General features: G+C 33.1%; 77 protein-coding genes, 1 tRNA gene and 1 pseudogene (1 of these 79 only partly in view). 51 read left to right on the forward strand and 28 right to left on the reverse strand.

From position 1 onward, the window contains the following. The 4 genes from IQ05_RS03280 to IQ05_RS03295 all read right to left on the reverse strand — a co-directional run. On the reverse strand, positions 1 to 1,886 hold a 1,886-nt coding region (locus IQ05_RS03280; protein WP_144890510.1), incomplete at its 3' end, for a PorP/SprF family type IX secretion system membrane protein. A gap of 1 nt (position 1,887) precedes the next feature. Then, on the reverse strand, positions 1,888 to 3,345 hold the full coding sequence (locus tag IQ05_RS03285) for a T9SS type B sorting domain-containing protein (protein ID WP_144889806.1): 1,458 nt from the start codon (positions 3,343 to 3,345) through the stop codon (positions 1,888 to 1,890). Positions 3,346 to 3,389: 44 nt separating this feature from the next. Then, positions 3,390 to 4,691: a hypothetical protein gene (locus tag IQ05_RS03290; protein ID WP_144889808.1), complete on the reverse strand. Its 1,302-nt coding sequence runs from the start codon at positions 4,689 to 4,691 to the stop codon at positions 3,390 to 3,392. A gap of 54 nt (positions 4,692 to 4,745) precedes the next feature. Next, the gene (locus IQ05_RS03295) at positions 4,746 to 5,186 is read right to left on the reverse strand and encodes a hypothetical protein (RefSeq protein WP_144889809.1); all 441 of its coding nucleotides are present in this window, start codon (positions 5,184 to 5,186) and stop codon (positions 4,746 to 4,748) included. 796 nt (positions 5,187 to 5,982) lie between these two features. Between IQ05_RS03295 and IQ05_RS03300 the strand changes: the two genes are divergently transcribed. The 7 genes from IQ05_RS03300 to IQ05_RS03330 all read left to right on the forward strand — a co-directional run bounded on the left by IQ05_RS03300 (position 5,983) and on the right by IQ05_RS03330 (position 11,773). Next, entirely contained in the window at positions 5,983 to 7,131 is a 1,149-nt protein-coding gene (locus IQ05_RS03300) for a DNA polymerase III subunit (protein WP_144889811.1), read from the forward strand. Positions 7,132 to 7,136: 5 nt separating this feature from the next. Then, positions 7,137 to 7,520 (forward strand): DoxX family protein, encoded by a 384-nt coding sequence (locus IQ05_RS03305; RefSeq protein WP_144889813.1) that lies wholly within the window; start codon positions 7,137 to 7,139, stop codon positions 7,518 to 7,520. Between the two features lie 35 nt (positions 7,521 to 7,555). Beyond that, positions 7,556 to 8,065: an acyl-CoA thioesterase gene (locus IQ05_RS03310; protein WP_086454887.1), complete on the forward strand. Its 510-nt coding sequence runs from the start codon at positions 7,556 to 7,558 to the stop codon at positions 8,063 to 8,065. A 182-nt stretch (positions 8,066 to 8,247) separates the two neighbouring features. Beyond that, positions 8,248 to 9,255 carry a recombinase RecA gene (gene recA / locus IQ05_RS03315; protein WP_144890513.1) on the forward strand — a complete coding sequence of 336 codons (1,008 nt, stop codon included), beginning with the start codon at positions 8,248 to 8,250 and terminating at the stop codon, positions 9,253 to 9,255. A gap of 153 nt (positions 9,256 to 9,408) precedes the next feature. Beyond that, positions 9,409 to 9,819 carry a hypothetical protein gene (locus IQ05_RS03320; protein ID WP_144889815.1) on the forward strand — a complete coding sequence of 137 codons (411 nt, stop codon included), beginning with the start codon at positions 9,409 to 9,411 and terminating at the stop codon, positions 9,817 to 9,819. A gap of 15 nt (positions 9,820 to 9,834) precedes the next feature. After that, on the forward strand, positions 9,835 to 10,383 hold the full coding sequence (locus tag IQ05_RS03325) for an RNA polymerase sigma factor (protein ID WP_144889817.1): 549 nt from the start codon (positions 9,835 to 9,837) through the stop codon (positions 10,381 to 10,383). Further along, positions 10,373 to 11,773, forward strand: coding sequence for an autotransporter outer membrane beta-barrel domain-containing protein (locus IQ05_RS03330; RefSeq protein ID WP_144889819.1), 1,401 nt, complete (start codon positions 10,373 to 10,375; stop codon positions 11,771 to 11,773). The genes IQ05_RS03325 and IQ05_RS03330 overlap by 11 nt, the downstream gene beginning before the upstream one ends. Here the strand turns inward: IQ05_RS03330 and IQ05_RS03335 are convergent. After that, the gene (locus IQ05_RS03335) at positions 11,757 to 12,518 is read right to left on the reverse strand and encodes a lysophospholipid acyltransferase family protein (protein ID WP_144889821.1); all 762 of its coding nucleotides are present in this window, start codon (positions 12,516 to 12,518) and stop codon (positions 11,757 to 11,759) included. The two genes, IQ05_RS03330 and IQ05_RS03335, sit on opposite strands and share 17 nt — an antisense overlap. Before the next feature lie 245 nt (positions 12,519 to 12,763). On the opposite strand from IQ05_RS03335, the gene trpS reads away from it, so the two are divergent. The 4 genes from trpS to IQ05_RS03355 all read left to right on the forward strand — a co-directional run bounded on the left by trpS (position 12,764) and on the right by IQ05_RS03355 (position 19,923). Beyond that, positions 12,764 to 13,738 (forward strand): tryptophan--tRNA ligase, encoded by a 975-nt coding sequence (gene trpS / locus IQ05_RS03340; RefSeq protein ID WP_144889823.1) that lies wholly within the window; start codon positions 12,764 to 12,766, stop codon positions 13,736 to 13,738. Positions 13,739 to 14,000: 262 nt separating this feature from the next. Continuing rightward, positions 14,001 to 14,453: a hypothetical protein gene (locus IQ05_RS03345; protein ID WP_144889825.1), complete on the forward strand. Its 453-nt coding sequence runs from the start codon at positions 14,001 to 14,003 to the stop codon at positions 14,451 to 14,453. 700 nt (positions 14,454 to 15,153) lie between these two features. Next, on the forward strand, positions 15,154 to 18,159 hold the full coding sequence (locus tag IQ05_RS03350; RefSeq protein WP_144889827.1) for a choice-of-anchor J domain-containing protein: 3,006 nt from the start codon (positions 15,154 to 15,156) through the stop codon (positions 18,157 to 18,159). A gap of 54 nt (positions 18,160 to 18,213) precedes the next feature. Continuing rightward, on the forward strand, positions 18,214 to 19,923 hold the full coding sequence (locus IQ05_RS03355) for a T9SS type A sorting domain-containing protein (RefSeq protein ID WP_144889829.1): 1,710 nt from the start codon (positions 18,214 to 18,216) through the stop codon (positions 19,921 to 19,923). 298 nt (positions 19,924 to 20,221) lie between these two features. Here the strand turns inward: IQ05_RS03355 and IQ05_RS03360 are convergent, their stop codons facing one another. Next, the gene (locus IQ05_RS03360; RefSeq protein WP_144889831.1) at positions 20,222 to 20,605 is read right to left on the reverse strand and encodes an HU family DNA-binding protein; all 384 of its coding nucleotides are present in this window, start codon (positions 20,603 to 20,605) and stop codon (positions 20,222 to 20,224) included. Positions 20,606 to 21,310: 705 nt separating this feature from the next. Here IQ05_RS03360 and IQ05_RS03365 point away from each other — a divergent pair. From IQ05_RS03365 to IQ05_RS03415, 11 genes are all read left to right on the forward strand, one after another. After that, a complete protein-coding gene (locus tag IQ05_RS03365; RefSeq protein ID WP_144889833.1) occupies positions 21,311 to 25,999 on the forward strand; it encodes a hypothetical protein in 4,689 nt (1,562 codons plus the stop codon). Between the two features lies 1 nt (position 26,000). Next, a complete protein-coding gene (locus IQ05_RS03370; RefSeq protein WP_144889835.1) occupies positions 26,001 to 28,079 on the forward strand; it encodes a fibronectin type III domain-containing protein in 2,079 nt (692 codons plus the stop codon). A 5-nt stretch (positions 28,080 to 28,084) separates the two neighbouring features. Continuing rightward, positions 28,085 to 28,462, forward strand: coding sequence for a hypothetical protein (locus IQ05_RS03375; protein WP_144889837.1), 378 nt, complete (start codon positions 28,085 to 28,087; stop codon positions 28,460 to 28,462). 112 nt (positions 28,463 to 28,574) lie between these two features. After that, entirely contained in the window at positions 28,575 to 29,342 is a 768-nt protein-coding gene (locus tag IQ05_RS03380) for a hypothetical protein (protein WP_144889839.1), read from the forward strand. A 4-nt stretch (positions 29,343 to 29,346) separates the two neighbouring features. After that, a complete protein-coding gene (locus IQ05_RS03385; RefSeq protein ID WP_144889841.1) occupies positions 29,347 to 30,546 on the forward strand; it encodes a hypothetical protein in 1,200 nt (399 codons plus the stop codon). Between the two features lie 4 nt (positions 30,547 to 30,550). Further along, entirely contained in the window at positions 30,551 to 31,897 is a 1,347-nt protein-coding gene (locus tag IQ05_RS03390) for a hypothetical protein (protein ID WP_144889843.1), read from the forward strand. Positions 31,898 to 31,917: 20 nt separating this feature from the next. Then, the gene (locus tag IQ05_RS03395) at positions 31,918 to 39,993 is read left to right on the forward strand and encodes a T9SS type A sorting domain-containing protein (protein ID WP_144889845.1); all 8,076 of its coding nucleotides are present in this window, start codon (positions 31,918 to 31,920) and stop codon (positions 39,991 to 39,993) included. 59 nt (positions 39,994 to 40,052) lie between these two features. Then, positions 40,053 to 42,509, forward strand: coding sequence for a hypothetical protein (locus IQ05_RS03400; RefSeq protein ID WP_144889847.1), 2,457 nt, complete (start codon positions 40,053 to 40,055; stop codon positions 42,507 to 42,509). Next, positions 42,478 to 47,730, forward strand: coding sequence for a fibronectin type III domain-containing protein (locus IQ05_RS03405; protein WP_144889849.1), 5,253 nt, complete (start codon positions 42,478 to 42,480; stop codon positions 47,728 to 47,730). The genes IQ05_RS03400 and IQ05_RS03405 overlap by 32 nt, the downstream gene beginning before the upstream one ends. 11 nt (positions 47,731 to 47,741) lie before the next feature. Then, positions 47,742 to 48,701 (forward strand): hypothetical protein, encoded by a 960-nt coding sequence (locus IQ05_RS15440; RefSeq protein WP_208653343.1) that lies wholly within the window; start codon positions 47,742 to 47,744, stop codon positions 48,699 to 48,701. 3 nt (positions 48,702 to 48,704) lie between these two features. Beyond that, a complete protein-coding gene (locus IQ05_RS03415) occupies positions 48,705 to 49,397 on the forward strand; it encodes a hypothetical protein (RefSeq protein WP_144889851.1) in 693 nt (230 codons plus the stop codon). A 631-nt stretch (positions 49,398 to 50,028) separates the two neighbouring features. Here the strand turns inward: IQ05_RS03415 and IQ05_RS03425 are convergent. Continuing rightward, positions 50,029 to 50,614: pseudogene (locus IQ05_RS03425) on the reverse strand (REP-associated tyrosine transposase). A gap of 244 nt (positions 50,615 to 50,858) precedes the next feature. Between IQ05_RS03425 and IQ05_RS03430 the strand changes: the two are divergent. The 4 genes from IQ05_RS03430 to IQ05_RS03445 all read left to right on the forward strand — a co-directional run bounded on the left by IQ05_RS03430 (position 50,859) and on the right by IQ05_RS03445 (position 57,642). Continuing rightward, positions 50,859 to 51,122 (forward strand): hypothetical protein, encoded by a 264-nt coding sequence (locus IQ05_RS03430; RefSeq protein WP_208653344.1) that lies wholly within the window; start codon positions 50,859 to 50,861, stop codon positions 51,120 to 51,122. Further along, positions 51,119 to 51,781, forward strand: coding sequence for an imm11 family protein (locus IQ05_RS03435; RefSeq protein WP_144889856.1), 663 nt, complete (start codon positions 51,119 to 51,121; stop codon positions 51,779 to 51,781). Before IQ05_RS03430 ends, IQ05_RS03435 begins: the two co-directional genes overlap by 4 nt. A gap of 646 nt (positions 51,782 to 52,427) precedes the next feature. Further along, a complete protein-coding gene (locus IQ05_RS03440; RefSeq protein ID WP_144889858.1) occupies positions 52,428 to 56,951 on the forward strand; it encodes a T9SS type A sorting domain-containing protein in 4,524 nt (1,507 codons plus the stop codon). Positions 56,952 to 56,955: 4 nt separating this feature from the next. Next, the gene (locus tag IQ05_RS03445; protein ID WP_144889860.1) at positions 56,956 to 57,642 is read left to right on the forward strand and encodes a SusE domain-containing protein; all 687 of its coding nucleotides are present in this window, start codon (positions 56,956 to 56,958) and stop codon (positions 57,640 to 57,642) included. 719 nt (positions 57,643 to 58,361) lie between these two features. Here the strand turns inward: IQ05_RS03445 and dprA are convergent. Then, the gene (gene dprA / locus IQ05_RS03450) at positions 58,362 to 59,462 is read right to left on the reverse strand and encodes a DNA-processing protein DprA (protein ID WP_144889862.1); all 1,101 of its coding nucleotides are present in this window, start codon (positions 59,460 to 59,462) and stop codon (positions 58,362 to 58,364) included. Positions 59,463 to 59,564: 102 nt separating this feature from the next. Here dprA and IQ05_RS03455 point away from each other — a divergent pair, with 102 nt between their 5' ends. Beyond that, the gene (locus tag IQ05_RS03455; protein ID WP_144889865.1) at positions 59,565 to 60,512 is read left to right on the forward strand and encodes an HU domain-containing protein; all 948 of its coding nucleotides are present in this window, start codon (positions 59,565 to 59,567) and stop codon (positions 60,510 to 60,512) included. A 119-nt stretch (positions 60,513 to 60,631) separates the two neighbouring features. Here IQ05_RS03455 and IQ05_RS03460 read toward each other — a convergent pair whose 3' ends face one another. The 8 genes from IQ05_RS03460 to IQ05_RS03495 all read right to left on the reverse strand — a co-directional run bounded on the left by IQ05_RS03460 (position 60,632) and on the right by IQ05_RS03495 (position 74,349). Continuing rightward, positions 60,632 to 61,396, reverse strand: coding sequence for a DUF2182 domain-containing protein (locus IQ05_RS03460; protein ID WP_208653345.1), 765 nt, complete (start codon positions 61,394 to 61,396; stop codon positions 60,632 to 60,634). Between the two features lie 16 nt (positions 61,397 to 61,412). Then, positions 61,413 to 63,485: a DUF7868 domain-containing protein gene (locus tag IQ05_RS03465; RefSeq protein ID WP_144889867.1), complete on the reverse strand. Its 2,073-nt coding sequence runs from the start codon at positions 63,483 to 63,485 to the stop codon at positions 61,413 to 61,415. A 554-nt stretch (positions 63,486 to 64,039) separates the two neighbouring features. Continuing rightward, complete coding sequence (locus tag IQ05_RS03470) at positions 64,040 to 66,307, reverse strand: helix-turn-helix domain-containing protein (RefSeq protein WP_144889869.1); 2,268 nt, start codon at positions 66,305 to 66,307, stop codon at positions 64,040 to 64,042. A 361-nt stretch (positions 66,308 to 66,668) separates the two neighbouring features. After that, positions 66,669 to 67,238 carry an OmpH family outer membrane protein gene (locus tag IQ05_RS03475; RefSeq protein WP_144889871.1) on the reverse strand — a complete coding sequence of 190 codons (570 nt, stop codon included), beginning with the start codon at positions 67,236 to 67,238 and terminating at the stop codon, positions 66,669 to 66,671. Between the two features lie 276 nt (positions 67,239 to 67,514). Beyond that, entirely contained in the window at positions 67,515 to 68,375 is an 861-nt protein-coding gene (locus IQ05_RS03480) for a class I SAM-dependent methyltransferase (RefSeq protein WP_144889872.1), read from the reverse strand. 210 nt (positions 68,376 to 68,585) lie between these two features. Then, positions 68,586 to 70,457, reverse strand: a complete 1,872-nt coding sequence (mnmG, locus tag IQ05_RS03485) for a tRNA uridine-5-carboxymethylaminomethyl(34) synthesis enzyme MnmG (RefSeq protein WP_144889874.1) — start codon at positions 70,455 to 70,457, stop codon at positions 68,586 to 68,588. Positions 70,458 to 70,648: 191 nt separating this feature from the next. Further along, on the reverse strand, positions 70,649 to 71,068 hold the full coding sequence (ybeY, locus tag IQ05_RS03490; protein ID WP_144889876.1) for an rRNA maturation RNase YbeY: 420 nt from the start codon (positions 71,066 to 71,068) through the stop codon (positions 70,649 to 70,651). Next, on the reverse strand, positions 71,065 to 74,349 hold the full coding sequence (locus IQ05_RS03495) for a DUF4175 family protein (RefSeq protein ID WP_144889878.1): 3,285 nt from the start codon (positions 74,347 to 74,349) through the stop codon (positions 71,065 to 71,067). The genes ybeY and IQ05_RS03495 overlap by 4 nt, the downstream gene beginning before the upstream one ends. Positions 74,350 to 74,485: 136 nt before the next feature. Between IQ05_RS03495 and gltX the strand changes: the two genes are divergently transcribed. Both gltX and IQ05_RS03505 read left to right on the forward strand, forming a co-directional pair. Next, positions 74,486 to 75,991: a glutamate--tRNA ligase gene (gene gltX / locus IQ05_RS03500; RefSeq protein ID WP_144889880.1), complete on the forward strand. Its 1,506-nt coding sequence runs from the start codon at positions 74,486 to 74,488 to the stop codon at positions 75,989 to 75,991. A 116-nt stretch (positions 75,992 to 76,107) separates the two neighbouring features. Further along, entirely contained in the window at positions 76,108 to 77,097 is a 990-nt protein-coding gene (locus IQ05_RS03505; protein ID WP_144889882.1) for an SPFH domain-containing protein, read from the forward strand. Positions 77,098 to 77,543: 446 nt separating this feature from the next. Here the strand turns inward: IQ05_RS03505 and IQ05_RS03510 are convergent, their stop codons facing one another. Further along, positions 77,544 to 79,634 carry a glutamine--tRNA ligase/YqeY domain fusion protein gene (locus tag IQ05_RS03510; RefSeq protein WP_144889884.1) on the reverse strand — a complete coding sequence of 697 codons (2,091 nt, stop codon included), beginning with the start codon at positions 79,632 to 79,634 and terminating at the stop codon, positions 77,544 to 77,546. A 122-nt stretch (positions 79,635 to 79,756) separates the two neighbouring features. Here IQ05_RS03510 and folB point away from each other — a divergent pair, with 122 nt between their 5' ends. Together folB and IQ05_RS15345 are read left to right on the forward strand one after the other, a co-directional pair. Next, complete coding sequence (folB, locus tag IQ05_RS03515; RefSeq protein ID WP_086455422.1) at positions 79,757 to 80,116, forward strand: dihydroneopterin aldolase; 360 nt, start codon at positions 79,757 to 79,759, stop codon at positions 80,114 to 80,116. Between the two features lie 115 nt (positions 80,117 to 80,231). Beyond that, positions 80,232 to 80,302 (forward strand) — tRNA-Cys (locus tag IQ05_RS15345). A 289-nt stretch (positions 80,303 to 80,591) separates the two neighbouring features. On the opposite strand, the gene IQ05_RS03520 is transcribed toward IQ05_RS15345, so the two are convergent. From IQ05_RS03520 to rnr, 3 genes are read right to left on the reverse strand one after another with little or no spacing between them, the layout of a single operon-like run. After that, positions 80,592 to 81,275 (reverse strand): LysE family translocator, encoded by a 684-nt coding sequence (locus IQ05_RS03520; protein ID WP_144889886.1) that lies wholly within the window; start codon positions 81,273 to 81,275, stop codon positions 80,592 to 80,594. 42 nt (positions 81,276 to 81,317) lie between these two features. Beyond that, a complete protein-coding gene (locus IQ05_RS03525; RefSeq protein ID WP_144889888.1) occupies positions 81,318 to 82,031 on the reverse strand; it encodes a head GIN domain-containing protein in 714 nt (237 codons plus the stop codon). 5 nt (positions 82,032 to 82,036) lie between these two features. Then, on the reverse strand, positions 82,037 to 84,229 hold the full coding sequence (gene rnr / locus IQ05_RS03530) for a ribonuclease R (RefSeq protein WP_144889890.1): 2,193 nt from the start codon (positions 84,227 to 84,229) through the stop codon (positions 82,037 to 82,039). 119 nt (positions 84,230 to 84,348) lie between these two features. On the opposite strand from rnr, the gene IQ05_RS03535 reads away from it, so the two are divergent. From IQ05_RS03535 to IQ05_RS03545, 3 genes are all read left to right on the forward strand, one after another. Then, positions 84,349 to 84,582: a DUF2007 domain-containing protein gene (locus tag IQ05_RS03535; RefSeq protein WP_144889892.1), complete on the forward strand. Its 234-nt coding sequence runs from the start codon at positions 84,349 to 84,351 to the stop codon at positions 84,580 to 84,582. Positions 84,583 to 85,314: 732 nt separating this feature from the next. Then, on the forward strand, positions 85,315 to 85,746 hold the full coding sequence (gene rpiB / locus IQ05_RS03540; RefSeq protein ID WP_144889894.1) for a ribose 5-phosphate isomerase B: 432 nt from the start codon (positions 85,315 to 85,317) through the stop codon (positions 85,744 to 85,746). Between the two features lie 193 nt (positions 85,747 to 85,939). Continuing rightward, positions 85,940 to 87,121 carry an ATP-binding protein gene (locus IQ05_RS03545; RefSeq protein ID WP_144889896.1) on the forward strand — a complete coding sequence of 394 codons (1,182 nt, stop codon included), beginning with the start codon at positions 85,940 to 85,942 and terminating at the stop codon, positions 87,119 to 87,121. On the opposite strand, the gene IQ05_RS03550 is transcribed toward IQ05_RS03545, so the two are convergent. Next, on the reverse strand, positions 87,062 to 87,346 hold the full coding sequence (locus IQ05_RS03550) for a DUF1294 domain-containing protein (protein ID WP_144889898.1): 285 nt from the start codon (positions 87,344 to 87,346) through the stop codon (positions 87,062 to 87,064). The two genes, IQ05_RS03545 and IQ05_RS03550, sit on opposite strands and share 60 nt — an antisense overlap. Before the next feature lie 53 nt (positions 87,347 to 87,399). Here IQ05_RS03550 and IQ05_RS03555 point away from each other — a divergent pair, with 53 nt between their 5' ends. Continuing rightward, entirely contained in the window at positions 87,400 to 89,523 is a 2,124-nt protein-coding gene (locus IQ05_RS03555; RefSeq protein ID WP_144889900.1) for a Tex family protein, read from the forward strand. A 72-nt stretch (positions 89,524 to 89,595) separates the two neighbouring features. Here IQ05_RS03555 and IQ05_RS03560 read toward each other — a convergent pair whose 3' ends face one another. Continuing rightward, positions 89,596 to 89,796, reverse strand: a complete 201-nt coding sequence (locus IQ05_RS03560) for a Sec-independent protein translocase subunit TatA/TatB (protein ID WP_144889902.1) — start codon at positions 89,794 to 89,796, stop codon at positions 89,596 to 89,598. Between the two features lie 308 nt (positions 89,797 to 90,104). Here IQ05_RS03560 and IQ05_RS03565 point away from each other — a divergent pair, with 308 nt between their 5' ends. From IQ05_RS03565 to IQ05_RS03595, 7 genes are all read left to right on the forward strand, one after another. Continuing rightward, positions 90,105 to 90,494, forward strand: coding sequence for a peptidase (locus IQ05_RS03565; protein ID WP_317133633.1), 390 nt, complete (start codon positions 90,105 to 90,107; stop codon positions 90,492 to 90,494). Between the two features lie 27 nt (positions 90,495 to 90,521). Next, a complete protein-coding gene (locus IQ05_RS03570; protein WP_144889916.1) occupies positions 90,522 to 92,033 on the forward strand; it encodes a GH3 family domain-containing protein in 1,512 nt (503 codons plus the stop codon). 36 nt (positions 92,034 to 92,069) lie between these two features. Beyond that, entirely contained in the window at positions 92,070 to 93,749 is a 1,680-nt protein-coding gene (locus IQ05_RS03575) for a DUF6909 family protein (RefSeq protein WP_144889918.1), read from the forward strand. A gap of 9 nt (positions 93,750 to 93,758) precedes the next feature. Further along, complete coding sequence (locus tag IQ05_RS03580; protein WP_144889921.1) at positions 93,759 to 94,742, forward strand: hypothetical protein; 984 nt, start codon at positions 93,759 to 93,761, stop codon at positions 94,740 to 94,742. Between the two features lie 33 nt (positions 94,743 to 94,775). Beyond that, complete coding sequence (locus IQ05_RS03585) at positions 94,776 to 96,086, forward strand: MATE family efflux transporter (RefSeq protein ID WP_144889923.1); 1,311 nt, start codon at positions 94,776 to 94,778, stop codon at positions 96,084 to 96,086. Positions 96,087 to 96,117: 31 nt separating this feature from the next. After that, positions 96,118 to 97,182, forward strand: a complete 1,065-nt coding sequence (locus tag IQ05_RS03590; RefSeq protein WP_144889925.1) for a hypothetical protein — start codon at positions 96,118 to 96,120, stop codon at positions 97,180 to 97,182. 91 nt (positions 97,183 to 97,273) lie between these two features. Then, a complete protein-coding gene (locus tag IQ05_RS03595) occupies positions 97,274 to 98,458 on the forward strand; it encodes an O-antigen ligase family protein (protein ID WP_244289519.1) in 1,185 nt (394 codons plus the stop codon). Here the strand turns inward: IQ05_RS03595 and IQ05_RS03600 are convergent. Further along, positions 98,376 to 99,500 (reverse strand): glycosyltransferase, encoded by a 1,125-nt coding sequence (locus IQ05_RS03600; RefSeq protein ID WP_144889929.1) that lies wholly within the window; start codon positions 99,498 to 99,500, stop codon positions 98,376 to 98,378. The genes IQ05_RS03595 and IQ05_RS03600 overlap by 83 nt on opposite strands. A gap of 290 nt (positions 99,501 to 99,790) precedes the next feature. Between IQ05_RS03600 and IQ05_RS03605 the strand changes: the two genes are divergently transcribed. The 3 genes from IQ05_RS03605 to IQ05_RS03615 all read left to right on the forward strand — a co-directional run bounded on the left by IQ05_RS03605 (position 99,791) and on the right by IQ05_RS03615 (position 103,012). Next, positions 99,791 to 100,774 (forward strand): UDP-glucuronic acid decarboxylase family protein, encoded by a 984-nt coding sequence (locus IQ05_RS03605; RefSeq protein WP_144889931.1) that lies wholly within the window; start codon positions 99,791 to 99,793, stop codon positions 100,772 to 100,774. Between the two features lie 113 nt (positions 100,775 to 100,887). Continuing rightward, a complete protein-coding gene (locus IQ05_RS03610) occupies positions 100,888 to 102,240 on the forward strand; it encodes an exopolysaccharide biosynthesis polyprenyl glycosylphosphotransferase (protein WP_144889933.1) in 1,353 nt (450 codons plus the stop codon). Position 102,241: 1 nt separating this feature from the next. Further along, a complete protein-coding gene (locus tag IQ05_RS03615; protein ID WP_144889935.1) occupies positions 102,242 to 103,012 on the forward strand; it encodes a glycosyltransferase family 2 protein in 771 nt (256 codons plus the stop codon). Here IQ05_RS03615 and IQ05_RS03620 read toward each other — a convergent pair. Then, positions 103,007 to 104,317 carry a phenylacetate--CoA ligase family protein gene (locus IQ05_RS03620; RefSeq protein ID WP_144889937.1) on the reverse strand — a complete coding sequence of 437 codons (1,311 nt, stop codon included), beginning with the start codon at positions 104,315 to 104,317 and terminating at the stop codon, positions 103,007 to 103,009. The two genes, IQ05_RS03615 and IQ05_RS03620, sit on opposite strands and share 6 nt — an antisense overlap. A gap of 134 nt (positions 104,318 to 104,451) precedes the next feature. Here IQ05_RS03620 and purD point away from each other — a divergent pair, with 134 nt between their 5' ends. Continuing rightward, positions 104,452 to 105,726: a phosphoribosylamine--glycine ligase gene (purD, locus tag IQ05_RS03625; RefSeq protein WP_144889939.1), complete on the forward strand. Its 1,275-nt coding sequence runs from the start codon at positions 104,452 to 104,454 to the stop codon at positions 105,724 to 105,726. A gap of 38 nt (positions 105,727 to 105,764) precedes the next feature. On the opposite strand, the gene IQ05_RS03630 is transcribed toward purD, so the two are convergent. Next, complete coding sequence (locus IQ05_RS03630) at positions 105,765 to 105,995, reverse strand: DUF6341 family protein (RefSeq protein WP_144889941.1); 231 nt, start codon at positions 105,993 to 105,995, stop codon at positions 105,765 to 105,767. Between the two features lie 143 nt (positions 105,996 to 106,138). Between IQ05_RS03630 and IQ05_RS03635 the strand changes: the two genes are divergently transcribed. Continuing rightward, the gene (locus IQ05_RS03635) at positions 106,139 to 107,068 is read left to right on the forward strand and encodes a DUF6427 family protein (protein WP_144889943.1); all 930 of its coding nucleotides are present in this window, start codon (positions 106,139 to 106,141) and stop codon (positions 107,066 to 107,068) included. On the opposite strand, the gene upp is transcribed toward IQ05_RS03635, so the two are convergent. Then, complete coding sequence (gene upp / locus IQ05_RS03640) at positions 107,063 to 107,716, reverse strand: uracil phosphoribosyltransferase (protein ID WP_144889945.1); 654 nt, start codon at positions 107,714 to 107,716, stop codon at positions 107,063 to 107,065. The two genes, IQ05_RS03635 and upp, sit on opposite strands and share 6 nt — an antisense overlap. 86 nt (positions 107,717 to 107,802) lie before the next feature. On the opposite strand from upp, the gene IQ05_RS03645 reads away from it, so the two are divergent. From IQ05_RS03645 to IQ05_RS03660, 4 genes are all read left to right on the forward strand, one after another. After that, positions 107,803 to 108,408: a DUF4254 domain-containing protein gene (locus IQ05_RS03645; protein ID WP_144889947.1), complete on the forward strand. Its 606-nt coding sequence runs from the start codon at positions 107,803 to 107,805 to the stop codon at positions 108,406 to 108,408. Between the two features lie 53 nt (positions 108,409 to 108,461). Beyond that, complete coding sequence (locus IQ05_RS03650; RefSeq protein WP_144889949.1) at positions 108,462 to 109,487, forward strand: glycosyltransferase family 9 protein; 1,026 nt, start codon at positions 108,462 to 108,464, stop codon at positions 109,485 to 109,487. Positions 109,488 to 109,808: 321 nt separating this feature from the next. After that, positions 109,809 to 112,592, forward strand: coding sequence for an outer membrane beta-barrel protein (locus IQ05_RS03655; RefSeq protein WP_144889951.1), 2,784 nt, complete (start codon positions 109,809 to 109,811; stop codon positions 112,590 to 112,592). A gap of 94 nt (positions 112,593 to 112,686) precedes the next feature. After that, on the forward strand, positions 112,687 to 113,448 hold the full coding sequence (locus IQ05_RS03660; protein WP_158634573.1) for a GLPGLI family protein: 762 nt from the start codon (positions 112,687 to 112,689) through the stop codon (positions 113,446 to 113,448). 405 nt (positions 113,449 to 113,853) lie between these two features. Here IQ05_RS03660 and IQ05_RS03665 read toward each other — a convergent pair whose 3' ends face one another. Both IQ05_RS03665 and IQ05_RS03670 read right to left on the reverse strand, forming a co-directional pair. Continuing rightward, positions 113,854 to 114,399 (reverse strand): GNAT family N-acetyltransferase, encoded by a 546-nt coding sequence (locus IQ05_RS03665; RefSeq protein ID WP_144889954.1) that lies wholly within the window; start codon positions 114,397 to 114,399, stop codon positions 113,854 to 113,856. A gap of 171 nt (positions 114,400 to 114,570) precedes the next feature. Further along, positions 114,571 to 115,343 carry the 3' portion of a ferredoxin--NADP reductase gene (locus IQ05_RS03670; protein ID WP_144889956.1) on the reverse strand. It continues 280 nt past the right edge of the window, so the window shows 773 of its 1,053 coding nt (coding positions 281-1,053); the start codon falls outside the window, past its right edge; it ends in the stop codon at positions 114,571 to 114,573.

Raw genomic sequence — 115,343 nt, forward strand, 5'->3', positions numbered from 1 at the left:
TTAGCATCTGCAGCTAATTTGGCTTTGGTTTCTGCTTCTGATTTTGCTTTGGCGTCTTCAGCTTGTTTCGCAGCTTCGGCATCTGCTTTCGCTTTGGTATCAGCAGCTTTTTTCGCCGCTTCTGCATCTGCTTTTGCTTTAGCTTCTGCAGCTAATTTCAGTTTTGAAGCTTCAGCATCCGCTTTCGCTTTGGCATCTGCTGCTAATTTGGCTTTCGTTTCTGCATCCGCTTTCGCTTTGACATCAGCAGTTTGTTTGGCCGCTTCTGCATCTGCTTTTGCTTTAGCGTCAGCAGCTAATTTCAGTTTTGCAGCTTCTGCATCCGCTTTCGCTTTGGCATAAGCAGCTTGTTTGGCCGCTTCGGCATCTGCTTTTGCTTTAGCATCTGCTGCTAATTTGGCTTTGGCAACCTCTTCAGGTTTAGGTTTGTTTGCAGCTTGTTTAGCAGCTTCGGCATCTGCTTTCGCTTTAGCATCGGCGGCTAGTTTGGCTTTAGCAACTGCTGCTTGTTTCACAGCCTCAGCATCAGCTTTGGCTTTGGCATCGGCAGCTAGTTTCGCTTTGGTTTCTGCTTCTGATTTTGCCTTAGCTTGCGCAGCTTGTTTGGCTGCCTCGGCATCCGCTTTCGCTTTTGCATCTGCCGCTAGTTTTGTTTTCGCATCTGCTGCAGCAACAGGAACAACTACTTTAGCCTTAGCATCAGCCAATTGTTTGGCTCTTGCATCAGCAGCATCAGCAATTGCTTTCTCACGGTTCAATCTGTTCTCTTCTGCTTTTGCTTTTGCTTGTGCTTCTTTATCTTGTCTTGCTTTTTGAGCAGCATCTGCTACGGCTTTAGCCTTAGCAGCTTTTAAATCATTTTCTTTTTGTATATCTGAAGCTGATTTTTGTGTCACTTTAGGTGTTGACGGTGGTCTTGGAACCGATTTAGGTTCTAATTTTGGGAGTATCGAACCTTCTTCCTCATCCTCATTACTATACTTGCCACTGAACTTGTAGGCTAAAACAATTTCATGCGAAGGTCCAAATTGAGTAAAATTACCCAATGCTTTTTCATAGTTATATTCCAAAGCAATTCTGGATGTAAGATTAAGTCCTATCCCCGCTGAAACACCGTGAAATGAATTGTAACCTGCTTGTGCCCAAACTCCGTTAGGAATACTGAACATCATTAAACCAGAAAGTATAGTTTGTTCTTTTTTAATCTCAGTACGAACAAGACCCGAAAATTTACTTCGGTCAAAGAAACCATTACTGTCAATAAAACCCGTATACATTATATGTGCTTGTAGTGCTCGTTGTGGGTCATCTTGCACCATTTGTGATGTTTCTAAATTATACAGAACCGCATTGTTTAGAGCAAGTCCAAAATCAAAAAAAGCTGTTCCGTAGTTGATCCCTGGACTTACAACTAGTAAGGAATTTGAAGGAACTAATCCTAATGCAGGGTCGGTATAATTACTAACTACTTTACCTGTATTAATTCCACTTTTATAAAAACCTAGATTTAAACCAAAAGTAAGATTATTGTCTTCACTGAGATATACATTTTGTGCAAAGTTGGCCACTCCACCAAATGTTGTAAGTACGCCATAATTTTGTTGAAACAATCCTATACCAATTCCTTGATTTTCACCAAAACGTCCAGAATAACTCGCCAAATACGTTTGCGGCGCATTTTCAAATTGCACCCATTCCCGCTTATTAAAAATGGTCGCGTATGAGTTTTGCTCTCTAGCAAAACTAAAAGCAGGATTGATTAAAAATTTATGGAACTTAAGTGAATTTCTAACTGGTATATTGAAAGAGACCACACCATTATCTTGTGAATGGATAGTCTGAAGTAAACAGAAAAAAAAACAAAAACTAAAAAAAATATTTTTCATGTTACCTAATTACTGTGATGGAACCCTTTTTAATCGTATTATCTTGAGTTGTTATGATATAGTAATAAATGGGATTCACAGATTTAAAATCCAGTTGCTCTTCTGGCCAATTATTTTGATAATTTGTAGTATTCAAAACCATTTCACCCCTTGCATTTAAGACCACCACCGATGTGTTTGTACCACTTATATATTGTTGTGGAATGATCCAAGTATCATTGATACCATCATTATTAGGACTTATTATATTTGGAATTAAAACCACATTAGGATCTACGAAAGGAAAACGGATTTCAAATGGAAATTCTTTTTTTGAAATGCAACCGGTAGTTTGTGTTATGGTTAAAGAATAATTTCCTTCTTGAGTTGCATTAAATGTATTTGTAGTGGCTGATGGTATCAAAGTACCATTCAAGAACCATTCAAAAGTAGGATTATTTGCTGATGTAGTTGCTACTATTTGCTTAGTTTCTCCTTCCTTGATAATTGTTGTTCCTGTGACATTTAAGGAACTTGTAAAAGGTACATTTACTAGATTGATGGCTCCTGTAAAGGTACAGCCTCCAAAATCAACTCTAACCGTATAATTCCCAGCTGTAGTGGTATTATAATTTTGGCTAGTGGCGCCCACAATGGCGACATCGTTTAAAAACCACTGGTAGGTATTTCCAGCTTGTGTACTTAATGTTGTTGGCCCTTCTGACGGACAAAATGGATTTCCTTTGCTTGACGTAACAATTGCAGCTGTATTAGAAGCTTCACTCACAATAACTCTATTGGAATATGAATCGGAAGTACACGTACCGTAATTGGTTTCTACATAATACCTTCCTGGTGCAGTAACAGTAAGACTAGGAGTTGTGGCTATAGGTACTAAACTAGGTTCTTTAAACCATTTAAAAGTCAGTGATGGATATTTTAAAGGAGAATCATTAGTTCCTGTTCCCGGATTGTCAATGGTCAATACATACGAACCACCTCTACAATACGTGGCGTTTTGATTGAAATTATTGATAGAAAATTGTGTGTCTTGTAACTTGTAATAAGCCGCAAATGCGTTAGAACTAGGACTAGTTGCTACAGGAGCAGTACTGCGTACTCTGATTCTGAAGTTTTCACCTCCCGTTGTGATAGGAACTGCAAAAACAAAAGTTCTTGAGGAAAGTGTGGCAGAATTTGGTTTCTCTGTGAAACTAAGAGCTATTGGAGTGGAAAAATTTCCCACTCCATCGGACAGCTCTAGTATAAATTGATTTGAGGCGCTTAATGATCCCGCAGGATTGAATGAAAAACTAACCTCAAAACTATTAAAAGTACTATTTGCACAAATTTTAGTAAAACCAAGTGAAGGCTTGTTTATTGTAAATTGTGCGTGTAAGGAATTAACTGCTAATAAAAACAGCAATAAAAATAAAAATTGATAAGCTTTAAAAATAGTAGGGGGGCGTCTACATTTCATAATTAGTTTTGCATCAACTTGTCAGCTACTTTAATACAGCATCCTTAATTAGACGCTGTAATTTTTGATAATTGTAAACGGAAATCCGGTCTTTTTTCATTGGCAAAGTCAATAAAAGTCTCTGCATTATTACTGTTTGGCGAAAAGTAATTAAACAGGTTGGTTTGACCGTAATAAGACTCTAAATCTTCATTATTAGAGTTATCAACAATAAAGATGTTTCCTTTACAGTTATTAAAGTACATAGATTCAAACTTAATTTTAGCTAAGTTCTCTTCATTCATTTGAATTTTGTTATCCAATAAAACTGCCGGTTTGAAACCAGAGATTACAGTACGCTTGCAATTGAGTGAAGCATTTTCAGCAATATAAATGGCCTCTTTAACTAAACCTGATTCAATATCAGCATTAATATTAGCACTATTGTTAACAAGTGTTAAATTAGTGGCTACCACCAATGTCTGTTTTTTAGAAAAATCCACTTCTTCTTTCTTATTGTAAGAAGCAATGTCTAAACATCTGGAACCATTTTTACTTGATAAAAAGGAAGAACGAATGGCAAGAGAGTTTGTCAAGCTACTTTGAGCACCATAATTAAAACGGTAATCATCATTACTAGATTTGTATGAAACAACTTGAGATAAATTGGTATCACCACCAAAAATTTCAAATGAATTCCCACCAGAGAAACTAATCATTATATTTTGTAAAATGGTTTTGTTTCCAACACCTGCCAAAAAAAGAGAATTTAAATTTCCTCCACCTGTTGAAAGCTTTGATCCAGCAAATTCAATGCGAACGTATCTCATAATACCAGAATTCCCAGCAGGATTATTACCACCGTAAGATGTTAAAGTCGGAATAAAATCCGTACTACTTCCTGTATTTACTGATGCAACACCTCCAAATTTATTTAAAGGAGCATCACCTAATATTACAATACCACCCCAATCTCCAGCTTTTCTCAAACTGCGATTCGAAGTAAAGACAATAGGATCTGTTTCTAGACCATCTGCAATGATACTAGCACCTTTAGTAATTATTAAAGTTCCTTTGGTATCAAAGTCTCCAATAATTTTAGTTCCAGGTTCAATAGTAAGCACGGCGTTGTTAGTCACATAAACATTACCTTGTAGCAAGTAAATATTTTTCTTGTACAATTTAGTATTTGCAGTTATGTTAACTGCCAATATTTGATTGGCTTCTCCGTAATCTACTTTGTTAGACTTAAACTCGGTCCAGTTATTCAACCAATTATTAAGTCCAATAATTCCTTTTTCTTGCTGTGCCTGAGCAGTTGAAATTACCAATAGAAAAATTGTTAAAATTCGGGGGAAATTTTTCATGGGATTAAAATTTAATTATTTATTATATATTAAGAATAGGAAAGAAAGTATCCATTACAATCCTTCAAATTCATGCAATGATTTCATTGTGGTTTCAAAAAATAATATTGCTGCAACCAATGTGTTTTTATCAGCATAAGGCAACATTTTCTTTTGGAAATCTGTAGATACAACTAGAAAATCTTGTGTTCCTTGAGCCACATCTTCTAATGCTTTTTTATTTACTGCATCATTAGGAATGCCTAAATCAGATATGGTTACTCCTGGCAATTTTGCTAGGGCAATGTTTGGCAAGATCTTAACAAGCACTCTTACACGTTCTGTGTATAGCTCAATTAGCTCTCCTTTTTGCATCGATTTCAATTGATCTAAATCATGAAATGTTCTTATGGAAGCATCTTTACTAATTATGCTTCTTTCTACAACTTTCGCTTGTGAAAAGGCAGCACCCGTCGACATTAAAAAAAAACTTAAAACAATAACTTTCGCTTTCATAATATTATATTAAAAAAATTTATTTAAGGTAACAAATCTAAACATTTAAACTTAAAACAACATACGTTTTTATTTTTATTTTGGTTTTGGTGTTGAATTGTTAACAATTTTTGGTTAATAAGTTCCCAATGCCTTTGTTTTATTGGTTTTTTTTAATTAGAAACATTACAAATAATGTGGAGTTTACTAATTTTCGTTCAAAACTCAAGTGCATTTAGGGTAAATTTACATTTTTTAACAATCCATACCGTATTAAAAACAAATCAAAACGCCTATAACCACGTATTTATACCTATATGATTCTTAAAAGTAATAAAAGTTGCTTAATTATTACGTTTTTTTAAAAAAAATCTTTAGTTGCTTCTTAGCTTATCAACTTGTGCTTCCCTTTTAAAATAAAATATGAAAGTACAAATACATGTTATAAAGCATATTACAAAAGGAATGCCAAAAAATACAAAACCTTAAAAATAAATTAAAAAAAAGTTAAAAACACGTGTCAGCTCCCATAAATGTTAAATAAAAAAAAATTTATAAAATTTTAAAAAACATTAACATCCCTTTTAAACAATTCATTTGAAGGAGTTCTTATTTAAAAAAATAAAAAATGTTTAACGACTTAATAAAAAGTAATTTCAATACTATGAAACTTATTAAGAAATTCAGGATTTGGTTAACCAAAAAAAAACATATCGTAATCTAGGTTTTCTAATATGTGAATGGAGAAAGACCACTCTTTTTTAAAATTAAAAATTGAAAAATTTATGTCTCAATCATTTTCTATTATCTTTGCTTCATGCAATTTTCAGATATATTAGGGCAAGAGCACATTAAGAGTCACTTGACAAAAAATGCTAGTTTGGGAAGGATTCCACACGCGCAACTGTTTGTTGGGCCTGAGGGTTCTGGGACATTGCCCATGGCTATAGCCTATGCACAATACATTATTTGCAATAACTCAAACGGAGAAAACAGTGATGTTAATGCCGCTTGCAACATCAAATTTGAGAAATTTGCACACCCTGATTTGCATTTTATTTACCCTACAGTTAGCACTGATGCTATAAAAGGAAAACCCAAAAGCTTAGATTTTATTACGGAATGGAGGGGATTCATAGAAAAAAAACCGTTCGGTAGCTTGTTTGACTGGTACCAAGTATTAGACGTAAAAAACAAACAAGGGGAAATAAGAGTTGAAGATGCACAAGAGATTTTGAAATCACTAGCTCTTAAATCATTTGAAGGAGGTTACAAAATCATGATTGTATGGATGGCTGATAAGCTGAACATACCCGCCTCTAATAAATTATTGAAATTATTAGAAGAACCAAGTGATAAGACTGTGTTTATTTTAATTTCTGAAAACGAAGAAGACATTATACAAACCATTCGCTCTCGCTGTCAAGTATTGCATTTTAATGGTTTAAGTGAATCAACAATAGCCCAAGCTTTAGAAAAAGAATGGGAAGTTGATGCCGCAACAGCGCAAAAAATAGCACACCAAGCACAAGGAAATTATAATAAAGCCCAGCAATTGTTGCAACCCAATAGAGATACCGATTTTTTTGAAAAATGGTTTGTTGACTGGGTACGTGCCGCATTTAGGGCAAAAGGAAATGCTGCAGCCATTCAGGATTTGATACAATGGAGTGAACAAATAGCGGTCTTAGGTAGAGAAACCCAAAAGGAATTTTTACAGTTTTGCATCGAAATGTTCCGACAAGCCTTGTTACTTAACTATCAAACACCATCTCTTGTTTACATAGAACCTAAAGTAGAGAAGTTCAAACTAGAGAATTTTGCTCCTTTTGTAAACGGAAATAACATTTTTGACATCTATAAAGAACTATCGGATGCCATGTATCACATTGAAAGAAATGGAAATGCCAAAATTATCCTAACCGACTTGTCTATAAAACTAACACGATTAATCCATAAAAAATAAAACCTATGAACAACACTACTTCAATTTTAATTTTAATTTTTTTGGCTATTACCTTTTTACAATCCAGTTATGACAAACTGTTTTATTGGAAAGATAATGTGGAATGGCTAAAAGGACATTTTGCCAATACACCGCTTAAAAATCAAGTGCCACTGGCTTTGCTCAACATTCTCGTTCTAGAACTAATTACGGGAATATTAAGTGTTGTAGGTTGCATTGAATTGTTCATCAATAACGGAAGAGTGTTTGGGTATTACGGAGCTGTATTTGCATGTATTACCTTATTGATGCTGCTTTTTGGTCAGCGTTTGGCCAAGGATTATGATGGAGCAAGAACCATTGTAATTTACTTTATACCCGCTATTTTAGCCGTATATTTGTTGAACTAAATTATTATTTTTAGAAAAAAGAACTTTTTATATTTATGACACCAAAAAATCCATCTGAGTCTTTAACAACACTCACCGATCTTGTTTTACCGAGTGAAACAAATCCTTTGAACAACCTTTTTGGAGGAGAATTGCTGGCAAGAATGGATCGTGCTGCAAGTATAGCTGCAAGAAGACATTCCCGCCGAATTGTAGTTACCGCATCTGTAAATCATGTTGCGTTCAATAGAGCCATTCCGCTAGGGAGCGTAGTTACTGTTGAAGCTAAAGTTTCGAGAGCTTTTAAAAGTTCAATGGAAATATATATTGATATTTGGGTAGAGGATAGAGAATCTGGAAATAAAACCAAAGCAAACGAAGCCATCTATACCTTTGTAGCTGTAGATGACACTGGTAGACCTGTAGAAGTACCCCAAATTGTTCCCGAAACAGAACTGGAAAAACAACGTTTTGAAGCAGCACTTAGACGTAAACAATTGAGCTTAGTTTTGGCTGGAAAAATGAACCCGCACGACGCCACAGAATTGAAGGCTTTGTTTACCTAATAACGATAAACTAGAAAATAGATTTCAAATTTTTATCGAAAGGAAAAATTGTAATTGAAAAAGAAGTATTTTTACAAGAACAATATATTAATTGCAATAATCAAATTGTGGCTACCAAGGTACACCACTTAAATTCATAGCGTTACAAACAAAAATAGATGAAAGAAAAGGTAAAAGAGAAGATGAGTACAGAAAAAGAATCTAAATTAAAAGCGTTACAACTTACGCTTGACAAACTAGACAAGACCTACGGAAAAGGTACTGTGATGAAAATGGGAGATAAAGCCATCGAAGAAGTAGAAACAATTTCTTCGGGATCTTTAGGAATAGATTTGGCTCTTGGCGTAAATGGATATCCAAAAGGAAGAATTATTGAAATCTACGGACCAGAATCATCAGGTAAAACAACTTTAACGTTGCATGCTATTGCCGAAGCTCAAAAAGCAGGTGGAATTGCAGCTTTTATAGATGCAGAACACGCATTTGATAGAAATTATGCAGAAAAATTAGGGGTAGATATTGAAAACCTAATTATATCTCAACCTGATAACGGAGAACAAGCCTTAGAAATTGCTGAAAACTTAATTCGCTCAGGCGCTATTGATATTGTAGTAATTGACTCCGTTGCTGCCTTGACTCCAAAAAGTGAAATTGAAGGAGAAATGGGTGATTCTAAAATGGGATTGCACGCTAGATTGATGTCACAAGCTTTAAGAAAATTAACTGGAACCATAAGCAAAACAAATTGTACGGTATTTTTCATCAACCAGTTGAGAGAGAAAATCGGGGTTATGTTTGGTAATCCAGAAACTACAACGGGTGGTAATGCCTTGAAATTTTATGCATCTGTACGATTAGACATTCGTCGTTCTACACAAATAAAAGATGGTGATAATGTTTTAGGAAACAGAACCAAAGTAAAAGTGGTTAAGAACAAAGTTGCTCCACCATTTAAAGTAGCCGAATTTGATATCATGTATGGCGAAGGAATTTCAAAAACAGGTGAGATATTAGACTTAGCCGTTGAATTTGAAATTATTAAGAAAGCTGGTTCTTGGTTTAGTTATGGCGAAACCAAATTAGGACAAGGTCGTGATGCTGTTAAAACCTTAATTAAAGACAATCCAGAATTAGCCGATGAGCTAGAGCTAAAAATTAAAGCTAGAATTAAAGAATTAGCTGGAGAATAATTTTTTAAAAACCCGATTTTATCGGGTTTTTTTTGGTTTAAACGCAACCTTTTTATCAAAGATACCTCTATTTAAAAAAACAAATGTTTGGGCCGAAAATACAATTCAACCCAACCCTTTGAAATAAGTGTCGAATTCTAAAAATGTAAAAAGATGAAAAAAATTATTGCTTTAGCACTATTATGGGCCTCTTTCCTGTCTTGTAGCCCAGAAAATGATTACCCTAATTACAATTATGAAGTATTGCCAGTGGCTAGTTATGAAGTTCCTGCCTCTTTTAAGCTAGGGGAAACCTACACCATTACACTCAAATACCAAAAACCAACTAGTTGCTATGGATATCAAGGGATTTACTACGATAAGAACCTCAACATAAGAACCATTGGTATACAAGCTGTAGTAGATAAAGATCAAATTTGTAACCAAGCGTTGCCTCCTTTATCTGAAGTTTCTTTTCAGTTTTATGTAACCAATACGGGATCGTATATTTTTAAATTTTACAAAGGCAAAGACGCTAATGGGGTGTCGCAATTTGAAGAAAAAGAAATTAAAGTGGAAAACTAAATAGAACATCCAAACGTGGGGTTAGATCAAATCATTGCAAACTGTAAAAAAAACTGTCCAAAAGCACAAGAGGAGCTGTATGTACTGTTTGCAAAAAAACTTTTTGGAGTCTGCCTCAAATATTCTAAGAGTTATTCAGATGCACAAGACAATTTGCATGATGGTTTTATACTCATCTTGGATAAAATCAATCAATTTAGCAACAAGGGTTCATTTGAAGGTTGGGCTAAAAGAGTTATGATTAACAATGCCTTACAAAAATTTAAAGACGTACGGTTTTTAAATATTGTGGATACCGACCTAGCTGAAGAAGAAATTACAATTGATGATGAACCCATAGCACTGGAAACGCTACTCAAAATGGTACAAGAATTACCTGATCAATACCGTTTAGTATTTAGTCTATATGTACTAGACGGCTATTCACACAAGGAAATTGCCGAAATACTAAAAATCACTACGGGTACAACCAAATCAAATTTGGCTCGAGCCCGAATGATTTTGAGAGAAAAAATAAATTCTTATACCGGTAACACTACTAGAACAAAATACAATGCACGATAAAAAAAATATAGACCGGTATTTTCAAGAGCAATTTAAGGATTTTGAAGCCCAACCTGAGCCACAGGTGTGGGAGGCTATTGAACTGAGTTTACGCAAAAGAAAGAAAAGACGAAAGGTTTTACCGTTCTGGCTTAAAATAAGTGGAATTGCAGCCTCATTATTGGTAGGGTTATTGCTAGTTCAAAAAACACAATATGCGAGCTCAAAACCTGTAATAAAGATCGTAAACCAATCAAAAGCTAGTGAAAAAGAAACGCTCCTCAAAAAAAGGTTCACAACCAAACCTGAACTCATTGATAAGGAGCTTCAACAAGTAGTGACTAACCAACAACCAACTCAAACGAATTATGAAAAAACTATACGAGTTACTGGACCTAAAATCAATTCGAACCAAAAGAAGAATAAAAAGGATTATCTCGTTCATATCCAAAAAAATAATCCATCGGTAAGTACAAACGCTGCGATAGCTTCGGAAGGATTAGCATTAGCACAACAACAAGATAACAGTGTCGTTGCAAAAGAAATCACAGCTGTACAAAATGCACAATCAAAGAAGCCAATTGCTAACAGTGAAATGTCTAACAAATCACAAGCCCTATCAAATGAAGAGGTGAGCGCTACAAAAAACTCTTTAGAAGAAATTTTAAGAGATAAAAATACAACTCCAGAATCTAACCTAACAAAGGGTAACAAATGGAAAATAACACCTACTGTTGCCGCCTTATATCTGAACACAAACAGCAGCGGATCCGCACTGGATCCTCAACTGACTCAAAACAAAAAAACGAATGACAACTCAGCGAGTTATGGGATTGGTATACACTATGCTTTGACCCAAAAGATGAGCCTGCGCAGTGGAATAAACAGGTTGGCGTTAGGGTACAATACAAACAATGTATCTTATACTGTTGGATTACGAAGTAATAGCGTATCAAACATTAATTTCACGAATTCCTCATCTATTGAAATCACTAACAACGAAAGCCGTTCTACTTTATCTGGTTTTGAGAAAAACTTACAAAAAAACAACGTAGGAGCACTAAACCAACAGATGAATTATTTTGAAATCCCTTTTGAAATGTCCTATGCGTTAATCGATAAAAAAATAGGAATACATCTCATTGCAGGGGTCAGCACATTACTTTTAAATGATAATGAAGTCCGATTAGAATCTAATTCATTCAATGAAAGACTTGGCAGTGCAACCAACTTAAATTCGCTACACTTTAGTACTAATTTTGGCTTTGGAGTACGCTACAAACTCATAAAATCATTTCAACTCAGTTTAGAGCCCATGCTCAAGTACCAAATCAATACTTTTACAAACAACAGCAGTAACTTTAAGCCGATGGTAATGGGAGTATATACCGGAATTAGTTATGAATTTTAGAAGATCCTGCTGCAAATAACAACAACTGATGGTAAATGGTGGAACGCACTTGATCCCGAATATCTTTTCGATCTACGCCATCAACAGCTGTAGTGGAAACGTGATGATGAAATTTAACACGCATTAGACCTGGACTACCACTCAAAAAAGTAAATGAAAATCGTTTTTTATTATCCGGGAACGTAATGGGCACAATAGGAAGTCCGTGATCTACTGCCAATCTAAAAGCACCATCTTTAAAAGCATCCAATATAATAGATTCATCATCAGGAACACCACCTTCAGGAAAAATACAAATGCTTAAACCTTGTTGAATCCTTTTTTGGGCTCTATCAAAAACTTCTAACCTACTTTTTGATGAATTTCTATCTACAAGAATACACGTTCTTTTGTAGAAAAAACCAAATAAAGGAATCTTAGAGAGTTCTTTTTTACCAACAAAAACAAACGGGTTCTTGGTGATAGCCAGCATCAGCATAATATCAGTCATAGAGGTATGATTGGCCACTAGCATATAACTCTTGTGTGAAATTAAAGCCTCGTCTTCATCAATTTTATAATAAAAACCCATACCAAATAGGATACACTTGGCCCAAATACGAGCCATCTTAAAAAAGTAAGGATACCCACGCTCTGAAACGATAGACAGCACTAAAAAGGGAAACATGACCAGAATGGGTAGTGCCATGAGAACATAAAACCAAACACGCCACAATACCCAAAAAATAATTTTAATTGCATTCATAACTCCAAAAGTAAGAAATCAGAAGGTAAAATACTTCAAAAAAGTCTGGTGTTTTTTTTATGAAAATTAAAACCAAGACTAGCTACAAAATCTTTTGGAAACAAAATACTGATTTATGAAACGCATGACGATGATACTTTACATAAAAACGCTAAGTCCATAAGGCTAGATTGTTTTTAAAAATTACAATTTTGCAGTAATAAATAAAAAACTTTGCGAACTTTGCGGGAAAAGTTAAAATCATAATGGCAAAAATACTTACCGGCGTTCAAAGTACAGGGACACCACATTTAGGAAATCTTCTTGGCGCAATTATACCCGCAATAGCACTCTCAAACAAACCCGAAAATGAATCGTTTTTGTTCATTGCTGATTTGCATTCGGTTACCCAAATAAAAGACGGAGCAACACTAAGAACCAATACCTATAGCACAGCAGCAGCATGGCTGGCTTGCGGATTGAATGTAGAAAAAGTTGTTTTTTACAGACAATCAGATGTGCCACAAACAGCAGAATTGTCTTGGTACTTGAGCTGCTTTTTTCCGTTCCAGCGTTTGACATTAGCACATTCTTTCAAAGACAAATCAGACAGGCTAGATGATGTCAATGCAGGACTGTTCTCCTACCCTATGCTTATGGCTGCTGATATTTTATTGTACGATGCCGAGTTTGTACCAGTAGGAAAAGACCAATTGCAACATTTAGAGATCACCCGTGATGTAGCCTCAAGATTCAATCACCAAATGGGCGAAACCTTTGTGCTTCCTGAAGCCAAAATTCAAGAAGACAGCATGTTGATTCCAGGTACTAATGGTGGAAAAATGAGTAAATCAGCTAATAATATCATCAATATATTTCTGGATGACAAAGCCTTACGCAAACAAGTCATGAGTATTGAAACCGATAGTACACCACTTGAAGATCCTAAAAATCCAGATACGTGTAATGCTTTTGCTATTTATGCTTTATTGGCAACTGAAGAACAATTAGCAGCAATGCGTGCCAATTATTTAGGCGGCAATTACGGTTACGGTCACGCCAAGCAAGCTTTGTTTGAATTGATTTGCGAAACCTTTAAAACCGAAAGAGAAAAATACAACTACTACATGAGCAATCTTAACGAAGTAGATGCGCTTTTAAAAATAGGTGCTCAAAAAGCTTCGGCTGTGGCCAATGGTGTACTAGCAAAAGTGCGCGAAAAACTAGGATTCGAAATATAATTACCTTTGTAAAATAACCGCAGATTCGCAGATTATAGTAATTTTTAATCTGCGAATCTGCGGTACAATACAATTTAAAATGGCGCAAAGTCAGCGAGATTCGCGCGGCACTCCGCAGTTTTTAAGAACGTTTTTTGTGAATACTTCGAGCAGCTGGGTACGAATTATGTTTGTGGCTCATCGTTCTGGGCACGAATTGCAAATCCGCGCTATCGGGTATTTTTAGAACTGCTGCATTTGAAATCAATTTAAAAAAATAATTATGGATACTAATAGAATTAAATTTAATTTTTTTTTATTGAAAAACTTATTTTTATTATACCTCTTTTCAGTGATCATTATTAGTATGATTGATTCATCTCCATTTGTGTTGATAGTTTGCTGGTTATATCTTCTTCTTAGTTTGCCTGTCTTTTTGTTCAATATGTATGAAATAAGACACAATAGAATAATTTCATATATTGTGTTTAGCGGCTTGAATCTTGTGCATTTGATTTCTTACTTGAAAGAAATTTTTACAAAAAAAACAGTAACTGGGTGGCAAAATATAAACGGAATTTTAGTTAAACACACAAAGACATATTATTATTATGAAACGGATAGTGGAACTGTTTATTTTAATTTAATTTCTGCTGGAATTTTTTTGGTTTTGCAGTTTTTTGTTTGGATGATTATAATTAAAAAAATGAGTCAATTTGAAATTGATTTAGAATAAACCCCAATGGCTCGGATATGACTAGTATTCTAGATGGTGCTAGCGCGGAATTGCATTCCGTGCCCACAAAGTTCCCACTGGTGCTAGTTTGCAACGAGTGCCTACTTACCTTCTAAAAAGATTCTTAGCGTTTGCAACGCGGCAACCCGCAATCATAGTCAAATAATACAAGTAAAAACAAAAAAAGCAACACCTAAAATTGTTGCAACGATTGCCCGATCGCGCGGATATATCTCCCAGCTGCTAGAAGTATTCTAAAAAAACGTTATTAAAAATTGCAGGCTGATGTACGAATGACATTACTCTACTAATAGTGAATAAGTTATCGTTCAGGTTATGCAAAGAATCATGACTTTGAGTTTTTTTTAAAAGTTCTTAAAAAAGATAAACGCGATAAAATTCTCACGACCTTTTCTTGTAAATACTTTTAAAATGATTGGCTTATCAAAATGTATAAAAACTACATAATAACAGTTTGGCTATTCTCTAATTTATTTGTTTTCTTCAAGTAGAACTTATAAATTGATAAGCAGATCTGTAGATTTTATATTACGCTTTTCCAAAAAGTCGGGAGACTTTTAGTATGCTTACGTAATGAATATCAATTCATGATACTTCAAAGAGCTGGTATTTAATACATAATGATAGAATGTAAGATACTAAAATATTTTTATACATTTACCGAAAATAACCCAATTTCATGAAAACAGCACATCTATTTAAGAATAGAATTGTAATAATTGTATTCTTAAATTTTTTTATATTTAGTGCAAAGTCACAAGTTGTAAAATTAGATATTAATGGTAATTTCACTATCCAGGGAAATAACTCCACTTATTGGAAATACAGATATAAAGCAACTGGAAGCAATGACGAAACTTATTCAGCATTAATTTATTCAGCTAATATTTCAACGATTAAACTCAATCCGTTTATTTCGTGGGATTTTAGCAGAAATTTTCATAGTATTTTTGCGCAAGCTGGTGCGTGGGAAGACTATTTTACGATAAATTCAGATTATGCTGCTATTTCAAAATCTGTAGGATATAGTTTTAATTTTAATACTTCTGCTATAACTGAAGGCTGGCGTGGGTATAGACTACAAAACACAACGGAAAACTCAAATAGTAATATTTTAGAAACCAACGTTTTGGCTAATGGTTCTACAGGTAAATCTGTGTATATGGGATGGTACTATAACTATGGATTAATATTAGTATCGCCAAAATTAAATGATCTTGCAGCAGATAAAAAATTTTCAATATATGCTAATGGTTTTCAAGGAAATTATCCCCTTGTTTTGGGTACAATTACTGATCCTTATGATCCTACTACTTTCCATCCATTAAAAACAGTGATGATTACTGGTGGTACATTTAATAAAATAGAAGTTTTCTTAAATAATTATAACGGTCAAGATAAATACATCGCAATAAAAAATATGGGTGCTACTGGTGATATTTACCTAGATGATTTTAGTTATGATCAATCTGTAAATTGTTATGACAATACTAATTTAAGTGTGAGCAATGTCAGCGAAGATAAGGCAATAGTGAATTTTAATGCTGATACTGCTCAAACTAGCTGGGAATTACATTTGAAAGACATCACACGTGATATTACACAAACAATTAATATTAGTACAAATAAGAACTATATACTTGAAAACTTAGTAGGCAATACAAACTATGAAGTAAAAGTTAGGGCAAATTGCGCCCCTGGTTTATACTCAAACTGGACACCTGTCCAAACTTTTAGAACTTCATGCTCCACAATATCTAGTGGATATAAAACCTCTTTTTTGGAAACCCCTTTTTTTAATCCTTGTTGGACTAAATTAGAAAGTGGAGCTTCTATTGATCAAGCGCCATTAATAGGTCATACCCTGAAGCCAAGAACTGGAAGTAGATACATTAGCATGGTGAATAAAGTTACTTCTAACACACAAAAATCTTTCATTGTAACACCGTATATTACTGATTTAGATAATACAAAAAGAATTAAGTTTTTCTTAATTAGTGATGTTAATGGATCCGCTTATAACAAAAACTCCTTGACTATTGGTACTATGTCAAATCCAGAAGATGCAAGTACATTTATAGCGCTCAAAACTATTCTACCTTCTGAAATGAATGAAATCAATGGCTTCAAAACTAATGACTATTGGAAAGAACATATTGTTTATTTAGATAATTACAATGTCACTAATAATCATCATTATATTGCAATCAAACAAAATAATTTAGACTCCAATAGCTCTAGATTTAATATAGATGATTTTACATACGAGTCAACACCCGCGTGTAAAGAACCTGTAAATCTTAAACTAATAAAATCTGATTTTGAATCTGCAAAAATAAGTTGGGAAAACATCAATACTCCAAACAATGGAGAATGGGAAATTCAATACGGAGTTTCTGGTTTTGCAATTGGAAACGGAATAACAATCTCTAGTACATCAACAGTATCCACAATAAGCAATTTATCTAGTTTTACAAATTATGACTTTTATGTAAGAAGCAAATGTGGAACTAATTATAGTAATTGGTCTGACAGAGGAGTTTTTAAAACAAAATGCACTGGAGTTACAACTGGATATGCCTACGATTTTGAAAATGATAGTTTTAATTTGAACACTTGTTGGTCAAGAACAACGCCAGATATACGAGATAGATTTTATAGTCCAGATGCGTTTATTAATTATACTACACCACCATATGGAGGTTCATCTACTGCGCATTCTGGAACAAAATTAATAATGATTAATGGTTTTAAAAATAGTCCAGATGTACTAGTAAATGAAAAATCTATTTTAGTAACTCCGAGACTTCTTGATTTAAATAATGAACGAAAAATTTCTTTTTGGGCTTATGTTCCATCAGACAGTTATTCTACATTAACATCAATTCAAATTGGAACCTTGTCAGATCCTGAAGATTATAGCACTTTTGTTCCTTATGAAAGCATTACGACTGGATTTGCAATAAATCAATGGAAAAATTACTCTGTAGATTTTTCAAATTATTATGGTACTAATAAATTTATTGGCATAAGAATGTTTAATAGTAATAAAAGTAATTATTTACTATTCATAGACGATTTTGTTTATACCGATAATCAATGTTCGCGTCCAAGTTCCTTGACAGCTACTCAAAATGGTGTTAGTAGTGCTACGTTAACTTGGAAAACAAACAATAATAATCCCATTAACTGTGAAATTGAATATGGACCAATAGGGTTTACGCCCGGAGCCGGTACACTTTTAACAACTACAAGCTTACCATTAGAAATACCTAATTTAAATTTAAACACTAAATACCAATATAGAGTTAGAAACATCTGTACTACTAATATTGTAAATTGGAGTAATTTATATGAGTTTAAAATATCGTGTACAGTAAATGCTCCTTTTACAGAAAATTTTGATCAATATCCCGCTTCAAATGGATATCTTATTCCTAACTTTTGCTGGAGTACAAACGAAAATTCTAATGAGAATATTTATGCTGGAGTAGGAAGATATCATTTTACAAATTTTAATAGCGCACCAAATTCAGGTTATTTTTACAATTCTAATGATACAAATAAACCTACTTATTTTATATCTCCCTATTTAGGTGATTTTACTAATACGAAGCGAGTTAAATTTTGGATAAATAAAAATAATAGTAGCTCACCACAGGTTGTTACCATTGGAACTTTGTAAAACCCCTTAGACTTAACAACATTTTCGCCATATCAAATTTTAGATACTGCTAATATGCCTGCTTATGGAAAAGAAATAAATGTAGATTTTACTAATTATGTGGGTACAAATAAGCATGTAGCCTTTAAATTAGCCGGTAGTGACTTTTCAAACACTTATAATATTGATGATTTTAGATATTTAGATCAAAACAACTGCATAGAACCAATTAATATCCAGTTTTTAAACATCTCGAGTAATTCTGCATTAGTTAAATGGGACAATACTAATGGCGAGAATGTTGCTATAGAATATGGTATTACTGGGTTTACCCAAGGAACAGGCATCACTGTTAATAGTAATTTAAATGAAGTTTTAATTACAAATTTACAATCATCAACAAAATATGATTTTTATTTTAAAACTACTTGTGCGTCTGGCGAATCTATAATAGTAGGTCCTAAAAATTTTACGACAACATGTGATATAAAACAATTACCATGGATTGAAAATTTTAATAGTTTATCACAATATGGAAATAATTTACTCCCTACTTGTTTTAGTAGACTAGAGGGTGGAACTATTACTTCATACAATAGTCCACTTCTTTTGAAAACTGATTTTTATAATGGGGATCACACCTTAAATGGCAATGGAGATAACACTTATCTATGGATTAATAGTTTTACTGGCCCAAGTGGTTACACAGGAATTATATCTCCAACCTTCAATTTAAAAGCGGGAACTACTTATAAATTTAGTTTAGATGCTAGAAAATCTTACGAATATGATGCACAGAATCTTCGCATGTATGTCGGAAGAGGAAATATGATGCACTATATGGAAACGGAACTTAGCAGAATAGGCCTATTGAGTGAATATAGATACCATTCTAATAGTTTTGTTTTTACACCTATCATCTCGGGTGATTATAGTTTTATTCTTCAAGCACAAGCTTCTGGATCTACAAATATGATATTAGATAATTTTGAATTGAAAGAAGCTTATACAAACATTATTACAAATAACAGTGAAATATTTGATTTTCAAAATAGTGCAAACAATAAATTAATTGTAGAAAACACTAAAAATAGTTTAGCCACAATTCAATCAGAAGTAAATAGTAGTACAAATAAATTACTGAAAATGGCTGGTTCTAATTCTTCGTCAGTTCCATGGATGTCGAATCAAACCAACACTTGGCTAAGTAATCAAAATAATATTACTAAAGTTAATATGAAAATAAACGCCTCAGGAATGACGAGTTTATTTATGTCGTTCGATTTAAAACAAACATTTAATGAAAGCAGTGATGAATCTATGTTTAGAGTAGTTGTAAACGGTAACGTTATTGGAGATGTACTAAAACCAAATTCAATGAATTTAGATCCAATGCGTACTCTACAATATGATTTAACACCTTATGTAGGTGGATTTATTTCTATTTCTATTCAGCATATTGGGAAATCAGCAGTAAATATTGGTGATCACGCCTATTTAGATAATTTAAAATTTAACCAAACATCACTGTTATCAATTGATGAAAATAATTTTATTGGACTCAAATATTATCCAAACCCCGTATCTAATATTTTAAATATTGAAAATAATTATATCATTAATGATATAGAAATCATATCAGTAACGGGTCAGTCAATTTTTAAACAAAGCTATAACGCTAACAAAGTAAGTATTGACACAAAAAAATTATCTAATGGGATATATTTTGTAAAAATTACTTCAGAAAATAAAATCAAGATTATTAAGATAATTGTCTCATCATAAAAATTAATTAAAAAACGTTTTCTTCAGAAGGCGAATGTTATATTAAGTTTGATTAGTTGATTAGTTAATTTGATAAATAAAAACTATTCTTAAAAACGAGCTCTTGGATATGCAAAATTTTCTTTCTTAAAACTTCGCGAGCTTTTGTACACGACCGCTTATATGAAAAATTTTAAAAATACGAGAGAGCGGGAATTACAAAAAAATGTAACAGAATATTAAAGCACGTTAAACATAAATAGCTCGTATCATTTTATCCTTTTGGGAATTAAAAAATTAGAACTCCATAGATTAAACACTATTTCTTACGAGTAAAAGTCAACTGCTTTAACATTTTTTTAAATCGAACGCCAGGTCTAAAAACAATAGAGGCAGCAGTAACGTTTTTCGCAGAAACCCCTTCGGCTGATGAGCTTGCTGTACCTTTTACACTTACTTGAAACGTACCTAATTGACCAAGTCTTACAATTTTTCCATCGTCTAAAGCTTTGGAAACGGTATTGACTAAACTGATAATTACGGCATGGCAGTCCGTTTCTGTTAAGGTTGTGCTCATTGAAATTTGCTCTGCTAAATCGTCTAAATCTACCTCACCAGTTTGAATGGCTCTAGGATAATACAACATAGATTGTGAAGGTTGTCTGGGATTTGTTTTACCAGCTGCAGTGATATGTATTGCCATAATGAAATGTTTTTGTAGTTTTTTTAAAGCGCTCTTTACAAAACTACTAATTTGTTTTGATAGGTTCTACAAACAACCATGGTCATTTTAATAAACTGCGACGGTCACATTATTAATTGACCACGGTCAAGTTAATAGACAACCACGGTCATTTTGAAAAATCAACAATAAAAATTCACAAAACGGTCTATAAAAAAAACAGCTGTTGAGATTAAAGTCTACAAACGGTATTTGTTTGTTTAGCGAGTCTAATTTTTTATAATATTGAATTAATTAGATCAAAATTAACTCACAAAATAGTACAACATTGAATGGTAGTACTTATTATATACTGTCAATACCAAATAATTTTAAACTACTGTGATTGAATAAAAGGAGAAAACGGATCAGATTAAAAAGAAACATTCTATTAAATAAAGTAGTAATTATGAAAATATTATTCTTTTTTGAATTAAAGAACTTACATTTGCAACCGTTAAAGATTTATGAAATAGTAGTCAAATCTCTTAAGGGAAAGGTTTTTTCATAAAAATATATAATTTATTTTATATAATTATAAAATTCCAGAAATGATATTTGTCTATAATTAACAAAAATTGTTTTCAAAACGAATAGCTAAATACTTACTATAATTAAAATTAAAGCATAAAAACTTTGACCACATAATTTTAAAAAAGGCTTCAAAACCATTAAAATATAGCAAACTTGAAAAAAATTACTCAACAAAAAAACATTTTTATAATTTGTATTTCCATTCTTTTTGTTACCTTAAATTCTTACGCAAAAGTACATAACGATACAATATTAAAAAGTCAAAATAAAAATTCTTTATCTTCTAAATTTAATTTGACTAAAAAACATACTCCTGAAGTAGCTTCTAATTTTCATTACAATCAACAAACCAGTGAATTTACAAAAGACTATTTAGATCATAATTTTCCTCTTTCACAAGAGACTCAAAAAGATTTAGAACTTGCAAAAGCTACTATAGAAAAAATAGAAAAAAATAGCAGTTTAACGGATTTTTTAGAGCCTAAAAAACTTTCGATGTTACCAATAGGCATAAAAAAAACCATTGGAGGCATTCAATACATGTTAGGGATTAGCAAGGCCACATTTAAAGCTGAATATACTGAGTTAACAGCTTTTGTACGAATTATAATTCCTCAAAAAGATGCTAACGGGCAGTCAAAACAATTGTTTTTTGGTGCAAACAACATAAAATTATCACATAAGGGTGGATTAGTTGGCGATACGAATCTAGCCTTACTTGGTGACGTTCCTATCAAAATTAATGGTGAAAACCTTTTATTGATTTTAAAGGGAGGTATGAATATGGCAACTGGAGAAGTTGATAAAAAGACATATGTCACAATTGACTGCAATGGTTTTAAAGAACTAGGAATTACTGCCGATTTAAAATTTTCTAGAAATCTAATTGTCCCAGTTAATGACAAATTTATTGCTGAAGATAAGACAGCACATGTTACTACTAATTTCAAAACTGTTGTGTCAAATTGGAATGATATTTTGGTAGAAATATCTATGCCAAAATTTGAGTTGGCTTCAAAAAAAGGTTTTTGTTTCGAACTCAATAATGCAGTACTGGATTTTAGCGATTTAAGAAATTCTAAAAATGTTAACTGGCCTGTTAATTATGAAGCCAAATATTTAATACCAGGAAATGAAAATTTATGGCGGGGAATATATGTAGAAACGCTTAATGTTGTGTTACCTGAGGAATTCAAGAAAAAGAATAGTAAGGCTAGGATACATTTTAACGCAAAAGATCTACTAATTGACCGTATGGGGGTTTCAGGACATTTTTTAGGAACTAATTTAATTAGCCTAGATGAAAGTGATGCTTCTGGGTGGGAAATGTCTTTAGACTCACTCGATGTTAAAATTGCTGCAAATTCATTAGTTTCAGCTGATTTTAATGGTGAAATTCTTTTACCTGTATCTGATAAAACATCTACTTGTAGCCAAGAACAAAGATCTGAGTTAAAATACAAGGGTAGCATAGATCCAATAAAAGATGAATATATTCTTAATGCACAAGTTACTAATGATATATGCTTTCAGGCCTTCAAAGCAACTGCTACCATTAAGGAAAACTCATATGTTGAACTAAAAGTAAAAGACGGTAAATTTTTTCCAAAAGCTGTTTTATTCGGGACTTTGTCATTGAAAGCGAGTAATAAATCGGCTAGTACTGCACAATCAGAAGTAAATACACAAAGTAAGGAAACTGTTGATTTTAAAGGAATTATTTTCGAAAATCTAACATTACAAACAGTAACTCCTTACTTAACTGCTGATTATTTTGGTTATAAAAATCTCCAAAGTAAAGATGCTAGCCTTAGTAATTTTCCAGTAACTGTCAATGAAATTTCTTTAATTACTGCGCCTGAAAGTGCTAGTTTAAAAGTTGATTTGGCAATAAATATAATGGAAAATCAATTTACAGGTCAAACTAAATTTTATGTCATTGGAAAATTTGGTAAAGAGGAAGGCATTCAAAAATGGAAATACGATAGTCTTAAATTTGAACAAATAAATATTGGTGCAGATATTGGCGGGATGAAGTTAAATGGTAGTATTACTATCATGGATAATGATCCTGTATACGGCAAAGGTTTTAAAGGAATGCTGAGTTGTGATTTTACAGGAGGAATCAAGGTTGAAGCAAACGCTATTTTTGGAGCAACAACTTTTAGGTATTGGTATGTTGATGCTATGGCAGATAATTTAAATATTCCATCAGGAGCAATAACTTTTAAAGGTTTTGGAGGTGGTGCTTCCTACCGAATGAAAAAGGAAGGGTTCAGTAATAATTTTACGGCATCAGGGTCTAATTATGTTCCAGATATTGAATCTGGTTTAGGCGTAAAAGCTATGATTAAATTTTCGGGAACAGCTTCGGCAGATGCATTTTGGGGAGGTGCAGGTTTTGAAATTGCTTTCAATAATAAGTTCGGCATCAACAGAATCAGTATTTATGGTGAGGGCCATGTGATGCAACCTTTTGAAATTCCTGTGCCAGATAAACTCAAAAAGGCATTGAAGGAAGTAAGTGAAAAAGAAGCTAAATTTTCAAAAGAAATCCTAGAAAAACTAAAAATAAGCAATTTATCAAAAGCAGCCGAAGATTTATATCCAAATGAGATCAAAGGTTCTATGGGTATCAATGCTTTTGCTGCGATACAATATGATTTTACATCAAAAATATTACATGGTACGTTTGATATGTATGTCAATACACCAGGAGGCCTAATTAAAGGCCGTGGAAGTAATAATAGAGCTGGCTGGGCTGTGTTGCACTTTGGTCCAGATAAATGGTATATCCACATGGGTACTCCAAAAGATCGTTTAGGATTGAAAATGGCTATAGGACCTGTAGAGGTTGAATCTGGCGGATATTTCATGATGGGAGACGATCTACCAGGTAGTCCGCCTCCGCCAGCTATTGTTGCAGATCTTTTAGGATTAAAACTCGAGCAATTAGATTATATGCGAGATGAAAACAGTCTTAGCGGAGGAAAAGGTTTTGCTTTTGGATCAGATTTTAGTATTAAAACTGGGGATATAACCTTTTTATTGTTTTACGCTAATTTTCAAGCTGGTTTTGGTTTTGATATTATGGTGAAAGATTATGGTGATGCTGCTTGTCAGGGTTCTGGACCTATCGGTATTAACGGTTGGTACGCAAATGGCCAAGCTTATGCCTATTTAAAAGGGGAATTAGGTATCAAAGTAAAACTCTTTATGGTAAAAAAGAAAATAAAAATTATTGAAGGAGGAGGGGCCGTTTTAGTACAAGCAAAAATGCCTAATCCAGTATGGATTAGAGGATATTTAGGAGGTCACTTCAATTTGCTCGGAGGATTGGTGAAAGGACGTTTCCGATTTAAGGTCGAATTTGGAAAAGAATGTGAATTTATAAACAATACCCCTTTAAATGGTTTAAAAGCCATAGCAGATATTACACCTGCAAAAGATACAAAAGATGTAAATGTATTTGCAGTACCACAAGTAGGATTTAACATGCCTATTAATAAGAACTTTACAATAGAAGAGGATAGCGGCCTAAAAACATACCGTTTAAAACTTGAAGAATTTTTGGTAAAGAAAAACGGTAATCCAATACTTGGTTCTACGAGCTGGAATACAACCAATGATTTAGTTAGCTTCAATGCAACGGAAGTATTACCACAAAATTCCGACTTAACACTAAGCGTAAAAGTAAGTTTCCAGGAGTATACTAATGGTAACTGGAAAACTATTTATGAAAACGGCCAAATAGCTACTGAAAATGAAACTGTTAATTTTACAACAGGGACAGCACCAAACAACATACCAGTAAACAATATTGCGTATTGTTACCCTGTCTTTGATCAAAAATATGTTTATCAAAATGAGAGTAAACAAGCTTATGTAGTCCTTAAACAAGGTCAATCTTATTTATTTGAATTAAAACCAGGTCAGACTCAGAAAGCATTTTACAAAACTGGAACTAAAACTGTAAATAGTACATTATCCTATTCGCCTAGTTTGAAAAAAGTAAGTATAGATATACCCGTTTTAGAGAAAACGAAGTCCTATAATATCACTTTAATGACCTTAGAAACGCAATCAGAAGCGAATAACAATCTAAAGGAAAGTTATGAAACTCAAAATTTGGACGCACAAAGTAGCGTTGAGACTAAAAAGAATGAGCTAAAAGAAACCATAACTGGAGGGCAAGGTATTGAACTATTGCAATACAATTTTAATACCAGTCAATACAATACTTTTGAGGAAAAAATGAATGCAAAAAGACCAAGACAAACCTTGGTAGAAATCATCTACTCGGATGTACATGCTTTACATTCTATCAATAATTCTTCAGAACCATTTGATGAAATTGAACTTATTGGTAATGCCAAGACTTTAAATATTCCTTTAGTGACTACTGAGGCTATACTTGACGATAATTATTATATTAATGAGATTTTTCCATTAATATATAAAGGATATCCCCTAGAAAGTGATTTAACATTAAATAGAAATACAAATACCCTAGGAATACCGCCTACAAAAGGTGTTGAAACACTGGCTTGGTATCAGGATGATCTTATGAATAATGCAACTAGTTACATGCTGAAAGAGTACCTACCATACCGATATAATTTACCTTTCTATTTTAAAACAGACTTTGTGGATTTAAGATATAAAGTAGTAAACAAATATCTGAATACTGCCAATCAAGTCATGAAAACAAAGTATGATTATATTATCAATGGTACATTCCCGTACATCAAAAAAGGGAACTATAACATAAAATTGAATTATACTTTACCAGGTGGTCAACTAGGAACAAGTTCTATTTTTACATTTAATAAAACCAATTAAAATGAAGCCCAAATTTTTAATGTTCCTTATTTTAACTGCTATAAATCTAGGGTTTGCTCAAAACCCATTAACTAAAGAACCTAAAATAGCTGAAAATAAACTAGAAATAAAAGTACTTACAAGAGTTCAAAAAGATAAGATACTTTTACGCTGGGCCGTGACCGATGCTATGGCTTGGAAAAAATTAAACAAATACGGCTACTTAGTAGAGCGGTTTACTATTGCAAGAAACAATAAAACGCTATCAAGTCCAGAAAAAGTTGTTTTAGCCAAACAAATTAAACCAGAGCCTTTAGCATCTTGGGAAACCATAATAGATACCAATGAAAATGCTGCTATCATTGCTCAAGCACTTTATGGTGAGGAATTTTCAGTTAATGGAACTGATAATTTACAATCGATCATTAACCTTTCTGAAGAAACAGAGCAGCGGTTCACATTTGCTTTATACACTGCCGATAAAGACTTTGAAATTGCTAAAAAGGCAGGTTTAGGATTTGAAGATACTACTATTAAAGAAAACGAAAAGTACTTATATCGTATTTCTTCTAATGTTCCTAAGGAAGAATTAGATATTGATTATGGAGGTGTCTTTATTGATACTAAAGAAGTGGAGACATTACCAAAACCAATGGATTTTTCAGGAAATTTTACAGATAACAGCACCATGTTAAGCTGGAACTTCAATATACTAGCGCACGCCTATGGTAGTTATTATATAGAACGTTCAGAGGATAAAAAAATATTTAAACGTATTACCAATAAACCCTACACAAGTTTAAATCAAGAAAATACAAATAATAATAGGATATTTTATGTAGACACTATCGCCAACAATAAAGAGTATAGTTATCGCATTCAAGGAATTTCTGTATTTGGAGAGTTAGGACCTTATTCTGAAATTGTTAGTGGAAAAGGAAAATCATTATTAAAATATGTTCCTCACCTTACAGTACAGGAATTTAAGGACGATACAACTGTTAACTTAATTTGGGAATTTCCAGAAGAAGGAGATGAAGAAATAACTGGTTTTGAGCTTAATCGTTCTGATAAAGAAGATAATAATTATGTTACGGTAGTCAAAAACATTTCGCCAAAGGCTCGCAACATAATTTACAATAAATTAAATCCATCAAACTATTTTACAATAACCGCAGTGAGCAAACAAGGAAATAGTAGAACCTCATTCCCAATGCTTGTTCAGCCTGTTGATTCTATTCCGCCAAGTAAACCAGTTGGATTAAAAGGAACTATTGACAGTCTGGGTGTGGTAAAAATTTTATGGGAAACTAATAATGAAAAAGACCTGTTAGGTTATCGAATTTATAAAGCATACAATGCATCTGAGGAATACAGTCAGCTGACAGTGAGCCCAAATGAAAAGAATACTTTTGAAGATAAAGTAATACTCAAAACCTTAAATAGTAAAGTCTATTACAAGGTAATTGCTGTAGATTACAGATACAATATGTCTGAATTTTCAGAGCCACTTGTTCTAAAAAAGCCAGATATTATTCCTCCCGCATCGCCCGTTTTTTCAAAGTATGAAATTAAAGAAGGAGGGGTTTTCTTAGAATGGTTTAACAGCCAAAGTGAAGATGTGGCAGTACACCAATTGTATCGACAACAAAAAGATCAAAAGGAATGGAAACTTGTTTATGAAACTAAAAACAAAGAAGAACAATTTCAAGACAAGTCTGTTGAAGAAGGGAATATTTATACCTATGCCATTTTTGCAAAAGATGATTCAAATCTACAATCGCTACCTTCACCTAACCTATCCACTTTTGTTCCTTTAAATGGCGTCATGGAAGCAATAAAAGGCTTTTTTGCTCAAGCTAATAAAACTACAAACACTATTGATTTATCTTGGAGTTACAGCAATCCCCAAGTTGATAGTTTTGAAATTTACAAAGCATCCGAGAAAGATGCTTTGCAATTGATTCAAATTGTAGATGGAAAAAAAAGACAACTATCTGACCCCACCATTACCATAAACACCAATTACAAATACGGTATTAGGGCTATTTTTAAAGATGGAAGAATGTCTAAAATGGATTTTTATACGGTTAAATTTTAAGAAGAATGAGGGACTTTTACTTATTTCTATTAATAACTTTTTGTACACATACTTTTGGACAAGAGTTAAGTTATAGCGGCCTTGTAACAGTGGGAACTTCATCTGAGTCAGTCAACATTTCTTATGTACTTGGTGAGGGGGATAACGCTTATCCCATAAACGGAAATTTCTCTTATTTAAATACAAACATACCTATTTTAGAAAATTATTATGTGGGTATTATCAGCTATGATCGTTTTGGAGCGGGTTGCATCGGTGTAAATACGTATACAGCTACTCAACTATTGGAGCAAAGTGTAGTAACAGTTGGCGGGTGTGGACCATATATGACACTTTCTAATTTCAAACCAAATAATCTTCAAAATTTTAACAACAAACGGTGAAGTATGTGCTGGAGATCAACTTAATTTAATTGCGTCACCTGCAGGTTACCCAGATGCGGCATATCACTGGCAGTATAGTGTAGATAATCAAGAGACTTGGTTTAATGTCCCTTTGACCATAAATGATAGAAAAATAAATAAAACAGCGACTAGTAACTTTTCTATTCAAGAAATTCTTGGTGACAATCATCTTACTTACATAAACAAAACAATATATTTTCGCCTTGGATATATCGATTCCTTTATTTCTGCTGAGCCTTTAGCCATTAAATACGCTCCATGTGCTCCAATACTTGTGGATAGAACATATATTGCTCCAGATTGCAAAGGAGGTCCTATAAAAGAAATAACAGCTTACTTTGAAAGACCATTAGAGCTAAACGAAACACTAAGCCCTATGCAAATAATTCCATTTCCGAAAGTAAATGGTGATCCAATATTTTTCTCTCAACAAGAGGAAATAACAAACCTCGTTTTTGATGCAACAAAAAATCTATGGGCTTATAAATTTAAAAACTTAGATAGTGGTAGGTTGATCAATAACAGAAGATACATCATAGAATACCAAGCAAAGAAGTATGGAGTACCAAGAGGAACACTTCAATCATTTGAACCATTTATATATAATGATCCAACAGCTGTACAATTCGAGATTGTTTCTGCTGAAAACCCCTTATGCCACGATGGTACTGTTGAAATTGTCATTAGGGTAAAAGGCGGTACAGGTGCTTATAAGTTTTATGATGACACCATAGAAATAATTCCAACACCAATAAATGGAACTGACGGTATTTATCATCTAAAAAACTTAGCACCCAAAGATTACAAAATAAAAGTTACGGATTCAAATGACTGTATTGATACAGATAAAAATGAATAAGCATATGAAGAAAAATATAATATTTTTTTTACTAGTTTTTTTAATTGGTCACGTTGCATTTTCACAATATAAATTGACTTATTCTCAAAGTGGATTTCTTAACGATAATTGTTCAAAATATGAGGATTTAGTTTTAGAAATAGGAATTGAAGAAGCGGGTAATTTCACGACACTTGAATCCGCCAATTGTGGGAGAGCAATCCAATCTAGTGGTATCGTTTATTTGAATAGTAAACCAAATTCTATTCGATTTAGAGAATGGAATTATATCTCAGAAACACATAATATTAGCTATAGAAATAATTCTAATTGTAAATTAGAAACAATTATTTTAGCTACAACAAGTGGAGAGGAAGTTACTATATCATTTAATTTAACGCCTAACTTTATTATATCAGCAATCACCCCTACAAGCCAGCTTGTAAGCGCATGCAATAAAATAATAATAAGTAGTCCTGATACTTACAATTTAGAATTCTATAATTGGCAATATAACTTTAATTCAAGTGGATGGATAAACTTATCAAATTTTTATGGCAAAAATAAGCTAGAAATAGGATTAAGTGAAATTCCAAATCTTGCAATTGGTCAAACTGTTCATTTTAGAATTAGTAACTGTACAAACTCAAACATACTTTCGTATTCATTTACTAATTGCTCTCCAAAAATACAAGAATTAAGAAAATCAGATATAACATGTAGTTATCTCAATGATGGTAGCATGTCAATTTTATTTGAAAGAAAATTAGAAAGCTATGAAAAATTAAACATTAATTTATTGAAACTATTTACTAGTGGATATTCAATAATTAAAGATAAAAATGATCAAACCTATGATAGCACTACTTTACTCTACAATTGGCCTGAAAATTTAGATGCCGGTACTTATAAAATAAAATATCAAATAACACCAATTGGAGATCCTGTTGAATCCGCTCCATTCACCATTAATCCCGCTACTCCACTAACTTTTGAGCTTCAAAACCCAAAAAATCCAAGTTGTTTTGGAGCAGAAGATGGTAGTGTTGATATCTTAATAACAAGGGGTGTCCCAAAGTTTTTTGAAGTAGATGGCGATAGTGTTATTCCTAATGAATTAGGTCCAAATCTTTATAGAATAAACAATCTCAAAGCAAAGCCAGATGGACATAAAATTAAAGTTACTGATGCCAATAACTGTATCGATAATGGTAAATATGACTAAGCGTATGAAAAAAATTATTACTTTCTTTTTACTTTGTATTTCTGTGAATAGCTATTCTCAAAAACCTAAAAACATCATAGTTGAATACAATCCGCAATCTGCGTTTCTACAATTTGTCTCTGTAGTTAGGGTACATAATAAAAATAATGTACTAGTATATGAGGACAATTATACTGACGTAAATGCATTTTCTTACAATAGTCTTATTGGAAAAAAAACAGCAACACTGATCAATTTAACAGAAGCTGACTATCCATTAAAATTTAGTTTACGAGGTGAAACATTGTATACTACCAATTGCAATGAAAATAAAGATATTGTATTTACTTTAGAAAAATATAATTCCCTTGGGACTGAATCCTTGTTTGCATGTACAGCAAGTGCAGAAATAAGAGCTTTTTATTTAGATAATCCTGAAACAAATGATAATGTTAGCAGTTGTGATGTCATTAGCATTAAAAATAAACCAATTACTAACTACTATTACAAGCATCCTGTTTCTGGGGAATGGATTGATATTTATACAGTAGCTCCAAATGCTATCCTTTACAATAGCATAAATACAAATGATTTAAATCTAAAAATCAATGAGGTCCCTGATCTAAATAATTATTATGGACCTCTATTTCTAAAAGGTTCCTATACTGTTGATGGTCTTTATGATTCATTTGTTACTACACAAGAGGGCGATGCAGCCCCAATAAATGTTTATTCTAAAACATTTGAAACAAATATTATTATTTACAATATTACTCCATGTACACCTGTAATTACAACGACATCATCCCAAAATTTTACTAGCTGCTCCTATTCACAAGACGGTGCAGTTACCTTCACATTTGAGAGAGAATTGCAAGATGGTGAACAATACGAAATGGCTCTTTTTTATCAAAATGGTGCAGCAGTCCTAGATGGAAATAAAACTATTACTAAAAATTCGATGACTACTCCAACAACGTACACTTGGACAAATTTACCATCTGAAAACTATAAACTTACCTATTACACAAAAAAAACAGTAGGTAGCAAAGAGTATCTAAGTAATCCTCCTTTACAAAAAAGATTTACAATATCATCTCCAACTAATTTAGAATTCACAGTATCAGCCAATAATCCTTTATGTAATAATGGAGCGACTAACTTAATTATAGAGGCTATTGGCGGCAGCCCACCCTATTTTTATGATGACTTAGAAGGCACTACAGAAATTATTAATGGAGAAACAAAAATTAAAAGAATACAATTCAACCCATCAGATGAGCAATCAAATCAAGTTTCAATACCACTACTAAATCCAAAAAGTGTATATACCATAAAAGTCACTGATTCAAAATTCTGTATTGAAAGATAATCCGCTATTAAACACCTATTATGAAAAAATATTTACTCCTACTACTATTGTTTTTGATTAACTTTTGGGGATATTCACAAACACAAGCAACTGTAACAGAAATAGCTGTAGATGGTGCAAGAACAGTGACTTTTACAAATCCAGCTCCTATTGAGCTCAATGAGGCATTTATAACAACTGCAACTACAGGTTTTGATAAAAGTGATGGAAAATTATATATCGTTTTTAAAGGTAGAACAGAACCCTATACGTATTCTTGGAAAAAAAATCTTGATAATTATACCCCTGCAAAAGATCCAGATAATCCAAATACTTGGATTAATTTTTCAGCTGGCGAATACACCGTTATAGCTTCTAAAGATGGCTGTAGCAGTTTATCAATTGATTTCACAATTGAACGACCAGCCGAATTATTAATCAGTCTTATTCAACCTAATAAAATTGGTTGTTTTGGTGGCACAACAACGCTAGCTATAAATAACAACACTGCTACAGGAGGTTATCCCTATGTAGGCACTAAAAATTATACCTATTCTTGGTACAAATGTGATGATAGTAATGGTTCAAATCCTGCATTAATTTCGGATGCAAGAACAAATCCTGTAACACTAGGATTCTATTATGTTGAAGTTAATGATGGAAAGAATATAAAAAAATCGAATATAGTTCAAGTAACTCAAAATGAACAAATAACTGTTTCAGAAAATAAAATAGAGCCTCCATGTAATGGAAATAACGGTAGCGTTGCATTAGCTATTTCAGGAGGTAAAGGTAATTATAATGTAACTTGGACTGGAGATGACATTAACACTGCCATAATTACCAATAATGGTAAAAATTTATCTGGTAAAGCTGGTACTTATAATTACATTATAACAGACGCAGATGTTCCAGGATGCTCTATCCCTGGATCAGTTACTTTTACAGACCCTACACCTGTATTAATAACCTCTATAAATCAAACACAACCCTCATCATCTACCGCCAATGACGGTACAATCACTATAAACGCATCGGGTGGTACCGGAACTTATAAATATTTTGTTATCAAAGATGGAGGTAGCGAAGTTCAATATGGTACAAATGTAATTGCAAATTTAGGTAACGGTGATTATATAGTTCGGGTCGTAGATGTAAATGGATGTGCTTCTGACTCTAGATTGGTAAGTCTAAGGGGACTCAATGTTGCTGTTCTCTCAACATCTTTAGTGCTTAAATGTTTCGGAGATACTACAGGTAGTATAAGTATTCAAGCCAGTGGAGGAACTTTGATTGTTAATCAAAATTATACTTATAAATGGTATAGAAATGGTGTCGAGTTTGGTGGTAATAGCCCTTCCATAATTGGGTTAAGTTATGGTACCTATTATGTTATAGTACGTGATAATTTAAATCCTATTCAATCGCAAAACTTTATCATATCGCCACCACCAACACAACTACAAGTTTCTATTGCTAATACATCAGACATAAGTTGCCCTGGAGCTAACGATGGAGCGATAACCCTCAACGTATCTGGAGGAACTGGGTCTTACGCCTATCAATGGCATGATAATGTAACTACTAAAGATAGAACAAATCTGAAAGAAGGCACATATAAAGTAACAGTTAAGGATGAAAATGGTTGCCCGGCCACATTAGAAGATATTAAAATTGTATCTCCATCTGCCATTACAATTCCTCAACCAACCATAAGTAATGTCTCGATTTATGGACAAAAGACGGGGGCAATTACTTTTATTAATAGTCCTACCGGCGGAGAAGGTAATTTTATTTATTCTTGGACTTCAGATAAATTTACAGGTACAAAAAACTCATTGAATTTATCAAACCTAGAAGCGGGTGTATATACACTTGTAGTAACAGATGGCAATGGATGTACAAATTCTAAACCTTTTACAGTAACTCAAAATCTTGAATTAAAAGTAGATATCAAAGAAACTGCTTTTATAAAATGTTTTGGTGGTACTAACGGACAACTTACTGCCGAAGTAAATGGTGGTGTTGCACCCTATTCCTATGTATGGAAAAAGTGGAATGATGTTCTTCTAGGAGAAAATCAAAGTACTATCACTAACCTAAGCAAAGGAATGTACAGCGTTTATGTTACAGATAGTGCCAATCCAGGTGGTCCTTACGCTCTAGCTAATCAATTAAATTATGATTTAAAAGAACCTAATGAGCTTAGAGTAGCTGTAATAAACTCAACCAATGTGTTGTGCCATAATGAGACTACAGGAGCGATTTCTATTGATGTTAATGGCGGTAATGCACCTTATACGTATCAATGGACAAAAAACGGTGCCGATTATCCTATTACGACTAAAGATTTAATTAATCTTGGTGCTGGCACGTATCAAGTTATTGTTACTGATGCAGTTGGACATAATTGTACTGCAACATTGCAAGATGCGGTATTTATCTCACAACCTGAAGAACCACTAAAAATAGACAATGTATCCAAAACAAACTTAACAGGATATGAAACCAACAATGGAAGCATAGTTGTAAAAGTAATGGGAGGTTCCAAAGATTATAGTTATGAATGGACAAAAGATGCAGATACAACAATAATTGGTACAACAGCTTCTATAGCTAATCTTAGCAAAGGAATGTATTATTTACTTGTTAAAGACACGAACGGTTGCACTTTGCCTAAAGTACAATATGAAATTACACAGCCCGATAAACTGGAAATAGTTCTGACGCCTACTCCAAATACCGAATTAAAATGTTTTGGTGCAACAACAGCTGAATATAGAGCACTAATAACAGGTGGAGTTAAAGAATACGCACTTGAATGGTTAAATACTACCACTGGACAAAAATATTCTTCTATTGAAACTATTACCACTTTAAATACTATTTCAGTAGCTTCAAATTTAGCTTATGGGAATTATGTTGTTACAGTAAAAGATGCAAAAAATAATATTTTATTTGGCACCAACACCTTTACCATCAATCAACCTGATCTATTAGCTTTTACATACAACACAACCCCCGTTTCTTGCTTTGGTGGTTCAAATGGAAGCATTCAACTTATAATAACAGGAGGGACAAAAAGTAGCAATCCTAATAGTCCTTACTCAATTTCCAGCGATGGTGGTACAATAGATGCTAAAAACGGAATCATTTCTGGATTATCAGCAGGCAAATATAAGGTAAGTGTAACCGATGCAAATAATTGCCAAACTGCCCAACAAGAAATTGTAATTACTGCACCAGAGAAAGCACTTTATATTGCAAGCCAAGTAAGTACTCCAACCACAGGTTTTGGTCTCGCTACAGGAAAAATAGAAATTAGCGTAGACGGCGGTACACCTATAGACCCAGGAAATGGAGGCACACCAACTTACATCTATACATGGAAAAATAGTGCTGGTAGTACAATTGGCACTAATAGTCCAACCCTAAGTAACATTGCTGCGGGTGAGTATTCTGTAGTGATTACTGATACTAAGGGTTGCGAATTGCCTAAAACATTTACTGTCTTACAACCAACAAAACCCCTTGTAAGTGAAACGCATCTACAAGCAAAATGCAATGGATTAACGGGATCTCTAGATGCAACTGCCACAGTTGGAGCAACATTTGAGCAAAACCAATCTGAAAAAACATACACTTATAGATTAAAAAATAAAACAACAGGAATTACCGCATCTATTGTTGGAACTATAGCTAAGTTTGAGAATATTGCAGACGGTGAGTATGAGTTAACCGCTACAGATGTGGCTGGAATAATTTCAAATACTATACCTGTTACTTTTAAGCAACCTGCTCCCACAGTAGTAAACTTAATTCAAAAAAATGTTTCTTGTTATAATGGAAATGATGGATCACTAGAAGCAGTAGTAATTGGCGGCAAAGGTCCTTATACTTATATTTGGAAAAAAGAAACTACAAGTATAGGAAGTAATACATCAAAAATTGAAAGCCTTTCTAAAGGTAATTACACACTTGAGATAAGAGATAGCAACTATAATTCTAATTTAACGGCTTATTGCGTTAATGTTGCAACTACATCAATCTCTGAACCTACAGATGAATTAGCAATTGGGTCATTTACTTCTACAGATGCTACAGGTTATCAAACTAATAACGGAAAAATTGAAGTAATTCCTAGCGGAGGAACACCAACTTATCAATACCAATGGTTTTTTAATGGTACCGTTATAAATAATCAGAGCAATAACAGTGTCAGTAATTTAGCTCCGGGTGAGTATAAAGTAATCGTAACAGATACAAATCTTATTTGTTCTATTGAAAAAACTTTCACCATTAATGAACCAAAACTTTTAGAATTTAAAGTTCTAACAACTAACGTTTTATGTTTTGGTGAACAAAACGGTAGTATTAATGCCATAGCCACAGGTGGTGTAAAAGACAACAATGGTTTTTATACCTATACCCTTTTTGATAGGAATAAAAATGTATTAGAAAGCCAAAAAGCTTTAGAAGCAAAATTTGACACAAAATTTGCTGACACCTATTACATTCAAGTAACTGATTTTAATTTAAATACTACTCCTTCAAATTTAAATGATTTAATACCTGTAGTTATTGAACAACCTAACAAGGCACTAACGTTAGTTGAAATCAAAAAGAATAATGCCACCTGTCCTAACGAAGCCGACGGTAGTATTATTTTTGAAACAAGTGGAGGTACACCAAATTACAAATACACTTTATTAAACGTAAATAAAAACACCTCATCTCAAGTTAATGATTCAGCTATTGAAAACTTATCTGCAGGAACCTACACCTTAACTGTAACAGATAGTAATGATTGTGTTCAAAGTAAAACATTTACAATTACAGAACCTGAAGATTTTGGTTTTGATAAAGAAAAATTCACACTAACTAAACCTATTTTACCAGAAACAAACTGGTCTATAAATGTGGTGATGAAAGGTGGACAAAATGATTACAAATACAGTATTAAAAATAGTAGTGGAAATATACTTCTAGAAAAAGTAGTGTCGGACAAATTTCTATTGATCAATCAATTACCAACAGATATTTATACTGTAAGTGTAACCGATAATACAGGATGTACCAAAACAGAAATTATTGATTTAACTAATAATGTATTAGCAGCTTCAATTCAGCAAACCAAGCAAATAGTATGTAATGGTGAGGGAGCAAATATCGAAGCACTCGTAACAGGCGGTCTAGGGATTAAAACCTATACATGGTATAAAAACAATGAAATTATACCATTAGAAAACGGAACAACTTTAACTAATTATGGCTCGGGTGAGTATAAATTTAGCTGTATAGATACGGCTAAATTAGAAGTGATAAGTAATACGATCACTATTACTCAACCTGATGTAGTAGAAATTAAAAGTATTTTGAAGACTAATTCAACTTGTAACGGAGCTAATGATGGTACTATTTCTATAGACGTTATGGGTGGTAGCGGCTCCTATTTGTATAGTTTAAATGCTACTAATTGGACTGCTTTCTCTGCAAGTTCTACCGCAATTATTAATAATCTTCCAACGGGAGATTATACAGTATATGTTAAAGACTCTAAGGGATGTAATGCAATAGCAACAGCTCTAGCCAAGATAGAACAACCCTCTATCTTAACCATTTCTAAAATAAATACAAGTAGTACCTCTGGTTTTGGACTAAGCAACGGAAGTATTGCTGTGGTTATAGATGGTGGTAACGGAAACTATGTGTATAAATGGTTTAATGAAAATAAAATTGACATCAACCAATCAACTAGTACAGCAATAAATCTAGTAGCTGGTAAATATTATGTTGAAATCACCGATTCAAAAAATTGTAGTATCACGTCAGAATTAATAACGATTTCACAACCAGAAAAACTTACTACGCTTATTAACCCAATAAACCAAGTAATTTACTGCTATGGCGATAAAAGTATCCAATTAACAGCAACTGTTGCTGGAGGTGTGCCAAATTATAACTTTGAATGGTATGATAGTTCCAATTTTATGATAGGGACTAATCCTACGTCACCTTTTGTAGGTGCTGGAAATTATTATTTAAAAGTGATAGACAAAAACGGAAATACAGCTACCAGTACATCAGTAACAATCACAGAACCAGAATTGATTCTTACAAGTAATACAGTTGTTGATGTGAACTGTATTGGTGAAGAAAATGGAAGTGTAACATTAAAAGCGTCAGGAGGAAGCAATACTTTTGAATATCGTTTTAAACCAGAAAACGATAGTTATGGGAATTGGATCTCTTTTACTTCTAAAAACAGTACAATTCATGAAGGGCTTAAAGCTGGAAAGTACACTTTTCAAATAAAAGACAAAAATGGAATTTTATGCAGCAATGTACCAAATTTAGAGGTTAGCATAGCGCAGCCTTTAGCTCCAATAAGTTTAATCAATTCAAAAACAATAGTTACAGCTGCTTCTGGATTTGGTTTAGCTAATGGTTCTATTACTGTTGAAGCTACTGGTGGAAACGGCAACTATGCCTACCAATGGTTCAAAAACGGTTCAACAACAACTATTGCCAATACTAATACGGCCAACAATCTTGCAGCAGGAAAGTATTTTGTAAATGTGACAGACGCAAAAGGATGTAAGCTTACTTCCCTACTAATCGAAGTAACAGAACCTGCGCTTTTAATTACCTCAGCGGCGGTTCAAAATATCATTTTGTGTAATGGTGATTCAAACGGAAGTCTAAGACCTATCACTTTAGGAGGGTTCTTGAAACCAGGTGAAAACTATACCTACCAATGGTTTGCAGACGGAAATGCAACAGCATTAGCCACAACTACTATTCTCAATAACATCGGGAAAGGGTCGTATTATGTGATTGTAACGGATTCTAACGGCAATAAAGCGACCAGTAAAAGTATAACCATCACGGAACCAGATATTTTAAAAAACACATTATCTGCTGATTATACGTTGTGCGGGGATGCAAACGACTGGACGATTACAACGGCTCCAACAGGCGGGACAACTGCATACAATTACAGCTGGAATACTGGAGATAAAACCCCGAGCATACAAAATGTACCGCCAGGAAAGTATAGTGTTGTTATTACTGATAAAAATGGCTGTCGTGTAACCAATGAGATTACGATTACCGCTACACAGCCTCTTAGCACAGCAGCTCAAATAAAAAAGCCAACCTGCTTTGATGGTGATGATGCAACCATTGTATTGACAACGACAGGAGGAAAAGGCCCTTACACCTATTTATGGAGTACAGGAGCACAAACCAGCCAATTGAGCAATGCTAAGGCGGGTACTTATTCTGTAACAATTACGGATGTAAAAGGATGTATCATAAAAGAAGAATATAAAATTGAAAACCCTCCAAAGGACTTGTTAAATCTTGGGGAAGATGTGACCTTGTGTCTCGATCAAACCTTGACGATTAATGCTACTATTAATGATGATAAAGCCATCTATTTTTGGCAATCAGATAAAGGATTTACTAGTAATAAACCTATTGTAACCTTAAAAGAACCTGCAAATTATATCCTAACAATAACCAATAAATTAGGATGTAAAGCTGTAGATACCATTACAATTAGTAGCCAAAACACTCCTATTAACGCTGAATTTGCTATGTCGTCACAAGTGTTTACAAATGAGGTTTTTACTGTTATTAACATTAGTGATCCTAAACCTGATAGTATCGAGTGGATTTTACCTGCAGAGGCTATAGTTAAAACAAAGAGTAAAGACTACGCCGAGATGAGTTTTTCAAAACCAGGTGAGTATGATATCAGCATAACAAGCAAAAAAGGAAATTGTACTGCTTTTCAAACAAAAACAGTATTAGTGTTAGAGGGAGAATATAAAGATCCTGACACCACTGATGCAATGAAAAATTTTGATTTAAAAATCTTTCCAAACCCATCTGATGGTATATTTTCAATTGATATCACTTTAGATAAAGTAATGCCAGCTACCGTTAAAATATTCAGTTTAATCAATAATAGCATCATTGCTTCAAAATCAGAAAACGGCAAACAAACATATACTTTTGATTTTAATTTAAGTGGTATGATACCTGGAGTCTATTTTATTCTATTTGAATCTCAACAAGGAAGCAAGTTGAGAAAAATAATAATCAAATAGTACTCAGTATTTATAAATAATAATAAAGACTTTACTTTCTAAAGTCTCACCATAAAATAATGAACTTTAATCGAATTATAATAGTATTACTTTTCCTGAAATGTGTCATAAGTTTTGGACAAAACTTTAATATTGAGCAAGTAGGTAAAAGCAAATTAATAAACGTAAGCGGAGGAGCATCAGCTAGTAGTATTTTTTACTCTGGCAGTGCTACCCGTGATCCCTTTAATTATTTCCTAAATGGTAATATCAATCTAAATATTGCGGGCTTATATAATTTACCATTTTCTTTCTCGTATACCAATCAAAAATTAGGTTATGGGAAACCTGTTTTAATGAATCGATTAAGCATTCATCCGTCATATAAATGGATTACGGCACATATAGGAGATGCCAGTATGAGTTTTTCTCCGTATACTTTAAGTGGACATCAGTTTACAGGGTTTGGTGTTGATTTGACCCCACAAGGAAAGTTTAAAATCAGTGCCATGTACGGCCGATTATTACGAAGCAATGAGTACAACAGCAACCTCCCGGATCTACTTCCTACCTACAAAAGATTTGGATATGGATTTAAAACGCAATATGCTTTAGAAAAAGTAAACATTGGAGTTACATTTTTTAAAGCAAAAGACCAAGTTAATTCCATTAATCCATTATTTCCATTTGAATTAGGAGTTACTCCAAAAGAGAACACAGCCATAAGTTTAGAAACAGCATTTAAACTCTTTCAAAAAGTACAAATTACTACTGAAGTCGCCACCAGCAGTGTCACCGAAGACATTAGAGAAAAAACAGGAGCTACAAGAAAAATTAATGCCTCTTTATTTTTAAACCCTAATTCAACAACCGCACATTATAATGCTTTTAGAGGACAACTAGCCTACCCAGCTGGTAACGGAACTTTAGGACTAGGATATGAGCGTATTGATCCTAATTACAGAACCCTAGGAGGCTATTTTTTTAACAATGATTTAGAAAACATAACTGTAAATGCTACACAAACCGTATTAAAAAACAAAGTAAACCTTGCCATGAATTTTGGGTTACAAAAAGACAATTTAGACAAACAAAAACAAAGTCAGATGAAACGTTTGGTATCGTCTGTAACTGCAGATGTTAAGGTAAATCAGAAATTAAACTTAAACGCTAATTACTCTAATTTTCAGTCTTTTACTAATAGTCGCAATCAATTTGACTTTATCAATCAAACTTCCAACTTTGAGAACCTCGATACCCTTAATTTTAGACAAGTCAATAAAAGTGCCTCATTGTCTGTAAATTATTTATTAAAAAACACAAAGAAAATTAAACACACCTTTAATGCTAATTTTAGCATGCAAGACGCCATAAATCAACAACAAGGAAAAACCATTGCTGGTGGCGCAACAACGTATTACAATAACGCTATTTCCTATTTAGTGGGACTTCCTCAAAAGGCTTTAAATCTTACTGCATCTGTAAATAATACACTAGGAATAACAGATACTGGTAGAAGCTTGATACTAGGACCAACACTTGCAGCAAACAAACTTTTTTTTGATAAAAAATTAAATACATCGGCCGCTATAAGCTACAATACAAGTAGTAATAATGGCATGAAACAAAATGACGTCTTTAATTTTAGACTCAATGGATCTTATATTTATAAAGAAAAACACAATTTTAGTTTCAATGCTATTTCCCTGTTTAACAATACTAAAACAGCTCAAAACAAAGATATTACAGCCACATTATCTTATTCCTATTCTTTTGATAAAATTAAACTGAGACCTACTAAAACAGCCGAAACTAAAGAGCAAAAAGACAGTATTTCTGCTAAGCCAGCTATAAGGATTCTTTATAAAGGCCAAACGTATCAAGGCAATAGAGCCGAAATTTTAAACCAGCTGGATGCTAATCAGTTCAATACTGCTCTTTTATCTCAACCAGATCAATCTAATTTAAAGCAACTATTTTCAGCTATAAATCAAGCAACTGATGATAAAGAGTTTAAAAACAAAGTCTTAGATTATTTAATAGCGCAAGATAGCAGTACTAAAAACATTGTTAAGTATGAGGAGTATTTAGTGCAAGCGTATACAAAGCTAGAAAAGGATATGAAAAACAAAGACGAGAGCCTTGAAAATGAATACCTATCTCTAGTAGGGCGAATAAACATGCACCCATTTCACGACAAAAAAGAGGAAGAAATAAGCAATAAAAACGGGTATAAATCGTATGTAAGTTTGGTTAAAAAAAGTGAACAAAATAAGAACAAATTAGTAAGACACCGCTGGATGTACAATGAAATTTCATTGGCCGCAAAAATGCAAGCTAATGCTATTCAAGAAAACAAGTACGTATCTGCTTTTAGTGCTCAAATTATTGATAACACACTTGAACTATTAAAAAATAAAAAAACATCCGAAGAAATCATAAGTGCTATTGAAATGAAATTGATTCCTTTTTACCATGATTTAGCTTCAAAAAATACAAGCAGTGATGATGTTAATATTAAATACCTTCAGAAATAAAATGGGCAAAAAAAACGACATCGCTGGTACTGATAACAAACTCTGGATAGAAAACAAATACACCACTAAAATGCTAAAAAAACAAACCTACTTTTTTATCTTTTTACTTTTACTTGCAGGAATTACGGGCTTTGCCCAAACATTGCCAGTTACTATAAGCACGCAAATGAATCAGCCTTCGCCAATTTACTGGCGCCATTATGCAGATGCTGCTACAAGCAATAGCCCCATAAAGATACAAATCGTGCTGAACGATTTAACCATTGCACGAAGACAAGTACGCTTAAAATGCTATTGGCAAGGCAACGGAATTTCGTTTATGAACAATGATTTTGTAGTAGGTGCACAACCGCTTTTTCTAGAGGGTGGTGTGCCTGAGCTATTGAATAATACGCAACTAGCGCCTTATTTTGAGTTTAGAAACTTGATAGGGTTAACCCCCAATCAATACGCCCAACCTATTCCAGAGGGAATATATACCTTTTCAGTTGAGGTATATGATGTAGCTACCGGACAAAAACTGTCACGCAAAAGCAATGTCATCACTACTATTTTTCAGAATGATCCACCTTTACTCAACTTACCATTGAATAAGGCTAGCATCATACAGCAAAACATTCAAAACATTATTTTTAGTTGGATACCAAGAACTAAAAATGTAAGTAATGTGGAATACCAATTTGATCTAATTGAAATCTTTGATAAAAATACTCCTATACAAAACGCTTTTGCGTACTCTAAGCCCATTTACACTACTACCACACGTGCCACTACGCTGCTATATGGTCTTGATGCACCTCAATTAATACCAACAAAAACCTATGCATGGCGCATTAAGGCCAAAGCAATTGTGGGTGCCGAGGAGATTGGGGTTTTTAAAAACAATGGCTATAGCGAAATTTTTTCCTTTAGTTATGATGTCTATTGTACAGCACCCTTACAAGTAACTACAGATGGTGTAAGCCAAAACCAAGCCAAAATAACCTGGAGCGGCGCCCTTGATAATTTTGATTACCAAGTAAACTACCGCGAAAAAAATGCCGACTCACAATGGTATCCTCTTGAAACTCCACGTGAGAATGCCACTTTGGCCAACTTAAAACCCAACACCACCTACGAGTACTCCGTAGGAGCCTCTTGCGAAAAAGGAAAATATATACACAGCAGCATACAAGAATTTACCACCTTGGCTCAAGACGAAATTGCCCTTGTAACTTGTGGAATAGTACCTGATCCTACTGATTTAAGTAACCTAAGTCCATTAGACAATTTGGTCGCAAATGATGTGATCAAAGCGGGTGATTTCCCTATTGTTGTGATTGAGGCCACGGGTGGTAACGGCAGATTTAGCGGTGAGGGTTATGTAACAATACCACTATTAGAAAGATACAAAAAACTAATTGATGCTGCAGATAACCTAGCAGAAATTCCAAAAAAAGCCGCAGGTATCGTAACAGATGCTGCTACAGTTGCTACTGCACTTGCAAACCACGGTGCAACCCAAATTAATAATGCAGCAACTAAAGTAGAAGACATCACGGGTCAAACAATAAATAATCCTACGCAAGGGGTTACAGATCAAATTAAAAACACTGCAGCATTAGTAAGTGATAAGGCAAATGCGCTAGCGGGAATGGTACCGGATTATTCCACAAATATCGGACAGTACACTCGCGTAGCCGTTAGCTTTAGTGACATTGGTGTAAACACTGATTTTAAACTCATATCGGGTTCCATTATAGCAAGCTATGACCCCGAGTGGAAAAGCATGATTGATCTTGACCCTGCATTTAACGAAGTTTTTGGAGATGCGGGCAATGTGGTCAATTATGAAATTGATTTTGATATTAAAACCGTTATAAAAAATCAAGACGGCAGCATAACAATTACTAGTAAGACAGATGTGGTTACTGTAATAGATAAAACAGTTAATGATATTGTCATTACTGATAAAGATGGTACACAATATACAATTCCTGCCAATGCTCAAGCTGGACCTATAAAACCATCAGGACAATTGGCACCAGGCGGAGTCCCAACGGCTGCAAACACAAATGGTATGGGTGCAGGCGGTGTTGTAAAACAAATTTCTTCGGCAGATGTGAGCGTTATATTTACTAAAGGTGACGGAAAATATGCTTTTGATACAGCACCTACCACACAAAATAGTAAACTAAGCAAAAGCTACAAATCAATTCCTCAAAAGAGCGGTGGCACGTATAGCATCCCTTTTAAAGCCATTTCAAACAGGCCAGACTCCACAGATGTTATTGTAGCCACGGTAGATTTTAAAAACGGAAAAACAAAAGATGATATCGTATTCAAAACCCAAAATGGTACTTTAATAAAAAGTACTTGGAACGAAAATACAGCAAGATTACAACTAAAACGTACTTTAGATTACGCCAAAGAAACAGTTATTGCGGCAGTAAGACCTACACCTGCTGTACAGCAAAATGCTACAGGTAGTGCACAACCAGGAGCTACTAACCCAATCAAACCCACGGATAGCAAAAACAGTGCTAAATACGACATAGCAGGTACATTTAATTTATGGCATCTAACTCATAAAAAAGTTAATGTGACTTTGGTAAGTGTGAATGGAGCTGCAATACCAGAAGATGCAGCCGGTACGCTAAATCAAATTTATGAACCTACAGGGATAACGTTTAATGTTAATACTAAACCCATTATCTTAGACCACTTTTGGGAAGATACAATTGAAACAGGCAATAGTGACTTACTCAACACCTACACCGCTGAACAACAAGCCATAACGGTAGCTTTAAAAACAAAGCTCGGCGCAGAGTACGCCACTGATACCTACTACATGCTCTACACTAAGGAAGGAACAGTAAAGAAGGATGCAGGGTTTATGCCCTTAAAACGACAATTTGGTTTTGTATTTGATGGTAGAAATAAAACACTCGCGCATGAGTTAGGTCATGGTGTATTTGGGCTACAACATCCTTTTAAGCAATATGGAACTTCTAAGGGGAGCACAGATCTACTTATGGATTATGGTGATGGTACTACAGTCAATCATAATGATTGGGAAATCATGCACGCACCAGGATTGCAGTTGTATCAGTTTACGCAAGGAAGTAGTGCAGGGGCAAGTTACTGGACAGTTATTGATGATAAGTTTTTGAATTTGGATAAAGATCCTAAAGATAAAACTAAAGGAAGTTTTTCTTTTCTTTCCTATCATGGAGAAATAGTTACTTTGACAAAAACTAATTTAGAACAGATCCTTTTTAATTACGGTACAACAGATTATCAATCAAGCGGAAATCAAGCTCCAGGTGTACTTCATGGTTTTGTAATTAATCTTAATGGAACCAGAACTTCTTATAAAATTAATTTTAATGATGGCAAATATAAAAATGAAAAAGGTATAGCATACGAATTTCAAGATATAAAGCCTGAAATTATTGATGGAGTTGTTGTCTTTATTCCTTGTGGTAATGAAGGTAAAATTTATAAGTTTAAAAAATCCGATTTAGCAATGTTTTCAAATGCAAATTCAAAAGCAAGCTTAACAGCAATTGATGAATTTCCTTTTGTTCCTTTCTCTGCAAATAATCCAGCTTTAGAAACAGCAGGAGTAAAAATATCTCAGTCTTTTAAATTATCCGATGAAGGATTACGTTGGAGTTATGATCAAAATACTGTAAATATGACCAAAAACTACTGTGAAAAACCAGAGTTGTTTTATATTCTTAAAATAGCGCAAATAAGAAAGAACTATCCAGAAGCCTTTGATAAATTTACTGACATTAATAATTGGGAAAATCCTAAAATCATTACCGATAATGCCGGACCTAGTCAAGGTGGAACTACTATAAAAAAGACCTTTGAATGGACATACTTTTTAAATAGATCTGAAAATGCAAAATTAAAATCTGATTACTCCAGCAATATCAATCTTGAAAATTATTTCAAAAAAATGTATCAAGAATTTAGTGCATTGATAAAAGCAGAAAATATAGATAGTGAACTTTTTTGGAATGAAATAAATAAAAAAACAGAATTACAAATTTTAAATCAAATACAAAAAGAAAGTATTGTTGAATTAGAAAAAAGAACTTCAGAACAAAAGTCCACAGCAATAAAAGTTCTTATAAATGGAATTGTTAAAGAAAATAAAGAAGATGCAATAATTAAGCTGATTGCATCATTCAAACAAGATGAAATTTCTAAACTTGAAAACTTATTAATAAACAATATTGGATTAAAAACTTTAGACAGTAAATTTGATAATTTCCTTGGAAAAGAAAATTTTACAAAAATCATGACAACTGTTGCCGGAATTTCATCTCCCGTAGACCCTTCGGTTGTAGATTCTAAAACAGCTATTATTGAAGGGAAAATCATTAAGGTAGACAATAGTATTTTCTTCAACAAATCCTCAGATGCTGTTATAGATTCTAAGAATATAAAGTTTAGTAAGGATACATATACTTATTATCCGAGTAGTAGTATCTATAGCGGGATGAACTATTCTGTTTCAAAAGAAAATTTCTTAAACATACCATATAATCAATTAGTTTTTGTTGAATTTGCCAGTGAAATGAAATTTAATGGTGTTAACCATCCCAAAGGTGATATTATATTAGTACCAGCAATTGTTGCCTACGCATTAATAAACAATGCAAATACAGAGCAATTACAAAAAACTACCTGGTTAGTAGTTGATGGTGTATTATTTGCTACTGGTGTAGGTGAAGTAAAAGTGTTTTTTACTGCTGGTAATTGGACAAGAAAAATAATTGTAGGTGCAGATATAGCAGGGTCAGGTGTAAATTTATTGTTAGATGCCGGACTTGAAAAATATTTACCGCCAGATATTGCCCGAAAATGTCGAGTTGCAGGATTATTGTTATCTATTCCAAACGGTTTATTAGCTTTGAAAGATATTGGAGGTCCTCTTATTAAAGAGTTTAGAGCTGCAAAATCAGAATTAAAAAGTGTAGAACAGGCACAAGAGTTTGAAAAACAAATTGCCGCTTTTGAGAAACAAATTGATGCCGTTGGCTCATTAGCTCAAATTGAAAAAATAGCAGAAAAGGTTCCTGAAAATTTACGTAAACAATTTATATCAGATTTTGGTAATTCTAGTGACGAAATAATAAAAGTATTATCCAAAGAAAATTCAGAATTAATAAATGGATGGAAAAAATTCAGAAAAAATAATCCAACATCAATACTATGCAATTAAACAGATCATCAATGAAAAAAATATTTATTTTTATAATAATAAATTTAATGAGCATTTGTACTATAAATGCTCAATGTTGGTTTACTCAATTCAAAAAAGATTTTGAAACAAGTAGTGCCGATTTTAAAAAATTTATAGATGAGAGCGAAGATGGTATGAGCGTTTATCAGCGCTTATATGATGGAGGAAGTACCTACGTTCTTAAAAATGCTATCTATCTTAAAAAGTTTGAAAAACTAAGTCCCGATGTTCAAAAGTTTATTTCTCAACTTACTGATGATAAAGCAGGAGCAACACTTAGCAAATTTCTAGATGATTGTGATAGTGACTTTGTAGCATTACTAAATGCAGATAGTCGATATGCTGAAGCAATTGTCGGTCATAAAAATAAATTTACAAGAGCAGATTATGAAAATTTTCCTGATGAAATTGCAGAATTAACAACCTCATCTGCCTCTAAAGAAAAATTAGAAAATTGGATAAACAGAAGCTCTAAACTCTCTAATTTTGGGGAAGTTGTTGCAACAGGTAATCGTTTAAGTAAAAACATAACAGATGCAATAAAACTTAAATCTGGTAAATTATTTGAAGATTTAGCTGAAAATTTAGGTTTAACAACAAAAGAACTTGAGCTTTACGATGTATTAACAGAAGTTCCTCTTGTAACTACTGGCGGATTTATGAAAGCAGATATCATGTTGATTAGAAAAAATGCCGATGAAGTAATTACCGATGTAATAATTATTGAAAATAAACTGTCTGCAACTACTGCTTTTACTAAACGTCAAAAAGAAGGGTTTGGTGCAATAATAAATGGACAAACTAATATGACGATTAAATATAAAGTCGACTGGCTAATACCTAGTCAAGGTCCATTGACTGTTTCGAAAAATAAGATATTTAAAATTGCAGATGCTGGCACAGATAATATTGCAAATGTTACTATTGAAAAAATAATAAAAGTAAACTAGACTATGAAAAAATCAGATAAAAAAGAATTTGTATTTGAAAAATTATTACAATTACTAAAACCAAAAGGCTATTATTTAGTAAAAACAGGTTTAGATCCTACTTTTGTTTTAAAAAAAGAGAATCAAATAATATCGTTTTTTTTCAACTTTAAAGATGGAGGACAAATTTCGTTTTCAAAGATTCTCATTTCCCTGCCAATTGTAGAAGATATAATGTTTGAAATAAAAAAGCCAAATCAAGATTATTCTTTTATAGATGAAAAAAAGAATTTTCTAATTACTATTCAAGATAAGTATACACTAATGCCAGAGGGATATTTTAGTGGGGTAGGTTATGACGTAAATAATGAGGTTGAGTTATCTTTTTTTACAAATTGGATTACAAATTATCTTAAAATCGAGGGCGCAAAATTTATAGAAAGATATAGTTATTTACCCAATGTGTTATCGGAAATGGATATCTTAGAAGCTAATGGTTTAAATTGGAATAATAAAGAAAAAGGTATTTTATCAGGTTCTTTGGATGCTTATTTTAGAGGACTAATAATTTCAAAATTGTGTAATGATGCTTATTTTTATAAGAAAATAGAAAAAATGAATGAAAAATTTAATGAAGTTGGATACGAGGAATGGCTTCCATATTATGAAAAATTGAAAGAAAGATTAAAAAGTGTTGAGCCTATTTATAATATTTAGAAGAAAAAACCCGATGGCTCGGATATGACGAGCATTCTCGATATTGATAGCGCGGAATTGCATTCCGTGCCCACAATCAAAGTCAAATAATCCCGATAGCTCGGATATGACGAGCATTCTCGATATTGACTCCCGATGGCTCGGATATGAGGAGTATTCTCGATATTGATAGCGCGGAATTGCATTCCGTGCCCACAATCAAAGTCAAATAATACAATTAAAAACAAAAAAGCAACAAGTAAAATTGTTGCTTTTTTGTTTTGAAATTTCCAGCTGGCAATCGTTTGCAACTATTGCCAACAGCCTACTATGCCAATGTCTCTGACTTCGCGCCTACTCCAATACCCTAATGCAAAGACAGTAACGCAAAAAATAATTTTCTATAATTATATAAAGACTTAGACCTAACAGGTTTTAAAAACCCCGATGGCTCGGATATGACGAGCATTCTCGATATTGATAGCGCGGAATTGCATTCCGTGCCCACAATCAAAGTCAAATAATACAAGTAAAAACAAAAAAGCAACAAGTAAAATTGTTGCTTTTTTATTTTGAAATTTCCAGCTGGCGATATGTCTCTGCATACGATAGCGCGGATTTGCAATCCGTGCCCACACAGTGCATCAACAATCTAAAATAAATCCAACATTACGACATCTAATTCATTTTCTAAGCCCGCATAATTTCTAGCAGAACTAAAATAATAATCCTCTGGTGAGCTAACTACTTTCTCTTTTACAGGATTGTTGTGGATATAATTCACTTTTTGTTTTATGAACCAATTGGTTTCTATTATTTCAGCATGATAGCCGTCTTGCCACCCGAGCCTGAAAGTGCGAATTGGCGAAGCATACTTTATAGCTTTGATCTCTCTTTAGATGCGCACAGGCTTGTTCAAAATAAGCCAAAAGCCACTCCCTGCGACTCTCTGGTTCCTCTTTAATCGTTTGAATAATTTTCTTGGAAGTGAATTTTTTAAAATCACGCATGACATCAGATAAAATAAAACCATTCGTGGCTTTACACATTAAATGGATATGACTGTGCATAATGCAATACGCATAAATCTCAAGTCCTTTTTTCTCCTGACAATATTGCAAAGCATTAACAATATTGTACTTTTGGTTGAGTCGCGTAAATATATCAACCCAACCTACTGTTGTAATAGTTATAAAATATGCCTGATCTGTTGTTGTTGCTTTATATTTTGTTGACATTTTTTTTATTTAAAAATACAATAAAAGCTATAAAAAAACATAGCTTGTATTTCTTTGTTCTCGTGTAGGTATGAATGAGGTTAGGGATTATGTTTGTGGCTCATCGTTGTGGGCACGGATTGCAAATCCGCGCTATCAGTTCGCGATAAAGTTTAGTGTGGTTTTAAAAACCGTCTTTCTTTAATAACATGTTTTTGTATACCACAGCGATTGGGGTTTATTTCGTTTCATGTAGATTTGCTTTGTGGGCACGGATTGCAAATCCGCGCTATCGGGGATACCATTACAAAAGAAAAAAGCTGCTATTGATTTGAATGGTCATACTAATCATCCAGCTTATGACACTGCAATTGAACAAGAAATAAATAAAATTTTAAATCAGTATACTCCAGCACAGTATAAAGATGCTTTTGAAGAAATTCAAGATTTAATAAATAGTACTAAAAGCAAATTAGAAAATGAAGTTTTATTAGGAAATAAAGATGTTAATCAAATTATTGATTTATGAAATACTACAAAGTAGCACCCGCTTTTAATAATGCTAATAAAAGAGTAGCAAGTAGCGCTAGTGGGGATAAAGTTTTAAAAGGAGAAGAGTATTATAATATTTTAAAAGATGGAGAGTTTCATAAAGAAATTCCCTTATTAAAGCATTTTTTCTTAGAAAGTTATGATGAGAAAAAATACTGGGATTTTCAATTAAATGATATTCATAATCTAATTGGTAAAGCAAACACTATTATAGGTTATTATTTATCAAATGATTTTAAAAATATATTAGAAGATTTTAATATCGCTCCCGTTTTTAATTTTTATGAAACGTTATTATTATATAAGGAAAAAGAATTGAAATATTGGCTTTTCCAATACGGAGTTAACTCTTTTGATAATTTTAATCTACCACAAAGCATTTTTAAAATAGAGGATGAAGAATTTATAATTAAAACTCAAGATGAGTATTGGATTAAAAAGAGAGAAGCAAGAAAAGTATACACATCTAAGTTATTATTGAAAAAATTATCAATAAATGGTAATTATGATTTCTTTTTTAACCAAATAAATTCTGACACAGTTGTTTCCGGTAATTTAAAGAAAATAATTGAAGATGCAAATTTAAAAGGTTTTGAATTTGTACAATTGGATTATGAGGTTGTAGTTTCATACTGATAAAGAAGGTAAAAAATGGGCGGAATTTTTAAATAATGAAATACGAGCCACTGCTGGTGACGCAGGACAAGGATGGAATAAATTTCTGAATGTTAAGCCAACCCGATCGCGCGGATATGTCTCTACGTACGATAGCGCGGAATTGCATTCCGTGCCCACAATCAAAGTCAAATAATACAAGTAAAAACAGAAAAGCAACAAGTAAAATTGTTGCTTTTTTATTTTGAAATTTCCAGCTGGCGATATGTCTCCCCCAGCTGCTCGAAGTATTTACAAAAAACGTACTTAAAGACGGCGGGTTGCTGCGCGAATGTCTGTGACTTCGCGCCTACTCCAATACCATAATGCAAAGACAGTAACACAAAAAATAATTTCCTATAATTATATAAAGACTTAGACCTAACAGGTTTTAAAAACCTGTTAGGTCTAAAATAAATATATGGTTATTCCCAACTGAGTATAAACGCAGAAAAACAAAGCAGAATGTATTTACATAGCACATTTATAAAGCTAAAAATATAACTGCTCTTGAAAATTAAAAAGAGAATCGCTTATAAATCCACCATAACTTAGTATTTAATAAAAAGTTCAAAAAGTTTTAAAAAAATATCATACTATTGTAGTAAAAATCAACAGTATATATTTTATGAAAACAAAATTACTTTTGATGTTTCTGTTTTTGACAATTACCTTACAAGCCCAAACTAATTTGGTGCCCAATGGAAACTTCGAAAACTGGACATCCTCCTCACAACCAAATAATTGGTTTAGATTCTTTAACGGATTAGTATTCCAAAGTACTTCGGCTCAAAATGGAAGTTCGAGTACCAAAATGCAAATTACAAGTGGTACTTTTAATTACATCAACAGCGAGTTTTTTCCGGTTGTAGCTGGCAAAACGTATCGCATTACGATGTATCACAAACTCGTTACGGGAACTTTCTCGGCCATTGACCTAAGTTTGTATCACCAACCAGGTACTTTTAAAACAGAAATTACCAAAAAAACCGATGCCATAACGTCCAGCACCGAATGGCGAAAAATAGAATTTGACTACACCCCAACCATAAGCGAATCTATTGAAGTAGATATCTGGACAACTGGTACCTTGAACTCTGAAATTTTAGTAGACAATGTTTCTGTGGTTGATGTGGCTACAATTGGTGCTGCCTATACCTTTATCCCTGACCTTAATTTCGAGAAAAAATTAATTGAATTAGGACATGACTCAGGTACTCCTGATGGTAAGGTGTTGACTTCAAGTATAGCAGCAGTCACTTCATTAAATGTGGATACTCAATTAATTGCTGATTTAACAGGAATCCAAGATTTTACTTCCCTTAAAGCATTAATATGCGTTCCTACTAACGGTAATTTTTCAATTAATGGTGGAGGTGGATTATTAACAAAACTAGATGTCACCAAAAACAAAGCATTAACTAGTTTATCCTGTTATGCAAATAAAATAAAAGATTTAGATATCTCCCAAAACGTTGTCCTGACCTCTTTAGAAGTATATGGAAATGGAATGATTGCATTGAATGTTTCTAGTAATGTGGCTTTAACTTCTTTAGATTGCAGCTTCAACAAAATAAGCTCAATAGATGTCTCTAAAAATGTGGCTTTAATAAATCTTAATTTTTTTTATAATGCGTTAACTACGATAGATCTTTCTAAAAATCTGGCTTTACAATATCTGTCTTGTTCTAATAACCAATTAACCACAGTAGACGTTTCTAAAAATGTGGCTTTACAATATCTATCTTGTTTTAGTAACCAATTAACCACAATAGACGTATCTAAAAATGTGGCTTTAACTACCCTGATTTGTTATAGTAACAAGCTTACTACACTAGATCTTTCTAAAAATGTGGCTTTAAAATTTCTTGATTGTAGCAGCAACCAACTAACTAATTTTAATCTTAAAAACGGAAAAAATACTTTAATAACTACCACTAATTTAAACCTTACCAAAAATCCAAATTTAAACTGTATTATGGTAGACGATGTTGCCTACGCCAACACCAATTGGGCAGGTAGAAAAGATATTTATGCTTTTTTCTCACCTTACGATTGTAGCTTAACAACACAAATACCGGATGCTAAATTTGAAGACAAACTCATTGCTTTAAGCATTGACACTGATGGTAAAAATGGTGTAGTCTTAAGTTCAAGTATTGCAACTATAACTACATTAGACGTTGCTAATAGTAGTATTTTAGATTTAAAAGGCATCGAAGGGTTTAAAGCTTTGACTACTTTAAATTGTTCTGGAAATCAATTGAAAAAATTAGATTTATCTAAAAACACTGCAATAGCAACACTAAATTGCTCAAATAATCCAAGTTTAACCTGTATACAGGTAGCTGATATTGCTGTTGCTGAAAAATGGAACACTACCAAAGATGTTGCAGCAAGTTTTAGTTTAGATTGTACAATTTATACGTTAATTCCAGATGCTAAATTTGAAGATAAACTGATCGCATTAGGGATTGATAAAGACGGTAAAAATGGCAAAGTGGCTACTCAAAGCATAACTTCTTTAACCTCATTAAATATTGCGAATAGCAACATAACAGATTTAACAGGAATTCAAGATTTTGCTGAATTACAGTTTTTGTATTGTGAGAGAAACCAAATTGCAAATATAAATGTCTCGAATAATTTGAAATTAATTTACTTACATTGCTTTAGTAACAAGTTAACAAGTTTGGATGTTACAAGAAATATTTTACTAGAAAACTTGGACTGTAGCGCTAACCTAATGTCAAGTTTAGATGTAACCAAAAATACAGCTTTACGCTTTTTAGCCATATCTAAATTTTCAATAAATTCAAGGGAAACAGGAGAAGGAAATTTTGAATCTATAGACGTTTCTAAAAATTTATTGTTACAAAAACTGTATTGTCAACAGAACAAAATACAAACGTTAGATCTTTCAAAAAACACAAAATTAGAGTACCTAGAATGTTCTGAAAATTCTTTAAAAGAATTAAATCTATCAAACAATACTCTATTAAACTTTTTACAGGTTAACAACAATCAATTAACAACTATTGATGTTTCGAAAAATATTTTGTTGAATTATCTTATTTGTAGGCAAAACAAATTAACACGATTAGATGTCTCTAAAAATCTATTATTGACAAGTATAAGCTGTAGCGCAAATCAAATAAAGAATTTAGATGTTTCAAAAAACACCAAATTAGAACAATTATATAGCGAACGAAACCAACTTAAAAGTTTAAATTTAAAAAACGGAAATAATGCTTTATTAAGGTATTCAGATTTACGAAATAATCCTGAATTGAGCTGTATTGAGGTAGATAATGTTGATTTTTCAAATACAAATTGGATAACTTTCAAAGATTCAAATACTAGTTTCAGCACTAACTGCACTTCATATACCATCATTCCTGATCCTAAGTTTGAAGACGAGTTAATAGCATTAGGTTTTGATACTGATGGAAAAAACGGAAAAGTACTTACAGCTAACATTGCCACTGTAACCTCCTTGGATGTATCCAATGCAGGAATAACAGATTTAACAGGAATTGAAGACTTTACTTCTTTACAAAGTTTAAGCTGTAACAACAATCAATTAACTAAGATAGATCTAAAATACAATCACGATCTAGAAAGTTTAAATATTGCAAATAACAAAATATCAGTATTGAAATTAGTTTATAATACGAAACTTGGAGATATTCAGTGCAACGACAATTTGATAAGAACATTGGACTTCTCTCTGCTTAAAAACTTGAGTCAAATTATGTGTCAAAACAACAAACTAGTTTCCTTAAATTTAAAAAACGGCACCAATAAACTTACTAATGGACCAAGTATTAAAAATTTTACCAGTAATCCAGAATTAACTTGTATACAAGTAGATGACGCTACCTATTCAAACACGAACTGGACTTTCTACAAAGATACTACAGCAAATTATAGTTCAGATTGTGCCTACTCCACTTTGATTCCAGATTCAAAATTTGAGGATAAATTAATTGCATTAGGCATTGATACTGATGGAAAAAACGGAAAAGTGTTAACTGCAAGTATAGAGAATGTAACAGCACTTAACGTTTCTACAAGCTCGATTACTGATTTGACAGGAATACAAGATTTTGTTTCGTTAGTTTTTTTAAATTGCAGCATCAATCAAATAACTGCTTTAGATACTTCTAAAAATTTAGCTTTGACAACATTAGATTGCAGTAATAATAAGATAACCTCTCTGGACGTTTCTAAAAATATAGCTTTAACAAAATTTAATTGTTTTAACAATAATCTTCAATCTTTAAACCTAAAAAACGGTAAAAATAGTTTACTAATTAAGGATAATATTGCTTTAAGTAATAATAGAAACTTATACTGTATACTGGTTGATGACGTTGCCTATGCTAATACTAATTGGTCAACAAGGAAAGATGCAACCACTGCATTTAATAGCGTAGAATGTATTGCATTATCATTACCTTCAAACAATTTTGCTATTGAATCTAAAGGTGAAACTTGCCTTAATACAAACAATGGCGAAATAAACATTACTGCAACAGCAGCTTATGGCTATAAAGCAACAATAAATGCAACTCCATATACATTTACCAATAACAGTTTAAAAGTAACCAATCTAGCTCCAGGATCGTACACGGTTACAATCACTATTCCTGGTGAAAACTTTGAGCAAATCTTTACTATCAATATTCCTAAAGGGGCAACTATAACAGGAAGATTAAGTAAGGTAACAGAAAAAATTGCGGTTGAAATTGCTACAGGAACGGCTCCTTATACAGTTTTCTTGAACGGAGTGGAACAATTTGAAACCAATGATACATCATTTACTGTGGATGCAAAAACAAGTGGTTTACTGGAAGTAAAATCAGCTAAAGCTTGTGAAGGAATTTTTGCGAAAGAAATTGCAACACTAGAGGGAACATTCTCTGCATTCCCAAATCCGACTTCAGGAGCTTTTGAAATAGAAATACCAACCACAAACAAGGAAGTTAGTATTAGTATTTTTAATTTAGAAGGTAAATTGATCTCCAACAAAAAATACAGTGTTGGAAATGGAAAAGTACAACTCTCATTAGACGATCAACCAGCTGGGATCTATATGACTAAAGTGGAGCTAGACCGTCCAGAATTTATAAAAATTATTAAAAAATAAAAAAATGAAACGTTTTCTATATCTATCCATAGCAGGACTTATGATTACTGCTTGTAGTAGCGGTGGTGACGAACCAGAAGTTAAAAATTCGGCTCCAACTACTCCTGGTTTAACTGCACCAGACGATAATAAACTTTGCTTAAACACCTCGGTTGTGTTTGAATGGAAACCAGCAACCGATGTTAATAACGATGCTATTACCTATCAATTGCAAGTAGCCAAAGACAATCAGTTCACTCAAATAATAAAAACTGAAGATATTCAAGGCTTATCTAAGAGCATCGATCTAGAAAAAAATACGGCGTATTACTGGAGAGTTAAATCTACAGACAGTAAAGGTCTTTTTAGTGCGTATTCCTCAACCTTTAAGTTTTACACCTCAGGAGATGCAGTAATTAACCATCTTCCGTTTGTGCCTGAATTAGTTGCACCTACTCAAAATGTGGTATTGAATACTTCAACCACTACATTAAAATGGAACGCTACTGATGTTGATGCTACTGATGTTTTAACGTATGACATCTATTTTGGAACGAGTGCAAATCCTACTACAAAAATCAAGGAAAATAGTACTTCAAAATCATTTGATGTGACCTTAGAATCTAGCAAAGAATATCATTGGAAAATAGTAGTCAAAGACAACAAAGGTGGAGAAACTACTGGACAAATTTGGAAATTTAAAACCAATTAATACTTTCCACTTTTAGTAAAAAAGCCCCGTTTTCTGTAAAAAGAAAATGGGGCTTTTATTTTACAGAAATAAAACATACAATTAATCCTCACTTTTAAGATTGCCATTTCCACACTGTCGCTCGTTTGCAACGAGTGCCTACTTAATTAGCTTTTAAAAAGATCATAGTGCTTACAAAGTGGATAATTCACTCTATCAATCCATTATGCACTAAAATACTAGGTTAGATAGCGGATGTATCTCCTTTCACTATAGTTCCAAAATTTAAAGGGCATTATTGTAATTGATACGATTAAACTTTTCACTGAAATAGGCACTCTTTGAAACAAGCGCAAAGGTGAAAAACGTCTTTGATTTTTAAAATTCCATATTATATGAGGACTCAGACCTAACAGGTTTTAACAAACCGTAAAGTTTGCAAAACGGCTGATTTAAACAGAAGTATTGCAATACGATGGTACTATTTTTTTGTACTGAAAACAAAACGTTCTCTCCTAGCCCCGATGGAAGTGGAAATCCTTTATTTAGAGCCGGTTTTTTAACCGGTTTTTAACAAAGATTGCACCGAACAGCGGGACAACTCGTGTGCTGGGCAAAAAATATGCTGCTCCTAGAAAAACACACAAATATTTCCGATGGACAGGCTTTTGAAATGAACTTTAAAGCACCTGACACCGTTTTAAGGCGCTGTTTGAATAAAAAACACTCGACTAACAAATTTATATTGCTTCGAATAATTTGCCAGGTAATGGCCTTATAACGCCTTTTAATTCCATATTTAAGAGCATTCCTGATATTTTGTAAATAGGGAAATCACAGCGTAGGGCAATAATGTCCATCAATTCTTTTCCTGTTTTTAGGAGGTAATCGTATACTTTTTGTTCGTCATCATCAAGGGTCACAAACAATTGCTTTTGTACGGGTTTAGAATCCTGCTGAATGTCCCAATTTAAGATATACACCAAATCAGCAGCGCTAGTGAGCACATTTGCTTTTTGGGTTTTAATGAGGTTGTTGCAGCCTTGGCTGTATTTATCGGTAACGCGACCAGGAACTGCAAATACGTCACGGTTGTAGTCATTGGCCATATTGGCCGTAATCAAGGAGCCGCCTCTATCTGCTGATTCAACAACGATGGTTGCCTCAGACATGCCTGCAACGATGCGGTTTCTGCGCACAAAGTTTTCTTTGTCTGGATTTGTAGTACTCCAAAATTCGGTCATAAAACCTCCGTTTTGTTCAACTGCAGCTACGTATTTTTTATGAGTTTTGGGATAAATTTGGTTCAATCCATGAGCTACAACGCCTATGGTTTGCAACTGAAATTCTATGGCAAGTTGATGGGCCACGATATCAACTCCATAGGCAAAACCACTCACGATTATTGGATTAAGAGGAGCCAAATCTGAGATAAATTTTCTGCAAAATTCAATACCGTATGCAGTAATTTGGCGAGTACCTACTATGCTAATTATTTTTTTATTTTTTAAGTCTATATTTCCAGATTGAAACAATAATAAGGGTCCGTCAAAGCAATGTTTGAGTCTTTCTGGATAATCTTGATCTAAAAAACTGGTTGTTTTAATGGCATTGGCTTTTAGGAATGCTAATTCTTGATTTGCCTTTTCAAATACTGATTTGTCTTTAAGGTTTTTTAATAGCGTAGCTCCAACACCATCAATGGCAGCGAGTTGGGTAGTTTTTGTTTTAAATACTTCTTCGGCAGAACCACAATGTGATAGTAATTTCTTGGCCATAATGTCCCCTACTCCCTCTACACGTTGCAAAGCTAAAATATAAAATAAATCCTGTTCGTTCATGCTAAATATTTGAAAGTGAAAAGTATAAATTTTTGGGGGAATTGTTAATAAAAATTGTGAATAAAATTTTGATAACTATTTTCATTGTATAACTTTGCTACTATGAAAATCGAAATTTATATCGCTCAGCTTTTATACCGTTATCAATGTGTAACTGTTCCTGGTTTAGGGGCATTTTTGACTGAAATCCAATCTGCGAAACTTGAGCAAGGTTCTCATTCTTTTTCTCCGCCTACCAAAAAAATAGCATTTAATGCAAATTTAAAAAATAATGATGGCTTACTAGCGAATCATATTGCGCTAGCTGAGAAAAAATCTTATGATTATGCCGTGGGAGCTATACAATATGAAGTATTCAAATGGAAAAAATCATTAGAAGAAAATAAATATTTGACTCTTAATAACATAGGTGACTTACGTTTGAATGCAGAAAACAATATAGTGTTTACCCCATTTGACCAAACCAATTATTTAACCAGTTCATTTGGTTTAGCTCCATTTATTTCACCACAAGTAAAAAGACTAGTCGAGGAAGAAGTGTTCAGTTTTGAAGATAATACACAAACGGTTACCTTTATACCAACAGAACCTAGAACTATTTCTCCATACTTAAAATATGCAGCTGTGTTTGTATTAGGTTTAGGACTTGTAGGTAGCGTGGGTTACCCTATGTATGAAAATCAAGTTGCATCTCAAACTTTACTGGTAAAAACTGCAGTACAAAAGCAAGTTCAAAACAAGATTCAAGAGGCAACTTTTATTATTGAAAATCCTATACCAGCGGTTACTTTAACTGTAAAATCTTCAGAAAAAGCTACCCTACCTTATCACATTATGGCTGGAGTGTATAGAGATCAACATAATGCTAATGCGAGTTTAAAAAATCTTAAAAAATTAGGGTTTCCTGCCAGACGTATTGCTCCCAATAAAAATGGGTATTACCCAGTTTTATACGGAAGTTATGCCACATTTGCAGAAGCAGAAAAAGCAAAAAAAGAAATCAACAATACGCACAATCCTGATGCCTGGATTTTGATAGAATCGCTTTAAAGTACACTTTATCACTGATATAAAATCCCCTAAATAGTAAAATTTATTTAGGGGATTTTTTTTAAAACTTGAATTAACTCTTTGTCCTAATACATCTCAAGTCAAGATTATATTGTTTGTTATACCGTTACTAGCTGCTGTAGTCTAATTCTACTTTGAGCAATAATAATTTTTATCAATTTCAAACGCAAACTAAAGTTCCAGCGGGGCAATTGCGGGTGTTCCATGTGTTCACTAATCATTATAATTGTAACCACAATCATGGCTAAATTATGACCAGTAGGCAAAAGCATAGGAAACAACATTAAGGCCCATCCTGCTCCTACGCACCATAAACCATGGTAGATTCCGTAAACAAATGCATCTCGTTTTGCCGACCATCCAAAGGCTGAAAGTGTCCAATGTTCGTGACCTCGGTTCAAACATTGCTGTTTTATAGGTGAAAATTGCCAAATTATAGCTACAATCATAAAGCCCAATGCCGGTAAATAAGACATAGGAAGTAACAAATTTAACATCATGATAATTGCAATCATGAATACACCGGTTACCATCCAAATTAGAACATAACCTAAAACAAATAACAAAGCATTTAAAAAACGATTCCGCTTCAAGCTTTGCATGTGAATTAGTTGAATGGGTACGATTAATTTAGGTAACATCATAGCCACAACCATTAACCCCCAGCCTAATAGCTGGGAAGAAAATGGATTCATTTCTAATAACATTTTTAAGGATCCAGCGGAAGGACCAGACGCAGAAACATGGCAGTGTTCCATAGTCATAATATTCCCAGGATTTACTAATAGCAGTACCCAAACAAGCAAACTGATGCTTATGATTATAAAGTTGATGCTTAATTTACTGTATTTTGATAGTTTCATACTTTCTTTTTTTGGTTTATTTGCCAGATCGGTAAATTCCTATCCTGCCTACAGTAATTTCACTATTATTAGGCAAAGGATTTGATGTTTTTATCTCGACATGGAGCGCTTCCAAAGTGAGATTGTTAGCAAGATGCAAATCATCAACAATACTCGTAATATTAAATTTAAAAGTAAGACCAGAACCTCCGTGAGCAGTATTTTTCATGGATGCCATTCGAATACCAAAAAGTGAAACTGTTTTTACTAAGGTCCCGTTTACAAATACGGATAAAAAATTAGCATTATTAGTCCCTGTTACATTCTCTAATAAAAGATAAACTTCATCAGGCATTGCGCTTAAAGACGCTTTAAGTAAGCTCTTAGAGACCGATTTCCATGCACTGGTATCAAGTGCTACACTTGCTTGGGTTGTACCACTATTCAATTTAATAGAATTGCTACTTGCGCCAACTAGCTCAGCATTACTTTTTGAAGGCATAGGATGATCATTAGAATTTACAGTAACTCCAAGTTTAGATAAACGCAAAACGGATTTTTCAACTGCGGTAGCTGGAGGTACTTTACTGTATGAAGTTAAGGAAAGATCATCATAAGTATAGGAGTAAAGGGCTTTATTGTAATATTTTAAATCAGTAGTGCTATTAACATCATCAGGTGTGTAGTACCATGGTTTTCCACTCGAGTCCAGTGGCATTGCAAATCTTGAATTTCCTTGCGCTGAAGGACCTGCTAACCAATTTGGATTTGTTGGATTACTATTAGTACCTGTTACATTCCAAGCAGCCCACATTCGATCAATATTGGCATGATGTAAAAAGAAAATAGGGTCTAAACCTGCTAATCCTGGGTCAGCCATTAAGCCTTCATATTCCTCACTTGGAGTGCTAGTAAGACTAATTGTAACAGCACCGGTATTATCTGTTAAACCTGCACCGTATGCACCCGTTAAATCGTCATTTATGCAGACTTCTAATAAACCACTACTTCCATTTGGTACAATAGCCCCATCTCCTATAAAAAAAGGAGTTCCGCCATTTACTCTCCCAACTAGAGCTCCCATAGCTACATCAACCATTGGATAAAGCGGTTGATTAACTGGAACAACAATGTGTGGAGAACCTTTAGCATCATATTGTTTACCGCCATTATCATGTGGATCAGCGGTCCAAGTCCCTTTTAAATAGGATACTGCAACTGTGGAACTTCCTTCAATAATATTTATTCCTGTACATTGCCAAGGTTTGTTGGCATGTACCGTAAACTTAGTACCAGAAAAAGACCAAAATTCTGAATTTAATCCTCCTACCATACCGTGCGTAAAATTATGAGGATTCATTTCTAAATCTCCAAAACCACCATTGCTGTGACTAAAACCTGTTTGTGCACCACCATAATGATCACCAAAAATAGTTATACCTTTTTCGTCAGGATGTCTTTTCGGATCATTCTGTGGATCAGCACCGCTACTGTATAAAGTATCCCATTGACATTCATCATTAATTGAACTAGTCAAACCCTTTCCCACTATTAAAAATATACCATTAGTAGGGTTACCCGTAACTCCATATCGTTCTGGAACATACAAAGGATTTGCAGTACCATCTGGCAACTCAGCCTCAGTAAATGCTGGAGGAATATAGTTTTCTTCAAAGGTTGGGGATTGATTCAAATAATTCCAATACGGCAAGGCCCAGTCGCTTGGTCCTCCTAACTGAACAATTGTATCTCTAAGAATATTTTCAAGAGCTACTAAATACCCTCTATGCCAAGGAGGAAAAAACCAAGTACCGTGCTGACATTGATTCCAAAACAAACTAATAAAATTTTGATCTGGCAATGTACCAAGTTTTGCTGATTCTGGTATTGAATTGATTTTAGTCCAATTAGGATAACCAGATGGTGCTGTATCTGTACCAAAATCACTCGTTAGATATTCTCCATGAATAGCGGCGTAGAACCACCAACTTGTGGGATTACTAATTGGTTTCAATTTCATTGCCCATACTGCTTTTGCATACCACAAAAGATCTAAATTCTCAAAGGTACCTCCGTTGTTCCATGCATTCGCTCTTGTAAATGTTGTCATAGTTATTTTTAGTTTGATTGATAGTTTTTATTAAGGTTTTTAACCCAAACTGGCGAATGGGTTAGCAAATCATAATGCCTTCTGTTGACTGCTAGATGGCCACTATTTACTTAATCGTTCCTAATTTCAGTGTAATGTAGGAACCTCTTTCGCCTAATTTAAGAACACACCCAAAATTTAATTTGGTTTATGAGCACTCAAAACTAAAACAATTATCACAACGGTAACCGCGTATTTTTACGTGTTTTATGATACTAAATAATGATTAGGTGTTTTATAAAAAAGATTTATCTTGTTAAATACACCCTCTTGCAAAAGTCAATTCAGAGCGTTCAAAATTATATTTTTGGGGATTTTTTTGGGAAGCAATTCCAGCTATACGTTACAATCTTATACGCCGAAACCCGGCGCATAAGGATATTCACTACTATCTGGGCTATGTTTTTGTTAACAAAAAGCGCATTACTTGCTTTAGGCTCCTTATAAACGTACTTTGTAAAGATATTAATTCAGAATCAAAGGGGCTTAAAACTATTCCTTTACATCAAAAAACCTTAATTCAAACTCGCTTTAAACATGCGCGCTTCATCCCAGGAAAATTTGGTGCCGTGTTGCTCCATCAATGCATTAAGTGATTCTTCTTTATACCCTGCAAAAGCAATAGCTAATTCCTGAAGTTTATCTTCGGGTAGTACCTCATTTATAGCAACAGCTTTGGTTTGTATCAGTTTTACAAAATGTCCGTAAATGGTTTGCTTGGTCAAAACACGAATAGCAGCAATATCTTCAATCGACTTTTTCTCTACCCACAACTCGTAGGTTTCTTGTACGGTTGTTTTCTTAGGAACATTCGTTTTACCCTTTTTGGATGTGTAACGTTCCAAATCTTTTTCGTCTTCTATGAGCGTAACATTCAATTCTTTAAACTGCTTTTGGATTGCTTCGGTTTTTCGAATGATATATGTTTTGATTTCCGAAGAAGTTAGTTTTTCTTTCGAGATGGTTTCACCAGAAACCACGGTTTCAATCAACAGTTTGGCTTTCATCAAACGCAATACCGTTTTGGTTTGCATTTCCTCCAATATGCTTAATTCATCAAAAAAAGTTTTGGCTTTCTTACTGCGCTTTACTTCTTCAATTTTCCATAAAATCTCAAAAACAAGATCATCCAAAGATTTGAAAAAATAAGCATATGCAGCTTGAACGCGACCCGCAATGTGATTTAAATCAGCAGTTTCTTGACTAAAAAGCAGGTGTAATTGTTTAATAAATTTTTGCGAAGGCTCTAGCAATTCATCCATGGCATTAGCTTGGTTTTTCGCCCAAACCGCATGTTTTGATTTCTCAGAATTTTGAGCATCCTCGTTGTAGCTAAAACGGTGATTGCGCCATTCTTGAGCCACATCATTCCAATCAAAAGATTGAACCAAATATTGATGAATAAAATTTTTAGTTTCAAAATGCAGTGCATTAGCCAAAAAATCCTCGCTTGCCTTGTTGTTGGCATAATCCATCACGTCTTGATCATTCGAAATGCCATTCATTCGCAACGCAGAAAGCAAAACAAGGCCATTTAACGAACGTAAACGCGATAATGCTACGTATGCTTGTCCAGGCAGAAAAACTTGCGATACATCAAGCGCTGCTTTGTCAAAAGTTAAACCTTGACTTTTATGCACCGTAATAGCCCACGCTAATTTGATAGGATAATGTACAAAAGTCCCTAAAACTTCCTCTTCAATCTCTTTAGTAGCGGGATCTACTCTATACCTGATGTTTTGCCATTCGTATTTTTCCACTTCAATCGTTTTATTTTCTTCAGGAAAGTGAACCAAAATTTCTTGACTTGCTAGTGATTTTATCACACCCATCTTCCCGTTGAAATAATGTTTATCAAACGACAAATCATTTTTAACAAACATAATCTGGGCACCCGCTTTTAATTTTAAATCATGTTCCACGGGGAAAATTTTATCCGGAAAGTCACCAGTAATCTCGGGCTTATAGGTTATCAACTCTCCTTTCAAATCAGTAAGCGCTTGCGCATTCATAGCGTCTGCTTTATGATTGTGAGTGGTCAAGGTAATGTAGCCTTTATTGGCTTTTAAATCAAAATCAGGTTTTACGTATTGATTTAATGTTTGTAAATCCTGTTGCGTAATTTGATTGTTACGCAAATTATTAAGTACTGAAATAAAGGCATCATCCGTTTGACGGAAAATTTTGGATAGTTCAATGTACAAAGGCGGATGTTGCTGAATGACATGCGAATGAAAGAAAAACTTACCGCGGTAATAATTTTTTAAAGTACTCCACTCCTCATCTCGAATCACCGGTGGCAATTGCAGTAAATCACCAATATACAATACTTGTACTCCACCAAAAGGAAGATTTTTCTTTCTAACGGTTTGCATCATAAAATCCATGGCGTCCAGTAAATCAGCACGTAACATACTTACTTCATCAATAATCAAAAGCTCCATGTTTCGAATCACAGATTTTTTTAATCCGCTCATTTTAAAATGCCTACGCAAAGTCGCTTTGGTTTCAAACTTGGTACTAGCAGAAAATTGTGGCGCCGAATTATCTGGAATAAAACCTCCAAAAGGCAATTGAAACATGGAATGAATGGTAACCCCTCCAGCATTTAAGGCCGCAATCCCTGTAGGGGCAACCACTACTGTATTTTTATGCGTGGTAGCAATGATTTCTTTAAGTAAAGTGGTTTTTCCCGTGCCCGCTTTTCCTGTTAGAAAAATAGAACGGTGCGTTTGATTGATAAAACGAAGGGTGTAAGCTGCTGCTTCAGAGATGGTTTGCATTAGGCGTGTAAATAAAAAGCAAATATAGTAAACGAAAATTCAATTAAAAATAGGCCGAGAATTCTAAATGCGTATTTGAAGCAAATTATTGAGTTTAATAAATGTACTATTAGGCCGATAAATAGCATTCATAAATAAACTAATAGAATTATGTGGAATGAATGATTTCTTTAGATAATTAAGTCCACAAAATTTATTAGGTTGCATGTTAAAACTAAAGAACTACAAGGCTTAGGGTTTAGATTACAAAAAATACATTTTTTTCCGAAATAAAAAAACGATGAATACCTAAAAAAAATAAGCAAAAAAAAGCCTTCAATCTAATAATAGATGAAGGCAGTATTTTGAATTTAGATACTAATTATTTTTTAGGATCTACTTTTTCTTCCGTTTTGGCAGAAGCTTTGTATTTGTCGTTCAATGCTTTAATGATATCTTTTGTAATATCAAATTTATCTTCGGCATATAAGATAGAGGCAGCATCACCTGTTCCATATATGTAAGCGTAGCCTTTTTCTTTACCGTAAGCTTTTATATATTTCTTTACACCGCTTATCAGAGAATCCATTTCTTTACCACTTTCTGCTTGTAATTCTTGTGCTAAAGCTTGTTGCGCATAACCTAATTGCTGTTCTCTTTTTTGCAATTCAGCACCTTTTTTCTGAGCCCATTCTTGTCCGTTGGCTTGAGCTTGTGACTGAAAACCTGCTGCTTCTTGTTTAAATCTATTGATTTCGGCTTCTAATTGTCTTCCCTTTTCCTCTGCTTTAGATTTGTATTTGGCTTCAAGATCTTTAGCTTCGGTATATTGTTTCATTAATTCAGACGTATCTACATAAGCAGTTTTTACTTCCTTAGTCGCTTCTGCTGGTTTGTTACAGGATACAAGTGCAATTGTTAAAGCAACAAGTATTAATGCTTTTTTATTCATAGTAAATTTATTTATTATTTGAAATTGGTAATTATTAATTTTCGTTGTTATTAATTTAGGTTTTTAGTATCTGTGACAAAAATATAAAAAAATAGATAGGATTGACAAAAACTTAAAAATTTAGTGGTTTTAATACCTATAGTATTTACTTATCATTCTTATTGAAAAAATAATTTTGAGCTATTAAAAACGACGTTCTCAGTTGATTTTAAAATAAAGATCTTAAAAATGCTATATGCTGAGGTATTTATACTCAAAATAACGCCTTAAAAGCGCTTAAATTGATTTTTGATCGTTTTTAAGCACATAAATGTGCGATGAGTACTCTAAATTTTTCTTTCCGTACCAATTTGATTTGAGTCCAACATAAATTGCCGAAAAATAATTCATTTTTCCTGTTTTGTATTTTTCTGAAAGCAAGCTAACATAAAAGGCATCGAATTTCATTGGAAGTACTTTTACTAATTTCATGCTTTCCTTTTCGAAAAGCATTTTTATAGCTGTTTTCGAAAAATGCCAAAAATGAATAGGCACATCATAAGCTGCCCAAAAAGTTCCGTACTGTTTTGCATCGAAAGATTTAAAATTAGGAACGGCTACAATTAAAGTTCCATTTGGCTTAAGCAATCGTTTCAGTTCTAAAATTTGCTCCTCTAAATTAGGAACATGTTCTAGCACATGCCACATGGTAATTACATCAAAAGAATGATTTTCTAATACTGCTGTTTTTTCAACAAAAGAAACACCTTTATTTTTTGCAATGGTTTTAGCTTTTTCACTTGGCTCTACTCCTATGGTTTGCCAACCGTTTTGTTTTGCCACAGATAAAAAATCTCCTGTTCCTGCTCCAATATCCAAAATACTTCCTTTATTTGGTTGAAAGGAATTAATCAAATCTAACTTATTTTTTAATGCAATGTTTTTTACAAAGTGATATGCTTTTTCAAACAATGAACGCTTACTATCAGTATGTGAAATATAATCTACGCTTTCGTAATACTTTCCTAAATTTTCTAAACTTGGTTGTGGAGACGTAATCAACATATCCAAATCTTCGTCATGATACAACTCAAAAGTTTCTTTTGAAACGGAATAATCTTTAACGGTTAAAAAATGCTTTTTGTTTGAAATGTCCATTAATTAAATCTTCTTTATGTTTTGTTTTTATACTAAACCCTGAAAGCGTTTATGAAAGCTTTCAGGGTTAAAATTATATATTATTCTAAATTTTCAATTACAGCACGACTTCAAGCCGTGGTTTCACGTGGAACAATTTTGTACTCAGTATTCAATAACAGTATAATTGATAATCGAAGATCAACCAAATACTTTATACTGAAGACTTACTTAACGACCCATGTAAATCAACAATACAGAAATATCACTTGGAGAAACACCACTTATTCTAGACGCTTGTGAAATAGTAACCGGTCTGATTTTGGATAATTTCTGTTTAGCTTCAATAGACATAGACTTGATTTTTTCATAATCAAAATTCTCTGGAATCTTAACATCTTCGAGTCTCAACAACTTATCAGCATTATTTCGTTCCTTTTCAATATAACCAGAATACTTTACTTGAATTTCTGCTTGTTCCAAAATTTCTTGATCTAAATCGTGCTCATCAATATAAGCAGTAACTTTTTCGAATTTTAAGATATCTTCTAAATCAATTTGTGGTCTAGAGAAAATTTTGAACATTTTATCTCCTTGCGTAATTAATGCAGTATTTTTAGCTTCCAAAATAGGATTGGCTTCAGCAACAGAAATACTAGTCTCTTTAAAAAAGGCAACCATCTTTTCAGACTCTTTTAATTTATGTTCCATTCTGCGCAAACGAGCTTCAGAAGCAAGACCAATTTCAAATGACATTGGAGTTAATCTAAAATCTGCATTATCCTGACGCAATAAAGTTCTGTACTCTGCACGAGAGGTAAACATTCTGTATGGTTCCTCAGTTCCTTTAGTAATTAAGTCATCTATTAAAACCCCAATATAAGCTTCATCTCTTTTTAAAATCAAAGGCGCTTTTTCGTTGATCTTTAAATGCGCATTTATTCCAGCCATCAATCCTTGAGCAGCTGCTTCTTCATATCCAGTAGTTCCGTTTATTTGACCAGCAAAAAACAAACCTGATACCAATTTCGTTTCAAGAGTATGCTTTAATTGTGTTGGCGGAAAATAATCATACTCTATAGCATAACCCGGTCTAAAAAACTTTACGTTTTCAAAACCTACAACAGAACGCAAAGCTTTAAATTGAATATCCTCGGGTAAAGAAGTAGAAAAACCATTCACATACACCTCACAGGTATTCCAACCTTCAGGCTCCACAAAAAGCTGGTGTCTTTCTTTATCAGCAAAACGATTAATTTTATCTTCAATAGACGGACAATACCTCGGACCTAAACTTTTAATACGACCGTTGAACATTGGAGAACGATCAAATCCTTCTCTAAGAATGTCATGAACATCCAGAGAAGTATACGTCATGTGACATGATTTTTGGAAAGCCAAAGGTTTTGTGAAATCAGAATAAGAAAACTTATCCGGCTTTGCATCACCTTTCTCTTCATTCATTTTTGAATAATCAAGCGAGCGACCATCTACACGAGGAGGCGTACCTGTTTTCATTCGGCCAGATTCAAAACCAACAGAAACGAGATCTTCAGTAATTCCATAAGAAGCACTCTCCCCTGCACGACCTCCACCAAATTGCTTATCACCAATATGAATCAATCCATTCAAAAAAGTACCATTTGTAAGCACCACAGATTTTGAACGAATCTCCAAGCCTAATGAAGTTTTGATCCCTTTTACAACTCCGTTCTCGATAATCAACCCACTAACCATTTCTTGGTAAAAATCAAGATTAGGTGTTCCTTCAAGCATCAATCTCCATTCCTCAGCAAAACGCATACGGTCACTTTGAACTCTTGGAGACCACATAGCAGGTCCTTTTGATTTATTGAGCATCTTGAACTGAATTGCAGTCTTGTCTGAAACAATTCCCGAATACCCACCTAGCGCATCAATCTCTCGAACAATTTGTCCTTTAGCTATACCCCCCATTGCAGGATTGCACGACATTTGCGCAATGTTTTGCAAGCTCATGGTAACCAAAAGCGTCTTCGATCCCAAATTAGCAGCGGCAGCGGCAGCCTCAGAACCAGCATGACCAGCCCCAACTACAATAACATCATATTCTTGATAAAACATTTTTATAAAAGTTTAATCCTTACGGATTGAATTTAAAAATTCAGTGTGTGTTCCACGTGGAACTAAATGAGCCCTTCTTTAAATTTGTGTTCCACGTGGAACTAATTTAAAACTTCAATTTTTTCGGTTCAACAAAGAACCGAAAAAGAAGAGTTGTGTTCCACGTGGAAAGATATGGTATTAATAAAAGATTAGTGTTCCACGTGAAACATAAGTATCTTTTCGTCTTCTTTCTTTCTCATTAATAAAGATTCAGAATCGCTCTTGTCTTTATAACCACAATAATGAAGTATACCATGAGCTAAGACTCTTTTTAATTCTTGCTCAAAAGTTACCTCAAAATCGTTAGCGTTATCTTGAACGCGTTCAATGGAAATAAAAATATCTCCATTCAATTCGTTGCCTACAGAATAATCAAAACTGATGATATCTGTAAGTGTATCGTGATTAAGGTACTCAAGATTAATTTTGTGAAGGTATTCATCATCACAAAAAATATAATTTATCTCTCCTTCTTTTTTATTTTCAGAAACTATCACAGCGGAAAGCCAAGTAGCGTAACTATCTTCGTTGTCTAATGTGAACGTGGATTCGTAATTAAAATTGATCATTTGTTGTTAAAATAAACTTGAACTTTAGTGTTGAAATTTGAGCGCAAAGGTAAGGATTGTCTATTTAAAATCTCTTTACTATTTAAATAATCTAGTAACGCAGCTGGAATCCTATTTGAACTACCGTTAAAATCTTTTTGATTGGTCTCTGATTGTCTTTTAGTATCTTCTCCTTGTTCTTGAATAGCTGAATTTAGTTTAAGTAATTCTTGTTTAATATTCAGAATACGTTGCATATTTTCATTATTAAAACCCTTATTAAGCAACTGCTTTTCTAAAGCTTTCATTTGCTCTAAGACATTCTGACCTATAGCTCCAATGCCTTTATTGTTAAGTTCATTTTGAAGAGACTCTCTCAACTGGCGTTGTTCTTTATAAATATCCATTATGTCTTGAGCTTCTCCCTCACCCGATTCACCTTTTGACCCCGATTGAGATGGCTTTCCACTACTACCTGGTTTAGGGGTATTGCCACTCTTTTGGCCTTCTTTCATTTTATCGGCTAAGCCATCCATCTTTTTAATAATATCTGGAAGTTGCATTCCATCATTACTTCCGGGTTTAGGCTTACCTTGACCCATACCCGACATCTGTGATTGCATACTGCTTAAAATAGAACTTAAAAAATCAGCTAGTTTATTAGCACTCGATACCGTGTATTGCTGATGAGAGAGTCCTTTTGCAATTTGAGCATCGGTAAAAGTGCTAAGTGACTTATCTAAATTATAAGAAACATTTCCAATTTCCTTAGTAATGTCATCAGTGAATTTTGGGTTTCTAAGTGACATAGAAAACAAACTATCATCGGCATGTTTAAACTGTTGTCTTAAATCTTGTTGGATTTTAATATTTTTATTAAACGCAGGGGAACCCGGTTTGAACTTTTTAAACTGATACATCAAGTCTTCTTGAGTCAATGAAAAAGCTAACAGATTATCTAAAATTTGTCTCAACATGGCAACATCCTCCTCCATTTGTTCTTGTTCAGCAGACTCCATTTCTTGAGCCATTTCTTGAGCCATTTGCTTCATCTTTTTGGATGCGTTCTTTTGATTGGATTTAGCTTTTTCTTTGTTATTTTTTGATAATTCAGAAATAGCTTTATTCAATTCCTCATCAACATCTTTCTTTTTAGAATCAGAATTTGGTAAAGATAAAGGTGCTTTTAATTCTTTATTCTCTTTAGACAATGCATCCAGTTCTTTCTTTAAAGAATTAAATTCTTCATTAATCTCCTTTTGATTATCCGTTTTATTGAGTTTATCATCATTAGATAAATTCTCTTGCTTGTTAGCTAATTTTGAAAGTTGTTCTTGTAATTGTTCCGCTTTCTTTTCTACGTAATATTTTTTAGTAAGCTCAACTAATTGTTCCAAACTCTTAACTTGATTCTTACTGTTTTGTTTGAATTTTTCCAATTTAGAAAACAATTGATCGTTCTGAATTTTTTCAGTTAAGGATTTTAATTCGTCTAATAACTTATCATTTTTATCTAAATCTTTCTCCGCTTTCTCTAAACGTTTTTGAAGTTCTTCTTTAAAAGCATCTTTCTTTTCCGTTTTAAATTGAGAAAGGTTTTCACTCATTTTTCTTGTGAAATCTTTCATGACAGCATCTTGCTTCATTTGACGTTGCATAAAATCATCCAATTTTTGTTGGTCTTTAAAATCAAGAATATCCTTTTCTTTGCCTAGTTGTTGCAATTTATCTAAAGACGAAAATTGCTTATCTTGTTGCTTTAAAGATTTAGAAAGTCCAGAAACATTACGGGACTGCGACTCTAAAACTTCAGCTACTTTTTCCTCTTCGCTTACTACCCTATTTGAGAAAATAGAAGACTTTGAACTTTTGAAATTATGCAAAGCATCGGTATCAAATACTTCAAAATAATACTCATAATCTACGCCTTCACGAACAGGTAGATTGCTTGGAAAAGAAAAAACAAACTGATCAAAAGAGGCTTTCTTGACAGCAATAGTTCCACGTTTAACCTGAGAAGGATTCTTACGATCATAATAAACAATTTGTAGTTTCGAAAGTCCATAATCATCAGATACCTGACCAATAACAAAATTCTTACTTACATTGAGACTATCTGGAGCTTTAGATACCATGATAGAAGGAAACTGATCTACTATTGTATTAATCTCATAATTCAGTTTCTCAAAATTAGCAACAGCATTATTGGAAGAAGTAATTTGATAATCCAGATTTCTAGAAATTCGCTTAGACAATTGGAAAGTATTATTCGATTTAACGAAAAAAGTTTTTTGAGTATCTTCAATAAACGAAACAGATTGTGTTTTAGACGTGTTCAACTTCCATGTAACAACTGTGCCTTCAGGAACCATAGCATTACCTGTTCCTTTAATAATTTCAGACTTTTTATTTAGGTAACCCGGAAATTGTAAATACATTTCAAAGTCGGCAATAGAAGGAACTTCAATTACATTCAATTCATAATCTGGGGATAAAACTCCGTTGGCCTCCACGTGAAACAATAAGGACTGAATAGGTTTAGTAATTTTAAATGAAAACTCTCCTTGGGCATCCTGTTCCATAAAATAAGTTTCATCATTTAAGAAAACGACTATGTTTTCGGGCATTATTTTACCTACTGTTTTCATGCGTAAAGTAAAATCAGAACCTTGCTCTACTTGTAAATTTTTGTTGAGAATAATAAATTTAAATGGCGCTGGTGGCTGAAAAGGCGAACTAAAGTTAACAACACGATTTAAACTTTGAGAAATTACAGCACTGTTTCCCGTGAAATAAATAAGAAAGACCAAAATTATGGGTGCTAAAGCTAAAGGATAATACTTAGAATTTGCTTTAAAATTAATAGCATTCCCAAAAGGAATTGGAGAAAGTGTATTGGATTTTTGCTGAATAGAAGCTAAAACTAATTCCGAAGATACTGAAGATTGATCTTGAGATAGCTGTAAAAAATTGATCAATTTGTCTTGAACTTCAGAAAAATGTGTTCCAATTATAGCTGAAGCTGCTTTATAATCTATACCCGACTTTAATTTAAAAAGCTTAAAAATGGGAATCAAAATAAAACGAAAAAACAAATAAGCTTCTACAATGATAAATAGAACAAATAAAAAAGTTCTATAGCTAGGTTTAAGCCATAAAAAATATTCAATAAAAAGAGTAAGTAAAAAATAAATTAAACCTAAACCGATAAAGAAAAGCGATCCTTTAATGAGTTCATTGGTGTAATACTTTTTAATAAAAGCTTCTAGTTTATGGTAAATAACATGCTGACTTTTAAGCATAAAATTGGTATTTATTTAACCTATAAAACTAATAATTTTAATTGATGCAGAATATCAATTTAAGTTAAATAAATATACCAAAATAAGAAAAGCGTAATAAATGTATAGAATTGTATCTTTGCAATAAAAAAAATCAATGTCTAAACAAGTTCGTGTGCGTTTTGCACCAAGTCCAACTGGACCTTTACATATTGGCGGAGTTCGTACCGCATTATTCAATTATTTGTTTGCCAAGAAAAACAATGGTGTTTTTTTTATACGAATTGAAGATACAGACCAAAACCGATTTGTTACTGGTGCCGAAGAATATATCATGGAAGCATTAGAATGGCTAGGAATTGCTCCTGATGAAACCATTGGTAAAAACGAAAAATTTGGACCTTACCGTCAAAGCGAAAGAAAGAATCTATACCAAAAATATGCAGCAGATTTGATCAATTCAGGCAATGCATATTATGCATTTGATACGTCAGAAGCTTTAGATGCGGCTAGAAAATTAGAAGAAGAACAAGGAAAAACGTTTATATACAACCATACTAACAGAGAAAAATTAGATACATCACTAGTAATTTCTAGAGAAGAAGCTGCAAAAAGAATTGCTGCTGGAGAACATTATGTAATACGTTTTAAAACCCCAGTGAATGAAACTTTGCATTTACATGATATTATTCGTGGTGATGTAAAATTTGAAACGAATCTTTTAGATGATAAAGTATTGTTTAAAAGTGACGGCATGCCAACGTATCATTTGGCTAATATAGTAGATGATCATTTAATGGAAACTTCGCATGTTATACGTGGTGAAGAATGGTTGCCTTCAATGCCTTTACACGTTTTATTGTACAGAGAATTTGGTTGGGAAGCACCACAATTTGCACATTTACCGCTAATCATGAAACCTATTGGTAACGGAAAATTATCAAAACGTGATGGAGATAAAATGGGTTTTCCTGTATTTCCATTAGATTGGAAAACAGAAGAAGGGGTTTCATCAGGATACAGAGAAAAAGGATTTTTCCCTGAAGCAGTCCTAAACTTTTTAGCATTACTAGGTTGGAACGACGGAACCGATAAAGAATTATTCTCATTAGAGGAACTAGTCTCCTCATTTGACTTAAATAGAGTTCACAAATCAGGAGCAAAATTTGATCCTGAAAAAAATAAATGGTTCAATCACCAGTATTTAATTAAACAAGAGGATGCAACTTTAGCAGAAGCCTTCTCCCCTATTTTAATAGAAAAAGGTTTTAATGTTGAAGAAACAAAACTTACTAAAATAGTTTCCTTGATTAAAGAACGTGCCCATTTTGTATCAGAATTTTGGGAAATGAGTGATTTCTTTTTTGTAGCTCCAACCAGTTATGATGAAAAAGCAAGCAAAAACTGGAAAGCTGAAACTCCTGCTTTAATGCAAGAATTAATATCTGTAGTGGAAGAAATTAACGATTTCACATCTGCAAATATCGAAACAATTGTCAAAGACTGGATGACGAAAAACGAAATTGGGATGGGAAAAATTATGCAACCATTTCGTTTGAGTTTAGTTGGAGCCTTAAAAGGCCCTCACCTATTTGATATTGTTGAACTAATTGGAAAAGAAGAAACTATTTCAAGAATTCAGAAAGCAATCGAAAGCTTATAAAAAGATATAAACGCCTTAGAATTTTAAGGCGTTTTTTTATACTAAATAAAGAAAGATAAATACGATAAATTGTAAAGTTTAATTTGTAAATTTATAGATAACTAAATCACATTATTATGTACATTGCATTAATTGTATTTCTAGTCTTTGGACTATTTATTTTACTATCCTCATTCTTTACCGTAAAACAACAGACAGCAGTTGTAATTGAACGCTTTGGAAAATTCTTAAGCATTAGACAATCTGGATTACAACTCAAAATTCCTATCATTGATAGGATTGCTGGAAGAGTAAATTTAAAAATCCAACAATTAGATGTTATCATTGAAACTAAAACTAAAGATAACGTATTTGTAAAACTAAAAGTTTCGGTTCAATTTATGGTTGTAAAAGAAACGGTTTATGATGCCTTTTACAAATTGGAATATCCACACGATCAAATTACTTCTTATGTATTTGATGTAGTTCGTGCCGAAGTACCAAAATTAAAACTAGACGATGTTTTTGAAAGAAAAGATGATATTGCAATTGCCGTAAAAAGAGAATTAAATGAGGCCATGACCACTTATGGTTACACAATAATCAACACTTTAGTCACTGATATTGATCCAGATATACAAGTAAAAAATGCCATGAACCGCATTAATGCTGCCGATCGAGAAAAAACAGTTGCAGAATTTGAAGCAGAAGCATCACGTATTAGAATCGTTGCAAAAGCAGAAGCAGAAGCAGAAAGCAAGCGATTACAAGGACAAGGTATTGCAAACCAACGAAGAGAAATTGCAAAAGGTCTAGTAGAAAGTGTGGATGTACTGAATAGAGTTGGTATCAATTCTCAAGAAGCATCAGCGCTTATTGTAGTAACCCAACATTATGATACATTGCAAGCCATAGGTGCCGATACTAATTCGAATTTGATATTGTTGCCAAATTCACCACAAGCAGGAAGCGATATGTTGAATAATATGATTGCATCATTTTCAGCTTCTAACCAAGTTGGTGAACTAATGAAAAAAAGAAATGAAAAAGATCACAGATCGAAAGATCATAAAATAGAAAATCACAGTTCAACTGATCATTCCGAAATTCAGGATAAAGAAGAATAAAAAATTAAAGAGGCCAAGTGCCTCTTTTTTTGTGCCATCATTTTTTTTGAAACTAAAATAAAAAATGAACTCCTCACCTACTCTTTCATTTTTTTAATAAAATGGTAACCAAAATTTTTTAGCTTTTTAAAAAAATAATTTTCACGTGGAAAAACAGAAAAAAGTGCATTTTCTAAATTTCAACAGTCTATTGGAACAAATAGGTACAAAAAGTAACTGTTTTTACGTCAAAAACTAATTACAACCTCTTGATTGAACGAAATTTTTAAAAACATACAGATTGATAACTAAATAAAATTAATCGCTTAAAATTAAAATATAAGCGTTAATTTTAATAACTAAAAATAATAAAAATTTAAATTAGAATAGAAATTAATAATAATAAGAAAACTCCCGATGAAAGGAGTTTTAGTATTGATAATATCTATAATTAAAAAAGTGATTTTCTAATTTAATAAAGCAAGTACTTTTTCGTTTTTTTCTACATTTTTTAATTCTGCTAAAAAAGCTTCAAATAATACTAGATTTTGAGAATCATTTTTCAAATTCAAAATTGCAGCCATTCGAACGGAAGCTAATTGACTTTTTAATGACATCGTATAAAATTTTTGAACCATATCTGCATCAAACGAATTAATTTCAACTTTATCAGAATATTGAACAATCAAATTAGCAAACAACAAAGCATTGTTATCATTCTTGATATTTTTGGTAACCGTTTGAACTAACAAACTATAGTTATCAACACTCTTAATGTTTTCAATAATAGGAATTAAAAGAGCGGCTGCGGCAGTTTCATCGTTTTCCTTAACGTACTTATTCAGATCTTTTTGAGTGTTCATCAAAAGATTTTCTTCTTTTTTTCCCTTTTCTTCCCAAGCATCTTTTAATCCAACAGTTTTGTTGAAAATAATAGTCTCAGCCGTACTGTCTTTATCAACATTAAAATATCCTAAACGCTGAAATTGAAACTTATCACCCGATTTTACAGTAGCTAAACTAGGCTCTACATATCCTTTTACAACTTGAAGTGAATTCGGATTCATGAAGTCCAAGAAGTTTTTATCTTTATGACTGTCAGGTGCTTGGTCTAAAAACAATCTGTCATACAAACGAACTTCCGTTTCCAAAGCATGAGCAACTGACACCCAATGCAAGGTACCCGCAACTTTACGTTGGCTAGCTTCACTTCCACTTCCACTCTTGCTATCTGCATCATAAGTAGCGTGAATTTCAAGAATTTCTCCTGAATCATCTTTTATAACAGATTCACCTTTAATGATATAAGCGTTTTTTAAACGTACTTCACGACCGATACTTAATCTAAAAAATTTAGCAGGAGCATCTTCTAAAAAGTCTTCTCTTTCAATAAACAATGTCTTTGCAAAAGGTACTTTTCTGAAACCAGCACTTTCATCTTCTTGATTATTCTCAGCATCCAACCACTCTTCTTGACCTTCAGGATAATTGGTAATAACCAACTTTATTGGGTCTAAAACAGCCATTACACGTGGTGCAGTTTTGTTTAAATCTTCGCGCAAACAAAATTCTAATAACGAATAATCGATGATATTTTCACGCTTTGCAACTCCGATAATTTCGCAAAATTTACGAATAGAATTAGCTGTATACCCTCTTCTTCTAAGACCAGAAATAGTTGGCATTCTAGGATCATCCCAACCGTTTACAATGTTTTCTTGAACCAATTGAAGTAACTTACGCTTACTCATTACGGTATAATTCAGGTTCAAACGAGCAAATTCGTATTGATTTGGGCGCACTTTAGTGTCGTCATAAATTTGATCCAAAAACCAATTGTACAACTCACGGTGCATTACAAATTCTAGAGTACAAATCGAATGTGAAATTTGTTCTATAAAATCACTTTCTCCATGAGCATAATCATACATTGGATAGATTTTCCAATCATTACCTGTTCTATGATGATGACGATGTAACACTCTATACATCAAAGGATCACGCATCAACATATTAGTAGAAGCCATATCAATTTTGGCACGTAAAACATGACTTCCTTCCGGATAATCACCATTTTTCATACCTTCAAATAAAGTCAAATTCTCTTCAACTGAACGATTTCTATAAGGTCCATCAACACCTGGTTGCGTAGGTGTTCCTTTTTGTGCAGCCATTTCTTCAGAAGATTGACTATCTACATAAGCCTTTCCATTTTTAATCATCATTACAGCCCAATCATACAATTGCTGAAAGTAATCAGATGCGTAACGTTCTTCAGCCCAGTTAAAGCCCAACCATTCCAGGTCTTCTTTGATAGCATCAACATACTCCTGCTCTTCTTTGGCAGGATTGGTATCATCAAAACGAAGATTAACTGGCGCATTGTACTTTAGACCTAATCCAAAATTTAAACATATAGATTTGGCATGGCCAATGTGCAAATAACCATTAGGTTCAGGTGGAAAACGGAAACGTAATTTATCTTGAGGAAAACCGTTCGTTAAACTGTCTTCAATGATTTGTTCTATAAAATGGAGTGATTTTTCTTCAGTTGACATCTTTTTGTTTTATTTTAGCAAAGATAAAAAAAACTTTAAGGTTTGAGTTTAATGTTTACATCGAAACCAATTAAAAGCTGGGATTTCAGCAGTATCTTTATACATAAAACTAACAATCAAAAATGGGAATAATAAAACTTAAAAATATCAGAACGTTCTCTTATCACGGTTGCTTGATCGAGGAGGGAAAAATAGGATCAGACTATCTCGTTAATCTTGAAGTAAAAACAGATTTACGTAAATCAAGTATATCTGACGATTTAAAAGATACAGTAGATTATGTGCTGTTAAACCGCATTGTAGTGGAAGAAATGGATATACGATCAGATTTATTAGAGCATGTAGCGCATAGAATTGTAAATCGTATTTTCAATGAAATTGCGGCTATATCAAGAATTGTAGTTCAGGTTTCGAAACTAAATCCTCCTATTGGTGGTGACGTTGAAGCAGTTACTATTGAAATGGAAGAGTATAGAAATTAATTTCAGTTATTCTAAACAAAGAAAATTACTTTGTAATAGAATTATATGCTTTATTTAGAAATTGAAACTTGTATTTAAGAAATTTTATAGTACATTTGCAAACCAATTAAATATTGGCGTCGTGGCCGAGCGGCTAGGCTGGGCTCTGCAAAAGCTCCTACTCCGGTTCGAATCCGGACGATGCCTCTAAAAGAGATACAGCAATGTATCTCTTTTTTTTATGTCAAATTTTTGGAGAATTAGGTAAAGTTTTGGTACGAAACCGCCCCGAAGTTTCTAGAGATAAACCACTTACCTTCAATAAAACTAGACTTTTTTTTTGGTTCATAGTCAAAAAAATATTTTTTTAAACCATTAAATAATTAAGAAAATTAAGAGTAAAAAAAGAATAATAAATAACTTAATGGTATGAGACTTAAATGACTTCAATGTTTAAATAAAAAAGCCGCTATTTTAAGCGGCTTACATATCTATTTTATTCTTGTTTTTCTATTTTTTCAAATGCTTTTTTAACCAATTCTTTTTCTTCAGGAAACCAACCTTGAGTGATTAGTACTATCCCAAAAACCATCATCACTACACTTATTCCTTTTTTAATTTTAAGAATATTTACAGGTGTAAGTTTAGTTTTTAATTGTTTGGCTAACAATATTTTAAAACAATCAATAATTAAATAACTCAAAATTACAGATATAAAAAAAGTTATCATTCTAGACGTTTGCATCTCCAGTTTTGGTCCCACAGATATAATAATGGCAACCCAAAAACCTAGAACACCTATGTTAATAAAGTTGAGCAAAAATCCTTTTACAAAAAGACTTATGTAATTTTTTTTGACAATTTCTTTGTCAATAAGATCGGTATTTATTTTTTGTTCTTTTTTTAATTGAACAAAAGAAATAATGCCGTAAGCTAACATAATAACACCACCAAAAATGAATAATGCTGGTTGATCTTTGATACTTTGTATTAATCTATAACTTCCTAAATACGCAATAGCAATAAAAAAAATATCTCCTAAAACAACACCTAAATCAAAAACCAAAGCGGCTCTGAATCCTTTTATAATACTGGTTTCAAGTAGTATAAAAAAAACAGGACCTATCATAAAACTAAGAAATATTCCCCAAGGAATACCAGCTAAAATATCGTTTACCATTCAAAATTAAAATTTGTTGCCTGTAAATATACCAAGGATTATCTATTTTTCTTGAATTTTACCACCTATGAAAACTTCTTTATTAATTTGTTTGGGTTTACCATAAATGAAAATAGAACCTCCAGCACGAACTTTTGCATCTACGAGCGTAGTAGCATAAACATCTGCTTCACCACCTGCAGAGACACTTATGGCGGTTTGTGTGGTAATTAAATCTTTGGAACTTAAAATACCTCCAGATGTAATTACAACGTCTTGATTTGTTGCTTTTCCAGTTAAGGTAACAATTCCACCAGCATTGACTTTTACGTTTACTTTTTCTACGTTTAAATCTAAAATAACTTCGCCACCAGATGTTGCATTTACTGCTAAGCTAGTTTGTTTAAAATCATATTCACTAGAAACATAAGCACCTTCACTAACTGAAATTTCTTCAATTTTATTATAATATAATTTTACAGTGATGTCATTACCTGAAAGTAATTTTGGGAACGGCATTCTTATTTTTAAAATTCCGTTTTTATTTACCGTCTCTAATTCTTCAGATCGATCACCTGTAATAACAATCTTGTTTTCCGAAGCTGGAATTAATAACACTTTAATATTATCAAAAACTTTAACTTCATCAAAATCACCTAGATTTCTAGATACTTGCGCATTCGTAATTTGACTTAAAATTACAAATGCAAGTAGTACTATTTTTTTACTCCAATTTCTAAAATTACTTTTTTGATATTCCTGAATCTTTGATTTCATTTTTTTTACTTTATAGGTTCACTAACTCTTCTTAAAAAATTAAAATCCAACTGTTTTTTAACTAAATCGGCATTTTTAACTTTAACGAAAATTTCATCTCCTAATTGCAATAACTTACCAGAAGTTGCTCCTGTTAATGCATATTGTTTTTCATCGAAAGTGTAATAATCATCGCGTATGTCTCGAATACGAACCATTCCTTCGCACTTATTTTCGATAATTTCAACATAAATTCCCCATTCTGTCACACCCGAAATTACACCCAAAAATTCTTGATCCTGATGATCTTGCATGTATTTTACTTGCATGTACTTAATAGAATCACGTTCCGCATTGGTTGCCAAACCTTCCATAGTTGAAGAATGTAAACATTTGGTTTCATACGTTTCTTCATCTACTGATTTTCCTCCATCAAGATAAAACTGTAACAAACGGTGCACCATAACATCTGGATAACGACGTATTGGTGAAGTAAAATGCGAATAATAATCAAAAGCAAGTCCGTAATGACCAATATTATCTGTCGAATATTTGGCTTTACTCATACTTCTAATAGCCAGTGTATCAATTAAATTTTGCTCTTTTTTACCATTAACATCAGCCATTAATTGATTCAAAGATTTAGAAATATCACCTTTATTTCTAAAATCAATTTTGTAACCAAACTTAGCAATTACGGTTTGCATGGCTATTAATTTGTCTTCATTAGGCTCATCATGGATTCTATAAATAAAGGTTTTCTTTTGTTTACCAATGTATTCGGCCACTTTTTTATTTGCCAAAAGCATGAACTCTTCAATCAAATGATTGGCATCTCTGGACACTTTAAAGTAAACACCTTGTGGTTCACCCGCATCGTCTAAGTTGAATTTTACTTCGACTTTATCAAAAGAGATAGCACCATCAGCCATTCTCTTTTTTCTAAAAATCTTAGCTATTTCATCCATTTTAAGCGTTGCTGCGACAATTTCTGCAGGAACTTGATATGATACTCCAGTGATCGAAATTTCTACAGGAATAACATCTTGTTTGGTTTCTATGATGTGTTGCGCTTCTTCATAAGCAAAACGTTGATCAGAATAAATAACTGTTCTACCAAACCACTGGTTTACCACTTGTGCTTTATCAGTAATTTCAAATATGGCCGAAAAGGTATATTTCTCTTCTTGCGGACGTAATGAACATGCAAAGTTTGATAAAACCTCAGGCAACATAGGTACTACTCTATCCACTAAATATACCGATGTGGCTCTTTGATAAGCTTCATCATCAAGGATGGTTCCTTCTTCTAAATAATACGAAACATCAGCAATGTGAATTCCAATTTCATAATTACCATTTTCTAATTCTTTGAAAGACAAAGCATCATCAAAATCTTTAGCATCTTTTGGATCAATGGTAAAGGTTAATGTATCACGCATATCACGACGATTGGCAATTTCTTCTGCAGTAATCGAAGTATCTATTTTTTGCGCATAGGTTTCAACTTCAATAGGAAACTCTGATGGCAAACCGTATTCAGCCAAAATAGCATGAATCTCCGTATCATGTTCACCTGGTTTACCTAAAACTTTCACAACGGTGCCAAAAGGACTATCAGCACGTTTTGGCCAATCTTCAATATGTACCAAAACTACATCACCTTGCTCCGCCTCGCCTATTTTATCCTTTGGAATAAAAATATCAGTATACATTTTTGGATTGGCAGTAGAGACAAAAGCAAAATTAGCTTGGATATCAATTACGCCCACAAAATCTGTTTTGTGTCGTTCTATGACCTCAATAACTTCACCTTCAGGACGTTTTCCTTTTCTGCGGTTATACACATATACTTTTACGATATCTTTATCTAAAGCATGATTCAAGTTTGCGGTAGGAATAAAAACATCATCCTCAAGATCTGGACAAACAAAAAAGGCTGTTTTACGACCCGTCATATCAATTTTACCTTCGTAATAATCTTGACTAGCAGCTTTTACCAAAAATTTACCTGGTTCCGACTCAATAATCTTGTTTTGCGAGGCTAAAATTTTTAAATCTTTTATAATTTGATTTCTACTCTCCGTATCATCAAGTTCTAGCTTTGCTCCTATTTGTTTATAATTGAATGCTTTATTAGCACTTTGCGATAGTATTTTTAATATTTTATCTGTGAAATCTTTCCCTTTCTTTATCGGCTTTCTTAATCTTTTACTCATAAATCTTGTTCTTAAAAGTCTAAAATTACGAAATACTACATTGTTATCACTAAAATAGCGCTAGTTTTAAATAAAATATAACTTTACGTAATAGTTGTATCTTTATAAAAACTATACCAATGGAAGCATTTAAAACGATTGCTATATTCAATTACGCACACGAAATTGTGGTCATCAAACATTTATTAGAGCAAGAATCGATTGCTCATTTGTTCGAAAACGAAAATCTTGTATCAGTTGATCCGTTTGGCAGTTTTGCCTACGGCGGAATCAAACTCAAAATTCATCAAAACGATTTTGAAAAAGTGCAAGCTATTTTGGATCACTTGAACAACAATTTGAAAATCGTTTGAGATCAATTTTAAAAATTTTTGAATTTTCTTTTTTCAAAGTTGTGAACATATATTTAAATAAACAAAAAGAAAAATTAAATTTTAAATCCTTCTTGGTTGTTATTATAGTGTGTTAATAATGGCAATAAATTTTTTAAAAATGATATTGAAAATCAGTTTTAAGATGTTATTTAGACTTATCAACATACTTATATTATATTAATCTATTGATTTTAAAATAGTTTCTATTTTTAATTAACAACGGTTGATAATTACAAATAAAATGAATTTGTAAATAAGTAATTTTTTAAAATTAGTTAATAAAGTACTTTTGAGTATTGATAACTTTTCTAAAAATTCATCAAACTAAATTAGGAATTAATAAGTCAGTTTTTGATTAGTTATTTTTTTCATTTAACCAAAAAATAGTTCTTATTTTCTATCTCAAGTTATGAACATTTTATGTTAACTTAAAGTTATCTGAATATCAAGCATTTGCATTTTGGTATTAACAATGTAAAATTTTAACATTTTAATGTTACTCTTTACACTGATTTACAAGTATTTATGCACTTATTAAAATTGTTAATAACTGCTAAATATTTCATTACTAAGTCTTTAAATAATATTATAAAAATGGCCTGAAAATAGTGTTTATAACAATCAATTTTCCTCAATAAACTTAGATGTATTTCCTCTTCAATAGTAGAATAGTTTCTCTAAATTTGCAACACACAACTTAAAACATACAAAATGAAAATTTCAATAGGAAACGATCACGCCGGACCAGATTACAAAAAGGCAATTGTTGAAATGCTTATCGCAAAAGGACATCAAATAACCAATTATGGAACTGATTCAGTTGATAGTGTTGATTATCCTGATTTTGGGCATCCAGTAGCTACTGATGTAACAGAAGGTAAAGCTGATTTAGGAATTGTAATTTGCGGAAGCGGAAACGGAATTGCTATGACTGTTAATAAACATGCTCAAGTTCGTGCAGCTTTGTGTTGGACTAAGGAAATTGCAGTTTTAGCACGTCAACATAATGACGCTAATATTATAAGTATCCCTGCTCGTTTTACTTCAATTCCACAAGTATTAGAAATGGTTGAAGCTTTTATTACTACTGATTTTGAAGGGGGCAGACACCAAAATCGTGTCAATAAAATAGCCTGTCAATAAAATTTTGACTGCTTCGCAGCTCTAAAATTACATCGAGCTCGGTTTTTGTACCGGGCTTTTTTTATTTTCTATTGACTAAATTAATGTAAATTCAGTCAACATACTGACTGAATTAATGTTAATTCAGTCAACGTACTGACTGAATTAACGTTTTTTAAGTATATTTGTATCTAAATAATTAAAATTCAAGCTTATGAATTTTTTAGAAAGAGGAATAGATACATTATTTTCTAAAAGAGTTTTACCTAATAAAGTATTGATTTTATTAGGTGCAAGGCGTGTGGGTAAAACAGCTTATATCAAAAATTATCTTGCTACCATTCCAAAAGACGATTATTTACATTTGAATGGCGAAGATATTCAAGATGCTGATTTACTCAAAGAAAGGTCAGTTGCTAATTATAAACGTCTTTTAAATAAAGTAAAATTATTAGTGATTGATGAGGCTCAAAATATTCCTGATATCGGACTCATTTTAAAATTAATAGTTGATTCTATTGATGATATAAAAGTAATTGCTACAGGATCTTCGGTTTTTGACTTATCTAATAAGTTGGGAGAGCCATTAGTAGGCAGAAAAAATACTATTTACTTATTTCCTTTGGCACAAATAGAATTTGCTAAATATGAAAACTTTAAAGAAACCACTCAAAAATTAGAAGAACGATTGCTTTTTGGGTCATATCCAGAATTAGAGCAATATCCAGAATGGGAGGAAAAGATTAACTACCTGAAAGAAATCGTGAATTCGTATTTATTAAAAGATATTCTAGTTTACGAAGGAATTAAACAATCCAATAAAATACTGGATTTATTAAAGTTAATTGCTTTTCAAATAGGGCAGGAGGTATCCTTGCAAGAATTAGCAAGGCAATTGGGTATTTCTAAAAATACAGTTGAAAGTTATTTAGACTTACTTTCGAAAGTGTTTGTGATTTACAAAGTACCTGGTTTTAGTAAAAATTTACGCAAAGAAATAACCAAATCAAACAGATGGTATTTCTATGACAACGGCATTCGGAATGCAATTATAGCTAATTTTAGTCGGTTAGATTCCAGAACAGATGTAGGCGCCTTATGGGAAAATTATTTGGCTTCGGAACGTATAAAAAATCAAAATTACACACAGAAAACGGTTTCTAATTACTTCTGGAGAACTTATGACCAACAAGAATTAGATTGGCTTGAAGAAGAAAACGGTATTTTAAGAGGGTACGAATTCAAATGGAACGAAAACAGAAAAGCAAAAATTCCTACGGCTTTCGCCAAAGGGTATCCAGAAGCTAGTTTTGAAGTGATTAACAAACAGAATTATTTAGATTTTATTAGCTATGAGTCCGAAATAATAGACCAGAAAGATCAGTCCGATTTGTAAAGTAGCAAGTAACCAAAACTTCCATAAATAGCTTTTTTTTGCTGTTTTATGTCTAAAAAGTAACATTGCAATTCCTGAACCAATTGTGCCGACTAGAAATACAAAACTTAAAAGAGTTCGTTCAGGTATTCGTCTTTTTTGATTTTTAGCTAAAAATTTATCATAACCTATACTCACAAAAGCGATTAGGTTAATCACAAAAAAGAAATAGAATAAAACAGTCATTTGATTTAAATTAAAGTCAAAGATATTATTTTAGCCTTTAGAAAATAAAGACAATGACAAATATAGATTTCATTAAAAAACAGGTTGCTACAGCAGCTATAAACATTCAAAAAACAGTTCAACTTTTACAAGAAGATTGCACGATTCCATTCATTTCCCGTTATCGAAAAGATACCACTGGAAATCTAGATGAAGTACAAATTGAACAAATTGCCAAACTTCAAAAAGAATACGAAGCAATTGCAAAACGCAAAGAAGCAATCTTAAAATCAATTGAAGAGCAAAACGGATTAACACCTGAATTAGACAAAAAAATACAACAAAGTTTTGATTTACAGGAATTAGAAGATTTGTATTTGCCATTTAAAAAGAAGAAAAAAACCAAAGCTGATGTGGCTCGCGAAAATGGTTTAGAACCATTAGCAAAGATCATCATGACTCAAAACAAAGAGGATATTAATTTCCTTTCAACGAAATATTTGAACGATAATGTGACGAATGAAGATGCCGCTTTGCAAGGCGCACGAGACATCATTGCCGAATGGATCAACGAAAATATTTTTGTTCGTAAACAATTGCGTCGCCTTTACGAGCGCAAAGCAACCATTACAACCAAAGTAGTAAAAACCAAAAAAGACGAAGAAGGCGCTCAAAAATTCAACCAATATTTTGATTGGTCAGAACCGTTGACAAAAGCACCTTCGCATAGATTATTAGCAATGCTTCGTGCCGAAAATGAGGGTTTTATAAAGTTTAAAGTCGAAGTAGATCTTGATGAAGCCTATGATATTATTGACGAATTGGTTTTAAAAGGAGACAGTCCAGCCACGCCACACGTACAATTAGCCATTGAAGACAGCTACAAGCGATTGCTAAATCCTGCTATTTCAAACGAAGCTTTACAGGAAGCAAAAGCCAAGGCTGATGCCAATTCGATTCAAGTTTTTGCTACTAATTTAGGACAGTTATTGCTTGCACCACCGTTGGGTGAAAAAAGAATTTTAGCCATCGACCCAGGATTTCGTTCAGGTTGTAAAGTAGTATGCTTAGATGAAAAAGGCGATTTAATTTACAATGAAACCATTTATCCGCATGCGCCACAAAACGAAACCGCGATGGCCATGAAAAAAATAAAATCAATGGTAAACGCGTATAATATCGACGCAATTTCCATTGGAAACGGAACGGCATCTCGAGAAACCGAATTTTTTATCAAGAAAATTGCTTTTGATAGAGCGGTTCAGGTTTTCATTGTTTCAGAGGCGGGTGCTTCGGTATATTCGGCATCAAAAATTGCTCGTGAAGAATTCCCTAATTATGATGTTACGGTTCGCGGATCGGTTTCTATCGGTCGCCGATTGAGTGATCCTTTAGCGGAGTTGGTAAAAATTGATCCAAAAGCCATTGGCGTAGGCCAATATCAGCACGATGTGGATCAAAGTAAATTGAAAGAGGAACTGGATACTACTGTGGTGCGTTGCGTGAATTCAGTGGGAGTAAACATCAATACGGCGAGTAAACATTTGTTGAGTTATGTGAGTGGAATAGGAGAGAAGCTAGCCGAAAATATTGTGAATTACCGTTCAGAAAATGGTCCTTTTGAGGATCGAAAACAACTTAAAAAAGTACCTCGTTTGGGCGAAAAAGCTTTTCAGCAAGGAGCAGCTTTTATTCGAATTAAAGACGGAAAAAACCCATTGGATAACTCAGCCGTTCACCCCGAAGCCTATTCAATTGTGGAAAAAATGGCCAAAGATTTAAAGCTGAAAGTCACTGATTTGATTGCCAACAAGGAGAAAACAGCCTTAATTAAACCAGAAAATTACGTTACGGCTGAGATAGGTTTATTGACTTTAAAAGATATTATTAAGGAATTAGAAAAACCCGGTTTAGACCCTAGAAAGGCTGCAAAAGTTTTCGAATTTGATCCGAATGTAAAAACCATTAAAGATGTTAGGACTGGAATGATTCTGAACGGAATTGTCAATAACATTACCAATTTTGGTTGTTTTGTAGACTTGGGTATTAAAGAAAGTGGTTTGGTACACATTTCTCAACTTAAAGCAGGCTTTGTAAGCGACGTAAACGAAGCGGTGAAGTTACACCAGCACGTTACCGTAAAAGTTACGGAAGTAGATGAGGATAGAAAGCGAATTCAGTTGACGATGGTTTTGTAAAATAAAAAAGTCCTAGTTCTTAAAATGAATTAAGAACTAGGACTTTTTAAAATATTGTTTTTTAAAAAAAGATTACTCTTTTGTTTCTTCTTTTTTACTTAAAGGCTGGCTGTCTTCTTTTGCAGCATTCTTAAATTCCTTGATCCCACCACCAAGACCTTTCATTAATTCCGGTATCTTTTTACCACCAAAAAGGAGTAAAACAACAGCAATGATTAAAATCCATTCTGAACCACCCGGCATGAAACCTAAAGTTATGTTTAAAAAGTTCATATCTCTAATATTTAAATATAAGTTACAAAGGTAAATAGAAATATGCATCCTAAATTTTTTTTAGTGTTTTTTTTTAATGCAAGCACCGTTAAAAATTTACTAAAAAAGAGATTTCTATTTTAACAGCTTGTAAAAACTAGTAAATACAAGCAATAACAATTATTGTTATATTTGTTTGATAAACAAATTCTATGTCCAAGAAAAGACTAAAACGTAAATTAATAAGGGAAAATTTATTCAATAAGAGGCGTTTAATTATCTTAAACGAGGATACTTTTGAAGAAACTTTTTCCTTGAAACTTACTTTAATGAATGTATTTGTAGTAGCAAGCGTTGGGGCAATACTTATTATAATTGTTACTACTTTTATAATTGCATTTACGCCCTTGAGAGAGTTTATACCAGGCTATTCATCCTCAAAATTAAAAAGAGAAGCCATAGAACTTGCTTTAAAATCAGATTCTTTGTCTAAGGCTATTAAACAAAATGAGGATTATTTGAAAGGAATAAAAAAGGTATTGACCGGAAAATTAGAATACGCAAAATTCAACAAGGATTCCATTTTAGAATCGGCAACTACTTCAGATAAAGAAATAGACTTGTCCCCTACTGATGCGGAGTTGGAGTTACGAGAACAAGTTGCACTTGAGGACCAAAAAGCAAAATCATCTGGTTCTAAAACTAAAAAGTCAAACTAAAAATCTTTAAAAAGAAGCACCTACATAATGTCAATAAAATCATTTGCTGCAAAATTATTTGCACATAAAATATACCAGAAAACGCAAAAATGGGCAGCAGAACCAGTTGCTACACAGCAAAAAGTATTGCAACAATTAATTTCTCAAGCAAGCACTACTCAGTTTGGAAAAGACCATCATTTTGAAAGTATAAAAACCGAAAAAGACTTTGCAAAGCAGGTTCCTATTCGAGATTATGAGGCGTTAAAACCTTATGTTGACCGAGTGGTGCAAGGCGAAGCAGATATTCTATGGAAAGGGAAACCTTTGTATTTTGCTAAGACATCCGGAACTACATCAGGAGCAAAGTACATTCCGTTGACTAAGGAATCAATGCCGTATCATATTGAGGCTGCTCGCAACGCGATCTTGCATTACATTCATGAAACCAGAAATGCAGATTTTGTAGATGGTAAAATGATTTTCTTGCAAGGAAGCCCGATCTTAGAAGAAAAAAACGGAATAAAACTAGGAAGGTTATCCGGAATTGTAGCACATTTTGTTCCAAAATACCTTCAAAAAAACAGAATGCCATCTTGGGACACCAATTGTATTGAAGATTGGGAAACCAAAGTAAATGCAATTGTAGAGGAAACGTTTCACGAGAATATGGCTGTGATTTCAGGTATACCTTCTTGGGTGCAAATGTATTTTGAGAAGTTGCATCAAAAAGGAGGGAAGCCTGTGGGCGAAATTTTCAAAAACTTTAATTTGTTCATTTACGGCGGTGTGAATTACGAACCGTATCGGGCGAAGTTCGAGAATTTAATAGGTCGAAAAGTAGACAGCATTGAATTATTTCCAGCTTCGGAAGGATTTTTTGCGTATCAAGATTCTCAAAAGGAAAAAGGAATGTTACTACTGCTGAACTCCGGAATTTTTTATGAGTTTATCAAAAGTGACGAATTTTATACCGATCCCGATGGTTCGGGACCAAGACGCTATACCATTGGCGAAGTTGAATTGAATGTCAATTATGTTTTAATTATTTCTACCAATGCTGGACTTTGGGGGTATAATATTGGTGATACAGTTCAGTTTACGAGTTTAAAACCGTATCGAGTCATTGTATCTGGCAGAATCAAACATTACATATCGGCTTTTGGAGAACATGTTATTGGTAAGGAAGTAGAAAGTGCGTTGCAAGAAGCTATTATTGGAACATCAATCAGAATTAATGAATTTACAGTAGCCCCACAAATCACGCCAGTCGATGGATTACCGTATCACGAATGGTTTATAGAATTTGATCCCGAAGGATCGGGAGAACCAGAAAATTTAGAGAATTTTGCGGAAGCGCTAGACAATGCCATGCGCAAACAAAACATGTATTATGATGATTTGATTGTGGGCAAGGTGTTGCAAAAAGTTGTGGTTACCAAAGTAGTTAAAAACGGTTTTCAAGAATACATGAAATCGATTGGTAAATTAGGGGGGCAAAACAAAATTCCAAGACTTTCGAATGACAGAAAGATAGTGGATTTGTTAAAAAGAGAATAAATGTCATACCTTTGCAGGTTAGAAAATAAGTAGAAAATGAAAGAAACAAAAAATATATCGCGCTCAAGAGCACAAGAATCATCGGCAGCCATTGAAAAAATGTACATTACCATGCGCCACCTTTTTAATAGAGGATTTTACAAGCCAATGGGAGTGTCAGGGGATACGCTTCGCGAGGCGTTGCTTGCGTTACGACCAGAGATTTACGGGAATATTGCCGAAGAGAAAGTAGAATTGAACGGACTTTTATACGTAATTGAACGACTTCCGGTAGGAATTGAAGAATGCCGTTTTATCAATCTTACTTCAGACGAAGGTTACTCTAAATCGCATTTTCAAGCTATAGTACCTCCAAAAAGACGTCGTAATTGCTACCGAATTGATGAGGAGCAAATGAATGTTGAAATTACAAGAGGGCGATCAGATATTTACGATATTTTAACGCACTTGACCTTCATATTTATTGAATCGCACAAAATCAGAAACCGTGTTTTATTGGATGATGCTGGTGAGGTTTCTCGTGATTGGTACAAATTAGAGCAGGCAGTTTCTCAAAAGAAAAAGCTTACGCAAGTAGAGAAAGAAAAAGCCATTTCGCATGCAGCTAACATATTAGGTAGAACTTTTGCTGAGGTTTTGGATATTTATGATGCCTTTGGTTCAGCAGCAGCACCAGACCGTTTTTTACACGTGATTTATTGGTTAGGAAAATTAGCTATTGAAGAAATAGTTGATGACAACAAGAGAACCATCACTTTTAGTCCTATTTTAAGAGAACGTTTGGGACACCACATTCATGGCGAAGTTTGGGCTACCAATATTAAAGAGGTTTTAAAAGAAAATCAACTCTTAGACAGACCAATTCACGTAATCAGTGCCAACATGCACAGTGTGATGAATTCGATTTTTGCAACTGAAGTGTTGAAAACGAAGTTCAAAGACAAATCGGATTTCTTTATTTATGAAGAGCTAAGTAGATCCGGAGCTGATGAGGTACGCAATCAAGTTACTGCGGTTGCATTGAAACAAGGAATGATTTCTTTGCCAGATACCTCAGGAACTAATATTGATGTACAAATTTTTGATACCGCTAAAATCAATTGGGCTAAAACCTCATTTCCTAGTGCCAAGACTGATGATAAAAAACCAGTTTTAATAGTGATGGATTATGCTTTTGGGGAACAAGCCTATGAGACAATTGACGAGTTGTTGAAACCTTTTAAGAAAGACACTTTATTAAACGTAGAATCGGTTTCTATCATGGGTAAAGCAGGAATTTTAGAGGGAGGAAAAGGAGATATCATGATTCCTAATGCGCATATAAATGAAGGAACTGCAGACAATTATTTCTTTGAAAACGAACTAACTGCCGAAATGTTTGAAGGTAATGACATTGCCGTTTTTGCAGGTCCAATGGTTACTGTACTGGGAACTTCATTACAGAACAGAGATTTATTAAAGTTTTTCCACGATTCTACTTGGGGAATTATTGGTCTTGAAATGGAAGGTTCTTATTATCAAAAAGCCATTCAATCGGCCTCAAAAATTAGAAGAAGTGTTCCTCATGACATCAAAGTACGTTATGCCTATTACGCCTCAGATAATCCGCTAGAAACAGGAAGTACTCTTGCCTCTGGAGGATTAGGAACAACAGGTGTAAAACCTACTTACTTGATCACAATTAAAATATTGGAACAAATTTTCAACGTAAAATAATAACAATAAATGAGTATAAACTCGCATAGCGATTCAGAAATTGACGTATTTCAAATTACCAGCAAAGTAAAAAAAGGTTTTGAACGCTTGAACACCTTGTTGTTCCATTGTATTCATTTTTTTGTAAAGCAATGGAAGATTGTCTTAGCATTATTAATCATTGGTTTTGGTTTGGGATTGTTTTTGGATAAGAATAATAAATTGTATACTCATGAAATCACTATAATTCCCAACTTTGGTAGTGTGGATTATTTGTATTCTAAAATCAATTTGATTCAATCTAAAATTAATGCTGGCGACATCGTTTTTTTACAAAATGAAATAGGATTATCCCAATCTAAAGATTTAAGAAAAATTGAAATCAAACCCATTGCTGATGTTTATAAATTTATTGAAGATAAAGAGCAAAACTTTGAGTTGATTAAGTTAATGGCAGAAGTTGGAGAGGTAAAAAAAGTGCTTGAAGACAATATTACAAGTAAAAATTATACGTACCATACGATTGCGGTTGTTACCAATGGTACTACAAGTGAGAAAGAATTGATTACACCATTATTGAATTATCTCAATCAATCTGAATATTTTAGTGCCATGCAAAAGGTAGGATTGGCAAATTTAAAACAGGATATTGCTCAAAATGATACGATTATTCAACAAATAAATGGAGTTCTTAATGGGTTTTCAGCTAATGTAAAAAGCGCATTAAAAAATGATAAGCTCATGTATTATAATGAAAATACACAACTGAATGATGTTATCAAAACCAAACAAGACTTGTTGTATATTCAAGGGTTAAACCGATTAAAATTAATCAATTTTCAAAATACAATTAAAGAGGTAACATTCACATTGAATAGTGATACTTCAAAAGCAGTAAATGGCATTATGAAGTTTGTATTGCCAGTAGCATTGGTATTATTATTTGTTTTTATTCATTTGTTCATTCGATTTTATCAAAAGCAACTAGCAAAATCAAAAGCAAATGCTTCTTAAAAAAATATTTTTCTTTTGCTAAACAGAGCTCATGTGTTAAAAACAATTCGATATCATTTAATAACAACATTCCAAAATCCTGTAGTTCGGCAAAGCTTACTAACCTTATTGATTCGGGTTTTTGGCGTGGTTCTTTTATTTGGTTTTACTTTGTTTTTAACTCAAAAATATGATCCTAAACAAGTTGGGCAATATGATTTTGTTCGTACGTTTCTTTTCGCAATTGGTAGTATTTGTTTGCTAGGATTTGATCAATCCATATTGTATTTCAAAGGACGTTTGTATCCTAATTATTCTTTGGGTCATTTGAAAAAAGTATATCTAAAAATGGTATTGATGCTGTTTTTAGCATCCTTGCTTTTGTTTCTTTTTATTGAACTATTGGATGCTTCTGTTACAACATTATTTTTTGCGGATAATGCAACTTATTTTCTTCTATTAAAAGCCTCCGCAGTTATGTTCTTTTATGGACTTTCTATTCTAAACGTTGAGGTTTTTAGAGCTTTAGAGAAAATAGTAGTAGCCGAATTATTTCGAAATATTTTTAAATACTTGCCTATTATTGTCCTAGCTGTTTTGTTAGTTCAATGGCAATTAGAATTGTATTTGGTGGATGCTTTCTTGTTGAGTTTTGTTTTTTTGGGAGTTGTTACTACACTACTAACTTTTTATTTTCTTACTAAAAAAACGGCTACTTGCACTACGGATTGCTTTTCGTCTCGTGAGATTATCACTCAATCTTTTCCCATAGCCGTAAGCGGAACGGCTATTTTTTTGATGATGAGTTTTGACATCTTGTTTTTAAAAAAATACCAAGGTGACGCAGCAGTTGCTTTTTATTCGGTGGCGGTCAAGTTAATGACTTTGTTGTCAGTTATTATTTTGACAGTAAACATTACCGTTTCGGCATCTATTGCAGCAAGTTTTTCGAATAAAGAAATTGATAAACTACAGCAAATTGTTCAAAATAGTTCCCGATTAATTGTAGTGATTACGCTGCCAGCGGTTATTGGATTGTTTATTTTTCCGGAGTTTGTTTTGCATTTTTTTGGCCCCAATTATTTAGCGGCGAAAGAGGCATTATTAGTATTGGTTTTGGGACAAGGTTTTTGTGCTTTTTTTGGGTCGGCTCCTGTTTATTTAAACATGACTGGGCGACAACGAATTTTTCAACGTATTGTTTTGGCTGCTCTTGGCCTTAATTTTATTCTCAATTATTGGTTAATTCCTTCCTATGGAATGGTAGGTGGGGCGATCGCTTTTTCGGCAAGTGCATTTTTTTGGAATTTTGGAACAGCTATTTTTGTGTATTACAAAGACGGGATTAAGTTGTTTTTGAGTTAAGTTTGTCTCTTCTATTTTCAATCATATCTAAATGTCGTTACTCATAAAAAAAAATAAAGTAGCTTTTTTACTTCTTGTGGGACTCAATCTATTTGTGGCCTTTGCTGCGAGTTTTATTTTGCCGAAACGTTTTTTTTATGATGCTGCTATTATTGCTTATGATAAAGGCAATGAAATAGGTTATTTTGGAAGTTACCCATTGACTATTTTGTTTTATAAAATTACAGGTTTGCGCTATTTGCCTTTTTCGGTAATTGCATTGATTCAGTTTCCTATTTTAATGGGTATTTTGTATAAAATAGGAATTCCAGTTACTTTTGAGAAAGTTACAATTAAGAATCTTTTGGTGTATTTGACTTTCACTATTATTGCGATTTTTATGGCAATGCCTTCCAAGGAGTTTATTACTTTTTTGTACCTCTCCGTAATCGTTTTTTTATTTCAAAATAAGCATTTTTCTTTTCAGAATACCTTATTTATAGCCATGTCTCTTTTTGTGTTTTTTGGAGTTGTATATAGGCCTTATTTTGCATTACTGCCTATCGTAGCCATGGGAATGTATTGGGTCACTTGTGTCAAAATTTCGAATCGTACTTTTGCAACTCTTTTTTACGGAATTGTAGTTGTAATTTTCTTGTCATTGAGTTATGGCTTTATACAAGGAGAATTTTTTTCAGAGCAAAGTAGAGAGCTTATAAATAGTGCCCGATTAGGATCTGTTGATGCCAATTCGAGTATTGTTTCTCCTGTAAAAACAGATACTTGGTATGGTGAAATCATAGGGATTTTGTATGGTTTTTTTACTGTAAATGTGCCGCTTAACGGTTTGAAGCATATTTTTTCTCCACAAATTTTGTTATTCGTAATTTGGCAATTATTTCTGTTTTATATTCTATTGGTTCGATTGGCACGTTGTATAAAAGACAAAAAAGAATATGTTTACGAGTTATGGATGCTTCTATTTGTATTCTCTTTTTTTATCCTTCAAGGGGTTTTTGAACCTGATTTAGGATCGGCGATCCGACACAAAATGGGTGTTTTCCCACTAATTTATTATGCTCTTTACTATGACCATTTCCGAAAAGCACTTCAATAAAATTTTTTCTTTTTTTTTGTTGGCGATAGCTTGTACCTTAATTTTTAGGAAGCCTTGTACTTGGTTAATTTTTGCTTTCGCAATTTTTAATATGCTTTATTTCAAAAAAATAAAGTTATCTAGAAAGGCTTTGATTTTAGCCAGTATAATTGCGTCGCCTTTTTTACTAGAATTATTGCTGTTTTGGAACAATGATTCTTTTGCTCAAGGTGTTAAATCTATAGAAAAGACAGTTGCTTTAGTCTTGTTTCCAATAATTATTTTGGGAAATTACAAACGTATTTCATTTCAAAAATTGCTACAATTTTATGTAAATAGTACCACGTTGCTAATGATTGTTTTTGCGGTGCGTTTTATATTTGTTTTTCCTGAGCATATCACTAAGTATTGGCATGGAATTCACCTTTGGGAAATGGGTTATGTTTTTGCAAATTCTATCGGAATTCATGCTCCAGCGCTCAATATGCACTTGGCTTTTGTGAGTATTTCAGCCTTGTACTTGTTATTGCAAAAGTGGCAAATGAAAAAGAATATTGGATTTGTGTTTTTATCTTTTTTGATATTTGTATTCTCCTTTTTCTTTGTGCTTTTAGTCAATACTCGAATGGCTTTATTAAATGTTTTAGTTGGGTATTTATTGGTAGTATTTTCGTTTTTTACAGTACGCTTTGACCTAAAAAAAATAGTGCTTTATACTGTGGTTATTGGTGGTGTGGTGTGTGGTGTTTTCTTTCTCTTTATTCAAAAAAATCCTTACATGAAAGAAAAATATAGCTCCGTAACTTTTGCATACATGGACAAAGTGGGGAAGCTTGACGAAATTGATCATCCTGAAATAAAGGTTTTTAATTCTCTCGTAACCAGAGTTTCTATTTGGAAATCGGCTTGGGAATTATCGTTGCAACATTTGCCTTTTGGCGTTGGAGCTGCGGATGGAAAACCAGAATTAGTAAATTATTATAAACAAACGCATCAGTATTTTTTGGCCAAATATGCTTTTCCTACACACAATCAATTTTTAGACTCTTTATTGAAGTTTGGTGTTCTAGGACCGTTAGTGGTTTTGCTTTTTATTGGAGCTATTGGCTATTTGGGAATCGATTTAAAAAATGCATTGGTTTTTTCCTTCTTTTTTCTTTTTTTTACTTCGAATTTGACTGATGATTTTTTATTGCGTTTCGACGGAATTACGTTTAGTGGCTTTTGGTTTTCGATTTTTGGAAGTCTTTGGCTGCAGCAAAAAAGTAACGTTCATACAACTCCTGAAGTGCTGTAAAATTCTTCGCTTTATCAAATAAATCTTTACATCTTGTTTTAGCGTTGTTACCCAATTGAGCTCTGATTTTTGAATCTTCTAGAATTTTGAAGTAGGATGATAATTCTGATATTTCTTGGTATAAAAAGCCAGTCTCTTTTTGGACAACGGTATCTTTATTGCCATTTATTTTAGTCGCAATTACTGGTTTTTGTAATACCATAGCCTCAAGAACCGCGATAGGTAACCCTTCCCAAAGTGAGGTTTGAAGATAGATATCTAAAGCATTTATTTGCTCGTACACCTGTTTTTTTTCTAAAAACCAACCTGTGATTTTGATATTTGGTGCTGTAATTTGATTGCGTTCTTCTCCATCGCCAATCCATAGAAATTGATACTCTGGAAATTCCAAAGCAATGGCATTGAATTGTCTTGGATTCCTAGCTGCAGTAATCCTACCAGCAATTCCTATAGTTAGTTTTGGATTATTAACGGCTTGTGAATATTTTTCGATAGCAGAAATATCTATTCCATTTCTAATCATTGTGGCTTTTCCTAGTTGTTTTGCCAATTCAAACTCGGAGTCACCACAAGCGATGGTGATTCCTCCGAAAAATTTTTGAAAGAATTTCTCGATGTACCAATATCCTTTTTTGGCAATTGGTGCTATATCGGTTCGTAAAAAAGCATAGCCGTGCGGCGTGTAGAAGACAATTGGTTTTGGGTTTAAAAAACTACAAGCAATTCTCCCTAAAACACCTGCTTTAGAGGAATGTAAATGCACCACATCAGGTTTGATTTTTTGTAGTTCACGTACTAATTTGTGTATAGCACTAAAATCCGAAATGAAGTTTATTTGTCGCTTCATCTCAATTTTTACAGTTGGAATAGTAGAAAATAATTGGCTTACTTTTTCTGGATCAATTTCTTTGCGATTATCACTGTATAGAATGAAAGTTTGTACTTTTTGAAGAATGGTATCGTTTTCAAAATGATGTGTTAGATCTTCAAAATAGGTATAAATGCCTCCACCTAACGCTTCGATAATATGTACAACTTTCAAATTTTTATTTTTTGCTTGGGAAACAAAAATAAAGTATTCTTTCACACTTTTACAAAAAACAGCGATACAATTGATGTAAAAATAAATCCAAAAAAGCAATTTGTTGTTCCTTAGCACCGGGAGCAGCGGTATCCTTTGCTTTTTCGTTTAAAAAGCAAAGATATAGCGAATCACGGGACGATATGTCCTAGAAAGCCTTTTACTTCCTGCTTCAAATTTAAAAAGAAAGAAGGGGTTTGTGAGTGAGTTTTCTTCAAATCAATTACATTTGTTACGTTTAAATAATTACTATGAAAAGAATACTTATCACCGGAGCCGCAGGATTTTTAGGATCACATCTTTGTGACCGTTTCATAAAAGAAGGCTACCATGTTATTGGGATGGATAATCTCATTACGGGAGATTTAAAAAATATTGAGCATCTTTTCAAATTGGAGCAGTTTGAATTTTACCATCATGACATCACCAAGTTTGTTCATGTCCCTGGAAATTTAGACTATATTTTACACTTTGCATCGCCTGCAAGTCCTATTGATTATTTAAAAATCCCTATACAAACCTTGAAAGTAGGTTCCCTTGGTACTCATAATTTATTGGGTTTAGCCAGAGTAAAAAAAGCTAGAATCCTTATTGCATCTACTTCTGAAGTGTATGGAGATCCATTGGTACACCCACAAACAGAAGAATATTATGGAAACGTAAATACCATTGGCCCTCGCGGCGTGTATGACGAAGCCAAACGTTTTCAAGAATCAATCACGATGGCGTATCACACTTTTCATGGTGTAGAAACCCGCATTGTTCGAATTTTCAATACATACGGACCAAGAATGCGCCTCAATGACGGACGTGTTATTCCAGCTTTTATTGGTCAAGCTATTCGTGGCGAGGATTTAACCATTTTTGGAGATGGTATGCAAACCCGTTCTTTTTGTTATGTGGATGATCAGGTTGAAGGTATTTTTAGGTTATTACATTCTGATTATGTTTTGCCTGTAAATATTGGAAATCCAGACGAAATTACTATTAAAGATTTTGCCGAAGAAATCATAAAGCTTACCGGTACCAGTCAAAAAGTGGTCTATCACCCTTTACCAATAAATGACCCGTTGCAGCGCCAACCAGATACAACTAAAGCCAAAGAATTGCTTGGTTGGGAAGCTAAAGTAGGCCGTGCCGAAGGTATGAAAATTACTTATGAGTATTTTAAATCTTTATCTAAGGAAGAACTATCCAAAGAGGAGCACAAGGATTTTTCTAAGTATATTTTCTAAAAATTTGTTTTCCTTTCATTCTATACTCAAATCGAATGGCTGCAAGAACATTTCATATTTTTAAAATAGTACCAAAGCAAGTATGATTACATGCCATTTTAATTTGTAATACATTGAAAACCAAAACAGGAAGATATTCGGGCTACATTCGTCCCTTTTCATTTGCCATTGATTTATTGATAATCAATGTCTTGCTATGGTATATGACTGATTTTCCTGTAAAGACACCTTTTTATCCTGTATTAATAAGTTTAAGCTGGTTTATCATTGCTGCCAGTTTGGGTTTTTATGAAGTTTACAGGTATACCAAAGTTATTTCGATACTAAATTGTGCCTTAAAACAAGGGATATTATTTACTCTTTTTTGTCTTGCCTTAGCTTTTTACAAATCAGATAATTCAAGTTTTCAAAGTATTGGTTTTTATACATCTGTATCACTATTCTTAATTTTAATCGTTAAGCTTTCTATTTATTATTTTTTAAGAAAATACAGATTATTATATGGTGGAAACTTTAGAAAAGTAATTTTGATGGGTAATGCAAAAAGTACTGAGCCTTTACAACATTTTTTTACAGAGAACCCAGATTATGGATACAAACTTGAGCGTATTTTTGAGCTAGAAAAAAATAAATCTAAAACCCTCAAGGAAAGCTTTGAGTATGTACTAGAGCATCAAATTGATGAATTGTATTGTTCTATGAGTGATTTAAACCAAAATCAAATCAATGAAATTGTTTTTTTTGCCGATAATAATTTGAAGACCTTAAAGTTTATTCCCAGCGAAAAACAAATTCTTTCCCGGAATTTCACCTTTGAATATTACAATTATATTCCTGTAATATCACTGCGTAACATTCTACTTGATGATACCTTAAACAAGGTCATTAAGCGTGTTTTTGATATTGTTTTTTCATTGATCATAATTGCAGGAGTGCTCTCGTGGTTGACACCTATAATGGCTTTATTTATCAAATTGGAGTCAAAAGGGCCTTTGTTTTTTATCCAAAAAAGAAATGGATTGAATTACAAAGAATTCTTTTGTTATAAGTTTAGATCTATGGAGCTTAATGAGGAAGCCCACTTGAATCAAGTATCAAAAAATGATATTAGAGTTACTAGGGTAGGTCGTTTTATAAGAAAGACTAGTATTGATGAATTGCCACAATTTTTTAATGTTTTACTCGGCGAAATGTCAGTAGTAGGCCCTAGACCACACATGGTGAGTCACACCCAGATGTATGCGCTTACTGTGGATAAATTTATGGTACGTCATTTTATAAAACCAGGTATCACTGGACTCGCTCAAACAAAAGGTTTTAGAGGAGAAGTGGAGACCGATAAGGACATTATCAATAGAGTAAAATATGATATTTTTTACATGGAAAATTGGTCTATTTTATTAGATATTAAAATCATTTTTTTGACAATTTACAATACGATTCGGGGCGATAAAAAAGCATATTGATATGAAAAACAATTTAGTATCTATCCTAATGCCCTGCTACAATTCAGAGAAGTACATTCTTGAATCTATTCTTTCAGTACAGCAACAAACTCACACAAATTGGGAATTGATTCTAGTTGATGATTTTTCAAGTGATAGCACTGTATCTATTGCTACAGCAATTGCTAATCAAGACAACCGAATACGTATTTTTAAACTCCCTACAAACTCAGGAACAGGTATTGCTAGAAATACAGCTTTATCAAAAGCCACTGGAGATTACATTGCTTTCTTGGATGCTGATGATAAATGGAAACCCAATAAGCTAGAACTACAATTGCAATTCATGCAGCAGCATAAATTACCATTTACTTTTTCTTTTTACGAATGTATTAATGAAGCAGGAACATTGTTAGATAAACGCGTAGAGGCACCAAAAAAACTTACGTATAGGCAACTTTTTTTTTGTAACTACATAGGCAATCTCACTGGGATTTATGATGTTTCTTTCTACGGAAAAATCCCTATTGCTCAATCTAGAAAAAGACAAGACTGGATGATGTGGCTTACCATCCTAAAACCTATAAAAAAAGTGCAGCCCGTACCCGAAAGTTTAGCGTTTTATAGAGTAAGGGACAACTCTATTTCGGCTGGTAAAATGGCTTTACTCAAACATAATTTTGCAGTATATCGTTCTTTTCATGGATACAACATAATACTGGCATTATTGTGTATGTTAGGTTTCCTGTTTACGCAACTTTTAGTCAAGCCGCTCTACACAAAAAACTTATAGCATAGAGATAAACTGTTTTAGTTTACCTCTATTGGCTCTATCTAAAATATTTTTTCGGATAAATGTAATGCTCAAATTAGGCTCTAGATATAAAGAAATTGCAGCTTCAATTTTTTTAATTTGATTGGAAACGAGTTCTTTTTCACTTACATAATCAATTTCAAAACAATCTAATTTAGTTTGTTTGATGGTAAATTCTTTTACATTTCCATCATCTTCAATGATACTTTTAGTCACGTAATAAAAAGTTAGTCCTGCTGATTTTTTTCCGCTAGGCAAAACAACCACATCATTGGAGCGCCCAATTAATTGTTGTAAAATGGGCTTTTGTAAGGTGCTTTTTTTATCCAAAATGCCAATATCACCAATATCATACCTTATAAACGGATGCGCTTTATTGTACAAAGAGGTAATGACAACACGGCCAGCTTGACCATGAGGAACTGCTTTATTATTTTGGTCTAAAATTTCAACAAATAAGGTTTCAGAGTTTACCTGCCACAATCCTTCAGGATTTTGAAACGCAATCAAATCCAGCTCAGAAGCACCGTATTCATTAACAATAGGAACTCCAAGTTGTTTTTCTAATAAAATTTTATCGTCATCAAAAAGCATTTCAGAGGTAACCATACATACCTTCAAACTAGGACAAACACTGGTTAGTACAATATTTTTTTGCTGTAAAAATTTAGCAAACAAAACAATAGCGCTGGTATATCCATTGATGTAATCAAATTTTTTTTGGCTAAAGTTTTTCAAAATCGATTCTAATACAACATCTGACAAATCAAATACAGAAAACCGATACCGATGACTCAAGAAATCTTTGAACCGTTCTTTTTTATTTCCAATAAAATCCATCGGGATGCCATAAAACCGGGCTTGGTAAGAGGTATTAAAATCAATGCCGTACCAACCAAAACGGTACATGTTTGAAGCCCAAGTTAAAGCATGAGAATAATTATCTTTTGCAAATATAAATGGAGTACCGCTTGAGCCAGACGTTTTGTTTGTATAGCAGTTTTTTAAAGTATATCCACTAGAAAGTCTTTCTTGAAGAGGTTTTTGTAAATTTTGTTTGGTCAAAATGGGTAAATCATCCCAATTTTTATAATTTTTTGTACCTACAAGTTCATTGTAAAACGTATTGTTTTCTAAATGATACTGAACAATTTCTCGTTTCTTTCTCTCAATAAATTGCTCATGTTCTTGCGGTGTTTGTGCAATTATTTTTAGTAATTCCTGCCGTGCTTTACGAATGGGAAACCCGTTCCATTGCAGTGCTATATCAAATAATCGAAACATTTTTAGGGAGTATTATGTAATCAAAAATAGTATTTATGTATCACTTATTAGTTGCTTTGGGGAAGTTTTTACTATTTAATTGTTTTTTGAGTTCAAAACCAATTATTTTTGCAAGACAACTAAAAACAACACACATGACAATTTTACTACTCGGTTCTGGCGGAAGAGAGCACGCATTTGCTTGGAAAATGGTTCAAAGCCCATTATGCGAAAAACTTTTTGTAGCTCCTGGAAATGCAGGAACTGCTGCCATTGCAACCAATCTTGCTATGAGTCCAACCGATTTTGAAGCCATAAAAGCATTTGCCATTCAAGAGAATGTAGGCATGGTGGTTGTAGGTCCCGAGGATCCATTGGTAAAAGGGATTTATGATTTCTTTTTAAATGATCCAGCTTTACATCATATTCCTGTTATTGGTCCTTCAAAAATAGGCGCTCAGCTAGAAGGGAGTAAGGAATTTGCAAAGGAATTTTTAATCAAACACAACATCCCAACAGCTGCTTATGATAGTTTTACAGCCGAAACCGTAGAACAAGGATGTGAATTCTTAGAAACATTACAACCTCCGTATGTGTTAAAAGCAGATGGTTTGGCTGCTGGTAAAGGCGTTTTAATCATTCAGGATTTGGCTGAAGCCAAAGAAGAATTAAGAAACATGCTCGTACATCAAAAATTTGGTGTAGCCAGTTCGAAAGTAGTTATCGAAGAATTTCTGGACGGAATAGAATTGAGCTGTTTTGTACTCACAGACGGAAAAAGTTATAAAATCTTGCCAACTGCTAAGGATTACAAGCGCATTGGCGAAGGCGATACAGGACTTAATACAGGCGGTATGGGAGCTGTTTCTCCAGTTCCTTATGTAGATGCCGTTTTAATGGAAAAAATAGAAACACGCATTGTAAAACCTACAATTGATGGTTTTCAAAAAGATGGAATAGCCTACAAAGGTTTTGTTTTCATAGGGTTGATCAATGTTAATAATGAACCTATTGTTATTGAATACAATGTAAGAATGGGAGATCCAGAGACTGAAGTAGTAATCCCAAGATTAAAAACTGATTTGGTTGAATTATTTTTGGCTGTAGCCAATGAAAAACTGGACGAAATCAACTTAGAAATTGATCCAAGAAGTGCCACTACGGTGATGCTGGTATCTGGAGGTTATCCAGAAGATTTTGAAAAAGGAAAAGTAATTACGGGACTAGAAAACGTTCAAGATTCAATTGTATTTCATGCTGGAACTAAGCTAGACCAAGGAGCTGTTGTTTCAAATGGGGGTAGAGTGCTAGCCATTACATCGTACGGGAATGATTTTCAAGAGGCCATAAAAAAATCTTACCAAAACATAGACAAGCTACATTTTGATAAGATGTTTTTTAGAAAAGACATTGGAAATGATCTTAAATAACAAAAAGAGCTCTCAATCCCACTAGGGGTTGAGGGTTCTTATTTTAAAAAAGAGTGAGCCGTAGTATCTTGATTTTCTGTTCCTGCATCATTAAAGATTTGCAATTGTTTGATCCAATATACCATTGCAGATGCACAAATAATCATGAAAATCCAGTTGATAGTGTTAGCAACAAACCATGAGCTAAGCTCTAAAGAACGTAAAAAATCTAGAGGAGCAAATAAAATGTCTACAAATAAGTATTGTATTCCTTCGAAAAATGCTTTCATAATATATAAATTGATTTAAGTAATTGTTTTGTAAACACGATACTAACGAATGTTTTTTAAAATAAAATAATCTTTATTAACAAGCAGGGTTTACTTTTTAAACAAGTATTATATTTACAAACACAAAAGTATAAAATATCCTTATGATAACAAGTGTTTTTAGAAAATCTACACCATTAAATTTTTCATTGGTTGTAATTTTTATGCTGGTTTTCTTTTTAGTAGTACAATTCCAAGAAACTTCCTGGATGACATCTTATTTTTTAATGTTTAAAAAAGGGGTATCTTTTTGTTTTATAGTTGCTTCGGTGTTTTTAACTGATTTTATTGCCAAAAGAAATGGCTTGAGTAAAGACAGCACTTTCACTACATTTTTCTTTTTGTTGTTCTTGTTATTTTTCCCAAGTATTTTTGACAATATTAATCTCATTATTGCAAATTTTTTTCTGCTTTTAGCCCTTAGGAGATTAATTTCATTGCATTCTTTAAAAGCATCCAAGGAGAAAATATTTGATGCTTCGTTGTGGATTTTCCTTGCTACTTTATTTCATTTTTGGAGTATCCTTTTTATAGTATTGGTTTTTATTTCTATCATTTTTCACGTAGCCAGAGACTATAGAAACTGGATTTTACCTTTTATTGCTTTTTTTGTTACCGGAATCATTTTCTTGTTGTTTACAACGGTGTTCCAAATTGATAGTTTGGCTTACATTAAAAACAGTATCAGTGTAAATTTTGCATTAGATTATTTCACAAACAATTATCAAAACGGGGCAATGTCTATTTATGCAACTATTGCTTTGTTTTTTATAATCTCTATGTTTGCTAGTTTGTCCAGTAGACCTCAAATACTTCATACTTCTTATAAAAAAGTAGTAGCTTCTTTCTTTTTAGGCGTTGTTATTTATGTAATTTCAGATCATAAAAGTAATGATTTACTCCTTTTTACTTTTGCACCCTTAGCCATTATGGCAACCAGTCATATTGAGATACCACAAGAAAAATTAAAACAAGAAATTGTAGTTTATGTGATGATTGCCTGCAGTATGTTTGCTTTTTTTACACAATTATAATTTAACCCCATAGGCTAAATCACCTGCATCTCCTAGTCCAGGAACGATATAGCTCTTTTCATTGAGTTTTTCATCGAGTGAGGCAACCCATAAGTGGCAAGTATCAGGCAATTGTTCTTGCAGGTTAGCAATCCCCTCTGGCGCTGCAATAACCACAGCAATATGAATTTCTTTTGGTGTACTATTTTCCATTAATTTATTGAAAACAGCTACTAGCGATTGTCCAGTAGCAAGCATAGGATCTACTAGAATTAGATTTTTTCCGTTGAGGTCAGTAATGGCTTGGTATTGAACCAAAATATCAAATGCTTCATCATTGTTTGGGTGGTGCCGGTAAGCTGATACAAAACCGTTTTCGGCTTGATCAAAGTAATTTAAAAAACCTAAATGCAAAGGCAAACCCGCCCTAAGTACTGAACATAATACGAGTTGATCTGCTATTTCAGTAGTTTTTTTTATTCCTAGAGGTGTTTGGATTTCAATATTAGTATACTCTAAATTTTTACTTAATTCGTATGCCATTATTTCACCAATACGTTCAATATTTCTTCGGAAACGCATGCTGTCGTTATGTACAGTAACATTTCGTATTTGCCCTAAAAAGTGATTAAGGACACTGTTTTCCTCTGATAAATAATGAATTTGCATGGTTGTTTTTTTCGAATTAAACTTAGTACTTATTTTTTATGGTATAAAAGTATAAAAAGTATCTTTGTGTTTTAATATATAAAGATATGTTTTCAAAATTAGCCTACTCCGTATTCGAGCAAAGCATCAAGGATTATCACCAGTTTGATAATGTTGATCAACCTATAAACAATCCTTTCCCAAAGGATAAATTTGAACATTTATTGTATCACAAAAACTGGATTGACACCGTTCAATGGCATTTTGAGGATATTATTCGTGATCCAAATATTGATCCAGTTGCTGCCTTAACATTGAAAAGAAGAATTGATGCTTCTAATCAAGAGCGTACGGATATGGTGGAATATATTGACAGTTATTTTCTTCAAAAATACAGTCATGTGGTTGTTAAAGATCATGCAAAAATCAATTCAGAAAGTCCTGCTTGGGCGTTTGACCGTTTGTCTATCTTAGCTTTAAAAATTTACCACATGCAAGAAGAAGCTACTCGTGACGAGGCTTCACAAGATCACAGAGATAAATGTCAGGTTAAGTTAAATGTGTTATTAGAGCAAAGAACAGATTTGTCAACTGCAATTGATGATTTACTTACTGATATTGAAAATGGAGATAAATTCATGAAAGTGTACAAACAAATGAAGATGTACAATGATGATGAATTGAATCCTGTTTTGTACCAAAACAAGAAGTAAAAGATATTTTGAACTTTAATTAATTGTCAAAAAAAATCCAAAATATAACCGTCATGAGACTCTCTGCAATGGGAGATGTCGCCATGACGGTTCCTGTTTTACGAGCTTTCGTAAAGCATTATCCACAAATTAAAATCACGGTTATTTCCAGACCTTTTTTCAAACCTTTTTTTGAAGGAATTCCTAATCTTTCTTTTCTTGCTTTTGATGAAAAAGAACGGCATAAAGGATTTCTTGGTTTGTTGCGTTTGTTCCAAGATTTGAAAGCTTTAGAAATTGATGCTTTTGCCGACTTGCACAATGTTTTGCGTTCTAAAATTATCCGAAATCTTTTTGCACTAAGTGGAAAAAAAACAGCTTCGGTGAATAAAGGAAGAGCAGCAAAAAAAGCATTGACCCAACCCGAAAATAAAGTATTCCAGCAACTGCCTACGATGTTTGAAAGACACGTAAAAGTTTTTGAAAAACTTGGTTTTACCGTTGATCTTTCCCAACCTGAGTTTCCTGAAAAAGCAGTTTTGAGTCCAGATATTTTAACGATAATTGGACAAAAAAATCACAAACTGATTGGAATAGCGCCTTTTGCACAGTACGATTCTAAAGTATATCCGTTGGATTTAATGCAAGTTGTAATTGATCAATTAGCATTGGTTACAACCCAAACCATTTTACTTTTTGGCGGAGGAAAAATCGAAATAGAACTCTTAAATTCAATAGCTACTAACAAAGAAAATGTGATTGTAGTTGCTGGAAAAATTAAGTTTCAGGAGGAATTACAACTCATCAGTAATCTGGATGTCATGCTTTCTATGGATTCCGGCAATGCACATATTGCTGCTATGCTGGGCGTAAAAGTCATTACACTTTGGGGCGCCACACATCCTTATGCGGGATTCTCACCGTTTAACCAACCTTCAGAAAATGCTTTGGTCTCTGACAGAAATTTGTTTCCTAAATTACCAACTTCGGTTTATGGAAACAAAAAAGTATTGGGTTATGAAAATGCCATGCGTACCATTTCCCCAGAAACTATTGTTTTAAAAATTAATGGTATTTTGTATAACCATTTAGAATTTTAAAGCAAAACACCCATCATAAATTACTCTTTTCAGATCAGTTTTCGTTTTTAACAAGACCGTTTCCTAAACATGATTACAATCTTTAGAATTGCTTTCTAAATTACAATTGTAGTTTTTAAACGCATGGACTTCTTATGTAAGAATAAATTTAACATTAAAATAACAAAAACACATTATTTTTGCAGTAAGAATAATACTATTTTTGATTTTGAAAAATTCAGTTTGTTTCAATCTGTTTTGGTTAGAAAAAAATATTCATTTGATAATCAAACTTTTTAGAAGAATTTTGAATCGTTCCATTCACAAAATCAGATACTCTTTATGCCAAAAATTATTGTAACCCTTGTAATTTTCTTTTATTTCTGCTTTTCAGCATTTTCTCAAAAAACCAAACTTTCTGGAGTGATAATGGATGGTAATGAAAAAACTCCAATTCACAATTCAGTTGTGGCTTTATTAACTCCGGTAGACTCTGTCCTATTTCAATTTACACGATCCAACAAAGACGGTAAGTTCTTACTACAAAATATAAAGCCAGGAAAGTACATACTGATGACTGCTCACAATCAATATGCGGATTATTTAGAGGATATTACCATTACTGATAAAGACATGGACATGGGTAACATCAACTTAATGAGTAAAATGGAGTTGCTCCGTGAAGTAGTCATTAAAACGGGTTCTATCAAGATTAAAGGAGATACTACTAGTTATAGAGCTAGTGATTTTAAAGTGGATGCCAACGCAAATGTAGAGGAATTACTAAAAAAATTACCAGGAATACAAGTTGATAAAAACGGTACCATCAAAGCCATGGGAGAAACCGTTGAAAAAGTATTGGTAGATGGCGAGGAATTTTTTGGAGATGATCCAGGAATGGCTGTTAAAAATTTACGTGCCGATGCGATCAAAGAGGTGCAAGTTTTTAATAAAAAAAGCGATCAAGCTGAGTTCACAGGAATAGACGATGGTGACACTAAAAAAACAATCAACCTGCGATTGAAAGAGGACAAGAAGAAAGGATATTTTGGTAAAATAGATGGTTCGAACCAACCCTTTACCGATGCAGATTCCAGATACAATAGTAATGTTATGGTGAGTAGTTTCAAAGGAAAAAGGAAGCTCTCTGCGTTTTTATTAAATGGAAATACGGGTCAAGATGGATTGGACTGGCAGGATAGTGACAAATTTGGAGGTGGATCAGGAAATGTAAGCATGAGTATGGATGATGATGGAAACGTAAACTATGAATGGACTGGTGGCGATACAGATCAAGAACCGTATGTAGATACTCAAAATGGATTTATAAAGAATACCAATGCAGGTGTACAATACAGCAACAAATGGGGTGAAAAACACAGTTTGAATTTATCACCAAAATACAACAGACAAAGCTACCAAAACAATAATTCTAGAAGTACACAGACTCAGGTAGGCGACACACAATTGAACGAGAATAGGTCAACGGTAAGCCATGTTAATAGAGATAACTTTAAATTAAACGCGGTTTATGATGTAAAAATTGACTCCGTAAATACCTTAAAAATTACTGCAAAAACTAATTTTTATAATACAGAAAGTGATGAGTTTACAACTGGTAATACAACCGGTAGCGATGGTTTGATACGAAACAATCAAGAGCGTTTGTTTACTACTAAATCTGAGAAAGTAGCGCTTTCAGCTGGCGCTTTATTCAAGCATAAATTTGCTAAAGCCCGCAGAACATTGTCTATAAATACCAATTGGAATACTCTTAATACCAATGCCAATAATTTTTTGAAATCAGCGAATGAAAGTTATGAAGGTGGTGTTTTTGCTTTTAGTAATGAAGTGGACCAAAACAAAATAGGTGAAAAAAACACGCAGAATCTTGCAGTAAACACTACGTATACAGAACCTTTTGGGAAAAAATTCGCATTGCAATTATCTTATCAAATTGCAAATAACAGCGGCGATAGCAATTTTATTACCTACGACTTCTCTGATATTACAGGCAAATATGATGTAGTAGTAGAGTCACTTTCGAATCAGTTTGAACAAAATATTACAACCCATAAACCGGTTATAAAATTAAATTACAATGCCAAAAAAATCAATTACAGTTTTGGTAGTGGTTTTGGCTTTACTTCTTTTAATTTACAAGATTTAACTTTGAATAAAGAATACAAACGCAGTTTTACTAATTTTTTCCCATCGGCTAATTTTTCGTATAAATACAAAAGCAACAGCAATTTGCGTGTGACGTATCAAGGAGCTACTAGACAGCCTACAATTGATCAATTACAACCATTGCGTAACAATCAGGATTTCTTTAACCAAATAGTAGGAAATCCAGATTTGAAACAATCGTTTACAAATAGCATAAATGTGTCTAATAATAGTTATGATATTTTGACCGAAACGAATTGGTTTCAAAGTATTTCTTTTAGAACAACTTCAAATTTGATTTCTTTCAATAGAGATATTGATCCTGAAAGTGCAAAGACCATCACCACACCAATCAACACAAACGGAAATTTTTCAGGAAATTTCTATATGGGATATGGATTTAAGATCAAAAAAATCGATTTGAGTGTCAATCTAAGTCCATCTGCTAATTTCAATAGATCTGTAAATAGTATCAATAACAAAATCAATAATTCGAATACTTTGAATTCGTCATTCTCTATCTATTTGAATAAATCTAAAGAGAAAAAATATGATATTTCTTTGAACAATAGTTTTTCAAATAGTCGAAATGCTACCTCTCAAAACAATGATGTGAAATCTTTTAACACCAATAATTTAGGATTAGATGTTGCGGTTTACTTTAGAGAAAAATGGAAAATATCAACCGATTACAATTTATATTCTCGTCAAAAAACAGTAGATTTTCAAACCAATCTTACCAACCAATTGTGGAATGCTAGGTTGCAAAGAACATTCAAAAATGATGAATTTACCGCTTATGTGATGGTACGAGATATTTTGAATCAAAACATAGGCATTAATAGATTTGTCTATGAAAATACAATAGGTGAGGAGCGTAATCATAGACTTCGCCGTTATGCTATGATTGGTTTTACATGGAATTTTAAAAACAAAAATGGCCTAGAAAAAAAATAGACAAATCCGTTTGTTAAGTAGAATCATGCGTTGAATAACGTTTTTAAGCATTATAACTAAAATGAAAACATCAAAAAGTATAAAATCCAATCCTATGAAATCAATCCTATTTTATCTCGTAGCTTTTGTTTGCACTACAGGATTATTTGCTCAGCAATTTGTAGATAAGGCTGTAGTTGAATATGAAGTAAGCACCAATCTTAAAAAAACAATGAGTAATGACAGTTGGGATGAGCAAATGAAAGAAAACATGTCTGATTTAAAAATATCCTATTTCACCTATACTTTTGAGGACAATAAAAGTATTTTTAAATTCGACCGTTGGAGTCCCAAAACTAGAATCCCGAAACACGAAAAAGACGCAGACGAAGAGAACAGTTGGTTTTTTGATTTTACAGCTCGAAAAATGAACATGCAAAAACAAATTGTAGGAACCAATTTTGTAGTTGTAGATAGTATTCCTAACATTCAGTGGAAGATTACTAATGAACACAGAGAAATTGCTGGCTATAATTGTAGAAAAGCAGTTGGTAAAATAATGGATGATGTATATGTTTTTGCATTTTATACAAATGATATCACCATTTCTGGAGGTCCATGTTCTATAAACGGATTGCCAGGACTTATTTTAGGTCTATCAATTCCTAGATTATACACCTCTTACATTGCAACTAAGGTAGATTTAAAAAGCAATGATAGCGCCGCGATCAAGTCCATTACAGCTAAAAAAACCTACGATTTAATAGGATTAAAAACCTTGATCGAAGAAAAAACAAAAGATTGGTATACGTATGGGGAAGATAAGGAAGAAAATAAGCGTCAAAAAAACCTGTTTTTGTGGAATGCTTTCTTGTAATGTTTTGACTGTAGATTAAATATTGGATTTTATAATATTGAATTTTAGAACAAGATTAACTCTAAAATCATTTTTTTATCTTGACAATACTTTAAAATTTACTGTTCTATGGTATTTGAAATAAAAAAGTATCAAGTTAAGATTAGATTTTAGGAACTATTTCAAAGTGATTAATAGTGTTAACAATTGATAATGTTCAGTTAAACCACTAAGAAAATTAAGGTTTTGTTCAGTAGTTATCAATAACTAAGCTGAATAATTTCAACAGTTCGTTTATTTTTTCAATTTTGTAACAACTTATGAAAAGGATATATTAAATTCTATCGATCATTTGATTTTATAAAATAAAACAACTTAAAATTATAGTACTCAAATCTAATTAGGTAAAACTTTCGGTGAGATTTATTAGCTTGTTTTTTTATAATTTTTGTTGATTAGATTCCAATAAATCATCTCATTTTCAACACGTATCTTGGTGAAATTAAATTTATGTAGAAGATTTATTGAACTAATATTTTCTGTTAAACAATTTGCTGTAATTTCTTTTATTTTTTCGTTGGAGAAAGCCCATTTTATTAGCTCTCTTACGGCTTCTTCTGCAAAACCTTTTCGTCTTTCTTCCTTGATTATGCCATATCCAATATCAATATTTTCTTTTTTATTGTTAAATCCTTTAAATCCTAAATCTCCAATTATTTCCTTTGTGTCTTTCTTGATTATCATCCAAGATTCAAAACCTGTTGGATAGCCTACTTTGTTTAAATTATTAATAATTCTAGGCAAAGTATCTAAAACATCCATGTCTGGCCAACTTTTTCCTTTTTGATAGTTCCATTTTTCTAAATCACTAAAATCATTATTTAAAATATTTTGGCAAAATGGAATTGTAAATGGTTTAAGTATTAAATTTTTAGTTGTCAGTGGTTCAATTTCAATTTTTTTAATTTTCATGATTTAATGCAAGATGATAAGGTAAATAAATATACTGTCTTACCTTATAGGATTTAAAGAAGAATTGCTTGTAATAGACTATTAAGTCTACTAATATACTAAAAATCTCAACTCCCTAAAACAAAAAAACTTCCCTTTTCAGAGAAGTTCTTGTTATCGTATAGCCTGTTTTTAAACATCATCATAATCTACATAAAGAGTTTCAGAGGTAGGATGCGCTTGACAGGTAAGTATCAAACCATCGGCAATTTCTTTATCAGTAAGAATAGAATTCTTCGACATTTCGGCAGTTCCAGAGGTAACACGAGCCAGACAGCTGCTACAAATTCCGCCTTGGCAAGAGTATGGAGCATCAATTCCTTGTTTTAAAGCGGCATCCAGAACGGTTTGTTTTTGCGACATTTCAAAGGTCGTTTCCTCATCATCTACCAAAACGGTAATTTTTGAATGACCTCCTAATGATTTTTCTATTTTATTTTCTTTGGTTGAAGAAGCAAATAATTCAAATTTAATATTTGATTCCTTTACGTTGTGCTCTTTTAAAACTCCAGAAACGGTATTGATCATTTCTTCAGGACCACACAAATAAAATTTATCAAAATCAAGTTCTTTGTGTTTTGTGTTTAAAACAAAATTCACTGTTGATTTGTCAATTCGGCCAAATAAAGAAGGCTCTACCTGAACTTGACTGTACACATAATGTACAAACAAACGACCTACATATTGCAATTGCAAATCGTGTAACTCTTGATGAAAAATAGTGTCTTCAGGTGATTTGTTGCCATAAACCAAAACAAAAGTGCTGTTTGGCTCGTTGTGTAAAACCGATTTTAAGATCGACATTACAGGAGTAATTCCACTTCCTGCCGCAAAAGCAGCGTAGTTGCGTTGGCGATCAGCCTGAGGTTCAAATGTAAATTTTCCTTCCGGAGTACCTACTTCGA

It is taken from the genome of Flavobacterium tiangeerense, from assembly GCF_007830355.1.
Taxonomy (GTDB): Bacteria; Bacteroidota; Bacteroidia; order Flavobacteriales; family Flavobacteriaceae; genus Flavobacterium; species Flavobacterium tiangeerense.

Bases quoted from the DNA above. Each gene is read 5' to 3' on its own strand.
- IQ05_RS03545 (WP_144889896.1), top strand. From the start codon at position 85,940: ATGAATTTTTTAGAAAGAGGAATAGATACATTATTTTCTAAAAGAGTT.
- rnr (WP_144889890.1), bottom strand. From the start codon at position 84,229: ATGAGTAAAAGATTAAGAAAGCCGATAAAGAAAGGGAAAGATTTCACA.
- IQ05_RS03570 (WP_144889916.1), top strand. From the start codon at position 90,522: ATGTCAATAAAATCATTTGCTGCAAAATTATTTGCACATAAAATATAC.
- IQ05_RS03560 (WP_144889902.1), bottom strand. From the start codon at position 89,796: ATGAACTTTTTAAACATAACTTTAGGTTTCATGCCGGGTGGTTCAGAA.
- IQ05_RS03355 (WP_144889829.1), top strand. From the start codon at position 18,214: ATGCCTGCTTATGGAAAAGAAATAAATGTAGATTTTACTAATTATGTG.
- IQ05_RS03665 (WP_144889954.1), bottom strand. From the start codon at position 114,399: ATGAAAATTAAAAAAATTGAAATTGAACCACTGACAACTAAAAATTTA.
- IQ05_RS03335 (WP_144889821.1), bottom strand. From the start codon at position 12,518: ATGAATGCAATTAAAATTATTTTTTGGGTATTGTGGCGTGTTTGGTTT.
- IQ05_RS03300 (WP_144889811.1), top strand. From the start codon at position 5,983: ATGCAATTTTCAGATATATTAGGGCAAGAGCACATTAAGAGTCACTTG.
- IQ05_RS03415 (WP_144889851.1), top strand. From the start codon at position 48,705: ATGAAAAAATCAGATAAAAAAGAATTTGTATTTGAAAAATTATTACAA.
- IQ05_RS03525 (WP_144889888.1), bottom strand. From the start codon at position 82,031: ATGAAATCAAAGATTCAGGAATATCAAAAAAGTAATTTTAGAAATTGG.
- IQ05_RS03520 (WP_144889886.1), bottom strand. From the start codon at position 81,275: ATGGTAAACGATATTTTAGCTGGTATTCCTTGGGGAATATTTCTTAGT.
- IQ05_RS03390 (WP_144889843.1), top strand. From the start codon at position 30,551: ATGAAAAAAATTATTACTTTCTTTTTACTTTGTATTTCTGTGAATAGC.
- IQ05_RS03655 (WP_144889951.1), top strand. From the start codon at position 109,809: ATGCCAAAAATTATTGTAACCCTTGTAATTTTCTTTTATTTCTGCTTT.
- IQ05_RS03455 (WP_144889865.1), top strand. From the start codon at position 59,565: ATGAAAATCGAAATTTATATCGCTCAGCTTTTATACCGTTATCAATGT.
- IQ05_RS03480 (WP_144889872.1), bottom strand. From the start codon at position 68,375: ATGGACATTTCAAACAAAAAGCATTTTTTAACCGTTAAAGATTATTCC.
- IQ05_RS03475 (WP_144889871.1), bottom strand. From the start codon at position 67,238: ATGAATAAAAAAGCATTAATACTTGTTGCTTTAACAATTGCACTTGTA.
- IQ05_RS03395 (WP_144889845.1), top strand. From the start codon at position 31,918: ATGAAAAAATATTTACTCCTACTACTATTGTTTTTGATTAACTTTTGG.
- IQ05_RS03535 (WP_144889892.1), top strand. From the start codon at position 84,349: ATGGAAGCATTTAAAACGATTGCTATATTCAATTACGCACACGAAATT.
- IQ05_RS03580 (WP_144889921.1), top strand. From the start codon at position 93,759: ATGAGTATAAACTCGCATAGCGATTCAGAAATTGACGTATTTCAAATT.
- IQ05_RS03590 (WP_144889925.1), top strand. From the start codon at position 96,118: ATGTCGTTACTCATAAAAAAAAATAAAGTAGCTTTTTTACTTCTTGTG.
- IQ05_RS03290 (WP_144889808.1), bottom strand. From the start codon at position 4,691: ATGAAAAATTTCCCCCGAATTTTAACAATTTTTCTATTGGTAATTTCA.
- rpiB (WP_144889894.1), top strand. From the start codon at position 85,315: ATGAAAATTTCAATAGGAAACGATCACGCCGGACCAGATTACAAAAAG.
- folB (WP_086455422.1), top strand. From the start codon at position 79,757: ATGGGAATAATAAAACTTAAAAATATCAGAACGTTCTCTTATCACGGT.
- recA (WP_144890513.1), top strand. From the start codon at position 8,248: ATGAGTACAGAAAAAGAATCTAAATTAAAAGCGTTACAACTTACGCTT.
- dprA (WP_144889862.1), bottom strand. From the start codon at position 59,462: ATGAACGAACAGGATTTATTTTATATTTTAGCTTTGCAACGTGTAGAG.
- IQ05_RS03550 (WP_144889898.1), bottom strand. From the start codon at position 87,346: ATGACTGTTTTATTCTATTTCTTTTTTGTGATTAACCTAATCGCTTTT.
- IQ05_RS03510 (WP_144889884.1), bottom strand. From the start codon at position 79,634: ATGTCAACTGAAGAAAAATCACTCCATTTTATAGAACAAATCATTGAA.
- IQ05_RS03460 (WP_208653345.1), bottom strand. From the start codon at position 61,396: ATGAAACTATCAAAATACAGTAAATTAAGCATCAACTTTATAATCATA.
- IQ05_RS03470 (WP_144889869.1), bottom strand. From the start codon at position 66,307: ATGCAAACCATCTCTGAAGCAGCAGCTTACACCCTTCGTTTTATCAAT.
- IQ05_RS03505 (WP_144889882.1), top strand. From the start codon at position 76,108: ATGTACATTGCATTAATTGTATTTCTAGTCTTTGGACTATTTATTTTA.
- IQ05_RS03465 (WP_144889867.1), bottom strand. From the start codon at position 63,485: ATGACAACATTTACAAGAGCGAATGCATGGAACAACGGAGGTACCTTT.
- IQ05_RS03360 (WP_144889831.1), bottom strand. From the start codon at position 20,605: ATGGCAATACATATCACTGCAGCTGGTAAAACAAATCCCAGACAACCT.
- IQ05_RS03345 (WP_144889825.1), top strand. From the start codon at position 14,001: ATGGATACTAATAGAATTAAATTTAATTTTTTTTTATTGAAAAACTTA.
- IQ05_RS03635 (WP_144889943.1), top strand. From the start codon at position 106,139: ATGATAACAAGTGTTTTTAGAAAATCTACACCATTAAATTTTTCATTG.
- IQ05_RS03350 (WP_144889827.1), top strand. From the start codon at position 15,154: ATGAAAACAGCACATCTATTTAAGAATAGAATTGTAATAATTGTATTC.
- IQ05_RS03305 (WP_144889813.1), top strand. From the start codon at position 7,137: ATGAACAACACTACTTCAATTTTAATTTTAATTTTTTTGGCTATTACC.
- IQ05_RS03375 (WP_144889837.1), top strand. From the start codon at position 28,085: ATGAGGGACTTTTACTTATTTCTATTAATAACTTTTTGTACACATACT.
- IQ05_RS03650 (WP_144889949.1), top strand. From the start codon at position 108,462: ATGAGACTCTCTGCAATGGGAGATGTCGCCATGACGGTTCCTGTTTTA.
- IQ05_RS03575 (WP_144889918.1), top strand. From the start codon at position 92,070: ATGAAAGAAACAAAAAATATATCGCGCTCAAGAGCACAAGAATCATCG.
- IQ05_RS03320 (WP_144889815.1), top strand. From the start codon at position 9,409: ATGAAAAAAATTATTGCTTTAGCACTATTATGGGCCTCTTTCCTGTCT.
- IQ05_RS03295 (WP_144889809.1), bottom strand. From the start codon at position 5,186: ATGAAAGCGAAAGTTATTGTTTTAAGTTTTTTTTTAATGTCGACGGGT.
- IQ05_RS03310 (WP_086454887.1), top strand. From the start codon at position 7,556: ATGACACCAAAAAATCCATCTGAGTCTTTAACAACACTCACCGATCTT.
- IQ05_RS03645 (WP_144889947.1), top strand. From the start codon at position 107,803: ATGTTTTCAAAATTAGCCTACTCCGTATTCGAGCAAAGCATCAAGGAT.
- IQ05_RS03595 (WP_244289519.1), top strand. From the start codon at position 97,274: ATGCTTTATTTCAAAAAAATAAAGTTATCTAGAAAGGCTTTGATTTTA.
- IQ05_RS03565 (WP_317133633.1), top strand. From the start codon at position 90,105: ATGAATGTATTTGTAGTAGCAAGCGTTGGGGCAATACTTATTATAATT.
- upp (WP_144889945.1), bottom strand. From the start codon at position 107,716: ATGCAAATTCATTATTTATCAGAGGAAAACAGTGTCCTTAATCACTTT.
- IQ05_RS03620 (WP_144889937.1), bottom strand. From the start codon at position 104,317: ATGTTTCGATTATTTGATATAGCACTGCAATGGAACGGGTTTCCCATT.
- mnmG (WP_144889874.1), bottom strand. From the start codon at position 70,457: ATGTTTTATCAAGAATATGATGTTATTGTAGTTGGGGCTGGTCATGCT.
- IQ05_RS03555 (WP_144889900.1), top strand. From the start codon at position 87,400: ATGACAAATATAGATTTCATTAAAAAACAGGTTGCTACAGCAGCTATA.
- ybeY (WP_144889876.1), bottom strand. From the start codon at position 71,068: ATGATCAATTTTAATTACGAATCCACGTTCACATTAGACAACGAAGAT.
- IQ05_RS03285 (WP_144889806.1), bottom strand. From the start codon at position 3,345: ATGAAATGTAGACGCCCCCCTACTATTTTTAAAGCTTATCAATTTTTA.
- IQ05_RS03445 (WP_144889860.1), top strand. From the start codon at position 56,956: ATGAAACGTTTTCTATATCTATCCATAGCAGGACTTATGATTACTGCT.
- trpS (WP_144889823.1), top strand. From the start codon at position 12,764: ATGGCAAAAATACTTACCGGCGTTCAAAGTACAGGGACACCACATTTA.
- IQ05_RS15440 (WP_208653343.1), top strand. From the start codon at position 47,742: ATGAAAAAAATATTTATTTTTATAATAATAAATTTAATGAGCATTTGT.
- IQ05_RS03440 (WP_144889858.1), top strand. From the start codon at position 52,428: ATGAAAACAAAATTACTTTTGATGTTTCTGTTTTTGACAATTACCTTA.
- IQ05_RS03605 (WP_144889931.1), top strand. From the start codon at position 99,791: ATGAAAAGAATACTTATCACCGGAGCCGCAGGATTTTTAGGATCACAT.
- IQ05_RS03385 (WP_144889841.1), top strand. From the start codon at position 29,347: ATGAAGAAAAATATAATATTTTTTTTACTAGTTTTTTTAATTGGTCAC.
- IQ05_RS03330 (WP_144889819.1), top strand. From the start codon at position 10,373: ATGCACGATAAAAAAAATATAGACCGGTATTTTCAAGAGCAATTTAAG.
- IQ05_RS03615 (WP_144889935.1), top strand. From the start codon at position 102,242: ATGAAAAACAATTTAGTATCTATCCTAATGCCCTGCTACAATTCAGAG.
- IQ05_RS03435 (WP_144889856.1), top strand. From the start codon at position 51,119: ATGAAATACTACAAAGTAGCACCCGCTTTTAATAATGCTAATAAAAGA.
- IQ05_RS03660 (WP_158634573.1), top strand. From the start codon at position 112,687: ATGAAATCAATCCTATTTTATCTCGTAGCTTTTGTTTGCACTACAGGA.
- IQ05_RS03630 (WP_144889941.1), bottom strand. From the start codon at position 105,995: ATGAAAGCATTTTTCGAAGGAATACAATACTTATTTGTAGACATTTTA.
- IQ05_RS03495 (WP_144889878.1), bottom strand. From the start codon at position 74,349: ATGCTTAAAAGTCAGCATGTTATTTACCATAAACTAGAAGCTTTTATT.
- purD (WP_144889939.1), top strand. From the start codon at position 104,452: ATGACAATTTTACTACTCGGTTCTGGCGGAAGAGAGCACGCATTTGCT.
- IQ05_RS03370 (WP_144889835.1), top strand. From the start codon at position 26,001: ATGAAGCCCAAATTTTTAATGTTCCTTATTTTAACTGCTATAAATCTA.
- gltX (WP_144889880.1), top strand. From the start codon at position 74,486: ATGTCTAAACAAGTTCGTGTGCGTTTTGCACCAAGTCCAACTGGACCT.
- IQ05_RS03405 (WP_144889849.1), top strand. From the start codon at position 42,478: ATGATGTTAATATTAAATACCTTCAGAAATAAAATGGGCAAAAAAAAC.
- IQ05_RS03400 (WP_144889847.1), top strand. From the start codon at position 40,053: ATGAACTTTAATCGAATTATAATAGTATTACTTTTCCTGAAATGTGTC.